Here is a 115,343-nt window from a genome sequence, read left to right as displayed (position 1 = left end):
TGGACGAATTTGAGGCAAAAAGCGAGGTGGTAAGCCATACTATTACCGATGTAGATGTCTTCACCATCGTGAATGATGACGCCATGAAGAATGCTTTCATCAACTATATTCACGTAAAAAACGGCACTATCAACCAGAGCTTCACCTACGAGTATAAGCGCAAGCTGGAGGAGAGCGACGAGGAACTTCTGATTACCGCCATACCGGAAATCAGAGAGCGTTTCCACTCTACTTCGAAAGAGATTATCGTGCCTTTCGAGATGGAATGGAAACTGAAAGATGCCATCTTCTTCGTGCCTCAGAGGGGCGACAAAAAGCACCTTCTGGAGCTCTCGGAAATGAACTGCAAGCAGTATAAATTCGACCGTCTGAAGCAGGCAGAAAAGCTCAATCCGGAGCAGAAACAAACCCGATTGATGAAGGAATTGCAGACGAAACTGAAGCTTCCAAAGATGCCTTACCAGATAGAATGCTTTGATAATTCCAACATATCGGGTACCGATGCCGTAGCTGGTTGTATAGTATATAAAGGTATGAAACCATCAAGAAAGGACTATAGAAAATACAACATCAAGACGGTGGAAGGACCTGATGACTATGCTTCGATGCAGGAGGTGGTAAGACGCCGATACAGTCGCATGATAGAGGAAGAAACTGCCCTGCCAGACCTTATCATCACCGATGGTGGAAAGGGCCAGATGGAGGTGGTAAGAGAGGTGATAGAAGACGAACTGCACCTGGAAATCCCTATCGCAGGCCTTGCCAAGGACGACCGCCATCGCACCAACGAACTCCTCTACGGTTTTCCGCCACAAACCATCGCTCTACCGCCGGAGAGCGAGCTTTTCAAGGTATTGACGCAGATACAGGACGAAGTACACAGATACGCCATCACCTTCCATCGTGACAAGCGCAGCAAGCATGCCCTGCATTCGGAATTAGACGATATCAAAGGCATCGGACCAAAGGCAAAAGAGGCGCTCCTGAGCAAGTTTAAGAGCGTGAAAAAGATAAAAGAAGCATCGCTGGAACAGCTTGCCGAGGTATTAGGCCCTCATAAAGCCGAAATTCTTGCGAAATATTTCGCCGAAAAAGGCGAGAATATGAAATAAAAGTCGTATATTTGCAGTTGAAACTATAAGATAATAATATAATAAACAATATAATAAAGGATTGAACAGAACCCTGAATTCTGCAAAATGCTATTCATAAAGTTCAATGTTCAACATTCAAAGTTCAAAGTAGTAATATGAGAATAGTAATACAGCGTGTCGGCCATGCCTCTGTAACCATTGAAGGAGAAGTGAAATCTGCCATCAAGCAGGGCTATCTGATTCTTCTCGGAGTTGAGGAAAGCGACACTTCAGAAGACGTAGATTGGTTGGTAAGAAAGGTTATCGGCCTTCGTGTTTTCGACGACGAGAATCACGTAATGAACCGCTCCATTATGGATGTAAATGGCGAGATTCTGGTAATCAGCCAGTTCACCCTATTTGCCAGCTACAAGAAGGGAAACCGTCCTAGCTGGCTCAGAGCAGCCAAGCACGAAATCAGCGTTCCGCTCTATGAAGAGTTCTGCAAGAAGCTATCCGATGCACTCGGAAAGCCTGTAGGAACAGGCGAATTTGGTGCCGATATGAAGGTAGAATTGCTGAATGACGGTCCGGTTACCATCATGATGGATACCCATAATAAGGAATAAGAATATAAGAATATGACAATAAAAGAAGCACAGGAAGCAGTAGATAAGTGGATCAAGGAATATGGCGTGCGCTATTTCAGCGAACTTACCAATATGGCTTGTCTCACGGAAGAAGTAGGAGAACTGGCTCGTGTCATCGCCCGAACATACGGCGACCAGAGCTTCAAGAAGGGCGAAAAGCCTAACCTAGGAGAGGAAATGGCTGACGTTCTCTGGGTTCTCATCTGTCTGGCTAACCAAACGGGTATCGATCTTACCGAAGAGCTCCAGAAAAGCATCGACAAGAAGACCCAAAGGGATGCTGAAAGACATAAGAACAACCCGAAATTGAAGGAATAAAACGCCGAAATAATGGAAATAAAACACCGAAATTGAGGAAGTTAAATACCCGAAATTGAGGGAATCATATAAATAACTAAACTTTAATAATTAAAAAAGTAACATTAAGTATGAGCAGTATTAAAGAACAGGTTCTTGCACAGCAGGGACAGTATAGCGAGTCGGACGACAAGTATTTATCTGTATTGAAACAGTATAATTGCGACCTCAACGACGAGGAAATCGCAGCAGAAGTGAAGAAGATTCTCGATGAGAAGGTAGCAGAGAATGAGACTATGGAGGTGAAGAAGTTCCTCTTCGGTAGCATCGAACTTACATCTCTTCATACAGAGGATACAGAGGAAAGCATCCTGAAGATGATTGAAAAGGTAAACCAGTTTGCCCACGATTATCCTGAGCTTCCTCATGTAGCAACCGTATGCACCTACCCTAACTTCGCTGGTCTTATCAGTCAGAGTCTGGAGGTTGATGGCGTAGAAATCGCCGTTGTAAGCGGTAATTTCCCATCTTCTCAGACATTTATCGAGGTAAAGATTGCCGAGACAGCCATGGCTATCAAGGATGGCGCAACAGAGGTTGATATCGTAATGCCTGTAGGCAAGTTCTTCAGCGAGGATTACGAGGGTCTCTGCGACGATATCCAGGAGTTGAAGGAAACCTGCGGCGAGCACAAGATGAAGTGTATCCTGGAAACAGGCGACTTGAAGAACTGCAGCAACATCATGAAGGCTTCTGTTCTTGCCATGTATGCAGGTTCTGATTACATCAAGACTTCTACAGGTAAGGAGAAGGTTTCAGCTACTCGAGAGGCTGCTTACGTGATGTGCCAGGCCATCAAGGCTTACTACGAGAAGACTGGTATTCAGATTGGTTTCAAGCCTGCCGGCGGCATCAATACCGTTCACGACGCAGTGGTTTACTACACCATCGTGAAGGAAGTTTTGGGCGAAAAGTGGCTGACCAACCAGTGGTTGCGCCTCGGCACATCCCGCCTTACCAACCTCCTCTTGAGCGAAATCCTGGGTAAGGAAATCAAGTATTTCTAAAAGGAATAAGTTATAATCAATAGGATACAGAAGCAAAAAGGGTTGATTCTCTCGGAGAATCAACCCTTTTTTATTCATTACGCTTTTCGTTCTATTACGAAATCCAAATACGCCTTCAAGGCATTATATACATCCCTATCCTCCACGTATGTATCGAGGAAATTCATCGCCTCGGCATGGAAATCCCACATACGCTTATCAGCATATTCTATACCGCCATTCTCCTTGGTAAATGACACCAGCTGAGCGATTTCCTCTGGAGAAATCTCACGGGATTTCACCTTTCTCGCCAGCTTCATCATCTCTTCATCGCCCGTTGACTTGAGCGCATAGATAACAGGCAGGGTCAGTTTACCCTCCGTCATATCGTTGCCCGTTGGCTTACCAATCTCCTTGGAATCATAATAATCAAAGATATCATCACGAATCTGGAAAATGATGCCGAGATTCTGGCCAAATCGCTTGGCAGCAGTAACCTCTACGGCAGAAGCATTGGCCGATAACGCACCAATACCTGCACAAGCCTCGAAAAGAGCGGCAGTTTTCTGATTAATTACTTCATAATAAATCTCTTCTGATATTTCTTCATTGCTGATGCTATTCAACTGGAGAATCTCACCATTCGACAAGGTACGGCCCAACTCTGCCAGATAGCGAACAATCTCTTCTGAATGAGAATAAGATACATGAAGAAGAGCGGTTGATAAAATATAGTCGCCCACAAGTACGGCTACCTTATTATTATAGGTAGCATTCACACTAGCCTGTCCACGACGCTCGCCACTCTCATCAACCACATCATCATGAACCAGCGAAGCGGTATGAAGAAGCTCCAAACCAACAGCAGAATGTTGAGTTACGCTAGAAACCTTTCCAAAATTACGAGCCATCAGCAGGATGAGTATAGGGCGCATGCGCTTTCCAGCGCGCTGACGGATGTGGTCGAGCACCTGGGAAAGGAGGCCGTCACTGTGCATCAAAGACTTGTTGAACAAATCTACGAAATCTGCCAAATCTGCCTCAATTGGTTGTTTGATAAGTGATAAATAGTCCATTATTTTCGTTTAAACCTACTTAATTTCTGAAATTTGATACAAAATTAATGAATTATTCGTGAAATATCGCATTTTTTTAGTAATTTTACACCATAAAAATGAATATTATGGATAAATTGTTCCTTTTAGACGCTTATGCGCTCATTTATAGGTCGTATTACGCCTTTATGAAAGCCCCTCGAATCAATTCGAAGGGTCTTAATACTTCATGTGTCATGGGTTTCTGCAATACCCTTAACGAGATACTTACCAAGGAGAAGCCAACCCACATAGCGGTGGCTTTCGACCATGGCAAAACCTTTCGCCATGAGGCTTTTCCTGCTTACAAAGCTCAGCGAGAAGAGACTCCGGAAGACATCAAACTCTCGGTGCCTATCATCAAAAGTATCCTCGAAGCATACCATATTCCCATCCTTCAGGTAGATGGTTTCGAGGCTGATGACATCATCGGAACCGTTGCCTTGAAAGCTGGAGAAAAGGGTATCGAAACCTATATGCTTACTCCTGACAAGGACTATGCGCAGCTGGTTCGTGACAATGTTTTCATGTTCCGACCTCGCCATGGGGGTGGGTACGAAAAACTCGGAGTTGAAGAGATTGAAGAAAAATACAGCATCGCTTCCCCACTCCAGGTCATCGACCTCTTGGCGCTGATGGGTGACTCTGCCGACAACTTCCCTGGCTGTCCAGGCGTTGGAGAGAAAACTGCCATCAAACTGATCGGGGAGTTTGGAAGTGTTGAGGGATTGATTGAGAACTCATCAAAAGTGAAAGGCAAACTTCGCGAAAAGGTAGAAGGTGCCGTGGAAGATATCAAGATGTCGAAGTTCCTGGCTACCATCAGAACCGATGTTCCTGTGGATGTGAAGATGGACGACTTGAAGTTGACTGAGCCAGACAACGCCAAACTAGACGAAATCTTCACCGAACTGGAGTTTAAGTCGTTCGCCAAGCGAGTTCTTAAAAAACCTCAAAAGGTGCAAACAAACCCTACAGGAGAGCTCGATTTATTTGGCGCACAGCCAGCAGATGGGCAGGAAGAGCAAAAAAACACGAGTTTTGAGACCATTAAAACGACTCATCATACATACAAACTCATTGAAACAGAAGAAGATGCACGTAATCTTTATGATTATTTAATTACAAAGAAGATTCTCAGTTTAGATACAGAGACCACTTCTACCTCTGCCATCGATGCAGAATTGGTAGGTTTGAGCTTTGCAGTTGAGGAGAAGGAGGCATTCTACGTAGCAATTCCAGCAAATCGTGAAGAAGCCTTAAAATTCGTAAACATATTCAAACCGCTCTACGAGAACCCTGAAATCCTGAAAGTGGGACAAAACATCAAGTACGATTACGAGGTGTTGATGAACTACGGAGTAGAGATACAGGGAAAGATGTTTGATACAATGCTCGCCCACTACATCATCCAGCCAGAGCTTTATCACAACATGGACTATCTCGCCGAAGTCTTCCTCAACTACCAGACTGTTCACATCGAAGAGCTGATAGGCCCGAAGGGCAAGAACCAGAAGTCGATGCGCGACCTTGCCCCATCTGAAGTTTACGAGTATGCAGCCGAGGATGCCGACATCACATTGAGATTGAAGAATGTGCTCGAACCGAAGCTCAAGGAGATAGAATGCGAGGATCTGTTCTGGAATGTAGAGATGCCATTGGTACCAGTGCTTGCCCACATGGAGATGAATGGTGTGTGCATTGATACAGAAACATTGAAGGAGACATCCAATAATCTTACCAATCGTCTCGCAGAAATCGAACATCATATCTATGAGTTGGCAGGCGAATCTTTCAACATCTCTTCTCCTCGACAAGTAGGAGAAATTCTCTTCGGAAAGATGAAGATTGTGGAAAAGCCGAAGAAAACAAAGACGGGACAGTATGTAACGAGCGAAGAGGTTTTGCAGCAGTTGCGCAGCAAGAGTCCTATCATCGATGAGATATTGAACTACAGAGGATTGAAGAAGCTTCTTGGCACCTATATCGATGCTCTTCCAAAGCTTATCAACCCTCGAACCGGTCATATTCACGCATCGTTCAACCAAGCCATCACAGCCACAGGCCGTCTCTCTTCAAGCGATCCGAACCTGCAGAACATTCCTGTGAGAGATGACGATGGCAAGGAGATAAGAAGATGTTTCATCCCAGAGCCAGGATGTCTATTCTTTTCTGCGGATTACTCACAGATAGAGCTTCGCATCATGGCACACTTGAGCGAAGATGCCAACATGGTAGAGGCATTCCGCGAAGGTTCGGATATCCACGCCGCCACAGCAGCCAAGATCTGGCACGAAGACATCAAGGACGTGACCGATGCCCAGAGAAAGAAGGCAAAGACAGCCAACTTCGGTATCATCTACGGTATCACCACCTTCGGTCTTGCCCAACGCATGAACATCGAAAACAAGGAGGCGAAGCAAATCATAGAAGATTACTTCCGCACCTTCCCAGGCGTTCAGGCCTATATGGAGAAATCGAAGGAGATGGCAAGAGCCAAGGGATACGCCGAAACCCTCTTCCACCGCCGCCGCTATCTGCCGGATATCAACAGCAAGAACGGCACTGTGAGAGGATTCGCCGAGCGCAATGCCATCAATGCCCCTATCCAGGGTTCAGAGGCCGACATCATCAAGGTGGCGATGGTACGCATCTTCAACCGCTTCAGAAAAGAAGGCATCAGGAGCAAGATGATCATTCAGGTGCACGACGAGCTCAACTTCTCCGTCTATCCAGAAGAGAAAGAACAGGTGGAGAAGATTGTGGTAGAAGAAATGCAGAATGCCTACAAGCTCAGCGTGCCACTGGTGGCAGATGCCGGTTGGGGCAAAAACTGGCTTGAAGCGCATTAATTTAATACAAAATAAACACAAAAATGCTGCAAAAGGTATATTTTTTATCCTTTGGCAGCATTTTTTTACGTAAAAGGTTCCTCCTTTCTTATTTTTTTTGTAAATTTGTCGCAAGAATCTATCAGGCAGAGGCATCAAAGAGAAAAAAGGACCTCAATACATCAAGTATACCAGATTCATATTCTCTGCCTTTGGACAGAAAGTAATATAATAATAATGATAAATTTCAAGCTTATGAAACATCTATTTTTCTCAGTAGGTTTGCTTTGCCTCATGGCAGCACCTATCAGTGTATCTGCTCAAGCACAGAGCACTAAGGACTTACTTAAAGAGCGTAAAGAACTTGTAAAGGCATCTAAGGCTGAACTTAACGCAAAGGCAACAAAAGCCGCACAGAAAGAGGCTAAGAAATTGAAGAAGGAAGGTTGGCAAACAGCACCAGGCGCTCTCCCACTGGAGAAGCAGCTCGACAATTCATACCTCATGCAGATGGAGTATGATGAGTCTATGTACCCAAAGTACCTGATGGGCGAGGCCATGAGCATTGGCGAGAACTATGATGGCGCCAAGATGCAGGCCACAGAATTGGCTAAGCAGAACCTGGCTGCACAGATTCAGACAGAGGTTTCAGCTCTCGTAGACAACTCTGTTGCCACACAGCAGCTCGCTATGGAAGAAGCTGTTACCGTGACCAAGAGTATCATGGCCAGCAAGAGCCTCATCGTACAGAGCATCGGTAGAACCATCACCGTGGTAGAGTGCTTCCGCACCTTGAAGAACAAGAACAAGGAGGTGCTGGTACGCATCGCTTACAACGGAGAGATGGCTAAGGCTGCAGCTAAGCAGGCTATCCGCCAGAGCCTCGAAAACGAGAGCAGCGAGCTGCACAAGAAACTTGATAACGTTTTGGGAACAAAATAAGTAGATAATGAAAAAAAAAACATTTGCAATAGCATGGTTGTTAGGATGTACACTCGGCCTCTCTGCACAAGAGGCCGAGACTCCTAAACCCCATGATACAAAAATAAAATTAAGCAATACAGCCGACGGTTTTGCCAACTATTATAGCGGCTACTACTATTACCATGGTGGAGAAATCTTCAACATGCGTAACTACCCTATGTTTGCCGGTAATAAGATCAGCTCACTTCGCATCAATCCTTCAGGCACATCTTACGCCTTCATCGACAACAAGAAAGATAAGAACAGCGTAGATGTATACAGCCTCATCTATAAGGATACAAGACAGGGAAAAGTAGGTACCACTAAGTTGTTCAAACCGCTTGCCATCTGCTATTCTCCAGATGCCAAATTCCTCTATGTGATGGGATCTGACAAGAAGATTCATATCTACACCACCCGCAAGACACAGGAGGTTAAGAACTTCGATGTAAACGAGACAGCATCTCGCCTTGATGCAAGCCCTAACGGATTCTTCCTCATAGCTAGCTCCGCAAACAAGATACAGGTCATCAACATGGAAAACCAGAGCGTGAGAACCACCATCGACCTGAAGGCTGAACTGAAGGACATTGCCTTCTCTTCCAACAGCAAGCAGATGGCTGTACTCACAGCAGATGGAACCTGCGATGTATATGATACCAAGACTTTCAAGGTGAGCAAGCATTTTGATGCTATGGGCATCGCCGAAAAGTGCTACTTCCACCCAGAGAACAAATACCTGGCTATCGTTACCGGTGAACAGCGCGTGGCACTCCTCAACCTGCTCAACGATGATGACCGCCAATATATTGACGCCAAAGATGCCGGCATCAAGTATATCAACTTCACAAAGAATGTGAAGAACGAGTTCTATCTTGTTTATGCCACCAGCAACGGTATCACATTCACCCCTGTGGGCTTCCTCTCTCCTAACCGTCAGGAAAAACTGAAGGATGAGTTGAACAGCCGCATGGACGAGTGGATGAAGCAGATGGACGGTGAGTCGCTCGACGACTACAAGGTACGTGTCAACGAGCAGACCCGACTCAACCAGATGCGCCTCTTCGAGACAGAAATTGCTAACAACATGGCTGAGAATCTGCTGACATCATCAGACGTGAAACTCGGTAACTACAACGCCGACATGAACATGTTGACCCTCGATTTCAACAACATGCCAAGTATTTACCTGACCGTGCCTGCAAGCGAATTGGAAGGCATGGACGTAAGCAACCTGGAATTCACCAACACCAAGTACGGCTTGAACGATAAGGACGAATTCGAGCTTGTCTATACCGAGGTTGTGAACAAGAAGACAGGAAAGAAGTACGTGTTCGACAATACCGAGCGTAAGTCGCTGGCTTTCTTGGAGTCTGACGATAACTTCGTTCCATTCGAGCAGTTGCAAGGTGCCAAGATGGAAGAGCTGAAGCTGGAGGAAATCAAGAACAAGATATTGAAGAACGCCCAGGAGCAGAACGTCATCTCCGACCATACCAAGATTGATGTACACACCAAGGTGGTAAACGGCACAGATGCATCGGGTAAGAACATCTTCAACTATGATGTGGATGTATCTTATACTGTTGACGAGGCTTTCTCTGCAAAGGATGACTTTGCACCAGGCAAATTCAAGGCAGAAGAATCTAACGCCGCACAGGCTATGCTCGCCATTGTGAAGAAGGCTCTCGAAGAAGACTTCTCCAAGTATATGGTAGCAGGGAAGCAGGTGAAGGTGCAGATTACCGGTATGGCTGACGCCTTGCCATTCAGCCGCACGGTGGCATACGACGGCTGCTACGGCGACTTTGACCAGGAGCCAGTTCACAAGAATGGTGAGTTGAGCAATATCACCGTGACCAAGGCTACCGGTATCAGCCAGAACGAGCAGTTGGCTTACTTGCGCGCCATGGGCGTGAAGAACTACATGGAGCAGAACATTCCTGAACTCCAGAAGATGAAAGCCGACTACGACACTTACATTGAGGTTTCTGAGAACAAGGGTGGCGAATACCGCCGCATCGGTGTGAAGTTCACCTTCATCAACGCATTCTAGGATTATTGCCATAAACCATTTTCCAAGAATGGGGTTGAAACCTAATTAAAATGCAATTAATGCATTCTTAATGATATTATACATATTATATAATTATAATGAAGAAAATATTTATTGCAATATCTATATTACTCTTATCGTCGGGCAGCAAACTGGCTGCCCAGACGATAACTGAATCTAATGAGGCGTACAGAGAGTTTGTGCAGATAGCCAACAAGGATGGCGACAAGACTCAGATGTACGACGCACTTTACCGTTGCTATACAGCAACTTATGCCATAGTCACACACTCAGAGAAGACTAGCGCCGAATATACACAGGCGATTTACAACATGAAGAATCTCATCCCATTCCTGCCTAATGCGGCTGCTTACAACAGCAACAACCAAAGCGTGGGAAATGCCATCAAGTTTGCGCGTGCCTACGTAGACGTAGTCAGCTTGCCAGACTTTGCCGATGGGGGATACACTACTCAAAACGCATATTCACAGCTCTCATACTTCGCTGCTGCCAACCTGGTAAACCGCCGACAGTATGAGGAAGCCATACCATATCTGCAAGCCTATCTCCGCTCAGGCGACGAAAAGTATCGCAAGTCGGTATTCATGAACCTGATTAAGGCATGCGCCCAGTCGAACAAATACCAGCTTGCCGTCATCACATTGGAGCAGGCATCAGATAACTATCCTACCGACTATGACATCGTATCGTCGGCAGTGAACCTGTGCATTGACCACAAGGACAATGCCAACCTGCAGAAGTTCGTGGGCAAAGGTCTTGCCCTTCGTCCTGATGATGAAACCCTACTCAATATCCAAGGAAAGCTTTATGAAGAAGGACACAACTTCGAGCAGGCACTGGATATCTACAAGAAACTGCAAGTGGTTCATCCAAAGGCACTTGATGTGTTGAAACATCTCGCCATCAACAACTACAACATTGGTGTACAGAACTACAACAAGACCCTGGAGTTGAAGGAGAAAGATCCACATATCAAGAGTTTGCAGGAAACGTCTAAGGAATACTTCACCTATGCCGTGGGCCATCTCAAGAATATCATCATCAGCGACCCGCTGTCGCTGAAATATACCCAGGCACTCGCCGTGGCATACAACTGTATCGGCGACAAGGAAAACTTCAACATCATCAACAACAAGTTGGCATCATTGGGTGGAGGCAAGATTGAATCAAACTTCATTCCTCAACTCATAGAGTTCAATGGCGAAGTGAAACCATCCATTGCAGCCGTTGCCACACAGCAACAGAGCACAGACAGCGACTCACAGGCCAAAGAAGAAGAAAAGGGAATCCCAGCATATTCAGCATTCGCCATTCCATTCATCGAGAACCGCATCGACAAGTGGCAGCAGAAAGACAGCTACGAAACTCTGGATGAATATCGTGCCCGCATGACCGAAAAGAACCGCGACGCCAAGATTCAGGAGATGCAGAAACTGGCTCAGCAGGAATACATCAGCAAGTATGAATCGAGAGTGAACCTGCGCCATCTGGAATTGAAGCCATACGATGCAGATCACGAAGTGTTCCTGGTAACATCACCAGACGTTGGTGAAATGGTAGTTCCGGTGCCAAGAAGCAACAACGAGGCACGCATCTTCGCTTCCAACTGGAACGGAATGCAGTTTAAGAATCCTAAGTACTTCATTGACAAGGATCATCTGGCACTCGCCCAGCTCACCATCATCACCCCGTCGGGCAAGGAATACCACTACGACAATGCAGCTGCACTCAACTACACAGCCACCAACGTAGAAGTACACTTCGACCCTATCAATGCAGGAATGCTGGCAGCCAATACCAATAATGCCAACAAGCAGACCATACAGCAGCAGAACGTGAAGTTGGGAACATCGGATGTGGATGAGAACATTCCAGAGAATCCTACAACCAACAACAAGACCTTTGCCGTGGTCATCGCCAACCAGAACTACACCAACGTAGCCGGCGTACCATTGGCACTGAACGATGGTCTTGCCTTCTCCAAGTATTGCGAGAAGACGTTGGGAATGCCTGCCGAAAATGTGCGCTACTATGCCGATGCCTCTTACGGAACCATGCTCCGCGCCATCCGTGACATCAAGAACATCGCAAGTGCCTTTAATGGCGACATCAACATCGTGTTCTACTATGCCGGACATGGTATTCCAAACGAGGCAACCAAGGATGCATACCTCCTGCCTACCGACGCCGATGGTACACAGACAGAAGGCTGCTACTCACTCAACAAGCTCTATACAGAGTTAGGCTCAACCAAGGCTAAGGAAATCGTGGTATTCCTCGATGCCTGCTTCAGCGGTTCCAAGCGCGAGGAAGGCATGCTGGCTTCAGCCCGTGGTGTAGCCCTGAAGGCAAAGCAGGAAGACCCTCGTGGCAACATGGTGGTATTCAGTGCTGCATCGGGCGACGAGACCGCCTTTCCATATTCAGCCAAGGGACATGGTCTCTTCACCTACTATCTCCTGAAGAAACTGCAGGAGAGCAAGGGCGATGTGAACCTCGGCGAACTGAGCGACTACATCTCGGAGAATGTGAAGCAGCAGTCGGTGGTTATCAACCGCAAGGTGCAAACCCCAACAGCTACCCCTTCTACCTGGATTGCTACAGGATGGAAAGAGATGACTCTGAAGAAATAGTGACAGGTATAATCATAGCAGATAATATCTAAAATCAGCAATTATGAGACATTATATTTTCTTGATGATATGGATGCTCCTGGGCGTAGCTTCAACTGGCTATGCCCAGAAGACTAAAAAGGTGCATGGCGAGTACATCTACCACGCACCTGAAAACGTCTCTATAGAGCAAGCCAGACAAACGGCATTGAGCCGTGCGCAGATTCAGGCACTGGGCGATGAATTCGGCACCGTGGTGGCACAGCATAATGCCACCTTGATGAACAACACCAATGGTTCTACCCATACCGACTTCACCTCGCTGAGCAGCAGCGACGTAAAGGGAGAATGGCTCGAAACCATCGGTGAGCCCAAGTATGAGATAAGCTATGAGCAAGGTATGCTGGTAGTGAAATGCTCCGTAACCGGCAAGGCACGTGCCATTGTGGCAAAGCAAAACAACTATGTGGCAAAGATTCTCTGCAACGGCATAGAAGACCGCAACGAGGGTGAAAACTTCAAGAGCGGAGATGATCTCTATCTGGCTTACCAGAGTGCCACCAAGGGCTATCTCGCCGTCTATCTGATAGATGACAACAAGAATGCCTATTGCCTGCTGCCTTACCAATCATCGAAAGATGGAAAGGTGGAGGTAGATGCCAATACACGTTACGTATTCTTCAACCAGAAAACGGCTCAGCCGCTGTTTAATTCTTCTGATGTTGATGAATATACCATGACCTGCGATAAGGCATCTGAAACGAATTATATCTACATTATCAGCTCTCCTAATCCTTTTATCAAGGCGATAGATAATGCCGTGGAAGGATTGCCAAGAGAATTGAAGTATGATGATTTCCAGAAATGGCTCTCCAAGAACCGCACAGCCGACAAGGATATGCAGGTGGAGATTAAGACGATTGTCGTAAAGAAATAAGTGGATTTACCGATAAAATTCAGGAATAGGAACAAAATGAAGAAGCCCGGGACATTTGCCCCGGGCTTTTTTATTTTATGATTTCAAGTACGATGAATGCATTACAGTTTTCTGATTACAGATTCCAACTGCTCACCCAATCCGATGGTATAACCCTGAGAAAGGAATACCACTCTATTGAAGGTATCAGAGATGGTGAAGATAGGCAACAGGTTCTTGTTCTGAAGCTTCATGTTTTCTACCATTTCCTTGCGGCAAGAACCATCCTTGTCAATACCGAAAATGATGTTCTTTGGCAAGCCAGGGAACTCAGAGATTCTGAACTTCTTGGCTGAAGCCTCATCCTCGAACAGGAGAACGATAGGACGATTCCACTTATCAAATACCTGTGCCACCTTGGCGATGTCCTTCAAGGCATGGTTGGTTGGCTCCTGTCCTACACCTATCAATCCCATCACGAAGTAACCACGACCTGTCTGGCTCAAGAGACTTACCTCCTGATTGCTTGGCAAGAGGATGAACTTCGACTCAGAATTAAAATTACCCTTCACGGTAATCTCTGTCTCAGAGCTGCGCAAATGCATCTCTACCTTGGTGGTAGCCCCCTGCTTTACATGGAACATCTGCATTTCTGCAAGCACGCCACCATTAGCCAATCTGGTGCCTGATACCAGCGCATAGTCGCCTTCATCCAAGTCAACACCATTCTTAAATGTATTGCTCCAGGTGCATCCTTCCTCAGGATATTCCAGGAGAGATGTTGAACCATCGGCATTGATGCGATGGATGGTGAAGTGGCTGTAGTACTTAGGATCATCCACGGCACCATTATCCGCATATCCCATCACGAACTTGCCCTTGGCAGAAGCCTCCTGCGCAGCATTCTCGAAATCTACATCAATCCACTCACCACCCTTGTGGTTCTTGTATTGAGTCTTCTTGGTCACAGCATCCACCTGAGCCTCGATGCCCAAGCTTCTGGCCACATCCACAAAGAATACCTTGCGGGAACGGTCGTCTGTAAGACGAGAGCGATATACGCCGATAGGAGTCTGAGCTATCTGCAACGCCTTCTTATCAGGATTAATCCTGATGTTCTTCTTCACCCACTCTACCAGGAGACTAGGATTATTCTTGAATGCCACCTGCTTCTTGGCAAATTCCTTCTCGAAGAACTGCTTGAAAGGAGTGATAATCATCTCGTTTTCCACACGTGGTGATAATTCATCGCTCTTGGCATTGAAGTTATCCTCCAGAATAATCATCTGCATATCTCTCAAGTCCTTGGCACTCAAGGTAGAGAGCAAGTTGATAGCTCTATCCAGACGATCCTGATGCTGCACCAGGAAACTGAGGATAACATCGTGATTTCCACTGGATGCTACCAGGAAATCAATCATCTTCTGAGCCTTGGCTGAAATTTTCCCGTTTGCATCCGATGCTGTAAGTTTCTCTCCCTTGGCTGCCAGGAAAGTTACACCATTTCTGGTAATATTCTGCTCCTCTATCAATCCGTTTGCCTTCAGAGTAGCCAGCGCACTCTCCTGATTAAAGAAGGTGGCAAGATAAGCGTGGCGGATAGAATCCTCATAGGCAAAGCGCTCCAGGTTCTTGGCTCTTGCTTCTGGCGAAACCTCAGGAATATTGGCACGCTCTGGAGGAGGAACGATATCGAAAGAATCGCGGAAGAATACTTCCTTCTGCATGGCATCTGCTCCAACCTCGTGGTTCAAGCGAATAACGATGTTCTTATCCTTACCGAAGGATGCCTTGGCAAAGCCATACTTGCCACCCTTGGAAGCCCAGATCATCATGTCGCCCTTACCTGCCGAAAGGAAAGTCTTGCCATCTGCCACGGTATATTTGGTTACCACGGTACAGAACTCCGCATAGTTGTATATCTTGAAATCTACTCTTGCACCATCCACAGGGTTGCCTGCTTCATCTTCGATAGAGAAATCGATGCGGGCAGAAGAACCATAGTTGTCGATGAGATTGATTTCAGTATAGTTAGAGGTGCGGAGCATCACTTCCTCAGGACCATTATAATCGCCGAATGCCTTGGTATGCATCAGCATGGCACGGGAAGCAGGAGCATTAAACCAAGCCAGATTCAACACAGCTTCCGGCTCACAGGCACCGAGGAAATACCAGGTACCATCTGCCCAAGCCTCAACCCAGGCATGGTTGTCGTCGGTATGTGCCCAACGAGGGGTATAAACCTGACGTGCAGGAATACCAATAGCTCGCAAGGCAGCCACGGTGAAAGTACTCTGCTCGCCACATCGTCCGTAAGCCGAACGGATGGTAGAAAGCGGTGCTGAGGTTCTGCCGTCGGAAGGCTGATAAGTTACCAGCTCGTGACACCAGTGGTTCACTTCGAGGATGGCTTCCTTCATTCCCAATCCCTTTACACGCTCCTTCAATTCCTTGAAGAACACCATGCGTGAATTATCCAGGTTCTCATTGTTGATGCGGACAGGCAGAACGAAATGACGGAAGAGCAGCTCTGGTACCTTATTACCCCAAGCCATCTGGTTGCGTGCCTCGAAACTGGTGCGCACATTCTCCAGGAAGAAGCTGGTTGGATAGTCGGTGACATCAGCCACAGGCATGTAAGCATAGAGGAACTGCAAGGCACCCTGCTCGTCGCCAGTAGCTTTCTGCTGCTTAAGCATCTTCTGGTCGTAAAACTGCTTACCTACCAGGTTAACCTTCTGCTTAAAGGCCGTTTCCACCTTCGTGCGATAAGCTGCATCGGTAATGAAATGGTCATTTGCCGCCATCATTGTCTGCCAAGAGGCTAAAAACACAACAGCGAACATTACTAAAAATTTTCTCATTGTTAGTTAGCTTTTTAATTTCTATTACTATAATCCAGTTAATATATTGATATTTCGATTTAAACTTTCTGCAAAAATAATGTTTTTTTTCGAAATAATGGCTATCACAAAAGAAAAAATGTTATCTTTGCAGAAAAATTCGAGAAATCGAGCAAAAAAGAGAAAAGAATTAGAAAGAAATCAAGTAACTAAATGGAAAGAAGAATTAAAGACCATGAACAGAGACGATTTTAAGTTTGAAATATGCGCCAACAGCGTAGAGAGCTGTCTGGCTGCACAGGAAGGCGGTGCCAACCGTGTGGAACTATGCGCAGGCATACCTGAAGGCGGAACTACCCCTTCGTATGGCGAAATAAAAGTGGCGCGCAAGTTATTGAACGAGACCAAGCTCCATGTCATCATCCGCCCTCGTGGTGGTGATTTCCTCTATACTCCATTGGAGATTGAACGCATGGAGGAAGATATCCGCCTTTGCCGGGAACTCGGCGTGGATGGTGTTGTCATCGGATGCCTTACAGAAGATGGCGAAGTGGATATGGAGGCGAATCGCCGACTCGTGGAATTGACAAAAGGTGATAGCGAATTAAAGCCGATGAGTGTAACCTTCCATCGTGCATTCGACCGTGCAGCCAATCCTCAGAAGGCTTTGGAAGATATCATCTCCCTGGGTTGCGACCGCATCCTTACATCGGGTCAGCAGCCAAAGGCTGTAGAAGGTGTAGCTCTTCTTGCAGAACTCAAGAAGATAGCAGCAGGCCGCATCATCCTCCTTGCCGGCTGTGGTGTGAACGAGGATAACATCCGCACCATCTTCGATGCCACCGATATTCACGAATATCACTTCTCGGCAAGAGTAAATGTACCTAGCAAGATGAAGCAGCTCAATACCAATGTTTATATGGGTGCAGAGGGAGCCGATGAAGCCAACTCGCTGGTTACCTCGGCAGAAAGAGTGAAGCAAACCATCGACAACCTTTTGGGCTAAAGTTAGCCAATCTTTTGGGTTAAAGTTTTCCAACCCATAAAAAAGTGTCGCAATCTCTTGAAAACATAGGGATTACGACACTTTTCCAATATGTTATTCACACTAGTCTAGAGTGCGATTTCCACAACCTTATCCATTTCTGTAGGAACCTCACCGAGATTCAAGAGCACACCACCTTCGCACTTCTGAATCTTCACAGGTTTCTTGCTGGCAAAATCGAAAGCCTTCTTCACCTTCTGGTTTCCAAGAGGCAGGAAGAGGCTCTTATCCTTCAGGTTCAGGATATGAACGAAGAGACGATTGCCCTTCTGGGTGGTAACACCCCAATCGTGAGGAGCCACGATGCCGCCACGGGTACCATAGATGGTCTCGCCGTAAGTCTTCATCCACTCTCCCATCTCTGCCAAACGCTCCAAGGCAACAGCAGGAAGCTCACCATCTGGCTGAGGACCGATGTTCATCAGCAGGTTGGCATTCTTGCCAGCTGCATTCACCAGGTAATGAACCAAAGTCTTGGTGGATTTATAATCCTGGTCGGTAATCTTATAACCCCACATGCCGTTCATGGTCTCGCAGGTTTCAAGAGGCAGGCGGCTGATGTCCTGACCCGACAATCCTGCCTTATTCTCTCCAGGAAGGTCGCGCTCGAAAGCCTGAACATCCTCACCCTCGAAAGGAGAAGAGTGATGGTTGTTTACGATCAGGCAGCCTGGCTGCAGGCGATGGATAAGCGCATACTGCTCTGGCAACTGCCAGTCGAAGTTAGGATTTTGATCCTGATCCCACCATCCATCAAACCAGATACATCTCACCTTACCGTAGTTGGTAAGAAGTTCAGTAAGCTGATTGTTCATAAACTGATAGTAGCTCTTCCAGTTACCCTCAGGGTTAGGGCGACCTGTGCCTCTACCCGTTCTTCCCCAAACAGCATCCTCGCGATACCAGTCAATATGAGAGTAATAAAGATGCAAAGCGATGCCCTGCTTGTGGCACTCATCCGCCAATTCCTTCACGATGTCGCGACGGAAAGGAGTAGCATCTACAATATTATAATCAGAATACTTGGTCTTGAACATAGAGAAACCCTCGTGATGGCGAGTGGTGAAGCAGATGTACTTGGCACCCGAAGCCTTGATGGCAGCCACCCATTTGGCTGCATCAAACTTAGAAGGATAGAAACCGCCAGCCAACTTGGCATACTCCTTATAGTTCAAATCCTTGTTGGTCATTGTCCATTCGCCGGTGGCGAGCATGCTGTACAATCCCCAATGCAGGAAGATACCGAACTTATCATCCTGGAACTGCTTTCTAGATTCCAAGTTCTCTGGAGAAGGCTGATAATGCTGAGCCTGTGCCTTGTTTTCCTTGGCAGCATCTTTAGTAACGATAGCGTTAGCCGTCAGGCAAGAGCAACCCAAAGTAAGGATTGCAGCACACAATTGTGACTTAAAATTCATTTTAATTCCCATAATTAAATTGTTACAGTTAGTTATTATGGTGCAAATATACAACTTTTTTTTCAGAGCAAAGAGATAAAATCCGAAAAAGTCTATTTTCAGATAAAAAAAACTCCGTAATGATGGCTCTCCTTTGTCCTTGAAGAAGCATTCTATGTTATAAGACTTTAAATTAGATAATAAAATTGTAATTTTTTCAATTTTATTTGGAGATAAGAAAAAATAGTTGTATCTTTGCAGTAGTTATCAGACGAATAGGCAGAAAAGCCTTCTGATAGAGAGTGAAAGAACAAGATTATTAATATCAAAGAAAGAAAGGAACATTATGAAGAAATATATTTGCGACGTATGTGGTTGGATTTATGATCCAGAAGTAGGAGATCCAGAGGGCGGCATCGCTCCAGGTACAGCATTTGAAGATATCCCGGATGATTGGGTTTGCCCTCTTTGCGGAGTAGGCAAGGAAGACTTTAGCCCGGTAGAGGAATAATAAAGCCTCATAGAGGATTCAAGAACTCCTATCAGAAATAGGAGAAACAAAATTATAGGAGGAACAAATATGACTAAGATTAGAGAAATCTACCGCTGCCAGATTTGTGGCAACGTGGTAGAAGTAGTAAACAAGGGAGCCGTGCTCAGTTGCTGCGGTGAGCCGATGAAGCTCATGAAGGAGAACACCAGCGATGGTGCCAGAGAGAAGCATGTGCCAGTGATAGAACCTATAGAAGGCGGCTATCGTGTAACCGTAGGAAGCGTGGAGCATCCGATGCTTCCAGAGCATTACATCCAGTGGATAGAGTTGCTCACCCCTACCGATGTGCTTCGTCACGAGTTGAAGCCAGGCGAAAAGCCTGAAGCTATCTTCCTGACAAACGCAGAAGCCAAAGATGTTACGGCTCGAGAATACTGCAACCTTCACGGGTTGTGGAAAGGAGTAATCGAAGGATAAATACCATCATGCAATATCATGACGGAAAAGTATCGTCATATATAATAAAAGGTCTCGTTTTATTTTCCCAATACAGGGAATATGATGCGAGACCTTTTATGTTAGAGAAAGAATTCTGTTTCCTTAAGGAAACACCGAGTTTCACTTAAGGGAACATAAATTTTCCCTTAAGGAAACAAAAAAGGGGTATTAGGGGAATAATAAGAAGAAAACGGAAATCATCAATGATGAGGAGAATATGGAATCATATAACACTGGCATTCTTGATGCTTGCCTTAGCTACAACCATCGGCTTCACTTCCTGCTCACAAGATAAAGCAGAGAAAAGCCTCCGGTCCGTCTACTATTGGAGCACAACATGGCAATTGGACAGCAACAAGATAAACTTCATCCGAAAACACCACATTGAGCGACTCTACGTGAGATACTTCGACGTGGTAAAGGATGCAGAAGGGGAAATCATGCCCAACGCCACCCTGCATTTCAATAACCTTGAAGAAGATGGAAACAGAAACAAGAATGGATCTCTGATACCGGAAGACATAGAAATCATCCCCGTAGTCTATATCGTCAACAGTTGCCTGAAAACTCTCCCTAAAGAAGGATTGGAAAACCTAGCCGATAAAATTCTTCTTCGCATCCTTCAGATGAACGAAGCCAATGACATCGAGAATGTGAAAGAGATTCAGATTGACTGCGACTGGACGGCATCAACCCAAAAGGCTTACTTCAATTTTCTCGAAAAACTAAGAGTGAAAGCCAAAGCCAAGCAGATAAAGTTGTCTGCTACCATCCGGTTACACCAGCTCTCTATGACTCCACCCCCTGTGGATAGAGGCATCCTGATGATGTATAATACGGGCGACGTAAAACAGCTAAGTTGCCACAAACCCATACTCGATATGAAGGATGTGGCTCCTTATATCCAGCATCTGGGCAGTTACCCGCTTCCGCTTGCTGCAGCCTATCCGCTCTTCAGTTGGCATATCCTATTCAGAGAAGGAAAATTCGTAGGTATCATGCATGCAGATGATGATTTCCCCGTATTGCCAAGCGACAGCATCGTGATAAGAAAGCCCGAAATGAACGACATTATGGAAGCCGTAAGAAGCATCAATCACCAGAATGAAGACATCAACAACGAGGTCATCCTCTTCGACCTCAACACCGATAATATCAAACGATTTAACTCAGAAGATTATGAAAAGATTTTTAATCATAGGAGTGATGGCAGCAGCATTTAGCCCCCACGCCAACGCCTGCGTTGCCGAATACTCTGATCATAACTACTATATGTTCAGCGTGTTCAATCGCGACCAGACTTCTCCGGCGTATCTCTACGATATCGCCAGCTACTGGCAGAAATATGCCGGCAATACATCCTCCATCAACTTATCTTTCTACAGATGGAACAAGGAGGATATTAAGAAAGTAGCCCAAAGCAAGAAGGATGCAGGAATGCTTTCTTACCTGAAAAACCTGAATGCCTACCTGGATGCCTGCGAGAAACTGAATCCCAATGCCTGGAATTACGCCTCGAAGCAAGAACGACTACAGATACAGCAATCGCTGACCCGACTCAACAATGCCGCCAAAATTTATAAAGGCACCCAACTCAAGAGCCAGTACGCCCTGCTCCGTATGCGTACCAACATGATGAAGGGATTCCACCAGCAGAACATTACCTATTGGAATGCCATCGCCTCCCGACTTCCGAAATCACCATGGCGAGAGGCGATGCGCAACATTTATGCCCGGGCTTTGTGGAAAACGGGACGACACCAGCAGGCACTCGATATCTATGCCGAGCAGGGAGATATGGCCAGCATCAGGGTGCTCGCCCGAAACTATCGCAATCTTGCAGGCATTCAGAGCACTTATCTCAAGAATCCGAACTCGGCTATGCTCACCTATCTGGTACAGGATTTCGTAAACAACTGTCAGCAGACGATAGACAGTCGCTCCAAAAACCAGGTAGACAAGGAGTGGATTGAGGAGATTGGCGCCAAGGTAATCTACCAGAAAGAGGCCCTCAGCTTCATCACTTTCGCCAATAAGGTCATTGCTGAAGGCAAGACGCAGAATCCTTGCCTGTGGCGTTCTGCCACTGCCATGCTCCATTATCTCTATGGATATCAGCAGGAAGCATGGAAGGAGATTAGTGAAGCAGTAGCCCTGGATGGAACACAACGAATGAAGGATAATGCAAGAGCCATCCGCCTTCTGGTTTCTACCCGAAATGCACAGGTAGATAACGATTATCCGCAATATCTGGTTGGCGAATTCAAATGGCTCAACGAAATGGCGAAGGGAGAAAGCCTGAAAAAAGGTGATTTCATCAATCCCGACATTCACTATGTAGAGGTGAAGGAGCGTGTGGCTTACTGCGCCCTGTACAATCGGTTCAAGACGATGGCAGATAAGGCGAAAAAGGAAAACCGGCAGGAAGCCGGCAGAGATTACGAAAGCATGGCCACGGCGATGTATGGCATGATGGATGCCTACATGCGAACCTTCTACAAGGAGCAACAGAATGAAGAATACATCAGCCGCTATCTTTATTCATCAGAATACGCCATTCGTCTCGATTCGCTCTCTGCGCAGCAGCTTGCTGATTACTATCGCTTCATCACATCTTCTCATCAGGATGCCTTCGAGCAATACGTATGCCAGTCGCTCTATCGCAGTGCCGATTTCTTCAAGGATATGATAGGCGCCAAGTATCTTGCCGAGGGTAACTTTGGCGAAGCTGCTCGCTGGCAGAAGGATGTTTCTTTGGATTTCATCAACAACCAGGCCATCAGTTTCTACGCCGAAAAGCGCAGCTACGCTGTGCCTTACTGGTTCAACCACCAGAAAGTAAATGATTCAGATATGTGGAGCATTCAGGGCAGTTATGCCCACCTAAAGGAGAACCCGAAGTGGAAATTCTGCCAGGAGATGAACCAGCTCATCAGCCAATACAATGTGGCTCGCGAGGGCGAAGTCAGAGAAAAACTTGCCTATGAGCTTGCCACCCGTTATTATCAGGCATCCTGCTATGGCGACTGCTGGTATCTTACCCATTATGGCAAGAGCATTGCCGATAGTGCCCGCACAGGCGAAGCCGATTTCGCAGCTATCGCTCAAGACTATCTCAAGATAAGCAAGCAAAGCAGCAATCTCACGCTTCGCTATCATTCGCTCTATGCCCTCTCATCCATCGGCATCGACCCATGGTTTAAGATTACCTATGATGCCAACTGGAAAGAGCAGAAGCTTCTACAACCACAATCCGCTCAATATCAGGCGATGATGGAATGGAGCCAGTTCAGCCATCAGCATCCGGAAATCGTGGATCAATACACCACCCGATGCGATGTATTAAAGCAATTCGAAAAGAATCTCTAAAAAATGCTATCATAAAGGCATCCACGGGGGCTGTGGATGCCTTTTTTAGTTAATTTTCCACGATTTCTTTGTATCTTTCATTTATAATGTGTACCTTTGCACCAAATATTTAAACGTTTAAAGATAAAATGGCATTAAAATGTGGTATTGTAGGCCTCCCAAACGTGGGTAAGTCTACACTGTTCAACTGTCTGTCTAGTGCAAAGGCACAGGCAGCTAACTTCCCTTTCTGTACTATCGAACCAAACTTGGGCGTCATCACCGTACCTGATGAGCGACTCAACAAATTGGCAGAGATTGTTCACCCAGGACGCATCGTCCCAGCTACTTGCGAAATCGTAGATATCGCAGGCCTCGTAAAGGGTGCCAGCAAGGGCGAAGGTCTTGGTAATAAATTCTTGGGAAATATCCGTGAGTGCGATGCAATCATCCACGTAATCCGCTGCTTCGACGATGACAACATCGTTCGCGAGGGTGGCGCCAAGGTTGACCCATTGGAGGATAAGAGCGTCATCGATACAGAGTTGCAGCTCAAAGACCTGGAAACCATCGAATCTCAGCTCGCCAAGCAGCAGAAGACAGCTGCTGCCGGCAACAAGGATGCCAAGCTGATGGTTACCGTTCTGGAGGCTTACAAGGCAGAACTGGAGCAGGGAAAGAACGCACGTAGCGTTACTTTCGAAAGCAAGGAAGAGCAGAAGGTGGCTCACGATCTCTTCCTCCTCACTACCAAGCCAGTACTCTATGTTGCCAATGTTGACGAGGCTTCTGCCAAGACCGGCAACGAATATAGCAAGAAGGTAGAGGAAATCGCCAAGGAAGAAGGTGCTGAGTGCATGGTCATCGCTGCCAAGACTGAGGAAGACATCGCATCGCTCGAAACCTACGAAGACAAGCTGATGTTCCTCGAAGAGCTCGGCCTGGAAGAAAGCGGCGTAAACCGACTCATCAAGAAGGCATACGCCCTGCTGAACCTTGAAACATTCATCACCGCCGGTGAGATGGAGGTAAAGGCATGGACCTATCACAAGGGCTGGAAGGCTCCTCAGTGTGCTGGCGTCATCCACACCGACTTCGAGAAAGGATTCATCCGTGCAGAGGTTATCAAGTATGATGACTATATCAAGTATGGCTCTGAAGCAGCAGTACGCGAGGCTGGTAAGCTCGGCATCGAGGGCAAGGAGTACATCGTGCAGGATGGCGACATCATGCACTTCCGTTTCAACGTATAAACGATTATGACAGCAAATTTGCTAAACTATATCGTATGGGACCCAGACCCAATCCTGGCTCACCTGGGTCCTATCTCCATCCGATATTACGCCACCTGCTGGATGGTGGGTCTGTTATTGGGTTATTTGCTCATGCACCGTCTCTACAAGGAGCAGAAGTTGGGCGAGGATAAGTTTGAACCGCTCTTCATCTACCTCTTCGTCGGCATCCTGGCAGGTGCCCGCCTGGGACACTGCATCTTCTATCAGCCGGAGTATTTCCTCACCCAGTGGGATCACATCATCGAGATGTTCATCCCGATGCATCACATGGCAGATGACAGCTGGAAATTCACGGGCTATGAGGGATTGGCAAGTCATGGAGGCGTTCTGGGACTGTTCGTTGCCATCTGGCTCTACTGCCGCAAGACCAAGGTGGGCGGCTGGACTTTGCTCGACAATATGGGCATCGTTTCAGGCATCACCGCCTGTTTCATCCGCCTGGGCAACCTGATGAACTCAGAAATCATCGGCAAGGTAACCAATGTGCCTTGGGCATTCATCTTCGTCAAGGAAGATCAGTACCCACGCCATCCCGGTCAGCTCTACGAGGCGATAGCCTATCTCTGCTTCTTCCTCCTCATCTTCTTCATCTACAAGAAGAAAGGACCCAAGAGTGTGGGTAGCGGACTCTATTTCGGTCTTTGCCTTACCCTCATCTTCGTCTTCCGCTTCTTCATCGAATACACGAAGGAGATTCAGGTGGCTTTCGAAGCAGGATTGCCAGTAGATATGGGACAGATTCTGAGCCTTCCACTCATCGCCCTTGGCGTATGGAGCATCGCTACCAGCGGCAAGAGAGCGAAGAAGACGGAAAGCAAAGCATAAGATTATCATAAGAATACAGATAGCCAAGGAGAGAAATCTCCCAAGCCATACCAAGGAAAAGTTCCGCTCCGTGAAACGGAACGGAACTTTTTTCAGTTACAAGCAATCATTCATCCTAGTAATAACCAACATATAATGTATGAATAGAAATATCATTATAAGCCTTCTCGCCGCACTTCTCCTAGCAAGTTGCGGATACCAGAAGAAGCCGGAAGCTGCTTCCCCTTCCCGCCAGGGAGCGGGCAAGGACAACCTGCCCCTGAACGCACAGATCATCGGCTCCACCCCTGTCAAGAACCAGGGCAAGAGCGAACTCTGCTGGGCATACGGCATGCTTGCTACCATCGAGAGCGAGCATATCATGAAGGGCGACTCCGTAAACCTATCCGTGGCTTACGTTGCACGAATGATGCTTCAGGAGAAAGCCCTGGAATATTATTTCGCACAAGGCAAGAAACCCATCAGCATGCGAGGCATGGCTTCGATGCTCATACATTATATAGATAAGTATGGCGCACAACCATACGACAGCTATGAAGATCCAAAGGATGTGAACTATAAGATTCTCTGTCGAAAGGTGGAGAAACTCTGCGATGGAGCCATCGCACAGAAGTCGGGCATCGAGAAACTGAAAGATGAGCTCAACAACCTCTTCGACAAGGAAATGGGCTACATGCCTGCCAAGCAGGTACACATGCTCGGTGCCGAATACACCCCATTGGAGTTTGCCCACAGCGTATGCTATCCCGAGGAGTACGTATCACTCACCAGTTTTACCCATCACCCTTACCGCGAGTACTTCGCCCTTGAAGTACCCGACAATGTGATGCACGACCAGTTTCTCAATCTTCCGCTCGACGAGTTGATGCTTCATATTCAGAAAGCCGTGGAGAACGGGCATCCGGTTTGCTGGGAAGGCGACATCAGCGAAGAGGGCTTTACCCATGCCCAGGACAACTATGTGGAGGTTCAGAAGATGGAACTCCCCGTAACCCCAACTTCCCGCCAGAGAGAGTTTGAACAGCTACGCACCACCGACGACCACGTGATGGAAATCATCGGCACTTTCCTGAAAGACAAGAAGCGCTACTACGTATGCCGCAATTCCTGGGGCAGGAACTGGGCAAACCAGGGCAGAATCTATCTTTCTGAAGACTATCTGCGCCTCAAAACCATCGCCGTGTTCATGAGCGAGGCAGCTTTCCTCTACGACCAAAGCCCCAAGCCAGCCCCTCAAAAGCCATATATATAAGGTATAGAAGAGACTGAAATACCCCATATAGCAAAGTATAGAAGAGGGCTGAAACGGGTAGGAAACCAGGAAAAGCCAAAAATGGTTGACATAGGTCAAATATGTGCTTCATAACACTTGTGTGCGCACACACATAGTTGATTTATATCAAAAATAAGGGCTTTTTTGCGATTTTTCCCTCTAAAGATTTGGCTAGTTGCGAAAATCGTCGTACCTTTGCATCGTCATTAAGACAAAAGGTTATTAGGTTTTTAGGTTAAGATTGTTAGTTGTTTAAAAGGTTATTAGTTTAAAGGTAAAAAAAGATTGTTTATTCAAGGACGACAGAAAGAAATTTGTTTAGGTTATTAGGTTTTTAGGTTTAAGATTGTTAGTTGTTTAGTTAGGTTATTAGTTAGTAAGGTAATTTTAAAAAGATTGTTTATTCAAGGACAATAGGATAATGATTCATTAGGTTAAGCGTAACTTAAGGTAAAAAAGACAAATGTATCGGATAACAAAAGATGACGCCTGAGCAGGACAATGACTGCTTCGGGCACTGCAACGGAGGGAAAAAGCTTGTGAAAGCCATCCTCCATTGAGTTATGAAACATTTGGGAATAAAGTATTAAAAGTGCGCAATTTCGAGTGACTCGAAGTTGCGCACTTCTTTTATATACAGAATCTTAAGCCCCATAAACACTTTTACACGCAGCTTTTCTAGCCCAATATGCACTTTTATGGATAGCTTTATAATAATATACACTAAATTATTTTGTTTTACCAACTAAAAATTGTAATTTTGCAGAAGATTATAAGATTAAAAAGAATATGGCAAAACATCCTCTTTGGAACGACGATTACTGGCTCTTGCTTCTCCAACTCTATCAGAAGAAGCCAATGGGCGTAAAGCCACTATACTCTAAGGGTATAGTAGATTTAAGCCTGGAGCTGCACATACAACCTGAGTATTTGCACGAGCAAATGTTCAAGTTGCAACGAGTTACGCCTCGTATCAAACGACTTTGGGATAAGTATGCCGACAATCCTCGACTACTTTCCCACGACATCAGCATCCTGCGCAAGATGAACGGATGCGGAAATGCAAAGGATTTCTTTGCAGGAGTAGAAGTGTGCGAATCGTTTGAGAAAGATTGGGAACCGCTGGCTGAAGAGCCATCGCTCACACCTATCAAACTCATCATCATTCTCGACCTCTACTTCCAGCTCACCCCTATCACCATGGTGCCGGAAACTCCCGAAATCATTGATCTGGGAAAACTGATGAAGATTTCGCCCAAACTGATTGCGGAAGTCATGACTGACTATCAGTACTGTGACCCTTACCTCAACAGGCAGAAAGCGCCAGACAGCAAGGTACTTCAGGCATGCAAAGCTATCTGGCACAGATATGGAAACGGAAATCCGGATAAATTGAATCAGCTTGCCATCAAACTGCAAGAATACTTTAAATAAATAGATATGGCTCAAAAACTCATTCAGACACAGGCACAGAAGCTGCAACAGCTGCAAAGACTCTCCGCCCAGCAAATGCTGCAGGTGAAGCTCTTGGAGATGCCCCTCACCGAACTGGAGGATAGCATCAATGCCGAACTGGACGACAATCCTGCCCTGGAAAGTGAGAACCCTGACGATATGCTCAACGAAAGCTACGACGGAGACTCGCCTCTGGAGCATGATGCAGAAAACAGTAATGACAACAACGAAATGAACGACGATGATGCCTACGAGGCACAGTCGGAGAAAGAAGAGAGAAAAGATGAACTCGACCAGGCGCTGGAAAGCATCGGACAGGATGACCAGATGCCTGATTATAACACGGATAGATACAACAACCAGGACAACGCCGACTATGAGGAAATGGTCTACGGCGACACCACCTCCTTCTACGACAAGCTGAAGGAGCAGATGGACATGCAGAACCTTACCGACAAGGAGAAGGAAATCATGGAATACCTCATCGGTTCGCTCGATGACGACGGCCTGCTGCGCAAAGACCTGGACGGCATCTGCGATGAGCTTGCCATCTATCACAACATGGACGTATCGGAAAAGGAACTGGAACACGTGCTCCACATTCTCCAGACCTTCGATCCTGCCGGTGTAGGCGGCAGAAGTCTTCAGGAATGCCTTCTGCTGCAGGCAAAGCGCCTGCCACGAGGCGTGCTCCGCAAAACGATGGAAGAAGTGTTCAGCGACTACTTCGAGGAGTTCACCAAGAAGCATTGGGACAAGATCAAGACTGGCTTGGAACTCAACGACACCCAGCTTGCCACCCTGCAAGAGGAAATCAAGAAACTGAACCCGAAGCCAGGCGCATCGATGGGCGAAACCGAGGGCAGAAACATGCAGCAGATTACCCCGGATTTCATCGTAGATACCAACGACGACGGCTCCATCACCTTCAGCCTCAACCGAGGCAACATTCCAGAACTAACCGTGTCGCCATCGTTCACCGACATGATCGACACCTACAGGAAGCATAAGGACAAAATGAGCCGCTCCGACAAGGAAGCCCTGCTCTATGCCAAGGAAAAGGTGGATAAGGCGCAGGGATTCATAGAAGCCATCAAGCAGCGCCGCCACACACTCATCGTCACGATGAAAGCCATCATCGACATTCAGCGACAGTTCTTCCTAGATGGAGACGAAGCCGACCTGAAGCCGATGATTCTCAAGGATGTGGCAGACAGAACGGGCCTGGATATCAGCACCATCTCAAGAGTGAGCAACGTGAAGTATGCACAAACCAAGTGGGGCATGTTCCCGCTGAAGTTCTTCTTCACGGATGGCTACACCACCGAGGACGGCGAGGAGATGTCAACCCGCAAAATCAAGATAGCCCTGCAAGAGCTCATCAATCAGGAAGACAAGAAGAAACCGCTGAGCGACGAAGCATTGGCCAAGGCACTGAAGGAGAAGGGATTCCCTATCGCCCGCCGCACCGTAGCAAAATATCGCGAACAATTCAATATCCCAGTTGCACGATTAAGAAAATAAACTCCAGAAAGAGATTCCCGTAAGAAAGAACTCTTCTGAGAAAGAGAGAAAGAATACAGATTACGTTAGATTTATGAAAGAGAAGAATATCATATTGACTGCGCGAATCATGAGCATGGTCTTCACCCCCTTCTATCTGCCGATAGTGGGACTCATAGCCCTGTTCATCTTCAGCTACATGTCGTTGCTGCCGATGACATACAAGTTGGTGATGCTTGCCATGGTTTATTTGCTTACCGTGGTGGCACCCTCGCTGCTTATCCACCTCTACAGACTCTGTCAGGGCTGGACCTCCCACGAGTTGGGAAAGAAGGAGCGCCGCATCGTGCCCTACATCATCTCCATCCTGTGCTATTTCATCTGCTTCTTCTGGATGGAGTATCGCAACACGCCGCGCGTCATCAGCATCATCGTAGTGGTAGCACTCGCCATCCAGATGGCCTGTGCCTTCATCAACGTATGGTGGAAAATCAGCACCCACACGGCAGCCATCGGCGGTGTGGCAGGTTCGCTGGTTTCCTACGCCATCGCCTTCTCTTTCAATCCCCTGTGGTGGCTCTGCCTGGTATTGCTATTGGCAGGCGCCGTGGGAACCTCTCGCATGATCTTGCGACAGCATTCGCTATCCCAGGTGGTCACGGGATTCCTGATAGGCGTATCCTGCGCCATCCTGGTAATATAACATAAGAAGTTTATAACTATAATATAAGAAGAAATGAAACCATTAGTAAGCATTATCATGGGCAGTACAAGCGATCTGCCTGTTATGGAAAAAGCATGTAAGTGGTTGAACGACAACCAGATTCCTTTCGAGGTGAATGCCCTCTCTGCTCATCGTACTCCAGATGCAGTAGAATCATTCGCCAAGGGAGCTAAGGAGCGTGGCGTAAAGGTAATCATCGCCGCTGCCGGTATGGCTGCCGCCCTTCCTGGTGTTATCGCAGCATCTACCCCACTGCCAGTTATCGGTGTACCTATCAAGGGTATGCTCGATGGTCTTGATGCCATGCTCAGCATCATCCAGATGCCTCCTGGCATTCCTGTGGCTACTGTTGGTGTGAATGCGGCTCAGAACGCTGCCATCCTCGCTGCCGAGATGATTGCCCTTGCCGATGAGGAAGTGGCTCAGAAGGTAGAAGCTTGGAAGGCGGGTCTCGGTGCCAAGATAGAGAAGGCCAACAAGGATTTAGCTGAGGTGAAATACGACTTCAAGTGTAATTAATCTAATATATGTGATATGCCCCATTCTTTGGGGCATATTCTATTCTTATACATTATGGTAGATTTATTCAATTATACCCGCCGTGCCTCTTCTGTGGCACATATCGGAGCCATCGATCTGGGTGGCGATAATCCTATCCGCATCCAGTCGATGACCACCACCAACACCAATGATACCGAGGCTTGCGTTCAACAGGCTGAGGAGATTATCAAGGCTGGTGGCGAGCTGGTGCGCTTCACCACTCAGGGTTCCCGTGAGGCAGAGAACATGAAAAACATCAATGCCGGCATCCGTGCCGACGGCTATCAGACTCCGCTCGTAGCCGATGTTCACTTCAATCCTAACGTTGCCGATGTGGCTGCTCTCTATTGTGAGAAAGTACGCGTAAACCCTGGCAACTACGTGGATCCTGCCCGCAAGTTCATCAAGCAGGAATACACTGATGAAGAGTATGCTCACGAACTCAAGAAGATTGAGGAACGCTTCGTGCCTTTCCTCAACATCTGCAAGGAGAACCATACTGCCATCCGCATCGGCGTGAACCACGGTTCCCTCTCCGACCGCATCCGCAACCGCTATGGCGATACCCCTGAGGGCATCGTAGAAAGCTGCCTCGAATTCCTGCGCATCTGCAAGAAGGAGAATTTCCACGATGTGGTTATCAGCATCAAGTCATCCAATACCGTTGTGATGGTCCGCTCTATGCGCCTCCTGGTAGAAGAAATGGAGAAGGAAGGCATGAATTACCCACTCCACCTCGGCGTAACCGAAGCTGGCGAAGGCGAGGATGGCAGAATCAAGAGTGCCGTGGGCATCGGTGCCCTGCTAGCCGATGGCATCGGCGATACCGTTCGTGTAAGCCTCAGCGAGGAGCCTGCTGCAGAGATTCCGGTGGCTCGCCATCTGGTGGATTACATCGGCAAGAAGAAGGGACATCTTCTGATTCCTGCCGCAGCTTGTCCTAGCTTCGACTGGCTGCGCCCTACCCGCCGCGAAACCGTGGCCGTAGGCAATATCGGCGGCAACAACGTTCCGGTGGTTATCAGCAACCGAATCAACGGCGAGAGCACCGTTTGTGAGAACAAGGATGCTACGCCTGATTATATCTATATAGGCGGCAAGATGCCTAAGCAGTTTGTGCCAGGCCAGAGCTACATCGTAGATTACAACGTTTACGAGACGCTGAACAGTAAGCCTGAAACCACAGGTGCCAAGCTCTACCCTATCTTCCCAGCCATGGCAATGCCGCTCATCGCCAGCATCAAGGCAGACGTCAAGTTCCTCACCCTGCAGTTTGGTACTCCAGCCGAGGAATACATCGCCTGCCTGAAGGCTCATCCTGAGGTGGTGGTTATCTGCGTAAGCAATCATCAGAACCGCCTGGGTGACCAGCGTGCATTGGTTCACGAGATGATGAATGCCGGCTTGAAGAACCCTGTGATCTTTGCCGAGATGTACCAGCACAGCAAGGAGGAGAAGAGCGACTTCCAGCTGGAGGCTGCAGCCGATATGGGTGCCCTGATGATTGATGGTTTAACCGATGGTATCTGGCTGATGAACAATGGCGACATCCCTGCCCAGACAGTAGATGAAACCGCTTTCGGCATACTCCAGGCAGCCCGTCTGCGCACCAGCAAGACCGAGTATATCAGTTGTCCTGGTTGTGGCAGAACCCTCTACGATCTTCGTGAAACCATCGCCAAGATTAAAGAGGCAACCAAGCACTTGAAGGGCTTGAAGATTGGTATCATGGGCTGCATCGTGAATGGTCCAGGCGAAATGGCGGATGCCGATTACGGCTACGTAGGCGCCGGTCCTAACCGAGTAAGTCTCTATCGCAAACAGGTTTGCGTAGAAAAGAACATTCCGCAGGAGGTGGCAGTAGAGCATCTGCTCGCCCTCATCGACTCGGACAAGCAATAAAACCGGAAGAAACAAAAACCGGATAAAAAACAAAGCCGGATAAGAAAAAACTAGCCCCACACGCTCTTTTCTCAGCGTGTGGGGCTTTTTGATATGATACTATCCCAGAAAAGAGTAGCCCCAGATGCTTTTCATCATCTTGCGGCAAAGCAAAGAGAAGTTCTGGCAGAGCTTAGGCGACCACTTCGTCATGCCATAGAGTTGTTTCTTCTCCAGAAACATTTCCTCGTCCACATCAACTTCAACAACAAGTTTGATACCGAGATGGCACTCACCCACAACCTTTTTGTAAATGTTGATGAGTTTGCCAACATGGGACCTTCGCAGCAGGGCAGGCTGAAAGCCTGCTTCCATACACCCAAGAATCAGGAAGAAGGAAGATGGATGACCATAGCCGAAATCTTCAAGGTTTTGCAGGAGCAGTATCCAATGCTCATTGCGGACCACAGAACCAAGATCCGTATCGGACAGGCCATGAAATTCCTGAATTGCGAGAGAAAGCGAACCAACAAGGGACCTGCCTATTATCTCTGTTCAAAAATGGCGAAAACATGCTGAAAAGTATGTGGAAAACCTTTATAAAAAGGGTCTTGTCGCAGCAAAGCGTGTAGTGTGGTGCAGTGTGAGTGTAGTGTCAACGCCCACACTACACACAACCAAACTAATTAATAATCAACAATTTAAGTATCACGGAGTGTAGTGTGCAATAGAAATCGACAATTAGTTATCCACGATGTGGAAAACAGTTGTTTATAATTTTGTCGCACCATGCGTCGTTTTGTGCCTGACGATGGCAAAAAGTTGCCCTAGTAGAGGGCAATATTGTGCCGTAACTAGGCAATAAATGAAGCGTCACCTCACACTACAAATGATGCATCCTTTTATTCAAAAAGAAACGTCACCTTATTCAAAAAAGAAATATGAGTAAATTCATTCCTTACCACATCGTATGCCCCATGGCATCATGTACCCGTAGCAACACATGTGTTTATCTGGAGAAATAGCGGCTTAGCCTATTAAGAGCATTTTATTTCAATACCTATATCATTATCCGAATATTACAGATACAGAATATAAAGGATAATTGGCAAGTCAATACTGCTCTCTATAAGGTGACATGGATGAATTGTTTGTTTAAAGAAATAAAAAACTTGCATTTTATTTTGTTATGTGCTAAAATAAATGTAATTTTGCAGCATGAATGGGGTTACACCTTATTAAAATAAAGAAAATATTTCTAAAACGACAAGGATGCAAACCCTCTATCAAGAAGAAAAAGAAATAAAATAATAATATAAAAACAATGGAATACAACTTCAGAGAAATCGAGAAGAAATGGCACCAGAAATGGGTCGAGAACAAGACCTATAAGGTTGTTGAAGATGAAAACAAGAAGAAATTCTATGTGCTCAACATGTTCCCTTATCCATCAGGAGCTGGTTTGCACGTAGGTCACCCACTTGGTTATATCGCGAGCGATATCTATGCACGCTACAAGCGTTTGAACGGATTCAACGTATTGAACCCTATGGGTTACGATGCTTACGGTTTGCCTGCAGAGCAGTATGCTATCCAGACAGGTCAGCACCCAGAGGTTACTACCGTGGCTAACATCAACCGCTACCGCGAGCAGCTCGACAAGATTGGCTTCTGCTTCGATTGGGACCGTGAGGTTCGTACCTGCGACCCTAAGTATTACCATTGGACTCAGTGGGCTTTCCAGAAGATGTTCAACTCATTCTTCTGCAACAGCTGCCAGAAGGCTCAGCCTATCGAAAAGCTCATCAAGCACTTCGAGGAGAAGGGTTCTGCTGACTTGAACGTGGCTCAGAACGAGCAGATTGACTTCACAGCCGAGGAGTGGAACAGCTTCGACGACGTGAAGAAGCAGCAGATTCTGATGAACTACCGCATCGCTTACCTCGGCGAAACGATGGTAAACTGGTGCCCAGGTCTGGGTACTGTGCTTGCCAACGACGAGGTAGTAAACGGCGTAAGTGAGCGTGGCGGTTATCCTGTTATCCAGAAGAAGATGCAGCAGTGGTGTTTGAGAACATCTGCTTACTCTCAGCGTCTGCTCGACGGTTTGGAAACCATCCAGTGGAGCGATAGTATCAAGGAAACCCAGAAGAACTGGATTGGCCGTTCTGAGGGTACAGAGGTAGTATTCTCTGTAAAGGACAGCGACGTGAAGTTCACCATCTTCACTACCCGTGCCGATACCATGTTTGGCGTAACCTTCATGGTTCTGGCTCCAGAGAGCGAGTATGTTCAGCAGGTAACTACTGCCGAGCAGAAGGAAGAGGTAGAGAAGTATCTGGACTACGTGAAGAAGCGCACCGAACTTGACCGTATGGCTAACCACAGCGTAACCGGTGTATTCTCTGGAAGCTACGCCATCAATCCATTCACCGGCGAGGCAATCCCTGTATGGATTTCAGAATATGTATTGGCAGGATATGGTACAGGTGCCATCATGGCTGTGCCAGCTCACGATAGTCGTGACTACGCCTTTGCCAAGCACTTCAACCTGCCTATCATTCCTCTTATCGAGGGTGCTGATGTTTCAGAGGAGAGCTTCGATGCCAAGGAAGGTATCGTAACCAACTCACCTGTAGCAGGCAAGAGCAGTATGGACGGTTTCTCTCTGAACGGACTCACCGTGAAGGAGGCTATCGCAGCTACCAAGAAGTTTGTTACCGAGAAGGGCATCGGTAGAGTAAAGGTAAACTATCGTCTCCGCGACGCCATCTTCTCCCGTCAGCGCTACTGGGGTGAGCCATTCCCTGTATATTACAAGGATGGAATGCCACAGATGGTTCCAGAGGAGTGCCTGCCTCTCGAATTGCCAGAGATTGAGACCTACAAGCCAACAGAGACTGGCGAGCCACCATTGGGCAGAGCCAAGAAGTGGGCTTGGGATGCTGAGAAGAAAGAGGTGGTTGACAAGAGTCTCGTAGATAACAAGACCGTATTCCCACTGGAGCTCAACACCATGCCAGGTTTCGCAGGTTCTTCTGCTTACTATCTGCGCTACATGGATCCTCACAACGATGAGGCACTCGTAGGCAAGAAGGCTGATGAGTACTGGCAGAACGTGGACCTCTACGTAGGTGGTTGCGAGCATGCTACCGGTCACTTGATTTACTCCCGTTTCTGGAACAAGTTCCTCTTCGACCTCGGCGTAAGTTGCAAGGAAGAGCCATTCCAGAAGCTGGTGAACCAGGGTATGATTCAGGGCCGCTCTAACTTCGTTTACCGCATCAACAGCGATGACCACGACAAGGCTCCTGTATTCGTAAGCTTGAACCTGAAGAAGGATTACGACGTAACTCCTATCCACGTAGATGTAAACATCGTAAGCAACGATGTATTGGATATCGAGGCATTCAAGGCTTGGCGCCCTGAGTATCAGAACGCTGAGTTCATCCTGGAGGATGGCAAGTACATCTGCGGATGGGCCATCGAGAAGATGTCTAAGAGTATGTTCAACGTGGTGAATCCAGATATGATTGTAGAGAAGTATGGTGCTGATACCCTGCGTCTCTACGAAATGTTCCTGGGTCCTGTAGAGGCAAGCAAGCCTTGGGATACCAACGGTATCGACGGTTGCCACCGCTTCCTGAAGAAGTTCTGGGGCTTGTTCTATGAAAACCGCTCTGACAACTTCCTTCCATCAGCCGACGAGGCAGCGAAGCCAGAGAGCCTGAAGAGCGTTCACAAGCTCATCAAGAAGGTAAGCGAGGATATTGAGAAGTTCTCTTACAACACTTCTATCTCAGCCTTCATGATTGCCGTGAACGAACTCGGTCAGCAGAAGTGCCGCAACAAGGAACTGCTCACAGACCTCGTCATCCTCATTGCTCCATTCGCTCCACACATCGCAGAAGAGTTGTGGGCAGCACTTGGCGAGCAGGGCAGCGTTTGCGATGCAGCATGGCCAAAGTATGATGAGCAGTATTTGAAGGAGAACGATATGCAGCTCACCATTTCCTTCAACGGTAAAGCTCGTTTCCAGATGACTTTCCCTGTGGATACTCCTAACGAGGAAATCCAGAAGCAGGTATTGGCAGACGAGAAGAGCCAGAAGTACTTGGAAGGATTCAACGTGTTGAAGGTGATCATCGTACCAAAGAAGATCGTCAACGTGGTGTTGAAAAAGTAATTTATTGATAACAAGAAGTTAAGGAGTTAAGGAGTAAAAGGAGTTAAGACAATTGTATATCCTGTCAATAGAAGATATACGAAAACAAAAACTGTTGTCTTAACTTCTTGACTCCCTTTAACTCCTTAACTACTTTTAAAATACGAGGAAAATATTATGCAAATAGCAATCAGTCAATCAATTAAGAATGAGTGCAAGGATTATTTCTACATTACCCTTGGACTCTTGCTTTACACATTTGGATGGACCATCTTTCTGCTTCCATACCAGATAGTAACGGGTGGCGTAACGGGTATCGCAGCCGTGATTTACTACGGCACGGGGATACCTATCTATTTGTCATATTTTCTCATCAATGCCGCCTTGCTGCTTGCCGCACTGAAGATACTGGGATTCAAGTTCATGGTGAAAACCATCTACGCCATCATCATGCTATCCGTGTTCCTGGCTGTGGCGCAAGACTGGATGATAGGTGAAGATGGAAAGATGATACAGGTGCTGGGCGTGGGACAGGACTTCATGTCGCTCGTCATCGGCTGTCTGTTTACGGGATTATCGCTCGCCGTCGTCTTCCTGCACAATGGAAGTACGGGTGGAACGGATATCATCGCCGCCATCGTGAACAAATATCACAACATCTCGCTGGGCCGGGTGCTCATCTTCGTGGATCTCCTCATCGTGGGCAGTTCGTTCTTCGTCTTCAATGCGAAGCCCGACTTTACTACGATAGATGCCGTTAGAAAGGTGGTATTCGGTCTCTGTACGATGGTGATAGAGAACCTGGTACTCGACTATGTGATGAACGCCAAGCGAGAGAGTGTGCAGTTCATGATATTCAGTAAGAAATATCAGGAGATAGCCAACGCCATCGGTACGCAGATGGACCATGGAGTAACCATTCTTGACGGTCATGGCTGGTACACGGGCGACGAGATGAAGGTGCTCTGTATCCTGGCAAAGAAGAACGAGAGCGTTACCATCTTCCGCATCGTCAAGATTATCGACCCGAATGCCTTTGTAAGTCAGAGTGCCGTTATCGGTGTGTATGGCGAGGGATTTGATGAGATGAAAGTGAAAATCAAGGAAAAAGACATTAAGAAACTGAATAGTGATTAATTATTAGTGATTATTTATTATGAAAATAGTTTTTGCAACAAATAACCAGCATAAGCTCCAGGAGATTCGCGACATCCTGGGCAGCGGCTACGAGGTAGTATCGCTGAAGGAGATAGGATGCGATGTGGATATTCCTGAAACAGGCAACACATTGGAAGAAAATGCCTTGCAGAAGGCACAGTATATCTACGACCATTACCACGTAAGTTGCTTTGCCGATGATACCGGTTTGGAGGTAGAGGCACTGGATGGTGCCCCTGGCGTTCATAGTGCCCGCTATGCCGAGGGTACCGACCACGACAGCGAGGCAAACATGGCTAAACTGCTTAGAGAACTGGATGGCAAGGAAAACCGACAGGCTCGCTTTCGCACCGTCATCTGCTACATCGAAAAGCAGGATGTATGTCCTTGCGGCTGCACCAGTATCAAGAAGATTCATCAGTTTGACGGCATCGTGAATGGTCACATCGCCACCGAGAAGCATGGCACCGAAGGCTTCGGCTACGACCCAATCTTCGTACCTGAAGGCTATGATAAGAGCTTTGCCGAGCTGGGTGAGGAAATCAAGAACGGCATCAGCCACAGAGCCAGAGCCGTGGCCAAACTGGCAGAATATTTGAAGGAGAAGTAAGGAAGTAAAGAAAAAGAAGTAGATATAGAAATAGATATGAAACGGCTATATTGTCTATTTATCATCATATTATACCTTGCCATAAGCATCCCATCCTATGCCCAGTTTACGATCAACGGAAAGCATATCATCTATGATAAGCAAAACGACACGTATATGGCTTGCATCCCGGAGGATGCTTTTGGTAAGGATTATGAAGCAATCATCCTGTTGGATATTGCCTCAGATTGGAGCGACCTCAGCATTGATGGCACCCAGATAGCTTACAGCTATACTTTCAAGCAAGTGGAAGGCAACAAGCTTTACTCCATTCATGCCCGAAAAGGTAATAAGGAAATCAATACCAAGATTACCTTCACCTTCTTACCTCTGCTGGTGCTGCAAGGCTCATTCGGCTATGATTACGCCCAAGGAAGCATGTCATTGTATTCTCCTGATGCCACAGAGCCGACTATCTCTTTGATCAAAGCCAAATGGAGAGGAGGTTCCACCAATACGGCGGATAAGCACAAGAGAAACTACAAGATAAAATCTATCAACTTCAAAGGCAAGAGCCAGGACATCTCGCTCCTGGGGATGAGAGAAGACAATAACTGGATTATGGATGCAGGACAAATAGACTTGTTCCGCCTGAGAAACCGCATTGCCACAGAGATTTGGAACGACTTTGCCACCAAGCCATACTATGCCTCGAAGGAGCCTAAGGCCAAGAGTGGCGTAACGGGAAAAGTGGTAGAGGTTATCCTCAACAACGAATATCGCGGCATCTATTCGCTGACCGAAGCCATGGATAGAAAGGAGTTGAAACTCAAGAAATACGATGATAAGAATCAGGAGTTTCACGGCCAGCTTTGGAAGGTAAGTTCGTGGGATAAGGCAACCTTCTGGGACATCGATAAAGACTACGATAACACCCAGGAAACCTGGCATGCATTCGAGACTAAATATCCTGATATAGACGATGTTAATCCTACTGATTACAGTCCGCTTTATGAAGCCATCGACTTTGTGGTTAACAGCAACGACGAGACTTTCAAGAAAGAAGTGGGCGATTACTTCGATATTCCTGTACTCATTGACTATCAGTTGTTCCAGGAAACTCTGAAGCCTGTGGATAATAATGGCAAAAACATGTATTGGGGAATCTATGATGTGGCAGAAAGCCAGAAGCTAACCCTTGCCATCTGGGACTTAGACGCCAGCGTTGGACAAGATTGGCATTGCTCCACTCCGCTTCATCCAGATTATGTATTGCCAAATACAGACCTGGGAGTGAAGGATGGTTTCAACCTTTATCATAGGCTCAGCTCCTTGAATGTAGACAACTACAATGGAAAGGTGGCTAGCAGATATCAGGAATTAAGAAAGACTTATTTCAGCGAAGAAAATCTCATATCCAGATATCAGGGCTATTATGATATGCTGGTGAAAAGTGGCGCGGCCAGCAGAGAAGAATGCAAATGGTCGAAAGACTCAGATATTGGCGGCTATCCCCTTAACTTCAAGTCGGAAATAGAATACATCAAGAATTGGATTATCAACAGATTGAACTATCTGGATACCAACCAATTCCCGATTTCAACCAATATCTCAGAAATCCATCAAAAGGAATCCCTATCCACAAAAACAACCTATAACATGCTGGGACAAAAGGTAGGAGCTTCCTATCAGGGACTTAAGATTAAGAATGGAAAGAAGTTCTATACAACTAAATAAAAAAACAATAAGTAAAGAATAAAGATATGATTAATACCCTTTCGATATTAATCCCTACATATAATAATGTATGCATTGAGCTTGTAAGGAGTTTACAAGCTCAAGCATCATTATTGTCATCTCCATCAGATTTCAAATACGAAATTCTTGTTGCCGACGATGGTTCTACCGATAAGGCAACCATAGAGGGCAACCGCCTCATCAACACCCTTCCCCATTGTCGCTACATAGAAAGAGAAAAGAACGTAGGCAGAGCCGCCATCCGCAACTTTCTGGCACAAGAAGCCCATTATCCATGGCTGCTATTTATCGACAGCGACCTACATGTAGATAATCCACTGTTCATTCAAAACTATTCCCAAGCAGAAGGAGACGTGGTTGTAGGAGGATTGAAAATAGGTGGAAATTCTAGCCAATGGGGCCATAATTTGAGATATAAATATGAAAAAGCCTGTGAAGAAGAACATGATTATCTGCACAGAATGAAAAGTGGAGACAAAGAATTCAGAACTACCAACTTTGTCATAGCCAAAAGCGTTCTGAAAGAATGCCCCTTCGATGAGAACTTCAAGCATTACGGCTATGAAGACGTCTTACTTGGAAAAAGTATTACAGACAAAGGCTATCACATCGTCCATATCGACAATCCGATACTCCTGGATGATTATGAAACGAATTACCAGTTCATCAACAAGACAGAAGAAGCCTGCAGAACGCTCTATGAATTCAGAAAAGAACTTAGGGGATACTCAAAACTCATACACTATGCCGAACTAGCCAAACGACTAAAAATAGCATACCCCTTCATCAGAATTCTTTATCCGGAACTTAGCTTGCAGATAAAAGCACGCCTATTAGGCAATAATCCTAGCGTTTTTTTGTTTAATATATATAAGTTGTTATATTACATGCATCTTAATTTATAAACATAAAATTGTACCAAGAAATGAAACAAAGAATATTCAATATAATGGCAGTTTTTCTCTTCCTTAGCATCACAACTATGGAAGCCAGAATCGGAGACTGGAAAGCCTATATGGCGTATAGCGACGTACAAGAGATAGAAAAAGCCGGAAACCTGATATTTGTTCAGGCTTCCAACAACCTCTATGTCTATAACAAGAACGACCAGAGTATCCAGACTTTCAGCAAGATGGATTACCTAAGCGATTGTAACATCCAGCATATCAGCTACAACAAGGCGAGTAAACGACTTGTTATCTTCTATGGTAACGCCAATATCGACTTGATGAATATCAGTAACTTTGAGGTTACCAATCTTTCTGATTACCATACAGCTTCAACCACAGGAGACAAGACCGTAAACGATATCTACATGTATGGCAAATATGCCTATATAAGCAATGGTTTTGGAATCATAAAAGTGAATATCGCAGATGGCGAAATCAGCGATACTTATAATCTCGGATTCAAGGTAAACTGGTGCGAGATTAAGGATAATTATATCTATGCCTATAGTCAGACTAACGGACAATATCGTGCTCCACTCTCCAAAAACCTGCTCGATAAGAACAACTGGAACAAGGCGGGAGGCTATGTAGCCAAGAAGCAAGAAGACAAAAGCGAATTGAAGCAAGTGGTTGGTACATTGCAACCAGGAGGCCCTAAATACAATTACTTTTGGGGTATGAGATTTGTTAATAATCAGCTCTATACCTGCGGAGGAGGATTCGGACATGAGGTAGATGCTAACCGTCCGGGAACCGTTCAAGTATTAAACGGAAACGATTGGCAAATCTTTGATGACAGTATCCAATCCAAGACAGGAATAACCTACATAGATGTCAACGACGTGGATGTAGATCCCAAAGATCCTAGCCACGTATTTGCTGGTGCGAGAAATGGACTCTATGAATTTAAAGATGGAAAATTCATCAAGTTCTATAATTCAAGCAACAGTTTAATAACTTCCTTCAATAACCAAAGCAAGAACTATCAGATCATCGGTAGCATCAAGTTTGACAAGGAAGGCAACCTCTGGATGGTGAATGACGAAACTCCAAGTTCTGCTCCAGCTCAGCAATCTCTTATCGAATATAGCAAAGACGGAGAATGGATTTCTCACCATCAGGCAGCATTGACAGCTACCAAGGATAATGAAAACAAATCTTTTGCCAGCATGGAATGCCTGACCTTTGACAGTAGAGACCTTCTGTGGTTTGTAAATGCGCATTATACAGCTCCAGCTCTATGCTGCTATCAGCCTTCATCAAAGACTCTGCTTGTTTATAAAAGCTTCATCAACCAAGATGGAACAGACATGGCTCCTACATCGATACAATATGTGACAGAAGATAAAAATCATAACATTTGGGTAGGAACCAACCTCAACACTTTCATGATAGAAAGCAACCAGGTAGGAAAAGAAGATGCAACATTCAGCCAAATTAAGGTGCCACGCAACGATGGAACCAATTATGCTGATTACCTGCTCGAAGGAGTAAGTATTTCGGCTATTGTGATAGATAGTGGAAACCGAAAATGGTTTGGTACCAAAGGAAATGGTGTTTATCTGATTAGTGCAGACAACATCAACCAGATACATCATTTTACCACCGCCAATAGCAAACTGCTATCAGACAATATTGAGTCGATGGCTATCAATGAAAAGACTGGGGAAGTGTTTATAGGCACAGACAAAGGTCTCTGTTCCTATATGAGCGATGCCAGCACCACCAATAGTGATATGACAAAAGACAACGTCTGGGCTTATCCTAACCCAGTAAAGCCAGATTACACGGGACTTATCACCATCACCGGATTATCATTCGATGCAGATGTAAAAATTGTAACAACCAATGGCATCCTTGTAAACCAGGGCAGAAGCAATGGCGGCACCTACACTTGGAACGGCAAGGACCTGAAAGGTGAAAAGGTGGCAAGTGGCATCTATATGGTAGAAACGGCCACAAGCGACGGAAGTAAAGGTACAGTCTGCAAAATAGCAATCGTCAAATAAAACAAGAAAAGAGCATTCATGACCCAAGCAAGGAAACATTGGATAGACTTACTGAGAGGCATCTGCATGCTTGCAATCCTCCTCGACCATACAGAGATTTACTACACAGGCATTAATATCATCGATTACAATGCCTATGTAGTAAATGCTCTCACCATTTTCTTTATGCTTTCAGGCTATCTGGTGTATAAGGAAACAGGCTTTGACATCAGAAAAAAGATGAAATCTATCGCCCAAACCTTATTGCTCCCCTATTTCATCTTTTCTGCCCTCATCTCGCTTCCCAAGAACCTGGTACATGGCAACGAAATCAACATCATGAATATCTGCGAGCAAATCATTCTTGGGAAGGCTTCCTGGTTCATAGCAGCCCTTTGCCTATCCGAAGCAATCTTTACCGTAACAATATGGATAGTTAGAGGAAAAGACCTGGCTTTGTTCTGCGTCGGCATCATGGGATTTGGCTTCTCCATCTACTTATCCCAAGGGCAACATCCTTATCCTTGGCAACTAGACAACAGCATGCAAGCTTTGCTATTTCTCTGGATAGGATACACTTACCACAAATATGAAAAAGCAGCCAATATCATCAATCGCACAGCATACATACCGATATTCTTCCTTCTTCTTATCTGCATCAAAATATATGAATACATGAATGATATCAATATGCTGGTATGGCCGATATCCATCAACAACTATCCGATATTCTTACTGGATATACTCTTATGCAGTGTGCTGATGATACAAATATTTAAAAGACTTCCTCCTTGCAAATGGCTTGAATGGACTGGTTCGCATTCCCTGGTTTACTATTTTCTATGTGGAGGCGTGCCACTCATTACAAGCAGAGTATTCGAAAGGATAGGACTAAGCTATCATGGCAACTATCTATACGTGATAGCAGCATTCATCACCGTATATATAATAACAACCATCCTAACATGGTTCATTTACAGATATTTACCTTTTACAATAGGAAAGAAATATGAAAGAAACAGATAAAATACTCGCTATCATAGCAAGCACATATTGCATCGCCCTGCTTTTATTTTTAGCCATATTTGGCTACACTCCAACCAACGACGGCGATGGCTATATCGAGTTCGCACAGGTTTGCATCCAAAGCAAACAGGCTTACCCATGCCTGCCACTAATCGTAGGACAGCCATTTATCTGGAACATTGGTTCTATCAATCTTACAGCTTTATCACTCTTATGGTTTGGCTCTTTATATCCATTATTGATATTCCTCTGCTTTTTAAAAGCACTGACAGTACTATTGATAGGACAAATAGCTCATAAGCTTTTTTCAGGAAAAGTGGCTATTATAGCAAGCCTCATGTTTGTGCTTTATCCTAATAATATAGGACAAAGCACCACCATCCTCTCTGAAATTCCGATGATATGCTTTGCTTTGGCAGCATTTTATATAGCCATCACGCAAGAAAAATTATTATATCTCTTGTTTGCAGGTCTAACCTTTGGCTTAGCCAATTGGTTCCGACCTGTAGCTATGGTCTATATGGGCACCCTCATCCTCTATTACATCTTCTTTAACAAGAAAAACTGGGTCAAGAAATGTATATCTTTATGTTTGGGATATGTTCTTTTTATCGGAATAGTTGGAATAGAATGCTATCATCGCACCGGATATTTCCTTTACCAGGCAGAATCCTTGTGGTTCAATATGGCAGAAGCCACTTATGAACCTTCTGTAGCACCACAGTATGATACTGATCCTTATCCTAAGGGAACTATCAGATATATTGAGAATATGGATAAAAAGAGCGCCATCGAATGCAATGAAATATGGAAAGAAAGAAGCATAGAATGGTTAAAAGAACATCCTTTACAATATTTGCAAAAAACACCAGGCAGACTCGTTTATATGTACTATAATGATATGGATAATATTCCAGCCTTTTCTCTGCATAAAGATCAGGAAGGAAATAGATTTATCACACTGCCTTACAGAAAGTTGCTTAACGAAATAGGCAGTCTATCCTACTTACAATATATAGGTCTTTTTAATCTGCTATTCTATGTATTTCTGCTACTTCTAGCAGTAAAAGGCTGCTACATATTAATAAAGAAACATGATTATCAAAAGGCATTCATTCCGATGATGATCATCGTCGGAGGATCTATATCTTTGGTATTAGCAGTGCATGGTGAAACCAGATTCAAAGCTCCTTTTATGCCTTTCATTTTCATGATGGCAGCATTTTCCATATCTACATTTAAATTAAATAAAAAAGCATAATAGCTTTGATTTCTCATTATATTTTCGTACTTTTGTAGGCATGAAACTGAGCATTATCATACCCGTTTATCGCACACCAGACACCTTATCCAGATGCCTGGATAGCATTCTGCGACAATCATTCACCGACTACGAGATAATTCTCGTTGACGATGGATCGCCCGACGAATGCCCCTACCTCTGCGATGAATATGCAGCAAGCAATAAAAACATCCAGGTTATACACAAGAAAAACGGAGGACTGAGCGACGCACGCAATGCAGGTATAGAGCGCGCCCAAGGCGAATACATCACCTTTATAGACAGCGATGATGCCATCCGAGAAGATACCCTGATTGTTCTCATGGAAGAGCTGGAAAAATATCCGGATATCGATATCTTGGAATATCCTATCAAGGAAAGAATAGGCAACCCCAATAGGGAAAAAATCCTATCATTCAAGCCTCAGAAATATAACGATGTACTCGACTATTGGCTAGGAGAAAGAGCTTTCGCACACACCTATGCCTGCAACAAAATATTCAAGTGCAACTTATTTCATAACATACAATTTCCGAAAGGAAAAAGCTTTGAAGACGTGTTGACAACTCCTTATCTCATGGGATTAATCCCCGTGGATAAATCTTGGAAAAGTCCTTGCATAAAGGAGATAAATGTCTGTTATACAACGGTAAAACCAACAATAAAAGTTACCGATAAGGGACTGTATCTTTATTATTGGAACAACCAGGGGATCACCGCCAAGGCTAAATATCAGGATTTACTCAACCTATATTTAGGACAGACGCAATCCATGCTCCAGCTATTCGAAAGGATGAAGGGACGAGAAGAAGAAATACTAGCCAAATATCAGTACCCACTGGAAGAGTTTATGACAAGTATTCTCAATGTATTGCTCGACCTTTACGAGGAATCGGGAAAATATGAACCAACTCCACCTCTTATCAACTGGGTGAAATGGCTAAGCCAATACCACCCCATCTCTTCATGGAAATTGAAATTATTAAATATCATAGGTTATCATAGATTATGCAAACTCAACAAACTTATACATCAGATATACAGGCACCATTAGTAAGCTTCATCGTCACAACTTACAATTTGCCAGTAGAATACATCAAAGAATGCCTCGACAGCATTCTTCAGCTCTCGCTGAGTGACAAGGAAAGAGAAATCATCCTAGTAGATGACGGAAGCGACATCTGTCAGCTCAACGAACTGTCAGAATATCTCACCCATATCATCTATCTGCGCCAACCTAACCAGGGAGTAAGCGTGGCACGCAACTATGGAATGATGATGGCTAAAGGAAGATTCATACAGTTTGTAGACGGAGATGATTATCTCATACAATCAGCTTACGAGCACTGCCTTGACATCGTGAGATATCACCAACCAGACATCGTCACCTTTAAATTTTCCAAGGATAATTCTGCTGAAGCTACATACGAACTTCCAATTCCAGTATCTGGCACAGAATACCTGTCAAACAATAATTTGCGTGGAGCTGTCTGGTCATATATTTTCAGACGAAGCATTAAAGGTACCTTGGAATTCACACCAGGTATCGTGTATGGGGAGGACGAGGAATTCACGCCACAACTGTTCTTACGTGCCGAACGCATCTTTAAAACAAATGCCGAGGCTTACTATTATCGGGTAAATACAAATTCTGTAAGTCACCAGCTTAACAAAGAAAAGATAAATCAGAGAATGGACAATAACTTAGAAGTTATTTTGCATCTGCAGAAGTTGCTTGATAAGATTCCTGTAGCCGACCGTCAGGCACTGAGCCGTCGCATAGCTCAACTGTCCATGGATTATCTCTACAACAATATTCGTCTCTATCATTCCTTAATTTCTCTCAATCAAGCTATCAAGACATTGAAGAAACATGGCTTATACCCTCTTCCTGACAAGGATTACACCAAGAAATATACCATGTTCAGAAAAGTTATAAGTACCTATGTAGGCAGAATTGCTCTCTTGTTCTTTATAAAAAAATAAATATTTTTACTATCAAGAAAAGAAGATAAGATATGAAGATACTACTCATGGGAGAATACAGTAATGTGCATGCCACGCTTGCCGAGGGACTTCGCAAGCTAGGGCATCACGTTACCGTGCTCTCCAACGGCGACTTTTGGAAGAATTATCCACGAGATATTGACCTGGTAAGAAAGCCTGGAAAACTGGGCGGAATCATGTATATGATGAAGTTATACACAAATGTGCATAAGTTGAGAGGATACGACATCGTACAACTTATCAACCCGATGTTTCTGGAGCTGAAGGCAGAACGCATCTTCCCTATTTACCAATATCTGAGAAAGCATAACAAGAAGATAATTCTGGGTGGATTCGGAATGGATTACTATTGGGTAAGCGTTTGCTGCAAAGATAAACCTTTGAGATACAGCGATTTCAATATCGGTGATGAATTACGGACCAATGCTGATGCGCTGAAAGAAAGAAAAGACTGGCTGGGAACAGAAAAAGGAAGACTCAACCAGATGATTGCCGAAGATTGCGATGGCATCATAACGGGACTTTATGAATACTGGGCATGTTATCAACATGGTTTTCCACAGAAAACAACGTTTATCCCCTTCCCTATCAAACCGAAGTTGATAACTTCTGGAAATGGCAACTCATATACCAATGCAGAAAACCATCAGGTTATCCCATTGGATATTCCCAAGAAGGTAAAGCTCTTCATCGGAATCAACAAAAGCAGAAGCGAATACAAAGGCACCGATATCATGCTGAAGGCAGCACAAGCCATAGCTAAAAAATATCCAGACAAGACGGAACTCCGGATAGCCGAAAATATTCCTTTTGCTGAATATGTAAAAATGATGAATGGAAGCGATGCTATACTCGATCAGCTCTACAGTTACACGCCATCCATGAATCCGCTGGAGGCGATGGCGAGAGGAATTATCTGCATAGGTGGCGGAGAACCGGAGAATTACGAGATTATACACGAGGATAAGCTACGCCCTATCATTAACGTGCTTCCTAACTACGAAAGTGTTTACCAGGAACTGGAACACCTCGTATTGCACCCAGAGCTTATTCCTTTGCTCAAACAGCAAAGCATAGAATACATCAGCAAGCATCACGACTACATCAAGGTGGCTGAAAGATATGAGGCATTCTATCAAAAACTGCTTATCCGATAAAGGAAAATACAACACCTTAGAAATTTAGTCTTAAGGGGAAATATATTTAGCCTTAAGGAGAAATATATTTAGCCTTAAGGGAAAATAAATTTAGCCTTAAGGGAAAATATATATGAGGATGTATCATGTACTTATGACACATCCTCATGAAATCACCTTATGAAAGCGAAAGCATCTTCTCGATAGGCTTCACAGCATCCTTGGCAATATCCTCTGCCACTTCCACTGTAGGCCAGCCGAACTTCAGGCTATTATAAATCTTCTTCAAAGAGTTCATCTTCATGTACTCGCACTCATTGCAGCTGCAGCCTACTCCACCCTCGCTTACCTCTGGTGGCACAGGATAGAAGATGACGTCAGGGCAATTGCGCTCCAACTCATGCAGGATACCAGCCTCTGTGGCGATGATATACTCCTTGATTTCCGGATGCTCCTGGGCATAATGCAGCATGGTGGCTGTAGAACCCTTCACATCGGCTACGGCAAGCACAGGAGCCTTGCACTCCAGGTGAGCCATCACAACAGCCTCAGGATGCTCCTGCTTCAACTTAACGATGGCCTCTACAGAGAATTTCTCGTGTACATGGCAGCCACCGTTCCAGAGCAGCATATTTCTGCCCGTTACGCTGTTGATATAGTTGCCGAGGTTGTAATCAGGACCAAAGATAATCTTCTCGTCCTGTGGGAAGCTGTCAATCACCTTCTTGGCATTACCGCTGGTCACTACGCAATCGGTAAGCGCCTTCACGGCAGCCGTGGTATTCACATAGCTCACCACCTTGTAACCAGGATGCTCCTCCTTATATTTCTTCAAATCCTCAGCCTTGCAGCTGTCGGCGAGCGAGCAGCCGGCATTCAGGTCAGGGCAGAGCACGGTTTTGTCAGGACTCAGGAGCTTGCAAGTCTCAGCCATGAAGTGCACACCGCACATAACCATCACCTTGGCATCGGTTTCGGCAGCCTTGCGAGCCAGTGCCAAAGAATCACCCACAAAGTCGGCAATATCCTGAATCTCACCAACCGTGTAGTAGTGGGCGAGGATAATCGCATCTTTCTCCTTGCAAAGCTTTCTGATTTCAGCCTTCAAGTCCAAGGTCTCGTCGATAGGTTCATCCACGTAACCTTTCTTTATCCAATCGTTTTTCACCATAACATTAATATTATATTTCTTTATTTCTTATTTTTTAAAAAAGAATATAAGGATGATGATATGACGTGGAAAAGTGGATAAAAAACATCGTAATTATTTGCTTTTTTCATTATCCAAGTCTTGTCTCAGGTTATCAGCATAGGGCTTGGAAATCTTTTTCTTGGCTCTTAATGCTTTAACCTTTTTATCAACATTTCCCCAATTCGCTGCAAAGTTAATAAGTTTATATCTTTTTTCAGTCAAAAACTGCGAAAAAGTTTCTAAAAACTTATTAATAACTCTGTGGATATCCATAATCGCGGGTGTTGGGGTGGGGGGATGTGGATATTCCGCAAGTTATTAAAAAGTTATTAAGAGGGTTTTCCGTACACTTATCCACGTTTTTGTGGATAATCTGAAATGATACTGCTTTTTTAAAGATAATCAGCTGATAATCAATAGGATTCCTGTAAGCATCAACTGTGAATCCATAGTGAAGAAGCAAAAAAGCAGATTTCCCGTGGCTGATAGGCCTCAGGAAATCTGCTTCTTTTATCATTGTTATCTCTTCTTTAAGATTCTATCTAGTTTTTCCACCACCATTTCTGGCGATATATTCTTCATGCAGGCAAAGTCGCCTCGCATACATGGTTTGTTGCCGTAAATGCTGCAAGGACGACAAGGCATGTCGAGCTGTACGGCATTTTCTGGGCTTTGGTGCCATCCCATAAAGCCTGCGTAAGGGTGGGTAGCACCCCAGATGCTCACCACTGGCGTGTTGACAAGCGATGCCAGATGCATATTGCCGCTATCCATGCTCAGCATAACGCGGAGATGACTCATGAGAATCAGCTCGTCTGAGATGCCATGGAGCTTGGCAGATGCATTCACCACCTGCGGGAACTTCTCAGCCCAGGCATCCATCACAGGAGTTTCATCCTGACCGCCGCCAAAAAGGAAGATGTGACTATGTGGATAATGGCTGATAAGTTGCTGGATAACTTTTTCCATCAGAGGTTGTGGATAAATTTTCCCGGCATGTGCCGCAAAAGGAGCTATACCTATCCAAGGAGCTTCTAAGTTGTTGTCATCCAGAGATATAAGATTTCCTTCTTTTGCTTGGAAAACTTCTTGTGGAAGCGTGGATAAGTCGCCTTGTCCCTCACCAAACATGCTTTGGAAATCCAGTTTTACCGGATAACCCAACTGTTCAAAAACATCGGCATAGTTTTGGAAAGATGATGGCTGCTTTACCAGTTTCTTGTTGGTGCTTGCCACGAGCATGCGTTTTCCCTTGCGATGCTTGTCAATGTGTGCCACATTGAAGTTGTCCAGGTTGAAGCGCATGCGAAGATAGCTGGAGCGGAGCACGCTGTGAAGATCGGCTATCGCCGTAAACTGCTTGGCGATGAGTCTGCGATAGAGGGCATTCAGTCCTTTTACACCTTTATACTCACCCTTGAGGTCAGCTTCCATGAATCCGACGTTAGGGGAGAGGTTTTCGAAGAAAGGACGGGCGAATGGACGGCTCAGCACGGTGATTCTCACATGAGGATATTGCTTTGCCAGGGAATATACCACGGGCACAGTCATGGCAACGTCGCCCATGGCTGAGAATCTTATTACGAGAATATGCTCTGTCTTCATACGTCAATTTCTTCTTTATATATATAATAAGGTGTATTTACTTCTGATTGTAGAGTACAGGATTGGTTGATGGATCGTTGTACATCTTCATCTGTCGATACACCTTCATGTACTTTCTTCCTGCCTCGATGTCTTCCAGGAGTTGGTCGATGGCTGTAGAGAGGTCTACCTGCTGTTCGAGCAGCACGTTGAGCTTAGCCTGGCATTTTGCCTTGTGCTCTGCTGATGCCTCAGGGCGATCCACCTGTTCCTTCATGTGATAAATCTTGAGGGCGAGGATGCTCAGGCGGTCTACTGCCCATGCCGGACTCTCGGTGTTGATGCGTGCATCATCCTGCACCTTCACGTCTTTGTAAACCTCACGGAAATAAGAGTCAATCTGCTCCACGAGGTCTGTGCGATCCTGATTACTCTTGTCGATTCGGCGTTTCAATACGAGTGCTTCGGCAGGGTCAATCTGCGGATCACGGATGATATCCTCGAAGTGCCACTGCACGGTATCAATCCAACATTTGAGGTAGAGACGATTCTCGATGGTACCCTCAGCGAAAGGATTATTGATAGGAGTATCAATGTTGTCTTTGATATGATAATCGGCTATCGCCTGATTAAATATCTTATTCGCGTTTTCTGTAAATGTCATGCTGTTTATTATGTTTGATTAAATACAGTTTATTACGTTTGATTAAATACAGTACAAAAGTAACAAAATAATCTCAAATCACCAACAAAAAAGGCAAAAAAGGCAAAAAGTATGCACAACTTAGGGGTATTTGTGCACAGAAAAGTACTTTTTTTGCTAAAATATTTGTTTATATCAAAAAAAAAGTGTTCCTTTGCACCCAGATTTTTAATTAGAAATTGATTTATAAACATTTTAAAAGTTACAATTATGTCAGAAATTGAAAGCAAAGTAAAGGCAATTATCGTTGATAAGCTCGGTGTTGATGAGGCAGAAGTTAAGCCAGAGGCAAGCTTCACAAACGACCTCGGTGCAGACTCTTTGGATACTGTAGAGTTGATTATGGAGTTCGAGAAGGAGTTCTCTATCTCTATCCCAGACGATAAGGCTGAGAAGATTGCTACTGTAGGTGACGCTATCGCTTACATCGAGGAGAACGCTAAGTAATTTAGCAACTAAAATTTTATAAATGGAATTAAAGAGAGTTGTAGTAACAGGTCTTGGTGCTGTAACTCCAGTAGGTAATACTCCTGAGGAAACTTGGGAGAACCTCCTCGCTGGAAAGAGTGGTGCTGCGCCTATTACTCATTTCGATACAACTAATTTCAAGACAAAGTTCGCTTGCGAGGTGAAAGACCTGAACATCAATGAATGGATTGACCGTAAGGAGGCTCGCAAGCTCGACCGTTATACCCAGTTGGCTATGATTGCCGCTATGCAGGGTGTAAAGGATGCGAACATTGATCTTGAAACAGAAGATTTGAACAACGTTGGTGTTGTATTCGGTGTTGGTATCGGTGGTATCAAGACATTCGAGGATGAAGTGTCGTATTTCGCTACTCACGAGGAGAATGGTCCTAAGTTCAATCCATTCTTCATCCCTAAGATGATTGCTGATATCGCATCTGGTCAGATTTCAATCCATTTCGGATTCCACGGACCAAACTATACCACAACATCTGCCTGCGCATCTTCTAGCAATGCATTGGCTGATGCCTTCAACCTGATTCGCTTGGGTAAGGCAAACATCATTGTTAGCGGTGGTGCCGAGGCTGCTATCTGCGCTTGTGGCGTAGGTGGTTTCAATGCCATGCATGCGTTGTCAACACGTAATGATGATCCTGAGCATGCTTCACGTCCATTCAGCGCTAGCCGCGATGGATTTATCATGGGCGAGGGTGCTGGCTGCTTGATTCTTGAGGAGCTGGAGCACGCTAAGGCTCGTGGTGCGAAGATTTATGCTGAGATGGTAGGTGAGGGCGAGAGTGCCGACGCTTATCATATCACAGCTTCTCATCCAGAAGGTCTCGGTGCCAAGCTCGTAATGGAGCGCGCACTTGCTGATGCCAATCTGAAGCCAGAGGACATTGACTACATCAATGTTCACGGTACATCTACTCACGTGGGTGATATCTCTGAGGCTAAGGCTATCAAGGCAGTCTTCGGTGATGCAGCTTACAAGCTCAACATCAGTTCTACCAAGTCAATGACTGGTCACCTCCTCGGTGCTGCTGGTGCAGTAGAGGCTATGGCCTGTGTTCTTAGTGTGAAGAACGACATCGTTCCTCCTACTATCAACCACGAAGAGGGTGACAACGATCCAGAGCTCGATTACAACCTGAACTTCACATTCAACAAAGCTCAGAAGCGTGAGGTTCGTGCAGCATTGAGCAATACTTTCGGATTCGGTGGTCACAACTGCTGTGTAGTATTCAAGAAGTATGCTGAATAATTTTATAGATAGAATAAAGCTCTCTTTCCGCAAGGATAAAGAGCTTTATTTTTCTTTGTACGAAATCCTAGGTTTTTATCCCCACGACATCAGTTATTACAAGATGGCGCTGATGCACAAGAGCATCATGCACCGCAACGCCAAGGGCAAGCCCGTAAACAACGAGCGCCTGGAGTTCTTGGGTGATGCTGTTCTGGATGCCGTGGTGGGCGACATCGTGTACCAGCACTTCCCTGGCAAGCGTGAGGGATTCCTGACCAATACCCGAAGCAAGCTAGTGCAGCGCGACACGCTCAACAAGTTGGCCCAGGAGATGGGCATCAACCAACTCGTATTATCCAATGGTCACAGTTCTTCTCATAACAGTTACATGGGAGGAAATGCTTTCGAGGCGTTGGTTGGAGCTATCTATCTGGACCGCGGTTACGATGCCTGCATGCAATTCATGCAGAAGCGCATCCTGGCAAAAATGATAAACATCGACAAGGTGGCTTACAAGGAGGTTAACTTCAAGAGCAAACTCATCGAATGGAGCCAGAAGAACCGTGTGAAGTTGGACTTCGTGATGCTGGGACAGGAGAAGGATAAGAACGGCAGCCCTGTGTTCACCTATCAGGTGGTGATGGAAGGTGTGAAGGGTGGAGAAGGCAAGGGTTACTCCAAGAAGGAGAGCCAGCAGCTTGCATCTAAGCTCACCCTGGAGCGCTTGCGCAAGGAACCGCAGTATATTGAATCTGTGTTTACTGCCAAGGCCAACCGTACGAAGATGGAAGAGGAACCTGTGGAAGGTGTGCCTTCTACCGAGGTGAAGGAAGATTTCATCATCTCGCAGGAGGCAGAGAAGCAGGAGCCTGAAGTGAAGCACGTGAATGTTTTCAAGGAAGAGGTTTATTCCGAAAAGTCTTCTGCCGTTACAGAGAAGGCCGAGGAGATTGCTATCTCTGAAGAGCAGGTTGCTGTTCAGCAAACAGCCGGTGGAAACGACGAGTTTGACTTGAGCGACATCACGGCAGAGCCAAAGGAGATGACCCGAGAGGACATCATCGCTGCTGCCGAGGCAGCTGCTTTTGCAGAAGAGAGAGAATAGTTTTTATATCTCATAAGATATAACTAAGCTACATTAAAGAGAAATACTCCCATGAGAAGGCATCATTGATGCGGCTCATGGGAGTATTTTTTCTTATTTGTATTAAAAAACAGTAAAAACTTTCTCTATATCAAAAGATTGAATTACTTTTGCATCTACTTTAAAGGTATATATATCTAGATATGAGTTTAACAACGATAGTAAGTAATGTTTTCAAGCCTCGCCAGAAGAGCTTGGAGAAGTATGTACATGATGCAGAGACATTGCAGCATGATGTACTGATGCGCCTTTTGGCATCGGGAAAAAACACCGAGTATGGTGTGAAGCATTTACTCAATACAACAAACAGTTACGAGAAGTTTGCCCAGAATGTGCCGGTCAACACCTACGAGGAATTGAAGGGGGATATCGACCGTATGCGACATGGCGAAAAGGATATCCTTTGGCCGGGACAGGTGAAGTGGTTTGCTAAATCTTCGGGTACCACCAACGACAAGAGTAAGTTTATTCCTGTTTCGCAGGATGGATTGCAGAACATCCATTACAAAGGTGGCTTTGATGCCGTGGCATATTATCTGCGCAATAATCCTAAGAGCAAGATTTTCGATGGCAAGAGCCTGATTCTCGGCGGTAGCCATTCGCCTAACTATAATGTGTCGGGCAGTCTGGTGGGCGACTTGAGTGCCATCCTCATCGAGAATATCAATCCGCTTGCTAACATGGTGCGCGTGCCAAAGAAGGAGACGGCTCTGCTCAGCGACTTCGAGGTGAAGCGCGACCGCATTGCCCATGAAACCCTGAACAAGAACGTGACCAATATCTCGGGTGTTCCTAGCTGGATGCTCAGTGTGTTGGTGCGTGTGATGGAGCTTTCCGGCAAGAAGCATCTGGAGGAAGTGTGGCCAAACCTGGAGGTGTTCTTCCATGGCGGCATCGCCTTTACGCCTTACCGCAAGCAGTATGAGCAACTCATCACTTCTCCTAACATGCACTACATGGAGACCTACAATGCCAGCGAGGGCTTCTTCGGCTTGCAGGACGACCCTACAGACCCTGCCATGTCGCTCATGATAGATTACGACGTGTTCTACGAGTTCATCCCGATGGATGAGTTTGGCTGCGATAACCCTACCGTTGTTCCGCTCTGGGGTGTAGAAGTGGGCAAGAACTATGCCATGGTCATCACCACATCCTGCGGCTTGTGGCGCTATATGATAGGCGATACGGTGCAGTTTACCAGCGTGAACCCATATAAGTTTGTCATCACGGGCCGTACCAAGTACTTTATCAATGCCTTTGGTGAAGAACTGATCATGGATAATGCCGAAAAGGGATTGGCCTATGCTTGCGAGAAGACGGGAGCTCAGGTGGCTGAATATACCGCCGCTCCGGTTTATATGGACAGCAATGCCAAGTGCCGCCACCAGTGGCTCATCGAGTTCTCTCAGGAACCAGCCAGCCTGGATGAGTTCGCCCGGTTGCTCGACCAGAAGTTGCAGGAAATCAACAGCGATTACGAGGCGAAGCGATTCCACGACGTCACCCTGCAGCATCTGGAGATAGTCAAGGCTAAGCCGGGACTCTTCAACGAGTGGCTCAAGAGCAAGGGCAAGCTGGGTGGCCAGCACAAGATTCCTCGCCTGAGCAACAGTCGCAAGAACATAGATGAGATGCTCATCATGAACCAGTAATACCTTTCTCTTCTTTCTGGCAGCAGATAGGAGAGGGGGGATACCTTAGAAATACAGATAATAATGATGAATAAGAACGCTATAAAGAACCTGTTGGTGCATCGGATGAAGGCAAACTCCCTGTTTTTGCCCTTCTATCTGCTGGTCCTCCTGCTGTTGGCTTCCTGTGCCAAGATGGGACAGCCCGATGGCGGATGGTTTGACGAGACTCCTCCCAAGGTGGTAGGAGCCACGCCGGGCGATGGTGCCACGAAAGTGAATCAGAAGAAAATCAATATCTACTTCGATGAGTTCATCAAGCTGGATAATCCTTCTGAGAAGGTGGTGGTGTCGCCTCCGCAGCTGGAAGTGCCTGAAATCAAGGGAGGCGGAAAGCGAATCTCCATTTCGCTCGTCGATTCCCTCAAGCCCAACACCACCTACACCATCGACTTCTCGGATGCCATCAGCGATAACAACGAGGGCAATCCGATGGGAAACTATACCTACAGTTTCTCCACGGGCGAGGTGATTGATACCATGGAGGTGTCGGGATGTGTGCTCGAAGCCGAGAATCTGGAGCCTATCAAGGGCATCCTGGTAGGTTTGTATGCCGACCATGCCGACTCTGCCTTCCGTACTAAGCCGATGCTTCGTGTGAGTCGCACCGATAGCCGTGGCCGCTTCGTCATCAAGGGTGTGGCACCGGGTTCTTATTGCATCTATGCCCTGCAGGATATGGATGGCAACTACATGTTCAATCAGAAGAGCGAGAAGATTGCTTTCTCACACGACATTATCGTGCCATCCAGCAAACCGGATGTAAGGCAGGATACCACCTGGATAGATTCACTCCACATCAAGTCGATTGACCCTGTGAAATATACCCACTTCCTGCCAGACAACATCGTGCTGAAGGCTTTCACAGAGCCGCTTACAGACAGATATTTCCTGAAGGCAGAGCGGCAGAAAGCTAACTGTTTCTCGTTGTTCTTCAGTTATGGAGATTCCATCCTGCCACAGATCAAGGGACTTAACTTCGATGCCCAGGATGCTTTCTTGATAGAAGCATCCGAGAAGAAGGATACGATAACCTATTGGCTCAAGGATACGGCATTGGTGAACCAGGACACTCTGCTCATGGACATCACCTATCGCATGACTGACAGTACGGGAGTGCTGGTCAACAAAACCGATTCCACCCAGGAAATCCTCTCCAAGGAACCATACGCCAAGCGAATGAAGGCTCTGGAGAAGGAACTGGCTGCCTGGACCAAGAAGCAGGAGAAAAAGAAGAAGAAGGGCGAACCATACGATTCGGTGATGCAGGTAAAGCCGCTCGATGTGCAACTGAGCGTGTCATCGCAGCTGGACCCCGACAGGAACATCTTCTTCACCTTCCCAACTCCTCTGGCAAAGGCAGATACTGCCGCCATCCATCTTTATGCCAAGCATGATACCCTCTGGTATCGGGCACCGATGGAATTTCTGCCGGCAGGAAACAGAAGATATGAACTGCGGGGCGAGTGGCGCCCGGATATAGAATACAGTCTGGAGGTGGATTCTGCTGCCTTTGAGGATATCTATGGATTGGCTTCCAAGCCAGTCAAGCAGGGATTCAAGGTCAACTCGCTGGATACCTACGGCACCCTGCTGGTCAACATCACTTCGCTCCACGACCAGCCACTCCTGGTGCAACTTCTTGATTCCCAGGATAAGATGGTGAAGCAGGTGAAGGCGGTGAATGGCGTGGCGGAGTTCTATTATCTGAAACCGCAGAAGTATTACATGCGTCTCATCGTAGATAGAAATGACAATGGCGTGTGGGATACGGGCGATTACGATAAGGACCAGCAAGCCGAAGAGGTGTATTACTATCCGGAAGAGATAGAATGCAAGGCTAAGTGGGACCTTACCGAAAGCTGGGATCCTACGGCTCGTGAACTCTCCCGACAGAAGCCGGGAGCCATCACCAAGCAGAAGCCAGACAAAGAGAAGAAAGTTAAAAACCAGAATGCACAGCGTGCCGCCAAACTCGGCATCCAGTACATTCCTAAAATGTAAGAGGATATGAAGTTACTAAAGTCTGTTATAGTAGCCATGTTGCTACTTTTGGTCAATACCTCTGTATCGGCCCAGTGTACTTTCCGTAATACGGCTTTTAAGTCGGGAGAATTCCTGACTTACAATCTCTATTACAACTGGAAGTTTGTATGGGTAAAGGCGGGCACAGCCAGCATGTCGGTGGTACAGACCACCCACAAGGGCAAGCCAGCCTATCGCGGTTCGCTTGTAACCCGTGGTAATAAGAAGGTGGACGATTTCTTCGTTCTCCGCGATACCCTGCTCTGCTATACAGGCACCGATATGGCTCCTATGTATTTCCGCAAGGGTGCCCGCGAAGGCAAGCGATATACGGTGGATGAGGTTTTCTACAACTATGCGGGCGGCAAGTGCAATGTAAATTTGCATTATCAGAACAAGCACGGCGAGCATAAGTACAAGAAGGCTTCTTACGACGACTGCGTATTCGACATGATGAACATCTTCCTGCGTGCCCGCAGCTTCGATCCAGCCAACTGGAAGAAGGGACACAGCGTAAGATTCCCTATCTGTGATGGTAACGGACGCACTCCTGCGCAGTTGAAGTTTGGCGGCAAGGTAACCGTGAAGGCGGATAATGGCATCAAGTATCGCTGCCTGCGCCTGGAATATATGGAACTGAAGGACGAGAAATGGAAGAAGATAGTTGATTTCTACATCACCGATGATGAGAACCATGTGCCAGTACGTCTCGACATGTTCCTGAAGTTCGGTAGTGCCAAGGCATTCCTGGTGGGTGCCAAGGGAACCCGCAATCCGTTCAGTTCTATCGTGAAGTAAAAATCTCGAAGGTAAATGAAAAGAAATCAGATTTATACAGGTATCATCGTCTTCGTTTGCTGCGTTCTCGTGGCAATAGGAGTTACCTTGCGTCTTCTCAAACATGCGGATAAGCTTCCTGTCAAGGTGCCCGTGCTGGTGAACAGGCAGAAGCCGCAGGTGGCTGATACGTTGAAGAAGAAGCCTGTAGCAAAGCCTGATTTCAGAATATCAGGTACCTTGAAAGATACCGAGGGAAGGGGAGTGGCTGGAGTCATCGTGAGCGATGGATTCAACTGCGTAAAGACCGATTCCCACGGACGATATAAGATGAAGCGAGACAGTTTGGCTCGCTTCATCTATTATTCCGTGCCTGCCGATTGCGAGGTACCTACCCATTCGGCAACCGACCACACGGCTTATTTCTACCAGACTGTATCCAAGAAGAAGAAAATCTATAATTTTACGCTGCGCAGATTGCCTGGCGGCAAGGAGACGAGTTATAAGATGATAGTCATTGGCGATCCTCAGGTTACCAATGCCTACAGCCCTTATTATACTTCTCCGAATGATAATCCCATCAAGAAGAGCGATGTAGAAAGATTCACCACCCAAACCATGGCAGATATCAAACAGACCATCCAGAGTCTTCCTGCCGGAACTCCCGTATATGGATTGAGCATGGGTGATGATGTGCAGTATTATGGCGGCTACAACGCCAAGCTGGAGCGTCAGATACGCCAGGCATTGGGGTCTTCTGAGATGCGCCTCTTCTCCGTTATCGGCAATCACGACCAGGATGGCAAGGCACTCTACCGCCGCAAATGGGAAGAGAATTTCGGTCCTACCGATTTTTCCTTCAATCGTGGTGATGTGCATTACGTCTGTATCAACAACTGCTTTTTCCATCGTGGAATGGCCTATTATTCGCCGGGCGAACTGCGTGAACGCCAGGTGAAATGGCTGAAGCAGGATTTGGCCCTCACGCCAAAGGATATGAAGGTTGTACTCTGCTATCATATCCCGTTTACCTTCGGCAATGCGCCTTTCAGCAAGGCGAAGCCGCTGAGCAATGCCAATGAGCAGGGGCATTATTCCTCTTCCCGTCTCTCGCTGCTGTTATCTCTTTTGAAGCCATTCAAGGGAGGATATGAACTCTTCTGCGGCCATACTCATTTTGCCTGCAACCACGAGATCAATTATCAGGGCGAGGATGTGATGGAGCATTGTCATGCTGCTGCCTGTGGCAATATCTGGCAGTCGAACATCAACATCTGCGGCACCCCGAATGGATATTATGTCTATAGTTTTGTGGGAACCAGCATCAGCAACTGCTATTACAAGGGAACCTTCTGGGATAAGAGCAAGCAGATGACCATCTTCCGTGCCCAGACAGATTTCAACGGCGAGAAATATGCCAAAGACTGGCAGTTGGCAAACAACAGAAATATCCTGGTAGCCAATGTCTTCAATGCCACCAGCCACTGGCGTGTGGTAGCCGTAGAGGATGGCAAGGAATATCTGATGCGCCGCATCAGCAGCAAAGGGCAGGATGCCTTTGCAGCCGGCTATCATCATAAGTATAGCGAGAGTGTATCCTATCGGTTCGTGAGCAAGGGGAATGGTTATCTCATCATGAACCACCTTTATTATTATACTCCTAGGAATCCGAATGCCAGAATCATCATCAAAGCATCCGATCCATACGGAAATACCTATACGGCATCGAGCGACGAGGCGATAACCGAGCCTTTCGCCAACTATGCCCACTATTACGAAAAAGAGTATAAGGAGTATAAGAGTAAGAAAGATAAGATGTTGCGGGATTCTATATCTGGCAGACAGAAAGATTCACTTGCTGCAAAGAAGAAAGATTCTGTAGCAGCACAAAAATAAAAGGCTTGGGAGTTATTGCAACTTCCAAGCCTTTTCTCATTTTATATCATACATTTTTTACTTGTTCAGTTTCCATGTTACACCATCCTTGGTGTCCTTTACCTCGAAGCCGGCTTCAGCCAGGGCATCGCGAATCTGGTCGCTGGTAGCCCAGTCCTTGGCAGCCTTTGCCTTGGCACGGAGGTCGAGAACCATATCTACTACCTTGCCGTAAGCCTCTTCGCGGGCATCATTGTTGGCTCCCTTCTCGCTCTTCAAGCCGAGGAGGTCGAAGGTGAAGAGCTGCATGGTATCTGAAAGTTCCTTCAGGTCTTCGGCAGAGATGTTTGCCTTGTGGTCGAGGGCTGTGTTGATTACGTGGCAAGCCTCGAAGAGATAGCTGATGACAAGCTGAGTCTGGAAGTCATCGTTCATCGCATCGTAGCAGCGCTGGCGCAACTCGCTTACAAACTTCTTCACCTGCTCATCGCTCTGCTTAGCCACAGGCACACGCTCCAAGTCGTTCAAACCGTTCATCAGGCGCTCCAATCCCTTCTGGCTAGCCTTCAAGGCATCATTAGAGAAATCTACTGTGCTGCGGTAGTGAGCCGAGAGGATGAAGAAACGGATGGTCATTGGCGAATAAGCCTGCTCCAAACTGTCGTGATTGCCAGTAAAGAACTGCTCCAAAGTGATGAAGTTGCCAAGACTCTTACCCATCTTCTGACCGTTGATGGTAATCATATTGTTGTGCATCCAGTAATGAACCATCTGGTCGCCCTGAGAAGCCACAGCCTGCGCAATCTCGCACTCATGGTGAGGGAAAATCAAATCCATGCCACCACCGTGAATATCAAAGTGGCTACCCAAGTACTTTCTGCCCATCGCAGTACACTCGCAGTGCCATCCTGGGAATCCATCGCTCCAAGGACTAGGCCAGCGCATGATATGCTCAGGTGAAGCCTTCTTCCAGAGAGCAAAGTCAGCCTGGTTCTTCTTTTCGCCGATACCAGCCAGTTCGCGGCTCTCGTTGATCACGTTCTCCAGGTTACGTCCGGAGAGAATACCGTACTTATGATCCTTGTTATACTTCTCGATGTCGAAGTAGATAGAGCCATTGCTCTCGTAGGCATAGCCATTGTCTAGGATTTCCTGAACCAGTTTCTCCTGTTCGATGATATGGCCTGTGGCATGAGGCTCAATGCTAGGAGGGAGCACGTTCAGCGCCTCCATGGCATCGTGGTAGCGGTTGGTGTAGTACTGCGCAATCTCCATTGGCTCCAACTGCTCCAGGCGAGCCTTCTTCTCAATCTTGTCGTCGCCCTCATCAGCATCGTGCTCCAGGTGGCCCACGTCGGTAATGTTTCTAACGTAGCGAACCTTATAGCCCAGATGCTTGAGATAGCGGAAGAGTATATCGAATGTGATGGCTGGTCGTGCATGACCGAGATGCGGATCGCCATACACGGTAGGGCCACAAACATACATGCCCACGTTAGGAGCGTGGAGCGGAGTGAATCTCTCTTTCGTACGAGTGAGAGTGTTATAGATCAATAATTTCTGTTCCATTTTGTATGAACCTTATTTTTATATTATTTATATTTTGAGTGCAAAGTTAACTCATTTTTCTGATATATCCGACAAATCATTCGCAAAATGTTATTAAATACCTCGAAAATATCAATGGAACAGATCTTCCATGGTCAATTCTCTCTGCATGATGCTGCTATATTTGGCTGCAAATATACAAAAAATACCACTTAAAGCCAAACGAATGGGTAAGAAAGTGGCTCTAAGTAGTAATTTTAACATACTTACAGCCAAAAAGGTATTGCAAGAGTACAACTTTTTTCGAAAGCTTGCGCCGTCTCTTTCTAACAACAAAGATACGGCGAATAGTTGAGAGTAACAAACTTTCGACTATCTTTTTGCATAAAGTAAGCAGTTTCTGTATATCTATTCACTATTCGTAAGTTTTTTGCCTTGTATTTGCATAAAATTATCAAATTATTAGCGTATATCGAAAATAATGTGTAACTTTGCAGCTGCAAACAGTTATCAATTATTTAGCATGCGGCTATCAGTTCCGCTAATGAGTATTAAAAGTAAGTTAGAAAATGGCATATACAAGATTGAGTGCTGCCGAAGCGGCAGCGATGATTAACGATCAAGATACAATCGGATTGAGTGGTTTCACACCAAACGGCGTGCCTAAGGCAACCTTCCGCAAACTCTCCAAGAGAGCCGTGGCTGAGCACGAGGCGGGCAGACCTTTCCAGGTAGGCATCCTCACGGGTGCTTCTACCTCGCAGAGTATCGAAGGTGACATGGCAGCAGCCCATGCCATCAAGTTCCGTGCGCCATTTTCTACCAACAAGGATTTCCGCACCCATACTAATCTCGGTGAAATCGACTACGAGGATATGCATCTCGGCCACATGGCTGAGCGCCTGCGCCGCGGTTTCTATGGCGAAATAGACCTTGCCATCATCGAAGTATCTGATTTGGAGGAAGGCGAAACCACCTGCAAGGCATTCCTTACCTCTGCCGGCGGCATCGTTCCTACCATCGTCCGCCTTGCCAAGAAGGTGCTCATCGAGAAAAATACCTTCCACAGTCCTGCTTCCCGCTATCTGCACGATGTTTATGAGATAGCAGAATGCCCGTTCCGCACACCTATTCCAATTTTGAATGTGGGCGATAGAATAGGCAAGGAGTATGTGGAGATTGATGCACATAAGATTGTGGGTGTGGTGGAATGCAACATCCCGGAGGAGGCGCGTGCCTTCAAGCCTCTCGACCCTGTGACCGAACAGATGGGACATAATGTGGCCGATTTCCTGGTCAGCGACCTGAAGAAGGGGCATATTCCCCCTCAGTTCCTGCCTTTGCAGAGCGGAGTGGGCGTAACTTCCAATGCCGTTCTTGAAGCTTTGGGACAGAATCCTAACGTGCCTGTGTTCAGCGTCTATACCGAGGTGGTTCAGGATGCCGTGGTGAAATACATGCGCGAGGGAAGAATCAAGGATGCATCCTGCTCTTCGCTCACCGTAACCAACGATACATTGAAAGAGGTGTATGATGATATTGATTACTTCAAGAAGCATCTCACCATCCGCCAGAGCGAGATTTCGAACTCTCCAGAGGTGATTCGCCGACTAGGTGTCATCGCCATGAACACCGCCATCGAGTGCGATATCTATGGCAATGAGAACTCCAGCCACATCTGCGGCAGCAAGCTGATGAATGGTATCGGCGGTTCGTGCGATTACGAGCGCAATGGCTACATCTCTATCTTCACCACGCAGAGTACCACCAAGAACGGTTGCATCTCTGCCATCGTTCCGATGTGCAGTCACGTGGACAGCACCGAGCACGATGTGGATGTTATCGTTACCGAACAGGGAGTAGCCGATCTTCGTGGCAAGGGTCCTTTGCGCCGTGCCAAGGAGATTATCGAAAACTGTGCGCATCCGGATTATCGCCCTATGCTCCGTGAGTATCTGAAGTTTGCCGAGAAGGGACACGAGCCACAGAGCATGCGTGCCGCCCTCGCCATGCACGATACCTTCCTGAAGAAGGGTGATATGAGATTGACTGATTTCGGAGAATATCTGAAATAAAGGCTTTAAAAATTTGCTTATATCCAAGTAAAATAGTATTTTTGCCGTGTTGAAAGTTATGTTCATAAGCTTTGAACTTAAGTTCAGAGCCTTTGAACTTATATTCAAAGCCTTTGAACATAGGTTCAAAGCTTATGAACGAAGTTTTCTTCTAGGCTTAGAAACAATTATCTATCGTAATAACATCAATTACTACTAGGAGAGGAAACAATATGGCAAAGTACAAGTGCGGAATTAAATATATATATATATAATCATGGATACTTGTTTAGATCTTATAGCTCTTCAATATACCTGCATGATTGTGATGGGCATGCTTATGTTTTTTGTGTTTGTTTCGCGCTGCTATATAACTTGCCGTAACATGCAGTTTGAGCAGTCGCGTTGGATGATTATTGTGGCATTACTATTGTTTGTCGTACACTACGTGTGTCAGATGCGGTTTGGTTGGCGACAACGGGGAGACGATGTGGGCGTTCTGTTCAATCTGCTGTTTTATTCGCCTTCGGCTATATTGTTGTCGTGGTCGCAGCTCAATATTCTGCGCGCTGGGCATGGACGTTGGAGTTTTATGCGCTATGGTGTTGCAGGGTATGCTCTTATGGTGTTGTGCATAGTAGCGGGTGTTATCTCAAATGGCAGTCTGCATATTGGTACTATGCTTTATGTTGCTGATGCTATTTTTTTCTTTACTTTGTTTTATTATATATGGGCATCGTTTAAGGTTCTTGGTTATGTTCAACATCGGCTCGATAGTGAACTTGGTAATCCTGTAGATGCTTACTTGAGCACTATGCGCATTGGGCTTTTTATGGTGTGTGCTTTTGCTATAATTTCGCCTCTATATATATTGTCGCGGCCGTTACTCTTTGTCTTTGGACCTTTGGGACTGATTTCGCTTTCGCTGTTTATTGTTAGTTTTACGGCACTTGGATTCAGTATGTCCGAGGGGGTAACAGAGATTGTTGCCGAGACTAACGAGGAGATGGCTGCTGCTAAAGTCTTTAGTGAGATAGTGCCTGAGCGTGTTGCCGAAATAGATATGGCAGTAAGCAAATGGCGAAGCGAGGGTGGTTTTAGGGATAGCGACTTGACGTTATCCTCGTTTGCTCGTCGCATAAAGGTTAATCGTGCCGATGTAGTCTCGTATCTAACTTCCATATATGGTAAGAGTTTCCGTACATGGCTTTCGGGTATTCGTGTGGAGGAGGCAAAGGCACTCATTGTAGCACACCCCGAATATAGTAACGAGGTTGTTTCTATGGAGTGCGGTTTCTCATCGCGTGTGTATTTTCAGCGTCTGTTCAAGGAAAGGACAGGTTTGACTCCTGCCGAGTGGCGTCGCCAACGATAATGTGTTGGTTATGTGTATGTTTGCTACTGAGGGTAAGATGTAACTTTTGTACAAAGGTTACATAATGGGCTATGTGTAACCTTTCTTATAGTTACGTCTCTTTTCTACAAGAGTGACACATAAGTGATGTCTTTTGAGGTTTTGATGGTTGATATTTTTATATCTTTGCATAAGGAATTTCAAACATAAACTTTCAAAAACAATTCACAATGAAAAAATCTTATCTTTATTTAATGGCGTGTGCCATGGGTGCTATGTCTTTGACTTCGTGTTCTGAAGATTCTACTCCTGCCGGTGGCGGTGGCGATAGCACAATAGAAGTGCCTTTGGCACAAGTTTCAAAACCTAAGCCTAACCCTTGGCTTGCACAGGAAGAGTATAGTATTACGCACTTCAATTCGGCTCAGACGGATGCCTTCTCGTATGAAGTCAAGGATGGAACTTTCAATATCGATCTTTCCAAGTGTCAGATGACATGGAGCGGTCCCGTGAATTTGATGACACTTGCTTCTACTTCGCCCAAGTATATGTGGGGCATGAGTAGCGATCGCGTGTCGTATCTTGATATCAGCGACGGCAAGCTTGAAAGGGTTGCAGAGGCTGGCTTGCCAGGGATTACAATGAAGACTCAGGAGCAGCTTACAAATATGACTGCTGACTATGCTACTTACGACGAACTTTCTAAGACGATTACCGATATATTGGGCCCAGCGCCACAAATGTCTATGGCTAACGGTAATTATGTCTTGTGCGACAAGGATAACTATGCTTACACCAATGCAGGTCAGGTAATGGTACGTTATCGCCTTGCCAATCCTAATAATCCCAAGGAAGGTATCGTGCTGGATCATCAAATTAGACTTACCGACTTTACCTTCAACTCTTTTACTCTCGTAGGTGCTACTATGACCTATGACGGCCACCTTGTCGTGGCTGCACAGAACGGAATTCTTGTGCTGAATCGTGCTCTTACTACCATCGAGGATTCATACGCTCTTCCATCAGACCAGATTCTCACCAATTCTATCTGTATCGACGAAAATGGCGGTCTTTATGTAGCAAGTAACAGTCGCACACCTGGCGGAAAAGGCCTTATGCAGAAACTTATCTGCAAGGACGGCAAATTCTCTACATCTCCGGCTGATGGTGCATGGCAAGCCTATTACGATGGTGGCCCGAAGGCTCCATGTATCAAACTCGGATATGGCACAGGTTCAACGCCTACACTTATGGGCTTTGGTCAAGACGAGGACAAGTTGGTAGTTATTACCGATGGCTCTAAGCGTATGAAACTGGTGGCTTTCTGGCGTGACGAAATCCCTTCAGGCGCACAGCAAGTGGCAGGGTACGACAAGCGTATAGCCGGAGTGCATGAGGTTACGTGCGGTCTGCCTGCATCAACAGAGTGGATACAGTCTGAGCAGTCAGTTGTAGTAGGTGGCTATGATGCCTTTGTTGTAAACAACATCAATGTTACTGATCAGGAAATAAACGACAAGATTATTGGTGTAATTGCTATTGGTCCTATTGTTAAAGGCCCTCAAGGTACCGAGTGTGTACGTTGGAATACAAAGGAGAACAAGTGGGAGAGTAAGTGGGCGCGCAGCGATGTAAGTTCTGTAAGTATGATTCCTGCCGTAAGTACCAAGTCGGAGATGGTATTTGTATGTGGCTGGAACGATGCTTCGGGCTGGGAAGTTACAGGACTTGACTGGAAGAGTGGTGCCACACGTCATCGCACCATCTTGGGCAAGAGCAATCGGGCCAATGGTGCCTACGCCATCATTCAGTATCTTGCTAATGGCGACCTTTTATTCAACTCTGTTGCCGGACCAATCCGCGTAAAATATTGAGAAAATTTAATCATCATATAACTTTAAGGTTTATTGATATACAAAAATCCCCAGCCTGCTTGAGAAAAGTAGGTTGGGGATTAACGTTTAACCAACAAAGTTCGTTATGAACAGGTGCTACAACTTCAGCAGTTTGGCAAACTCCCAAACCACAATGCCGGCTGTTACGCTGACATTCAGGGAATGCTTGGTACCAAACTGTGGGATTTCCAAGCAACCATCACTCATATCCACAATGTTCTGCTTTACGCCCTTCACCTCGTTGCCGAAGATAACAGCATAACCATTTGGTGTAGAAGTGTCTTGAGAGAAAAGCTTGGCATGCGCCTCCGGCAGGTTCTGAAGTTTGGTGGAACCTTCTACCTGCTCGATGCTATATACAAAGTAGCCCTTCTGCTTCAGCTTCTCTACCGCCTCTTCGGTGGTCTTGAAGTACTCCCAATCTACGCTGTCTTCGCCACCCAATGCCGTCTTGTGGATTTCGGCATTGGGAGGAGTGGCGGTGATACCGCAAAGATACACCGCCTCTACACGGAAGGCATCGCAGGAACGGAACACACTTCCTACATTATATAATGAACGCACATCATCCAGGACTACTATCAGGGGCAGCTTCTCGGCTTCCTTGAATTCCTCCAGGGTGAGGCGGTTCATCTCTATCGTTCTTAATTTACGCATTATAATATACCTTATTATATATCATGTGACCAGAGGCGGTTAAGCCTCTGCCTCCTTGGTCTTGTAAGCCAGGGCGTACATGCGAATCTGCTTGATCATCGCCAGAAGACCGTTGCTGCGGGTAGGACTCAGGTGATCTTTCAAGCCAATCTTCTCTACGAAATAGAGGTCGGCATCCATAATCTCAGTTGGAGTATGACCGCTCAACACACGAATCAGGAGGGCGATGATTCCCTTTACGATGAGGGCATCGCTATCGGCTGTAAACACGAGCTTGCCATCCTCGTAGTCGCACTGCAACCATACGCGGCTCTGGCAGCCGTCGATGAGGTTCTGCTCGTTCTTGTATTTCTCGTCGAGAGGAGCCAACTCGTTGCCCAAGTCGATGAGCATCTGATACTTATCCATCCAGTCGGAGAAGTCCTGGAACTCCTCTACCACTTCATCCTGCAATTCATTAATTGTTGCCATTATTTTATTTCTTTAATTTCGTTTACTGTAATCAACTTATAGAGCTTATCGTTAGGGCGCACCTTATCCGGCACAGGGATAGAAACTCTCCAGCCCTGCTGCGCTGTTTCTACAGGCTTCAGGTCGTAGCGGATTTCATCGGCATTGAGATACATTACGCCGGTGGTGTTACCCGTAATCAGAAGTTTCTCGCCCTTATCAAAGGTAGAAGCCTCTACGGCAACCTCTGCCACGCCCAGCTTGGAGAAGTATTTCATCACCTTGCCCACGAGCACCTTCTTCTCGGTAGCCACAGAACCATAGTGCTTGTTCCACTCGCCGAGGGTCTGCCCCTGGTAGTAACCATCCCAGAAACCACGGTTGAATACGGTGGCAAGTTTTTCATCCCACTCATCCTTTTTCTCTTCGGTAAAGGTACCATCCAGCACGGCGGCTATCGCCTCCTTGTAGCACTTCACTACGGTATATACGTATTCTGGTCCACGGGCACGACCCTCAATCTTGAAGACGCGAACGCCGGCATCCATCATGCGGTCGATGAAGCGGATGGTCTTCAAGTCCTTCGGACTCATTACATACTTGTTGTCTATTTCCAGCTGGTTGCCGGTTTCGTTATCCGTAACGGTATAGCTGCGGCGGCAAATCTGAACGCACTCGCCACGGTTGGCAGAGCGGTTGGCATTGGCGAGGCTCATGTAGCACTTGCCCGATACCGCCATGCACAGGGCGCCATGGCAGAACATCTCGATGCGAATCTGCTTGCCCATAGGGCCGCAGATGTTCTGCTTCTCTATCTGTTCGTGGATGTGCTTCACCTGGTCCATGTTTAATTCACGTGCCAGAACGGAAACATCCGCAAAGCGTGCATAAAACTTCAAAGCCTCTGTGTTTGAGATATTTAACTGTGTGGAAAGATGCACTTCCTCTCCTACTTCATTGCAATAGCTCATCACAGCCACATCGCTGGCGATGACGGCAGAGATGCCCGCCTCCTTGGCAGCATCAATGATTTCCTTCATCGTAGGGATGTCGTTGTCGTAAATCACTGTGTTGACGGTGAGGTAAGTCTTGATGCCATGTTCGTTGCAGGTGGCAGCAATCTCACGCAGGTCGTCGATAGTAAAATGATTGGCAGAATGTGAACGCATGTTCAACTTGCCGATTCCGAAATATACGGAGTCGGCACCAGCCTGGATAGCGGCAGCCAAAGACTCGCGCGAGCCCACAGGTGCCATCACCTCAAATTCGTTTATCTTTGTATTCATGAATGCAAATTTCTATTTTGGGTGCAAAGGTACACATTTTCAGCGAGAAAACACCATGATGCAATCATTATTTTTAGAATGCCTTGGCATGAACGCATTTCATGTTCTTTTCCAGCTGGGCAGTAGAGCTGGCACCTACCAGTACGCTGGTTACGCCTTTCTGGTGCAGAATCCACGCCAGTGCCATCTCGGCGAGGGTTTCTCCTCGTTCGCCGGCTTCTGCATTCCATTGCTTCAACTGCTCCAGGAGTTCTGGAGTCAGGGCGCTGTGCTTCAGGAAGTGCTCCTTTGCCATGCGGCTATCGGCTGGGATGCCGTTGAGATAGCGGTCGGTGAGGAGACCTTGTGCCAAAGGCGAGAAGGAGATGAATCCGATGCCGTTTTCGTGGCAGTAGTCGAGGGTTCCGTTTTCTTGTGGCGCACGGTCGAGCATGTTGAGTCTGTCCTGGAAGATGAGCAGCGGACAGTCGCGCTCCTTCAGATATTGATCGGCGAACTTCAGTGCCTCCAATGGCCATCGGCTGATGCCGAGATAGAGTGCCTTGCCCTGCTTCACGATGTCTACCATTGCCTGGAGGGTTTCCTCGAGTGGGGTATTCGGGTCGTAGCGATGGCTGTAGAAGAGGTCCACATAGTCCAGATTCATGCGCTTGAGGCTCTGGTCGAGGCTCGCCATCAGATACTTGCGAGAGCCCCAGTTGCCGTAAGGACCTTCCCACATATCGTATCCTGCCTTGGTAGAGATGAAGAGTTCGTCGCGATAAGGCAGGAAATCATCCTTCATCAGTCTGCCCATGGTTTCCTCGGCACTTCCGTATGGAGGGCCATAGTTGTTGGCAAGGTCGAAGTGAGTGATTCCGTGGTCGAAGGCATAGTGGGTGATGGCACGGCTTCGCTCGTAAGGATCCACTCCTCCGAAGTTGTGCCAGAATCCCAGACTAATCTTAGGCAGCAAGACTCCGCTCTTGCCGCATCTCTTGTAAAGCGCCTCTGCATCGCCATAGCGATTGGCATCGGCTGTGTAGATTCCTTTTAAGTCCATCTTTATTCCTATTTATTTATGTATGAATATCTTATTCTGCAGCAAAGGTATTGCTTTTTTTTAGAAATGGGTGGAAAGTTGCTCTTAAAAATCTGTAAAAGCTGCACAAATGTAAACCGCCATTTATATCAAATGACGGTTTATATCTATCTTCTTTATCTTACTTTTCTCAGGATGTTCTGTAATTCGTAAACCACCTTTGGGTTGGATTCTGCTACGTTGTCCTGCTCATAGAGATTGTCGGAGATGCGGTAGAGCTGAGGATTAGGATCGTTGCCGGTCTCAATCTTCGGACCCCACTTTATCATCTTCGAACCATCGTTCGGCTCGATGTATTTCCACTCCTTGGTACGGATGGAAAGTACGTGGTTGTTCGACATTTCGGCTACCCATGGACGATGGGTGGTGTCGATGCCGAGCAGATTGCCAAGATGGTTCTTGCTGTCGGGGGCACTGCCCTTAGGGAAGGTGGCACCAATCAGATTGCCGAATGAAGCCATGAAGTCAATCTGTGACATCAGAACATCTGAAGTCTGACCTGCCTTCACATTCTTTGGCCAGCGCACGATGACCGGGATGGCTGTTCCACCCTCGAAGGCACTGTATTTGTTGCCGCGCCAAGGACCCGCTGGCTTGTGGCCATTCAGGAGTTCCTCTGCCTGATCCTGATAACCGTCATCTACTACAGGACCATTGTCGCTGGTAAGCAGAATAATGGTGTTGTCGGCAATGCCCAACTTATCCAGGGTCTCCATAATCTTGCCCACCGACCAGTCGAACTGCACGATGGCGTCTCCACGCATACCCATGCTGCTCTTTCCACGGAAACGCTGGTGTGGGAAACGAGGCACGTGTACATCGTTGGTGGCAAAATAGAGGAAGAAAGGATTGTTGCTGTTCTTCTTGATGAAGTTGATGGCGTGGTTGGTGATGGAATCGGCGATGTTCTCGTCTTTCCATAATGCCTTGCCGCCACCCTTCATATAACCGATTCTGCCAATGCCGTTTACGATAGACATGTTGTGACCATGACTTGACTTCATGTTGTAGAGCAACTCTGGGTTGTTCTTGCCGGTAGGCTCGCCAGGGAAGTTCTTGAAATAGCTTACCTCGATAGGAGCCGATGGGTCGTAGTTAGCCACCTTGCCGTCTTCTATGAATACACAAGGCACACGGTCGGCTGTGGCTGCCATGATGTAATGATGGTCGAAACCGATGTCGGCAAGGGCTGCCGGCAATGGGGCATTCCAGTCTTGCTTGCCTGTTTCTGCACCCAAGCCCAAGTGCCACTTACCGATGGCACAGGTAGAATAGCCTACGCTCTTGAACATATCTGCCATGGTAAACTGGGTAGGCTGGATAATCATGCCTGCATCGCCCGGAGCCACATCGGTGCCCGGCTTGCGCCATGCATACTCACCCGTGAGCAGCGAATAGCGGGATGGGGTACTGGTGGAAGCGATGGCGTGGGCATCGGTGAAGCGAATACCCTGCTTGGCAAGTTTATCTACGTTAGGTGTCTCTACGTTCTTGGCACCATAACATCCCAGGTCGCCGTAGCCGAGGTCATCGGCGAGGATGATGATGACGTTAGGTTTCTGCTGATTGTTGGCTTTCGCCTTCTTGGCGCCCATGGCTGCCGTGCAAACTAGGGGCGACATCAGGGCGATAGTCATATAAGTTTTGTTCATTACGATAATCGTTAGTTATTTTTTAAAACATTCATAATGTTGGCAGGCGGACGCTGGGCGAGGAGCTCCCGTTTCATGAAGTCCATGTAGGGAGCCACATGCGTATAGTACTGATAGTATCCCTGGCAGAGATAGTTCAGGCCCGGCTCTCCATACTTATCTTTCTCGAACCGGTTCTTGGGGCATTCGCCATGGCAGGCGAACTCCATGTCGCACTCCTTGCACTGGCGGGGCAGCGAAGTGTGCTTCAACCGGCTGAAAGCCTGCTGCTTTTCGCCATAAAGCATGTCGATGAGCGACTGCTCCCTGATGTTTCCCAGCTTGTATTCAGGAAATACAAAGTGGTCGCAGGAATATACATCGCCATTGTGTTCCATCACGCCTGCATGACCGCACTCCTTGGAGTAGGCGCAGATGCCTGGCAGCACCCCCATCCAGTTGGCAAGTGTGCAGTCGAAGATTTCCACAAAGGTCTTACCCACATCGTGGCGCACCCAGTCGTCGAAGATGGTGCAGAGGAAGTTGCCCCACTGTTGCGGGGTAACGGAAGCATCTGCAAGCGGAATCTCCCTGTCGTCGGCAAGACTCGCCAGGGTGCGACCGTCTTCATGTTCCGTCAGTCGCTCCACGATAGGGGTAAACTGCAAGTACTGGCAACCGTTGTCTCTGAAGAAATGATAGAACTCCAGCGGATGTTCAGCGTTGTAGGCATTGACCACCGCCATAGCGTTCCATTCCACCCGATGCTTCTTCAGGAGCTGGATGCCCTGCATCACCTTTTCCCAGGAAGGCTTTCCGGCAGGAGTTACGCGATAGTGGTCGTGATACTCCTGTGGACCGTCGATGGAAATGCCTACCAGCCAATGGTTCTGTGCAAAGAACTCGCACCATTCGTCGGTGAGGAGTGTGCCGTTGGTCTGGATAACGTTATCTATCTGTTTGCCGTGGGCGTACTTCTTCTGAAGCGCCAGCGCCTTCTTGTAGAAGTCGATGGAGCGCATCAGCGGCTCACCTCCGTGCCAGGTGAAAAGCACCTGCGGCATGGTTTGTGCCTCGATGTACTCTCGGGTGAATTGCTCCAGCATCTCATCGCTCATCAGATGGCGGTGGGAGTTCTGGTAAAGATTGTTCTTTTCCAGATAATAACAGTATTTGCAAGCCAGGTTGCAATGGGCGCCTGCCGGCTTCAGCATCACATACAGTGGCTTGGCAAATGGGGTTGCTATGTTGTCGTTCATCATATTTTTTCTTTTTAAAACTCAGGCAGCGTTATCTTGAAGTCCTTGCTGTCACTGTGCTCCTTCTGGATGGCAGCCAGCAGATCTTTCACGATTTCAGGATGTTCTGCCGCCACATCGTGGTCTTCGTGAATATCCGAAGCCAGGTTGTAGAGGTGAGGCTTGCCTTTTACTACTACCATCTTCCAGTCGCCCTTTCTCACGCCAATCTGGTCGGTCTCATGAAATTCCCAATAGAGGTATTCGTGGTGCTTCTGCTCGGCATCCTTGCCCAGAAGGGTAGGAGCGATGGAAATACCGTCGAAGCCGTCGCCAGCCAACTTCCTGTTGGTGTAGCGCTTGGCGAAGTTCTTGATTCCGGCAAGGTCGCAGAAGGTTGGCATCAGGTCGTAGAAGGCAAACTGGGTATCGTTTACGCTGCCTGCCTTGATATGCTCTGGCCACCAGGCAATGAATGGGATGCGGATGCCGCCCTCGTAACACTGGCGCTTCAAGCCCTTCAGCTTGCCGTCGCGACCGAAGAACTTCGGGTCGGCACCGCCTTCCTCGTGAGGACCGTTGTCCGAGGTAAAGATGACCACGGTATTCTTGTCGAGGCCCTTCTCCTTCAGTTTGGCGAATACTTCGCCCACATACTGGTCGAGTCGGGTAATCATTCCGGCAAACTGAGCGTGGGTATGAACCACGGCGTTGTATCGGGAACCTTCCTGTCCGCCCCATGTCTTGTCCTCGAAGAATTTCTTCTGATAGTTCTCCAGGATAGAATCCTCTGGCTGAGCCAGTTCGGCATGAGGCAGGGTATAGGTGAGGAATCCCACGAAAGGATGCTGGCTATCCTGCTTGTCAATCCACTCCAAAGCCTTGTCGTGGATGATGCGGGCAGAATACTGCTTGCGCTTGAAGTAGTCCTTGCCGAACATCGGGTACTGGATATTCTGCTCCATGATTTCTCTTACCACAGCCGTATCTCCCTGTGACTTGCTGTAACGGTTCAGGAAGTTGGGATAATAAAGATGTGCCTGGAACTGGCAGATGTAGCCGTAGAATTCATCTATGCCACGCTTGTCGGGAGTAGAGGCAGAACCTTCGTATCCGCCTGCCCATTTTCCGAAGACACCGGTGCGGTAGCCCTTGTCCTTGAGCATTTCCGGAAGAATCTTATGCTGCGGGTCGTAAGGTTCCTGACCCACCACAGAAAAGTCCTCGTTTACTCCATACTTTACCATCGGCACGTTTCTCCAGTATTCCTTGTTGCCTCTTACGTGGGTGTGGCCGGAATGCTGACCGGTCATGATGGTAGCACGCGAAGGGGCTGAAACCGGCGAACCGGCGTATGCTTGGGTGAATCGCATTCCCTCTCTAGCCATCTGGTCGATGTTGGGTGTATGGATGTATGGCTGACCATAGCAAGCCAAATCACCATATCCCATATCATCGCAGAGGATGAAGAGGATATTGGGCTGCTGCACGTTCTGCTTAGCCCACACAAGGGTAGGCAGGCAAATGATGCCTACCCCTGTGAGCCATATTGTTTTGTTTGTCTTCATAAAAAATCTGTTTTGGGGCTTTTTGCCCGTTCTTTAGCCACTTGTTGAAGCTAATTACTCATCTACCTTCAAGTCCTTGCGGTATTTGGCGAGAAGCTTCTTCAATTCTTTTTCTATCTTCTGGGTGCCTGGCTTGCCGTAGATGTTGTTCAACTCGTTAGGGTCAGTCTGGATGTCGTACAACTCCCAGTAGTCGATGTCTGCATCATTGGTGAAGTAGTTGATAGACTTCAGGGCTTTGAAGCAGTTGTTCTCTCTTGTGCCTGGCTGTGCCTGGTACTTGTTCTCTACCACGGCTCTCTCACCACCCTTGCCGTAGAAATGAATCAGCTTGTAGCGCTCGGTGCGCACACCGTCGTGTTTGCGTACCAGGTGATAGGTTGGGTAGTCGTAGTAGTGATAGTACAGGCTCTTGCGCCACTTCTTCACTGGCTGACCGGCAAACAGCGGCTGGAGCGATGTTCCAGGCATGTACTTAGGCTTCTGCAAACCTGCCAGGTCGAGGAAGGTAGGTGCGAAGTCGATGTTCTGAACCATCTGGTTGCATTCGCTCTTTGGCTGGATGTGCTTAGGATAGCTGATGATGAGTGGAGTGTGAAATGACTCCTCGTACATGAATCGCTTGTCGAACCATCCGTGCTCGCCCATGTAGAATCCCTGGTCGGATGTATAGACGATGATGGTGTTGTCTGAGAGATTGTTCTTGTCGAGGTAATCCAGCAGTCTGCCCACGCTCTCATCTACCGATGCGATAACAGCCATGTAGTCGCGGATGTAGTTCTGGTATTTCCATTCTACCAACGCCTTGCCTGTCAGGTTCTTGCTCAGGAACTCACGGTTTCTAGGCATGTAGTAAGCGTCGATGGCTGCACGCTGCTGTGGAGTCATGCGGTTCATTTCGCCCATCAAGCCGTTATAAGAGTCTCTGCCTTCTGGAGTAGAAGGGTCGTACATCTCAGGAACCTTCAGGTCGCGTACCATCTCCATGTATTTGTCGATAGACATCTTCTGGGTAGATGCTGCGGAACCACGGGTCTCGTAATCATCCCAGAAGGTTTCCGGCAATGGGAAGTTCACGTTGCCATACTTGCCTACATACTTGGTGTTAGGCATCCAGAGGCGATGAGGTGCCTTGTGGTGAACCAGTAGACAGAATGGCTTGTTCTTGTCGCGGTTGTTCAGGTACTCGATGGCATGGTCGGTGATGAGGTCGGTGGCGTAACCCATCTCCTGCTTGAAGTTGCCATACTGGCCGGTAGAGGCAAAGGTTGGGTTGTAATACTGACCCTGGTCATCCAATACGCGGTAGTAATCAAAGCCCTTAGGACTGCACGACATGTGCCACTTACCTACCACGGCAGTAGAATATCCGGCACCCTGCAGCAGTTCTGAGAAGAAGGTCTTGGTAGAGTCAATACCCTCAGCCAGCTGGCGCTGTCCGTTCTGGTGGCTATAGAGACCTGTCATCAGGCAGGCACGGCTAGGAGTAGAGAGTGAGTTCTCTACGAAAGCCTGGTTAAACTTCATTCCTCTTTCAGCTAGGCGGTCGATGTTTGGAGTTGGAGCCAATTTGGAGATTGGGCTACCGTATGCGCTGATGGCCTGTATGGCGTGGTCATCGCACATGATGTACAAGATGTTAGGTCGGTCTCCTGCATTCTGAGCGAAGATCGACAGCGGCATTGCCTGTAGGGCAGCCATGGCCAGTAGGGAACGGTTGAATTGATTGGTTTTACTGTTCATCATAATTTTCTTGTTGAATGAATAGTTCTTTATATGAATTAATTAAAGGACATTTTTTGTATAAAAAACATATGCATTATAATACGCCAAAAAGAGGGGGTGCCGTAAGTGGCACACCCTCTTTGAGTTGTTATAGAACATGACTATCTCAGATTTGAAACAGTCTTGTTGGTTAAATTAATAATTGACTAGGTAGTTATCTCTTCAGGTTCGGGTTCTTCTCAACGTCTGTTGTTGGGTAAGGACAGTAAATTCTATCCTCTGTCCAAGAACCAGAAACTGTAACTTGTTCCTTAGCTGTAATGTCCTTACCCTTAGCATCTTTTGCAATAAAGAGAGGAGCATTAGCAACGCGGTAGTCGAAGTTCTTCTTCAACTCGTTCATACGAAGCTCGTCAGAACGGCGTGTAACCATAGAAACCCAGTTGCCGGCAACTTCCCATCCGTGCTCAATGTAGCAAGCCTCAGCCAGCTGCTCTGCATTCATATCAGCAATCTTCACGGTAGTACCATTGCTCAAAGTAACGTTCTCAACATCGTTTACGGCACGGCTGCGAACCTGGCGGAGGCAATCCTTAGCCTTGCCCAAGTCGCCACCAGAGCGAGCTGCGCTCTCAGCATACCAAAGAAGAATCTCAGAGTAACGGATCAGGTTGTGACGACGGTCGTTAACCATACCACCCCAGTTAGGAGCCAGGTAATCATAAGCCTGACGGAGCATGTTGCCGTTCTCGTCTGAGTTAACGGTGAAGATACAGAACATTGGGTGATAAGCTTCAACCTCAGGAGTCTTTCCGTCTTCTTTAAGAGCCCACCAATCTACAGCCTTTGTAATGGTGTTTTTATCCTGGAATGTTACCTTAGGAGCGTAGATAGCATTCTTGCGAGCACCCTCTGGGAATCTCTTCCAGAATGCGATTTCACCCCAAGCGTCACCCCAGCCACCATCGCCGAGACCTTCGAAACGGCAGCAAGAAGAAAGCTGAGAATCATGATCCCACCAGCCTTTGGCATCGTTGTTGATTCCAAGCACGGTCTCCATGTTGTAGTTGTTACCCATAGAGTAAACATCCTTCCACTCTGGGTTCAGGATGAAGCCGTAAGAACCGTTGCCATCAATGACAGACTTAGCCTGCTCTGCTGCGAGCTTGTAGTACTCAGTACCCTTGTTGAGTGGGTAACCTGCCATAGACATGTAAACAGCTGACAATGTAGCCTGTGCAGCCTGCTTGGTTGTCCAGATATCCACACCGAACAAGCGGCTAGGTTCCTTCTCATACTTGGTAGGAAGCTCGTTAACGGCTGCCTTCAAGTCGGAAACAATCAGTTCATATACCTTTTCTACACTTGATGGAGCAACGTCCAACTGAGAAACGTCAGTACCTGTAATCAATGGCACAGGACCGAATACACGTACCAGATAGTAGTAAGCGTATGCACGCCAGAAGTGTGCATTACCCAAAGCCACGTTGATCTTCTCCTGAGCTACAGGCGCATTGCCTGCACTCTCTGTAATCAGGTTAGCTGCCTTGATTACAGAATAGTGCTGGTTCCAGGCATCAGTAACACCCTTGTTGGCACCGTCTGATGCAAAAGCATCGAGCGCAGCACAAGCCTGCTTGTTAGAACCAGGGTTAGCTGTAATATCGTCGCCCTGCCACTGTGGGTACATTGGGTTGGTCCAGCTCTGGGTCTGGTTGATTCTGTCATACAGTGCGTTAACACTTGCTGTCAGGTCATCTTCACTATTGAAGAAGTTGTTTGGGGTCAACTGTCCCTTAGGTTCCTCATCCAGGAAGTCTCCACAAGAAGAAAATGTGAGCAAGGATGCTGCCATGAGACAACCCATATATAATAATTTTTTAGTTCTCATAATTATTCCAGTTTTTAGATGATTGAAGTTAGAAGTTTACACGAACGCCCATTGTGATGGTACGAGGATTAGGGTAAGCACCCATATCCAAACCATTGTCACGGTCAACACCATTGTCACTGAATGATGCACCAGCTGGGTCGATACCCTTATAGCCAGTGATGGTGAAGAGGTTCTGAGCTGAGAGAGAGAGACGGATGTCTGCAATCTTAGTCACGCTGCGTGGGAATGTATAAGCGATGCTGATATTCTCGCAACGGAGGTAATCTGCATTCTCCAACCACTTGTCTGAGTTACCGTATGTCTTGTTCTCTGCGCCTACTGTTGGCATAGTGATTCCGATGTTAGAGAAGTAATCCTTATCGGTTACGAACATAGATGCACCTACCATTGAGTTCATGGCGTAACGTACCATGTTCAAACGCTTTGCACCGAAGGCTGCGTTGAAGAATACGTTGAGATCCCAATTCTTGTAGGTTACGGTGTTGTTCCATCCCAAAGTAACGTCTGGGTTTGAACGACCCAATACGAAGCGATCCTTTGATGCATCAGGATTAGCGGTCTTGGTGCCGTCTGCTGCATAATACATATCAACAAACTGTCCCTTGTCGTTCTTCTCTACACCTGCCCACTTGAAGCCGTAGAATGTACCGATAGCCTCACCTTCCTTGATGATGGTACATGGGTCAACTGTACCTGGAGAAGGGCTGGTACCATAGAGAATAGGAGCATCTGCTGTCAGCTTGGTAACCTCGTTCTTGATGTAGCTGGCATTCAAGGTAGATGACCATGACCAGTCCTTGGTCTGTATAATCTGTGCATTGATGGTTGCATCAAAACCCTTGTTGCTTACCTCACCGGCATTTACCCAGTAAGATGTGCCTCCCAGGTAACCTGGAGCTGATGTAGTCAGGAGGGCATCCTTGGTCTTCTTATTGAAGTAGTCTAAGCTAACGTTCAAACGGTTGCCGAAGAAACCGAAGTCAACACCGAGGTCAAACTGGTGAACCTTCTCCCATGTCAGGTCAGGAGTTGCAAGACCATTTGCCCAATAACCTGTGTAAGACTGGGTTGTACCGTATGTGAAACCAGTTGTACCCAATGAACCGAGAGTTGAATATGGAGTGATATCCTGGTTACCGATGATACCGTAGCTGGCACGGATCTTCATGTACTCTACTGCATTCTTGATAGGCTCCCAGAACTTCTCGTTAGAGATGGTCCAAGCTGCAGCTGCAGATGGGAAGTAACCCCACTTCTTGTTGGTAAAGCGGCTAGAACCATCCGCACGGAAGGTACCAGTCAACATGTAACGGTCGGCATAGTTGTACATCAAACGAGCTACACCAGAGAGCATGGTCCACTTGCTATAGCCGTTGGTTGGTGTCTTGGAAGCAGCATCAGCTACGTTCCAGTAACCCAACTGCTCGTGAGCAATACCTGTACCTGACATACCCATGCGGCGAACCTCGTTAGAGGTAACTTCCCATACACCAGTAGCTGTCAATGCGTGCTCACCCCACTTGTTGTTGTAAGTCAAGTTGTTGGTTGACTGCAGTGCTGTAATGGCAGCATCGTTGTTGCCCATATTGTTACCGGCTGCGTTCACCTTGGTAGATGTGAAGTGGTACCACTTGTAATCGTTGTAGTCGATACCGTTGGTTGTGGTGAATGTCAAGCCCTTGAGAAGGTTGAACTTCAAGTCAACGTGACCAGTAACCATGGTACGCTTGCGGTCGTTGTCACCACCATGAAGAATACCATAAGGGTTGTTCTGGATGTTGTTGTATGGGTCCTTGTTGTAACTACCGTTTGCATCCATCATCTCCATAGTAGGAGAGTAGTTCAAACCTACCCAGATTGGGTTAGACTGGTTCTGGGCGAAACCTGCACCAGAGTTGTCTGTCTGAGCAAGGTTAAGGTCGGCAGTCAATTCCAACCAGTCGAATACTTTATTGTGAATGTTTGCCTTGATTGCGTAACGTCTTGACTTGGTGTCAACGATAACACCCTTCTGGTCCATTACGTTGGCAGAGAAATAAGTCTGAGTCTTCTCATTACCCTGTGAAAAGGCAACCTTATAGTTCTGGGTAATACCTGTCTGGAGCAACTGATCCATCCAGTCGATACCTGGCTTGGTACCGTTCAGATAATCCTGTACTGCACTCTGAGCCACGCCCTTATGGTCAACCAAAGCCTGTGCATACTCCTTGGTACCCATTACCTCAGGTATATTGTAAGCGTTAGAGAAACCGAAGCTGCCGTCGAAAGTTACCTGTGTAACACCAGCCTTACCGCTCTTGGTCTGTACCATTACAACACCATTGGCACCGCGGGCACCATAGATAGCGGTAGAAGAAGCATCCTTCAAAACCTGGATGCTCTGAATATCTTCAGGGCTGATACCTTCGAGACCTGTCTCGCGAACAATACCATCTACTACGTAGAGAGGGTCGTTGCTCTTGTTTACAGAGCTGGCACCACGTACACGAATCTTCATAGATCCACCAGGAACGCCACTTGACATTACCTGCACACCAGACATACGTCCGTTGAGGGCGTCCTCAACACGTGCTACTGGCTGGTCCTTGAAACTCTTGTTGTCCATTACGGCAACAGAACCTGCCAAGTCGGCCTTCTTTACCGTACCGTAACCGATAACTACGGTCTCTTCGAGCATGTTGGAATCATCCTGCAGGGTGATGTTCAATGGAGCACCACTCCATGTGATGGTCTGAGACTTGTAACCTACATAAGTAATAGTGAGTTTAGCACCTTTAGCAATGTTGCTAAGTACGAAGTTACCATCAAGGTCAGTTACTGTACCGCCAGATTTTCCTTCAATTCTGATGGTAGCGCCGATGATAGGTTCACCACTAGCGTCCTTTACAGTACCTGTACATGAGTTTTGCTGCTGTGTAGCTGTAGCAATCATTGAATTGCTCTGAGCTGCCAATGCAGTGACAGTGCTGAGAGGTGACATGGCACCTAAGAGCGCTGCAAAATACAAATTTGCTCTTTTGTTCATAGGTTTGTTGTATTTGTTGTTGTTTATTATTAATTTCTCGTATATTATATATAGTGTTAGTTAGAAAACTATTGCTATATAATCTTATATGAATGTTAGTTAGAATTTAATCCTCGTTCAGGATCTTGTGTCTTGCCATCAGGCAGGCTCCTGTAATGCCGGCGAGTGCCTTCAGGTCGGAGGTGACAATCTGCGAATCCTCATTCATCACGTTGAGCGAGTATTTCTTGATTCCCATGTTCACCGGGAGGGTCAGATAGTCGCCTGTTACCGACATTTCTCCTCCGATGACCAGCATTTCCGGGTTGAAGATATTGATGATTCCAGCCAGCTGCTTGCCCAGTTCGTCAGCGATATGCTGCAGGGTGGCGAGGCTGAGTACATCTTCCTTGGCGATGGCGTCCATGATGTCCTGGAGCGAGAGTTCTTCTTTTCGGTTGAGTACCTTGTCAGAGAGGATGGAAGGCTTGCCCGCCATGATGTTCTCTGTGAGTTTTCTCTTCAGTGCTCTGCCCGAAACTTCGGTTTCTATGCAGCCAATCTTGCCGCAGTGGCAGATGATGTTATTGTTGTAGGCAGTCATGTGGCCAAATTCGCCCGAATAGCCCGACTTGCCGTAATAGAGTTTTCCGTCGATGATGATTCCGATTCCCAGTCCCCAGCACATGTTCACGAAAATCACATCTTTCATTCCCTTGCAGCGTCCCTTGATGAATTCTGCGAAGGCCATGCTTCGCGTATCATTCTCTATGCAGACTGGAAGCTGGATGAGTTCCGTCAGCTTATCTGCCAGGGGTTTATCTAAGAAGGTGAACATGTTGTAGGCACTGCCATCGAAAGGGTTCACGCGTTCAGCCACATTCACGCAGATTTGCAGAATTTCTTCCTTGGAGACGGGAAGACTGGCGATGAAGTCGTTGATGATCTCGCTCAGTCTTTCCAAATTCTCCGGATTGTTCCTGTATTCGTAAGGAACCTTAGTCTTTTCAGTTATCAAATTGCCGCAGAAATCACTGGCGGCAAGTGCCAGACAGTTCATCTCTGGATTCACTCCAACGAAGTATCCGGCATTAGGCATAAGGTCGTAAACCATTGGGATGCGCCCCGGGGAGTTGTCTTTCTTGCCAATCTCCTTGACGAGTCCACCCTTTATCAGTTCATTGAGGGCGTTGGTCGCAGTTGGAAGACTCACTCCAATTCCCTTCGACATTTCCGGTATGGTGGAAGCGCCTTGGGCAATGAAGTATTCCAATAATCGCCGCTGAACTGAAGGCTTATTGTTTAACTTCTTAATATATTTTATTATGTTAGGTTCCATAACTAATATTTTTTATTTGCAAAGATATACTTTTTCCCCATTGGGTGCAAGTTTTTCGTAGTTAATAAAGCTTAAATGCCTAAAAATAGTTTGTTTTGAAGAACTTTTCTATTCCTTTCACATACCTACACCTTATTATATATTATAACCGGAAGCATCAATTCTCTTCAAGTACATGTAAGTATCTGATATAGTGTGTAAAACTACACTTATCAACAGGAAAGAAAGAGAGAATAATTAAAAATGCTTTCGTTTTAGAAATATTAACTATAAAAACATGGCGGTATTTGATAAATCTCGTATCTTTGCAAAATAAAAAATTTTAGTAACCTAGCGGTTGTTAATAAATATCTTTTGAATCAACAATAGACGGTTAAAAATAGAAATATATAAACCTATTAATAGATATAGACAATGAGACTCAATCTTAGTTCACAAATCGTACTGAATAAAGTACCTGTTGAGTTCTACAAGCCTAAGACGACGGTAGAATACTCAGAAATCTCCAGAATGGAGAAGATTCATACAGACATCTTTGCCTCTATGGCAGAAGGTGCCAGTCATGTAGCCGATGGTATTGAAACCGGAATCAAGGCTGCTCAGCATGACGGTAAGTTCTATGTGATGGCGCTGGGCACAGGCTCTTCGCTCAATGCCGTGTATGATGAACTCATCCACCGTTATGAGAACAAGACATTAAGTTTCCGCAATGTGGTGGTATTCAATGCCTACGAATACTATCCTCTTCAGAAAGAAAGTTCCGTTCGCACCATCAACCAGCTGAAGGAGCGTTTCCTCAACCATGTGGATATTGCCGAGCAGAACATCTTCACTCTCGATGGCTTTGTGGCTCAGGAGGCAGTGCAGGATTGTTGCCGCCTTTACGAGCAGCGCATCAAGACCTTTGGCGGATTGGACATTGCCCTCATCGGTATCGGCCGTTCGGGTAATATCGCCGCCAACGAGCCGGGTTCGGGTATTCAGTCGATAACCCGTCTTATCCTCATTGGCAATACTTCTCGCGAAGAGATGGAAAACAGCGAGCAGACCAAGGAGACCCTGCCTCCATGCTCACTCACCATGGGTATTGCCACCTTGCTTTCTGCCAAAGCAATCTACCTTACTGCCTGGGGCGAGGAAAAGGCTGAAATCATGCAGAAGGTGGTAGAGAATTCTATCACAGATTCACTGCCAGCATCTTTCCTCCAGACTCATCCAAATGCCAACGTAGTGCTCGACCTGAGTGCTGCTTCTCATCTTACCCGCATCGAACATCCTTGGCTCGTAACTTCTTGCCAGTGGACTGACAAGCTGGTGCGCTCGGCTTTGGTTTGGCTCTGCCAGAAGATAGGTAAGCCTATCCTGAAGCTTACCAACAAGGATTACAACGAGAACGGATTGAGCGAACTCCTGGCTCTCTATGGTTCTGCCTACAATGCAAACATTAAAATTTTCAATGACTTGCAGCACACCATCACCGGATGGCCAGGCGGAAAACCAAATGCCGACGATACCTATCGTCCTGAGCGCGCCAACCCATTCCCTAAGCGAGTAATCGTATTCTCTCCTCATCCTGATGATGATGTGATTTCGATGGGTGGAACCATCCGCCGACTGGTTCAGCAGAACCACGATGTGCATGTGGCTTACGAAACATCGGGTAATATTGCTGTGGGCGATGAGGAAGTAACAAGATTCATGCACTTCATCAACGGATTCAACCAGATTTTCGCCGATTCAAAGGATAGTGTGATTTCTGATAAATATAAGGAAATCAAGAACTTCTTTGCCAATAAGAAGGAGAGCGACTTTGATACTCGCGATATCTTGACCATCAAGGGATTGATTCGCCGTGGTGAGGCTCGTACAGCCTGCACCTATAATGAGATTCCGCTCGACCATGTACACTTCCTTGATTTGCCATTCTATGAGAGTGGAAAGATTGAGAAGTTGCCGATGACAGAGAAGGACGTAGAGGTGGTAAGAGCCTTGTTGCAGAAGGTAAAGCCTCATCAGATTTATGTGGCTGGCGACCTTGCCGACCCACACGGAACCCACAAGAAATGTACCGATGCTGTTCTGGCAGCCATCGACGAGGAGAAAAAGGCTGGTGCAGAGTGGCTGAAGGACTGCCGCATCTGGATGTATCGTGGTGCTTGGGCAGAGTGGGAGATTGAGAACATCGAGATGTGCGTTCCATTGAGTCCTGAAGAGTTGAGAGCCAAGCGTAACTCTATCCTCAAGCATCAGTCGCAGATGGAGAGTGCTCCATTCCTGGGCAACGACGAACGCCTGTTCTGGCAGCGTGCGGAAGACCGCAACCGTGCCACTGCTTCGCTCTACGACCAGCTGGGATTGGCCTGCTACGAGGCTATGGAGGCTTTCGTGGAATATAAGCCACTCTAAGTATTTATCAATTAGTTAACTAACTTATATTATTCTCTATATAAAATTTATGAAGAAATTCAATCATCTATTTGCTTCGTTGGCAGCATGCACAGCGATGTTGGGAGGAATCTCAACATCGGCTGTGGCTGCTGACATCAATATTATTCCTGTGCCAGTAAAGACTCAGGTTCAGAAGGGTGAGTTCGTGTTGCCACAGAAGGTGACCATCTCTTACCAGACTGCCGACGGCAAGAACATTGCCGAATACATGGCTGATAAGTTGAAGACCGCTACCGGTTATGATGTAACCGTAGGCGGAAAGAAGGGAAACATCTCTATCCAGATTTCTCCTTCTATGAAGATGGCTGAGGAAGGCTACCGCCTCACCGTTACCAACAAGGGTGTAGTCATCAAGGCAAAGACCGGCAAGGGTGCTTTCTATGGAATGCAGAGCTTCATGCAGCTGTTGCCAGCTCAGATTGAGAGCGCTACCAAGGTAAGCGGCGTGAAGTGGGTGGCACAGTGCTGCGACATCCAGGATGCTCCACGCTTCGGCTACCGTGGTTTCCACCTCGATCCATGCCGCCACTTCATCACCGTGGAGAACGTGAAGAAGCAGTTGGACATCATGTCAATGTTCAAGGTGAACACCATGCACTTCCACCTCACTGAGGACCAGGGCTGGCGCATCGAAATCAAGAAGTATCCTAAGCTTACTTCCATCGGCGGCTACCGCACCCAGGGCGACGGTTCTACCTATGGCGGTTTCTACACTCAGGAGGAAATCAAGGACATCGTGGATTATGCAGCCAAGCGTTACATCACCGTGATTCCTGAAATCGACCTTCCTGGTCACATGATGGCAGCCATCTCTGCTTATCCTTACCTTTCATGCAAGGGCGAGCAGTGGACTCCACGAATGGTTTGGGGTGTTGAGGACATCGTGATGTGTCCGGGTAAGGAAGACATGTTCAACTTCCTGGAAGACATCATCCGCGAGGTAGTGCCTCTCTTCCCAGGCAAGTATTTCCACATCGGTGGCGACGAGTGTCCTAAGACCAGCTGGAAGCATTGTCCTACTTGCCAGAAGCGCATCCAGAACGAAGGATTGCAGGCCGACGGCAAGCACTCTGCCGAGGAAAGACTGCAGAGCTACGTAATCAAGCGCATGGAGAAGATGCTCGCTAAGTACGACAGAAAGATTATCGGTTGGGATGAAATCCTCGAAGGCGGATTGAGTCCTGATGCTACCGTGATGTCTTGGCGTGGAACATCGGGCGGTATTTCTGCAGCTTTGCAGAAGCACGATGTCATCATGACTCCAGGTAGCGGCGGCTTGTATCTCGACCACTATCAGGGCGATTACAAGATTGAGCCGGTTACTATTCCTAGTGCTCCTGCTTATCTTTCAAGAACCTATAATTACGAGCCTGTGCCAGATACCATCAAGTCATTGGGCTTGGAGAAGCATATTCTGGGTGTTCAGTGCAACAACTGGTCTGAATACATGTACACCAACGCCAAGATGGAGTATCAGATGTATCCTCGCTCTCTGGCTCTCGCCGAGATTGCATGGTCACCAGCCAAGAAGAAGAACTTCACCGACTTCAGCCGTCGTGTAGATGCTAACAGCGTGCGCCTCGACGAGCACCACGTGCGTTACCACATCCCATTGCCAGAGCAGCCATACGGTTCCTGCGATAAGGTGGTGATTACCAAGGATACAGTGGTTACCTTCCAGACTTCCCGTCCTATGAAGATGGTTTACACCCTGGATGGAACCCTTCCAACTCCAGCTTCTGCCGTTTATTCAGAGCCTATCAAGGTGAGTGGCAACACCATCATCAAGATTGCTACCGTATTGCCTTCTGGCAAGATGAGCAAGATAAGAACCATCGACGTGGAGAAGCAGAACTATGCTCCAGCCGTAAGGGTAAATGGTGCGAAGGCTGGCTTGCAGTTGCGCCGCGTAAAGGGCAACTACCTGAAGGTGGATCAGCTGAACTGGGCTGATGCTGAGTGGACAGACAATGGAACCATCACCAACCTGAACAAGATGAAGGTGAGTCAGCCAGACGATGCTGCTACCTTGCGTGGTGCCAACAACTATGGTGCCGTGGCCGAGGGTTTCATCAATGTTCCTGAGGATGGCGTTTACTATCTTTCTTCCCGCATGGAGCAGGTTTGGATTGACAATAAGCTCGTAATAAACAACGAGGGCGCTGTGAAGGCTGGTACCAACAGCGATAATGCTGTGGCTCTTGCCAAGGGCTTGCACCCAGTGAAGTTCGTTTACCTGTGCAACATCGTAGGCGGCTGGCCATCTTGGTGGAGCAACCTCAACCTCGAAATGCGCAAGGATAATCAGAAGAAGTTCACCGCAGTGGGCGAGTCTCAGTATTTCCACAAATAATTGAATTAAGAAGTTAAAGGAGTTAAGAAGTTAAAGGAGTTAAAGGAGTTAAGACAACAGTCTTTTGGCGTAGTTTTTAACTTCAAGACATTCGTCTTAACTCCTTTAACTTCTTAACTCCTTAACTCCAGAACCTGAATAAGTAATATCAATAACTGATTAGGAATATGAATATCAGAACAATCGCAAACGTATCATTTTGCCTTGCCATGCTCTCGATGAGCAGTGGGGCGTCGGCTCAGAGCGAGTCGCGCTGGCAGAATGTGAACATCAACCAGCAGAACCGAGAGCCTCGTCGTGCGAATTTCTTCGCATTCGAGAGCTTGGATAAGGCTCAGAGTTTCGACAAGAAGAAGTCGGCCAACTACCTTTCCATGGAGGGTATGTGGAAGTTCAACTTCGTGAAGGACCACAACAAGCGTCCGGCGAACTTCTTCGCTCTGAAGTATGATGATTCACAGTGGAAGGATTTCCCTGTGCCGGGATTGTTTGAGCTGAACGGTTATGGCGATGCTACCTATAAGAACATAGGCTATGCCTGGGCCACCCAGTTTGACCCGAATCCGCCATATATCAGCGAGCTCAACAACTATACGGGTTCCTATCGCCGCACCTTCGAACTTCCTAAGGATTGGAAGGGCAAGGATGTGTATTTCCATGTGGGTTCTGCCACCAGCAACCTGACTCTCTGGGTAAACGGCAAGTACGTGGGCTACAGCGAGGATAGCAAGGTGGCTGCCGAATTCAACATCTCGAAGTATCTCAAGCCGGGCAAGAACCTCATTGCCATGCAGGTGATGCGTTGGTGCGATGGTTCTTATTTCGAAGATCAGGACTTCTGGCGCTTCACGGGCATTGCCCGTGAGGTGTATCTCTATGCCCGTCCGAAGCTTCATGCTGCCGACATCCGATTGAACGCTGCCTTGGAAAACAACTACCAGGATGGTGTGTTGAACTATCAGGTTTCCCTGAAGGGAGGAAAGACAGATGTTTCCATCACCCTGTGTGATAAGGATGGCAAGCAGGTAGCCCAGGCCACCGGAGCCCAGGGCATCATCAAGGTGCCTAAGGTGAAGGCTTGGACGGGAGAGACACCTTATTTATATAAGGCCTACATCACCCTGAAGAACAAGCAGGGCGCCGCTGAGGTGATTCCGCAAAAGGTGGGATTCCGCAATGTGGAAATCAAGAACGCACAGCTGCTCGTTAACGGACAGCCTGTGCTGGTGAAGGGTGCCGACCGCCACGAGATGGATCCTGACGGTGGCTACGTGGTGAGCCTGGAGCGCATGATTCAGGACATCAAGATCATGAAGCAGTTGAACATCAACGCCGTTCGCACCAGCCACTATCCTTGCGACCCACGCTGGTACGACCTTTGCGATGAATACGGAATCTACATCACCGCTGAGGCTAACCTCGAATCTCATGGTATGGGATATGAGGAGAAGTCGCTCGCCAAGTTCCCTGAGTACATCGTGCCTCACATCGAGCGCAACGAGGGCAATGTGAAGCCGCTCATCAATCATCCTTCCGTCATCGTATGGAGCTTGGGTAACGAGTGCGGCTACGGCGTCAACTTCGAGAAGGCTTACGACTGGGTGAAGGCGTGCGATCCTACCCGTCCTGCGCAGTATGAGCGTGGCGGATACGACAGCAAGACCGACATCTACTGTCCTATGTACATCGGTTACGAGGAGAGCGAGCGCTATTGCAAGGGCAATGGCACCAAGCCATACATCCAGTGTGAGTATGCTCACGCCATGGGTAACTCTGAGGGTGGATTCAAGGAGTATTGGGATTTAATCCGCAAGTATCCTAAGTACCAGGGCGGTTACATCTGGGACTTCGTTGACCAGGGTCTGCGCGACAAGAGTCCTGTCACCGGCAAGGAAATCTTTACCTATGGTGGCGACTATGGCCGCTATCCGGGCAGCGATTACAACTTCAACTGCAACGGAATCATCGCCCCTAACCGCCGTCTGAACCCTCATGCCTACGAAATCCAGTACTATCTTCAGAATGTATGGATCAAGAACTTCGATGCAGCCAATGGTGCCATCAGCATCTACAACGAGAATTTCTTCAGGAACATCGACGATTTGAAACTCTCGGCTGCCATCTATGCCAACGGCGTGAAGCTATCAACCTTGGAAATTCCAGGTACTAAAGGTATTGCTCCTCAGGCAACCAAGCTCGTGAAGAGCGATGCGTTGAAGACTGCGGTTGCACAGGCTCAGGCTGAACATGCAGGCGAGGAAATCGCCGTAAACTTCGCCTTTGCCAGCGATGGCAGTCAGCCGCTGGTTGACAAGGGGCAGGTGATGGCTCGCCAGCAGTTTGTGGTTAACGCATACAAGTTCGATAAGGTTGATACGCCTGCCCAGGCTGCAGCTCCAGCCAACAAGAAGGCCAAGGTGCAGCAGGCTGGCAATATCGAGGTAGAAGAGACCAACAGTTACGTGAAGGTTTCGGCAGAGAGGATGTCGGTTACCATCGGCAAGAAGACTGGTATGATTGATTACCTCGATGTAGATGGCGAACCGATGTTGAAGTTCCGTGAGAGTATGACTCCAGAGTTCTGGCGTGCTCCTACTGACAACGACTATGGTGCTTCTTTGCAGAAGAAGATGAGAGTTTGGAAGAACCCTCAGATGAATCTGAAGTCGTTCGACAAGAGCGAGAGCAAGGACAGCGTGGTTCTTACCGCCCAGTTCGAAATGCCTGAGGTAAAGGCGCAGCTGATGCTCCGCTACCGCATCAATGCGGCTGGCGAGGTGGCTGTTACCCAACAGATGACAACCGATAAGGAGGCAAAGGTAGCTGATTTGTTCCGCTACGGTATGCAGTTGCAGATGCCTGCGTCATTCTCTAAGTTGGAATACTACGGTAGAGGTCCAGAGGAGAACTACATCGACCGTCACTCTTCAGCTTTCATCGGCAAGTATGAGGCTAACGTGAAGGACGAGTATTATTCATACGTCCGTCCGCAGGAGAGCGGCAACCATACCGACATCCGCTACTTCTCCATCTTCAATCCTGCCACCGGCAAGGGAATCACCTTCGAGGGCTATGCTCCTATGGAGTGCAGCGCCATCTCTTACCTGGTAGAGGATCTGGATGCTGGTATCGAGAAGGAGCATGCCTGGGGTCAGCACAGTGGCGACCTGGTAGAAAAGGGTCTTGTGCAGTTGCACATTCAGCAGCGCCAGTTTGGCTTGGGTTGTATTGACAGCTGGGGTTCTTCGCCAATGGAGAAGTACCGCATGCACTATCAGGACCGCTGCTTCCGCTTCGTGATTAAGGCAAAGAAATAAAAAGAAATAAAGAGAAATAATAGGATTTATGCACTTGTGTGTAATCATGTAATTCATCAGCTAAGTGCTCCGCCTGCAGCAATGCAGGGGAGCACTTTTTTGCATTTTATGGGGGAAAAGTTTAAAAATAGATTAAATCCTTTGTCGGTTCCCCCTTTTTTTCTTATTTTTGCATTTCTAACAAGAATTTAAAAGATAGACAAAGATAATGGCAAACGATAATAAAGGTCTTACGCCGATGATGCGGCAATTCTTCGAGATGAAATCCAAGCATCCCGAGGCATTGCTGCTTTTCCGCTGTGGCGACTTCTACGAAACTTATTGCGAAGATGCTATCGAGGCTTCACGCATCCTGGGCATTACCCTTACCCGCCGAAACAACGGTGGAGCTACGGGCAGCATCGAGATGGCGGGCTTCCCCCATCATGCACTCGATACTTACCTGCCTAAACTCATCAGGGCAGGCAAGCGAGTTGCCGTATGCGACCAGCTGGAAGACCCGAAGAAGAAACGCCAGGAAATAAAGGGCAAGAAGGGATTGAGCCAGATGGACAAGATGGTGAAGCGTGGCATTACCGAACTCGTTACCCCGGGTGTGGCGATGGGCGACAACGTGCTCAACTACAAGGAAAACAACTTCCTGGCTGCCATCCACTTCGGTAAGACTTCCTGCGGCGTAAGCTTCCTCGATATTTCTACCGGTGAATTCCTCACCGGCGAGGGAACCTATGATTATGTAGAGAAACTGATGGGCAACTTCATGCCGAAAGAGGTGCTCTACGACCGTGCCCGAAAGAATGATTTCGAGAAATACTTCGGTACAAAATACTGCACCTTCGAACTCGACGACTGGGTTTTCACTGAGCAGACGGCGATGCAGAAACTCCTGGGACACTTCAAGACCAAGTCGCTGAAAGGCTTCGGCGTGGAGCATCTCAAGAATGGTGTCATTGCCAGCGGTGCCATCATGCAGTATCTGGAGATTACCCAGCATACGCAAATTAACCATATCACGGCGCTTTCGCGCATCGAAGAGGATAAGTTCGTGCGCATGGACCGATTCACCATCCGAAGTCTGGAGCTGGTGGCTCCGATGCAGGACGACGGTCTGTCTCTGCTCAACGTCATCGACCGCACCGTAACGGCAATGGGCGGACGAATGCTCCGCCGCTGGCTGGTGTTCCCATTAAAAGATGTGCGCCCTATCAACGAGCGTCTCGACATCGTGGAGTATTTCTTCAAGGAGCCGGAGTTCCGTCAGCTTCTCGACGACCAGCTTCATCGCATTGGCGACCTGGAGCGTATCATTTCCAAGGTAGCCGTGGGCAGAGTTTCGCCTCGCGAGGTGGTGCAGCTGAAAAATGCACTGGAAGCCATCCAGCCTATCAAGGTGGCTTGCCAGCATGCCAAGAACGACGCCCTAAAGCGCATTGGCGAGCAGCTCAACGTCTGCGAATCCCTGAAGGACCGTATCGCCAGGGAGATTCAGCCCGATCCGCCTCAGCTTATCAACAAGGGCGATGTGATAGCCGATGGCTATAACGCAGAACTCGATGATTTGCGCTCCATCAGTCGCCATGGCAAGGATTATCTTCTGAAGATTCAGGAGCGGGAAATAGAGAAGACGGGCATCAGCAGTCTGAAGGTTGGATATAATAATGTCTTCGGATATTATCTGGAGGTGCGCAACACCTTCAAGGACAAGGTACCTGAGGAGTGGATCCGCAAGCAGACCTTGGCGCAAGCCGAGCGATATATTACCCAGGAACTCAAGGAATACGAGGAGAAGATTCTCGGAGCCGATGAGAAGATTCTGATTCTGGAGGCGCAGCTCTTCAACGAACTGATTGCTGCCATGCAGGAGTATATTCCTCAGATTCAGATCAATGCCAACCTTATCGCCCGCATGGATTGTCTGCTCTCGTTTGCCAAGGCATCAGACGAAAACCACTATGTGCGTCCGGTTATTGACGATTCGCAGGTGCTGGACATCAAGCAGGGCCGCCATCCTGTGATTGAAACCCAGTTGCCGCTGGGCGAGCGATACGTGCCAAATGATGTGTTGCTCGACACCGAGAAGCAGCAGGTGATGATGATTACGGGTCCTAACATGGCTGGTAAATCAGCCTTGCTCCGCCAGACGGCGCTCATCGTGCTGCTGGCCCAGGTGGGCTGCTTTGTTCCTGCCGAGAGTGCAAGGGTGGGTCTGGTTGACAAGATCTTCACCCGTGTGGGAGCCAGCGACAACATCTCGCTGGGCGAATCCACCTTCATGGTAGAGATGACGGAGGCTGCCAACATCCTGAACAATGTGTCGCCCCGTTCGCTGGTGCTCTTCGATGAGTTGGGTCGTGGAACATCCACCTACGATGGCATTTCCATAGCCTGGGCTATCGTGGAGTATCTTCATGAGCACAAGAAGGCGCAGGCTCGCACCCTTTTTGCCACTCATTATCACGAGTTGAACGAGATGGAGAAGAATTTCCCTCGCATCAAGAACTTCAACGTGAGTGTGAAGGAGGTGGATGGCAAGGTTATTTTCCTGCGCAAGCTGGAGCCGGGTGGCAGCGAGCATTCCTTCGGTATTCATGTGGCAGAGATTGCCGGAATGCCGCGCAGCATCGTGAACCGTGCCAACGATATTCTGAAGCAGTTGGAGCAGGACAATGCTGGGGTAGGCGGTGCCGGCAAGCCGAACGTGCAGCATCTGGATGAGCCTAAGGATGGAGTTCAGCTGAGTTTCTTCCAGTTAGACGACCCAGTGTTGAGCCAGATTCGTGATGAGATTCTGGGCCTGGATATCAACAACCTCACCCCGGTAGAGGCATTGAATAAGCTCAACGACATCAAGAAAATCCTGCTGGGCCGATAGGTCTTCATAGATGGCTGGCGCCTGCCATCATTTAAGACCAGCGCTTGCCATCATTTAACCATTAGTATAGGTTAATAATCACAAAAAGTTACCCTAAGGTAAGTTACCTTTGGGTAACTTTTTGTATATTTGCAGGTGGTAAGAAATAAATAAAGCAGGTAAAACGAATTTAATAAGAAGAATATGGCAGTGTTTCAATCTCCTTTTCAGTTTGGTACATTGGCTACCGAAGAGAATTTTATCGACCGAACGGAAGACAGGGCTTTGCTCAAGCAACTCCTGGCTTCCCATATCAACGTGATGCTCATTTCTCCACGTCGATGGGGAAAATCGTTGCTTGTCAAGAAGGCGATGACGGAACTGAGTGTGGAAGATAAGGAGGTAAGAATCTGCTATATAGATGCTTTCAGTATTGGCTCGGAAGCTGAATTCTATCGCACTTTTGCCAGTCAGGTCATAGCCTGTGCTTCTTCCAAGTTTGTGCCGCAAGAAAGAGATAAGATGGCAATTCTCCAATTGCCGGAGTTGCTGGCGAAGGAAAAGGGAATCAGGATTATTGTGTGCATAGATGAATTCCAGCAGTTGGCTAATCTCCCGGAATATAAGGATATGGAGGGCAAGATGCGCTCAGTATGGCAACAGCAGCAGTTGACCTCTTATTGCCTTTATGGCAGCAAGCGCAATATGATGCTCAACATCTTCAACAATTCTAACAGTCCGTTCTATCGTTTCGGACAGGTTATTTTCATGCAAAAGATAGCCAAGGAGCATTGGATTCCTTTTATCTTATCATCTTTTGAGAAGACCGGCAAGCGAATTTCAGAATCTTTTGCCAGCAGGATTTGCGATGTGGTGGAGTGTCATTCCTGGTATCTGCAGCAGTTGTGCTATTTTATTTGGAGCTTTACGGTTTCTGAGGTGACGGAAGAAGTGTTCTCTCTTGGTCTCAAGCAGGTATTGAACATCAATACCCCGATGTTTCAGAACGATACGGAAAATCTCAGTTCTACCCAGATAGAGATGCTCAAGGCGATAGCTGATGGTGAGCAGCATTTCTCATCACAAGCTGTGAAGCAGGTGTATAATCTGGGTAATCCCAATACGATAGTTAAGAACAAGAAGATTCTTCAGAACAAGGATATCATAGAGAAGCAAAAGGCTGATTTCGTATTTGTAGATCCGATTTATCGTCTTTGGTTTAAGGAAGAGTATTGTTAATTTGTGTATTTTTGTTGCTAATTAAAAATAAGATAAATATGAAAACAAGATTATTGATAGCTTTTATAATGCTTTTTTGTGTGAATCATGCATTTTCACGAATCATTATTTCTAACAATAATGGGAAAATGGAATGTTTGGATGGAATTCCAGTTCTAAAAAATGAGAGTTATAGCTGTATTTACACCTATGGTCATGTTGGTTTATGGCGTATTGCCGTAACTCAAAGAGATGGGAGTGAGAGCAGAACAAAAACTCCTATAGAAGGTTTGGGTTTTTCCTTTGCGGTCTCTGAGATTCCTAAAAGGCTCTTCACGCATGCAAAGAGAATAAATATCGGTGTGAAAACCTATTTTAAGGGATGGGTATTATGCAAGGATGGTGGCACTCAAGATTCTTTGGAAGTATATTTTGATTTGTTGCCATCTAAACCTATAATAAAAAAGGCTTCTTTAGAATATTCTTCTTTTGATAAGCAATACTTGGATTTTGTTGATAATTATTTGGATTGTGTTATTCATTCGGAGAATTGTGATTATCTTGAGATGTATGTTGATGGTGACAGGAGTTGGATGTGGCCTGATTGGAATAGTAATTTTACAATTAGTTATTCTTACAAAATGAAGGCTGATAGCCTTGGGGAAGATTTATATCATATAAAGGAAGAATTAGGGTATGACTGGGATTTTCCGATGCTTATATGGGCATATAATGCTTATGGTTCATCACAACCTAGTGATACATTGACTATAGAGCCATATATTCCAGAAGACATACTTAAATATATAAAAGAATTTAAATTTGAAGATACTGGAGTAAAAGTACCCCAGCAGGCTGACAGAGAAGTGATTGTGGCTGGAAATACAATTCGGAGCCCTTTGGAATGGAAACAACTTCAGGTGTTTGGAATGGATGGTAAATGTTATTATCACTCCGCTAAGTATCAGCCAACAGTAAAGCTTCCTATTTCATTGAATGGAGTTTATATAATGAGAATATTACTTTCTGATAATAATAAAATAGTAAAGAAAATAAAATTATGATTTGCAAAAAGTTACCCTAAGGTAAATTACCTTTGGGTAACTTTTTGTATTTTATCATGCTTTATTCTTCATCATCCTTATTGTCTGCCACAACCTGCGGACCTCTTACCTTATCCTTCAGGCTCAGACCTTTCTTGATTTCTATGTTCACACCATCACTCAATCCGGTGGTTACCTGTTTGCGGTCGTATGTCTTCTTCTCGCCGCTGCCCTTTACGATATAGACAAAGGTGCTGTCGCCGCTGAACTCGATGGCACTCTCCGGCACGGTAATCACGTGGTTAGCCTTTGCCAATACTATCTCGGCATTGGCGCTGTAGCCGGAACGGATCTTGCCGCCCTTTACTGAGCGGACGGCTGCCTTTACCTCAAACTGATTGGCACCATTGTTCTCTACAGCCTTTGGTGAAATGTACTCCAGGTCGGCATCAAACTTCAGGTCCTGCATCGCTCCGATGGTAATCTTCATCGGCATTCCTACTACCAGGTTGCCCACCTCGGTTTCGTCGATGTTGCCTCGGAAGATGAGGTCGTTCATGTTTGCTACACTGGCGATGGTGGTTCCGTCATTGAAGGTGTTGGCAAGAATCACGGAGTTACCCACCTTGACAGGAATATCTAGGATAATTCCCGAAATGGTAGAACGGATGAGGGTGGAAGAGGCGCTGGCGTTGCTCTTGGAAACACCATCACGAACCACTTCGAGCGCATCCAGGGCGGCAACCTTCTCCTCCTTCGCCTGCTGCAACGACTGTTTTACCTTATCAAACTCATCGGCGCTGACCAGCTGCTTCTTGTAGAGCTGTTCCTCGCGACCATAGTTTACCTGTGCCTGCTTCAGGTTAATCTCGGCAAGGCGCACACGAGCCTGCGCCGAACTGAGCTGTCCCATATCCGGAATCACCTTTACCTTGGCGATTACCTCGCCTGCCTGCACGAAATCGCCTGCCTGCTTGCAGATTTCGGTGATGATACCGCTAATCTGAGGCTTTACGTTCACCTCGTTGCGAGGCTCTATCTTACCCGTAATCACCGTGGTTTTCAACACATCGCCCATCTTTGGGGTAAACTCGGTATATTCCACAGGCTTAGGCTGTGATTTCTCATAAAGGAACACGAAGGTTCCGATGAAAATCAAGGCGACTATCGCCGCAACTATCAACTTTGAATACTTTTTCATATCTTTTATATCTTATTTTTCTTTTATTCGTCTCTCATTGCATCTACCGGTTTGATGCTCATGGCTCGCCAGGCTGGGGCAAGTCCGGCTAGACCGCCGAGGATGCAGATGAGGATGGCTGAGGAGATGGCTGTCCAGAAATCTACCTGGAAGTGGGCGGTGAGAATGCCATCCGTGGTGTTCGCCATCTCCAGCATCTGCAGGATGGCTACTCCGAAGATGATGCCGCTCATGCCTGCCACCAGGGTGAGGAGAATACTCTCTGAGATGATTTGCGAGAGAATCATCTTCGGCGTGGCTCCGATGGCTCGGCGAATGCCTATCTCGGTGGTTCGCTCCTTCACCGTTACCATCATGATGTTGGAAACTCCGATGGCGCCGGCGAGAAGGGTGCCGATACCTACCAGCCAGATGAGGAAGTTGACGCCCTTAAACAGGTTGTCGAGCATCTGGAAGAGCACCTCCGTATTGAACACCATGATTCCCTTTTCGTCTGAAGGGTCGATGTTGTGAGCCCTGGCTATGGTTTCACGCATTCGCTGGGCGATGCTGCTCATCACTACGCCCGGCTTACCGGTGGTGGCGATGATGTCGATGGCGGTTCCGCGGTTGTAGGCGGTGCGGAGCACGGTTTGCGGAATGGTGATGGTTTCGTCGGCTCTACCGCCGAAGTTCACGCCATTTCCCGAGCGGTAATCTACACCCACCACCGTGTAATAGGTGGAATCCACTCGCACGCTCTTGCCGCACGGGTCGCCTCCGCCGGGGAAGAGGGTCTTGTAAATCTGTTTGCCGATGACGCAAACCTTGCGCTGGCGGCGCACATCCATCTCGTTGATGTATCTGCCGTAAAACATTTTAGGCACGGAAACCTGGGCGTAGTCGGGATTCACGCCCTGTGTGCTGCCGCTGAATTTCTTGTCGCCAAACACCACCGACTTGTTGCCTCCGAAGAGCAGCGGGGTGATGACATCGAGTTCGGGCACCCTGTGGCGCAGTCGCTCCAGGTCTTTCTCTTCCATCTGCCAGGAGCGCCCCTTGTTGAATCCCTTGTAGGGCTTGGTGGTGTTCTGCGCCCAGATGATGGCGGTGTTGGTAGCGAAGCCTGCGAAGTTGTTCTGCAGTATCTCTTTCAGTCCCTGACCGCCACCCATCAGGGCGATGAGCATAAACACGCCCCAGAACACGCCGAAGCCCGTAAGCAGACTGCGGCTCTTGTTCCTCGTGATGGTGTCGAGTATTTCTTTATATGTATCTAAATCTAATCGCATAGCCTAGTCTATATTTATGGTCTATATATATAATAAGGTGTAAGCCCCATTAATCACTAATCATTAATCACTACTCCGCTCTCAGCGCCTCTATCGGTCGGATTCTTGCAGCCTTGATGGCTGGGATGAGTCCGGCGATGGTGCCTGCGATGACGATGGCGATGGTAGCACCGATGCAGGTGCCGAGGCCCACCGTAGGGTTCACAAACATGGCGGCTTTAAACAGTCCGGTATCTACGGTGGTGTGACCGATGGTTGCGTCCATGATTTCGTTTGCTGCCACACCGCAGACCATTCCGATGTAGCCGAAGAATGAGGTGATGATGATGCTCTCGGTGATGATGAGTTTCAATATCGACCAAGGTTTGGCGCCGATGGCTTTTCTTACGCCAAACTCTCGGGTTCGCTCCTTCACGGTGATGAGCATGATGTTGCTTACGCCCACGATGCCGCTCAGCAGGGTGAACAGACCCACTATCCAGAGTGCCGTCTGCATGATGGCGATTCCCTGGTTCATCTGGATATTGTCCATGTATCGGTTCCAGAGCCAGATGGTGCGGTCGTCATCAGGTGCTGCCTGGTGGTTATTGTTGATGCTGGCACGATAGTTCTTCTCAAACTGCTCGTTATCCTCCTGGGTCTTCAGGTTCTTGATGGTGAACTCCAGACTTCCTGCATCATCGCCCTTGGCATAGATGGTCTTGATGGTGGAGTAGGCAATGAAGGCATCGGTATTGTTGCGCGATTCATCATCCTTGTAGATTCCTACCACCTGGAAGTTGAGGTTGCTGATCTTTACGTTCTTGCCCACTAGCGAACGGTAGTCTTTGCAGAGTTCCTTGGCCTGGCTTCGGCTCAGCACCACATTCTTGCGCTGGTCCTTCATATCGATTTCGTTGATGAATCGTCCGGCAATCATCTCCGTCTTGTCGATTTTGGGATGTGTAGGAGCCACACCCACTAACGACTGGCTTGCCACATAATTATCGCCGTAGCTGATGTTCACGTTATACTGTTCCAATCTTCCACCCACATCATCCACGTACTGGCCGTAGGTCTGGTTGCTGATGAGGATGTCCCTGTCGTTGAGCGTGATGCTTCTGCCTTCCTTCAGTCCCTTGTAAGCCTTGGAGGTTTCGCCCGGGAATACTCGCATGGAGTTGGCAAGGAATCGGGTGCTTTGCTGCAACTGGGCATTAATCAGTCCGTTGCCGGCGCCCAGCAGGAATATCAGCATGAAGATTCCCCAGGCAACGGCAAATCCCGTGAGCGAAGTGCGGAGCTTGTTGCGCTTCGACGTGCTCCATATTTCTTTGATTAATTCTCTCATTATTTTTAGTTAATAATTAATAGTTGATAGTTTATAGAGGGCTGGCGCCATCAGCAGTTCTGCCCTATTAACTATAAACTATAAACTTCTTACTTCACGTAGTCTTTCGATACGAGATGATGGTCTCTGTTGTCTTCGATGCTTCCGATGAGTCCGTCCTTGATATGGATAACCTTATCGGTCTCGTTGGCTACACCGCTTTCGTGGGTTACCACCACGATGGTCATTCCCTCTTTCTGGTGCAGTTCTTTCAGCAGGTCCATCACTTCCACGCTCGTTTTGGAGTCAAGGGCTCCGGTAGGCTCATCGGCAAGGATGATTTCGGGTTTGGTGATGAGGGCACGGGCGATGGCTACACGCTGCTTCTGTCCTCCCGACATCTCGTTGGGATAATGGTTGGCCCATTGCTTCAAGCCCAGTTTGTCGAGATATTCCATCGCCAGTTCGTGGCGCTTCTTGCGGCTCACGCCCTGGTAGAAGAGTGGAAGCTCCACGTTTTCCACTGCCGTCTTGAACGAGATGAGGTTGAACGACTGGAAGATGAAGCCAATCATCTTGTTGCGGTATTCGGCAGCACGGGTTTCCGAGAGGTCTTTGATGAGCACATCATTGAGTCGGTATTCGCCCGTATCGTAGTTGTCGAGAATACCCAATATATTTAATAAGGTGGATTTTCCCGAGCCGGAAGCACCCATGATGCTGACGAACTCGCCACGTTCGATGTCGAGGTCGATGCCCTTTAGCACATGGAGTGGCTGAGCACCCTGATAGGTCTTGTTGACGTCTTTTAGATGAATTAATGACATATTACTTTCGTTTTATGGATATCAATTTAAACCATTAGACGCTTGCAACTTTCAGAAAGTTGCAAGCGTAACTCTTTTTTTAAAACGTTATTACATACACCTTATTATATATAAGGCAAAAACAGAAGCTATAAATATATATTTGAGGATGAATAGTGTCATCATATCTTTATCTTTTTGAGATTCTTCTCCAACTCTTCCTTCACTTCGTCGATGGAGATGTCGAGAAGCTGCATTTGTCGGGCGAGTTCCGGGAGTCTTTCTTTCATAAACTCCTTTTTGCGGGTTTTCTTAATCTGCTTCTTGGCTCCTGCGGAAACAAAGTAGCCCAGACCTCGCTTATTGTAGATGATCTCGTCGGTGGCAAGCAGGTCGTATGCCTTCACGGTTGTGTTGGCATTTACCTCCAGCAGCACGGCGTATTCCCTGACGCTCGGTATTCGTTCGTCTTCCTTGTACTTGCCCGCCAGGATTTCATCGCTCAATCGCTCGGCTATCTGTACGTATATTGCTTTATCGTTACTGAAATTCATAATCTTCAAATTTTAATTCTTAGATGTTGAGCTTTCGCATGTATGCTCCACACGCCCTGAAAGGGCAGAAGCTCCTAGCCCAGGGCATCGCCCTGGGTTTTAAAGGACGCTAGCCTGTCGCCCTGTAAGGGCAAAAGCTTCAAAGCCCCCGGCAATTTACAAAGCTTTTGCCCTTACAGGGCGCTTTGCAATAATTACTATTATACCCAGGGCGATGCCCTGGGCTAGGGGCTTTTGGGCCTTCAGCCCGTTCTTGAACCACATGCGAAAGTACTGTTAGATGTTTATCCACTTGTTGCAGATTACCTGCATGCGGGTGAAGAGCTTGTAGGATGCCCAGAGGCTGAAGGCTGCCAAAGCAAGGAAAACGACCGACCAGAAGATGGCGATGCAGAGAGAAGTGCCCGGATTATCATGGTTAAGATGGGTGTAGAAATCGAAAGCTCCCCAATCTTCGAGCTTGCTGCCGCAATAACCTACAATCATGTAAATGATAATACCTGATACGGCTGTCAGGATGATAGGCTGTTTGCGGAAGAAGGTGCCGCCTAGCAGAGTGAAGGAGTAAATCATGATGAGAAAGCTCCATCCAACCAGAGCTGCTTCTATTTTACATTGCCCCGCTAAGATACAGATAGGATTGTCACCGGTATTGGTTGCGGCTTCGTATATTTGTCTTAGAGAACTTCCGATGATGCTTGCATGGTAACCGGGAGTCATGAAGAAGCTCAATACAAACTGCACGAAGTCGGCTATAAGTGTTGCAATCAGCATCACGAGAATACTGCCTACACTCATCATCAGGAAACGAGCTGCATATTTCTCCAGATTGTTGGCTGGCAACATCAGAAAGTTCTCTCGTTGCAGCTTGGTCTTCGTATTGCTAAAGATGTTGCAGGCAGATACAAAGAAAAACGCTATTAAAATAGTGGCAAGGAATCCTGTCATGCTATCTTCGTAGTAATTACCCAAATCTCCTCCTACAATGTAATGGCTATGAGGGAAGGTATAAAGCATGGAAATGGAAAGCATGATGATGCCGATAGCCAATCCTGCGATACTGCAGAAATAGCTTTTCCTGTTGGTAAGCAAATCCCAACGTAGCACCATTCCGAATCTATGTAAATCAAAAGTCTTGTTCATAATCGTCGTTATTTAAAATGATTTTATATTTTTCCTAATTTTCCGCCTATCACTGCATTGAAGAGCAATTCCAGGTTCATCTGTGTTTCCTGCTCACCCTCCTGTCGCTTGCAGATGGCGGCATTGCCCTGCAGGGTTGGCTCGGCGTAGAGCACGGTGTCGTCCATTTCCTGTGGGTTGCGATATTCGAAGGTGTATTTCTCGCAGATATCCGAAACCGATGCATCGAGCAGGAGCTGGCTCTGGTTCATGATGATGATGTGGTCGAGCAACGACTCTACATCGTGCACCTGATGGGTAGAGATGATGAGGGTGCGGTCTTCCGTCATGTTGTTGGCGATGACCTTACGGAACTGGCTCTTCGATGGGATGTCGAGACCATTGGTTGGCTCGTCCATCAGAAGAAAGCGGGTACCCGTGGCGAGTGCGAAACTCATGAATACCTTCTTCTTCTGTCCCATCGAGAGTTCGTTCAACTTGAGAGAGAGTGGTAAATCAAAATCTTTGAGGCAACGATCCAGCACTTCCTGCGAGAAGTTAGGATAGAACTCCTGGTTCATCTTCACGTAGGTGGCAAGGGAAACGTTGGGCAGTTCAAACTCCTCGGGCACCATGAAGATGTCCTTCAGCATCTCGGCTTTGCGATCTTGTGCCGAAATGCCATCCACGAGAACGGTACCTTGTTGCTGGCGGAGCAATCCGCTGATGAGGTAGAGCAGGGTGCTCTTGCCTGTACCGTTCTTACCAAGCAAGCCATAAATGTTGTTCTCCTTGAGTTCCAAAGAGAAATCTCTAAATACAAGGTGCTTGCTACCTGGGTATCTGAAATCAATGTCTTTAATCTGTATCATAATCGTTAATGTTTGAGTGTACTACTTCAATAGAACACTGCAAAGGTATACTTTTCTGCAATAAGTTCCAAACTTTTGGGTAATTATTTTCATACTTTAACGTAATGTTAACATTATCACCTTATTATAAAAAGCAAAGGCATCGAAAAGCCTTCACTTTTCGATGCCTTTATGCTTGCTTAAATGTATTTCATCAGAATATCCCAAACGGCGATGATGTGGCAGATGCTACCTGCCAAAACAAAGAAATGGAACACGGAATGCATGTATTTCTTCTTGTTGATGCTGTAGAACACGGCTCCCGTGATGTAGCACACGCCCTCGGCGATGATCCAAGCCACCGTGGTGGTAGATACGGAATCTATCAGTGGCTTGAAAGCCACGAGCACCGACAGTCCCATGCCCACAAAGCAGGTGGTCTCCAGGTTGCTGTGGTCCTTGAGCCGGGTAAAACTCATGATGGTTCCGGCGATGGCGCACGCCCAGATAAAGATGAAGAGGCTCCAGCCCCAGTAGCCTTGGTCGCGCAGCGCAATCAGGGTGATAGGGGAGTAGGAACCCGCAATGTGCCAGTAGATGGCGGCGTGGTCCCACTTTCGCAGTCGCTCCTTCCATTTGCTCCAGGCTGAGATGGCGTGATAAACCGTGGATGCGATGTACGACATCAGCATACCGAATAAGTAGAGGATGATTCCTGCCGTGGCCCATCCGTTGTGCATGGTAAAGCACCAATACAGGAAGATGGCCCCCACGACAACGCCCATCAGGATGCCTCCTGCGTGCGACCAGGAGTTCCAGAGTTCCTCTTTATGACTGAAATGTATTTTGAGTTTCATATACTTTTCTTTTAAAATTTCTGCAAAGATACGAAATGTTTTCGGCATTTTATCCCCTTTTCCGATACTTTTAGAGGTCTTAGAGTGAAAAAAACTTAAAAAATGATAGAAAATGATACGGCGTATCGGATAAAGTGTTACTTTTGCACTCAACAATTTAAACGTAGTAAACCAAAATGCAACAATTGGTAAACTGAGCGGCGTGATGTCGCATCTACTAAACAAAGATTTTCAAATACATCATATTAATCATTGTTGAATCACATTCATCATTTTGATACGATATCTCGTATTCTAATCTTTATACCCTAAGTAATAGTACAAATTGAATTCTTATAATACAAACCTGGAATAGAACAAAAGAAAGAATGAGTAAACAATAATATAAATATTTTAAACCAGAAACAAATGAAACAAAATTTACTTAAGACAATGCTCGTAATGGCTGGCATCGTTGCTGGCTCTATGGGGGGGGTGGGCAGACACAGTAGTGCTCAATCCAACGCAGACAACTGTGATTCATGGAAATGATAAGAATGATAATACATTGGAATCCAAGGTGTATTATGATGTAAATGCGACAACATGGTCTTGCTCGTTTGCAAAAATTAGTGGTGGTGCTTTTACTAATGCAGTAAAAGACTGGGGTGGTACACCCGTTGTTTTAACAAAGTTCGATGCTTCTTCAAATTTGAAAGGAAAGAATTTGAAGAGTGCAACTTTGACCTTTACTTCACAGTGTACAGTTGTAGGCAAGAACTCTAATGTACAAGTAGCAGAGGTAGGTACGGGATGGGATGCAACAACTGCTACATGGGCTACAGTTAATACCAAAGAGATTTTGCATCCTGTATGTCTGAATGGTGCTGGAGTAAATGTTAATACAACTGCTAAAAAGGTTACGCTTGATGTGACAACTGCTCTTTTGGACAATTCTGACAATGCAATTGGTTTCGCTTTTTATACAGCTTCAGGCCGTGAGCAGGCAATATCTGGAATAACATTAACTGTTGAGACTGCTGAAGAGAAACTTAAGATTATATCTTATGATGTCAATTTAGTGGATGAGAATAATAAGGTTCTAAAGAAAGTATTCTCTAATGATAAATTGGTCGCAGAAACCAAGGTTGATTATGCATATCCTAAGTATTTGACTGACGAAAATGGTAAGGTAACTTATGTTTGTGATGCAAATACTTTTAGCGATTCTGTTTCTCCTGTAGAATCTGGAACTACAGAAATAAAGTATTCAGCATACAAGGGTACTGCTTATTTTGTTGAGGCAGAGAATGCTATAAATAAAGCAAAGATGGAAAGTGCCAACTATTCTTCTGGTGCAGCAATGAGAGGTTTCAATACAAATATGAATTTGTTTACAATTCCAGAAACTGGAGTTTATCGTTTGTCTTATGCCGTTTGCAATTACAATGTGCGTAAAGATTGTCAGTTTATAGTTTCTGTTGATGATAAAGAAATTGCAACTAAAGATGTTAATTGGTCTGTAAATAAGATTGCAAGTACTACAATAACAGAAGATGCAATGGCGTTTGATAAGAATGCTGTTATCAAGGCAAAAGGTTCTAATGGTAATCTTATCTTAGATTATATCCTCTTGGAGAAAGTTACTAGCGAAGACGTTGCAGTATCAGCCGTGAAGTTCGCAACTTACGTTCCAACCTGCAATGTTGTAGCTCCAGCTGATGTGAAGGTTTATACAGCAAGGGTAAATGAGGCTAAGAGTGCAGTTGTATTGACAGAAGTTCCTGCTAGTTCTGTAATCGCAAAGGGTACTCCTGTATTGGTAGGTGCTGAGGCTGGTTCTTATAACTTCGCTGCATCTACAGGAGAGGCAACAGTTGTTGATGGTAATGATTTGAAGGCTGCTACTGCTGATACAAAGGGTGATGGTGCTACTATCTATGCTTTGGTAGAGCAGAATGGTGAGGCTGTATTCGCTCCTTTGAAGAAAGGCGTTCCTGTAAGTTTGGGTCACGCTTATCTCGAGTTGCCAGCAGCTAGCGCTACAAGATTCTACTCAATCCAGTTTGGTGGCGAGACAACAGGCATCAACGAGGTGAATGCAGCTGCTAAGGCAGATGGCGCTTATTACACACTCCAGGGTGTGAAGACAAGCAAGGCTGCTAAGGGCATTTACATCCACAACGGTAAGAAAGTGGTTATCAAGTAATGATTCATTAATAAATTAATAATAAGTATTTATAATAATATCAATAAATAGAAACAAAATGAAAAAGTATATTCAGCCAGAAATTAATGTAATGGAGATGGAGTTGGATTCTCAGCTTTGCCAGTCTTCACTTGAAATTACCCAGGAACCAGTAGATAAGACTCCTCTCGCACCATCACGTCCTCGCTTCAGCATCTGGGAATCTGAGGACGACGTAGAGGAGTAATCAGAAATGATAGATTATCATCTATGAATAAGGGTGTGGTGAAAGCCACACCTCCCAAACACCCCGAATCAAGATTTCTTCTTGGTTCGGGGTTATTTGATTGACAGGAAAAATCTTGATAGATAAAATACCCCAAAATCAGCATTAAGCATGGGAAAATTTTCCCTTAAGGAAACTTCAAGTTTCAGTTAAGGAGACGTAGATTTTCCCTTAAGGAAACAAACGGTTTCACTTAAAAAAGCATTTGAAACACTTTTGGCGTGTTTTTGAGGCCATTTCTTAGCCCTTATCAGTAGCCTTGATAGTGGTGTGTGTTCGTGCACACCTCATGCTATATAATATAATAAGGTGTAATGCAGAAAATAAAGCTTTGAAATGTTTCTGAATGTTAAAATCGAAAGAAAAATGAAAGTTTTTCCTCAAAACATTTGGCAGTTTCGGAAATACTTAGTACTTTTGCACTCGCTTTTGAGAAATACGCTTTCTCTAAGCAACTAAAGAAAGAGTTCTTTGAAAGATTTTACATAAACAGACAAGTAGTACAAGAAGCGGTTAACTTCTTAGAAATAAGAAAGTTGACTGGGTAAAAGAAACGAACCGTCAAGCAATTGACAAGTCAGGTTTACTAAGCTTCAATAAACGAAAAGGATATTCGTCCTAAGTACAGACAACAAACACCGAGTTACTTCTTCGGAAGTGACGACGTAAAAATGATATTTTACAATGGAGAGTTTGATCCTGGCTCAGGATGAACGCTAGCTACAGGCTTAACACATGCAAGTCGAGGGGAAACGATAGAGAAAGCTTGCTTTCTCTAGGCGTCGACCGGCGCACGGGTGAGTAACGCGTATCCAACCTGCCCATCACTTGGGGATAACCTTGCGAAAGTAAGACTAATACCCAATGATATCTCTAGAAGACATCTGAAAGAGATTAAAGATTTATCGGTGATGGATGGGGATGCGTCTGATTAGCTTGTTGGCGGGGTAACGGCCCACCAAGGCGACGATCAGTAGGGGTTCTGAGAGGAAGGTCCCCCACATTGGAACTGAGACACGGTCCAAACTCCTACGGGAGGCAGCAGTGAGGAATATTGGTCAATGGACGAGAGTCTGAACCAGCCAAGTAGCGTGCAGGATGACGGCCCTATGGGTTGTAAACTGCTTTTGTAAGGGAATAAAGTGAGTCTCGTGAGACTTTTTGCATGTACCTTATGAATAAGGACCGGCTAATTCCGTGCCAGCAGCCGCGGTAATACGGAAGGTCCGGGCGTTATCCGGATTTATTGGGTTTAAAGGGAGCGTAGGCCGGAGATTAAGCGTGTTGTGAAATGTAGACGCTCAACGTCTGCACTGCAGCGCGAACTGGTTTCCTTGAGTACGCACAAAGTGGGCGGAATTCGTGGTGTAGCGGTGAAATGCTTAGATATCACGAAGAACTCCGATTGCGAAGGCAGCTCACTGGAGCGCAACTGACGCTGAAGCTCGAAAGTGCGGGTATCGAACAGGATTAGATACCCTGGTAGTCCGCACGGTAAACGATGGATGCCCGCTGTTGGTCTGAATAGGTCAGCGGCCAAGCGAAAGCATTAAGCATCCCACCTGGGGAGTACGCCGGCAACGGTGAAACTCAAAGGAATTGACGGGGGCCCGCACAAGCGGAGGAACATGTGGTTTAATTCGATGATACGCGAGGAACCTTACCCGGGCTTGAATTGCAGAGGAAGGATTTGGAGACAATGACGCCCTTCGGGGTCTCTGTGAAGGTGCTGCATGGTTGTCGTCAGCTCGTGCCGTGAGGTGTCGGCTTAAGTGCCATAACGAGCGCAACCCCTCTCCTTAGTTGCCATCAGGTCACGCTGGGCACTCTGGGGACACTGCCACCGTAAGGTGTGAGGAAGGTGGGGATGACGTCAAATCAGCACGGCCCTTACGTCCGGGGCTACACACGTGTTACAATGGCAGGTACAGAGAGATGGTGTTCTGCAAAGCGCATCTAATCCTTAAAGCCTGTCTCAGTTCGGACTGGGGTCTGCAACCCGACCCCACGAAGCTGGATTCGCTAGTAATCGCGCATCAGCCATGGCGCGGTGAATACGTTCCCGGGCCTTGTACACACCGCCCGTCAAGCCATGAAAGCCGGGGGCGCCTAAAGTCCGTGACCGTAAGGAGCGGCCTAGGGCGAAACTGGTAATTGGGGCTAAGTCGTAACAAGGTAGCCGTACCGGAAGGTGCGGCTGGAACACCTCCTTTCTGGAGAGACGAATATGTTTAGTGATTAGTGATTAATTATTATTGATTATCTCTTCACTTATATTTATTGAGATAGTGACTGATTAAAGTTCGCTTCTCTTCTTGTACGCACCATCTGTTTAATTAAATACAGGAGACTGAGAGAATTAATAATTAATAACTAATAATTAATAGTTTGGCTCAAGCAAAATGGTTCAACTCCACAATCTCCACCATGCCTTTTAAGGCAAGAAGATCTTTGACATATTGACACAAGCAAAACTGTAAGTAATGAACTTTAGTTCAGACTAAAGTGAATCAAATCGCAAGATGAGATTTCACAAGTTAGAATACAGCTGAAAGTATGAGCTACTTATTCGTTATTCGGAAACGAGTAACAAGAATACAGTCGTAAAGAAAGTAAGAAAGGGCGTATGGCGGATGCCTAGGCTCACGGAGGCGATGAAGGACGTGATAAGCTGCGATAAGCTTCGGGTAGGTGCAAATAACCTTTGATCCGGAGATTTCCGAATGGGACAACCTAGCCGTCTGAAGGACGGTTACTAGCACTCATGTGTTAGAGCTAACGCAGGGAACTGAAACATCTTAGTACCTGCAGGAAGAGAAAATAAATAATGATTCCCCTAGTAGTGGCGAGCGAACGGGGAACAGCCCAAACCAGTGGCGTCGCAAGGCGTGGCTGGGGTTGTAGGACCGCGACATTGTATTGAAATGGTGAGTGGAAGTATCTGGAAAGTTACATCACAGAAGGTGATAATCCTGTACACGAAGCCAAATCAAGCATAGCGGTATCCTGAGTAACGCGGGACACGAGGAATCCTGCGCGAATCTGCCGGGACCATCCGGTAAGGCTAAATACTCCCGTGAGACCGATAGCGAACGAGTACTGTGAAGGAAAGGTGAAAAGAACCCCGAGCAGGGGAGTGAAATAGTTCCTGAAACCATGCGCCTACAAGCGGTCGGAGCATCTTACGATGTGACGGCGTGCCTTTTGCATAATGATCCTACGAGTTACCGTCACTGGCGAGGTTGAGTGTCACGAGACACGTAGCCGCAGTGAAAGCGAGCCTGAAGAGGGCGCACAGTCAGTGGGGGTAGACGCGAAACCAAGTGATCTACACTTGGCCAGGATGAAGTCCCGGTAACACGGGATGGAGGTCCGCACCAATAAGCGTTGAAAAGCTTCTGGATGAGCCGAGTGTAGGAGTGAAAGGCCAATCAAACTTGGAGATAGCTCGTACTCCCCGAAAGGCATTTAGGTGCCGCGTCGGATGGTCACCGTGAGAGGTAGAGCGACCGATAGGACAAGAGGGCTTCACCGCCTATCGAGTCCTGACGAACTCCGAATGCTCACGGTTTGCAGTCCGGCAGTAAGGGGGCGGGTGCTAAGGTCCGTCCCCGAGAGGAGAAGAATCCAGACCGCCGTCTAAGGTCCCGGAGTTCTGCCTGAGTTAGTCTAACGAAGTCTGGTCCCTATGACAGCTAGGATGTTGGCTTGGAAGCAGCCATTCATTCAAAGAGTGCGTAACAGCTCACTAGTCGAGGGTCCGGGCATGGATAATAATCGGGTATAAGGCAGACACCGAAGGCGCGGGATAGCAATCATAAAAGTATCGGTAGGGGAGCATACTCACAGCGTCGAATGGTGTACGTAAGTTATCCTGGAGCGGTGAGTAAAGCAAATGTAGGAATAAGTAACGATAAGGAGGGTTAGATTCCCTCCCGCTGTAAGACCAAGGTTTCCCGGGCAATGCCAATCAGCCCGGGGTCAGTCGGGTCCTAAGTCTAAGCCGAACGGCGATGGCGATGGCAGAGACGGTTAATATTCCGTCACTGCCGCATGGGGCGACGTGGAGACGGAGCAGTGAAACTGCCGCGGGGCGACGGAAGTCCCCGTTGAAGAGTGTAGGTGTTGAGGATGGCAGGCAAATCCACCATCCGAGCTGAACTTGATAGTATGGAGTCTTCTTCGGAAGAATCCAATAGTGTGGGTAATCATACTCCCGAGAAAATCCGCTAAGCTTAACCCATGCGGCACCCGTACCGCAAACGGACACACGTGGTCGGGTAGAACATACTAAGGCGTTGAGAGATTCATGGTTAAGGAACTAGGCAAATTGACCCTGTAACTTCGGGATAAAGGGTCCTCGTGAATAGCGAGGCGCAGAGAATAGGTCCAGGCAACTGTTTAACAAAAACACAGGGCTGTGCAAACTCGAAAGATGACGTATACAGCCTGACACCTGCCCGGTGCCGGAAGGTTAAGAGGAGATGTCACACTTATGTGGAAGCATTGAATTGAAGCCCCGGTAAACGGCGGCCGTAACTATAACGGTCCTAAGGTAGCGAAATTCCTTGTCGGGTAAGTTCCGACCTGCACGAATGGTGTAATGATCCGGACGCTGTCTCAACCATGAGCTCAGTGAAATTGTAGTATCGGTGAAGATGCCGATTACCCGCGATGGGACGAAAAGACCCCGTGAACCTTTACTACAGCTTAGCATTGACCTTGGTCATCCGATGTGTAGGATAGGCCGGAGGCTTTGAAGCGGGAGCGCCAGCTTTCGTGGAGCCATCCTTGAAATACGGCCCTTTGGCTGTCTGAGGTCTAACGCGTGATACGCGGACACTGCTTGGTGGGTAGTTTGACTGGGGTGGTCGCCTCCAAAAGCGTAACGGAGGCTTCCAAAGGTGCCCTCGGGTCGATTGGTAACCGACCTCAAAGAGTGCAATGGCATAAGGGCGCTTGACTGGGAGGCAGACATGCCGAGCAGGCAGGAAACTGGGGCATAGTGATCCGGCGGATGTGTATGGAAACTCCGTCGCTCAAAGGATAAAAGGTACTCCGGGGATAACAGGCTGATCCCCCCCAAGAGCTCATATCGACGGGGTGGTTTGGCACCTCGATGTCGGCTCGTCACATCCTGGGGCTGGAGAAGGTCCCAAGGGTTGGGCTGTTCGCCCATTAAAGTGGCACGCGAGCTGGGTTCAGAACGTCGTGAGACAGTTCGGTCTCTATCTATCGTGGGCGTGGGAGTTTTGAGTGGTGCCGTCACTAGTACGAGAGGACCGTGATGGACAGACCTCCGGTTTACCAGTTGTGCCGCCAGGCGCACCGCTGGGTATCTGAGTCTGGATTGGATAAGCGCTGAAAGCATCTAAGTGCGAAGCCAGCCGCAAGATGAGAGCTCCATTGAGGGTCGTCAAAGACGATGACGTTGATAGGATGCAGGTGTAAAGACAGCGATGTCAAAGCCGAGCATTACTAATTGCCCGAACACTTTCTTTTGAAAGTTCATAGTTTCAACTGTATTTTCAGTTCATTATGTTGTTTTGCTTGTGTGCAAATACGTCATACCCCATTATCAGGTGGTTATTGCGGTGAGGTCCCACCTCTTCCCATTCCGAACAGAGAAGTTAAGCTCACTTGCGCCGATGGTACTGCAATGCAATGCGGGAGAGTAGGTAGCCGCCTTCTTTTATCAGGAAGCCTCGATTACGAAAGTAGTCGGGGCTTTTTTTTGTCACGCAGATTTCGCAGATGACGCAGATTTTTTCTTTGCAGCTTTTCCTTTCTTCCCACAGATTTCACAGATGTGCACAGATTTTAGACCTGCTCGGTCTGGGATGACGCAGATTCTTTGCTGCTCATAAAAAATTGGAAAAACACTTAGTTGAGGCAAAAATAACCCATTTTAGGCCTTTAAATGTTAAAATACGGTTAAAATCTAAAGTTTTTTGTGGAAATGTTTGGTGGGTTCGAATTTTTGTTGTACTTTTGCACTCGCTTTTGAGAAATCGCTTCTCTTAGCAAACATAAAGAAAGAGTTCTTTGAAAGATTTTACATAAACAGACAAGTAGTACAAGAAGCGGTTAACTTCTTAGAAATAAGAAAGTTGACTGGGTAAAAGAAACGAACCGTCAAGAAATTGACAAGTCAGGTTTACTAAGCTTCAATAAACGAAAAGGATATTCGTCCTAAGTACAGACAACAAACACCGATTGCTTCAGCAATGAGGCAAGAAGTAAAAATGATATTTTACAATGGAGAGTTTGATCCTGGCTCAGGATGAACGCTAGCTACAGGCTTAACACATGCAAGTCGAGGGGAAACGATAGAGAAAGCTTGCTTTTTCTAGGCGTCGACCGGCGCACGGGTGAGTAACGCGTATCCAACCTGCCCATCACTTGGGGATAACCTTGCGAAAGTAAGACTAATACCCAATGACGTCTCTAGAAGACATCTGAAAGAGATTAAAGATTTATCGGTGATGGATGGGGATGCGTCTGATTAGCTTGTTGGCGGGGTAACGGCCCACCAAGGCGACGATCAGTAGGGGTTCTGAGAGGAAGGTCCCCCACATTGGAACTGAGACACGGTCCAAACTCCTACGGGAGGCAGCAGTGAGGAATATTGGTCAATGGACGAGAGTCTGAACCAGCCAAGTAGCGTGCAGGATGACGGCCCTATGGGTTGTAAACTGCTTTTATAAGGGAATAAAGTGAGTCTCGTGAGACTTTTTGCATGTACCTTATGAATAAGGACCGGCTAATTCCGTGCCAGCAGCCGCGGTAATACGGAAGGTCCGGGCGTTATCCGGATTTATTGGGTTTAAAGGGAGCGTAGGCCGGAGATTAAGCGTGTTGTGAAATGTAGACGCTCAACGTCTGCACTGCAGCGCGAACTGGTTTCCTTGAGTACGCACAAAGTGGGCGGAATTCGTGGTGTAGCGGTGAAATGCTTAGATATCACGAAGAACTCCGATTGCGAAGGCAGCTCACTGGAGCGCAACTGACGCTGAAGCTCGAAAGTGCGGGTATCGAACAGGATTAGATACCCTGGTAGTCCGCACGGTAAACGATGGATGCCCGCTGTTGGTCTGAATAGGTCAGCGGCCAAGCGAAAGCATTAAGCATCCCACCTGGGGAGTACGCCGGCAACGGTGAAACTCAAAGGAATTGACGGGGGCCCGCACAAGCGGAGGAACATGTGGTTTAATTCGATGATACGCGAGGAACCTTACCCGGGCTTGAATTGCAGAGGAAGGATTTGGAGACAATGACGCCCTTCGGGGCCTCTGTGAAGGTGCTGCATGGTTGTCGTCAGCTCGTGCCGTGAGGTGTCGGCTTAAGTGCCATAACGAGCGCAACCCCTCTCCTTAGTTGCCATCAGGTCACGCTGGGCACTCTGGGGACACTGCCACCGTAAGGTGTGAGGAAGGTGGGGATGACGTCAAATCAGCACGGCCCTTACGTCCGGGGCTACACACGTGTTACAATGGCAGGTACAGAGAGATGGTGTTCTGCA

General features: G+C 47.0%; 79 protein-coding genes and 4 rRNA genes (2 of these 83 only partly in view). 56 read left to right on the top strand and 27 right to left on the bottom strand.

The features are described 5' to 3' along the window. The 4 genes from uvrC to deoC all read left to right on the top strand — a co-directional run. Positions 1 to 1,112, top strand: partial view of an excinuclease ABC subunit UvrC gene (gene uvrC, locus V8Z93_RS02715; RefSeq protein WP_439432323.1) — the 3' portion only. Its footprint begins 736 nt before the window's first position; the window shows 1,112 of its 1,848 coding nt (coding positions 737-1,848); the start codon falls outside the window, past its left edge; the stop codon is at positions 1,110 to 1,112. Positions 1,113 to 1,249: 137 nt separating this feature from the next. Further along, entirely contained in the window at positions 1,250 to 1,702 is a 453-nt protein-coding gene (gene dtd, locus V8Z93_RS02710) for a D-aminoacyl-tRNA deacylase (RefSeq protein WP_203040372.1), read from the top strand. 12 nt (positions 1,703 to 1,714) lie between these two features. Continuing rightward, entirely contained in the window at positions 1,715 to 2,041 is a 327-nt protein-coding gene (locus tag V8Z93_RS02705) for a nucleotide pyrophosphohydrolase (RefSeq protein WP_203040370.1), read from the top strand. Positions 2,042 to 2,151: 110 nt separating this feature from the next. Next, on the top strand, positions 2,152 to 3,087 hold the full coding sequence (gene deoC, locus V8Z93_RS02700; RefSeq protein WP_439432322.1) for a deoxyribose-phosphate aldolase: 936 nt from the start codon (positions 2,152 to 2,154) through the stop codon (positions 3,085 to 3,087). 77 nt (positions 3,088 to 3,164) lie between these two features. Here deoC and V8Z93_RS02695 read toward each other — a convergent pair whose 3' ends face one another. After that, entirely contained in the window at positions 3,165 to 4,142 is a 978-nt protein-coding gene (locus tag V8Z93_RS02695) for a polyprenyl synthetase family protein (RefSeq protein ID WP_203051762.1), read from the bottom strand. 107 nt (positions 4,143 to 4,249) lie between these two features. Here V8Z93_RS02695 and polA point away from each other — a divergent pair, with 107 nt between their 5' ends. From polA to V8Z93_RS02670, 5 genes are all read left to right on the top strand, one after another. Next, positions 4,250 to 7,012: a DNA polymerase I gene (polA, locus tag V8Z93_RS02690; protein ID WP_439432321.1), complete on the top strand. Its 2,763-nt coding sequence runs from the start codon at positions 4,250 to 4,252 to the stop codon at positions 7,010 to 7,012. Between the two features lie 234 nt (positions 7,013 to 7,246). Further along, entirely contained in the window at positions 7,247 to 7,933 is a 687-nt protein-coding gene (locus V8Z93_RS02685; RefSeq protein WP_439432320.1) for a hypothetical protein, read from the top strand. A 7-nt stretch (positions 7,934 to 7,940) separates the two neighbouring features. Continuing rightward, positions 7,941 to 10,010 carry a WD40 repeat domain-containing protein gene (locus tag V8Z93_RS02680; protein WP_439432319.1) on the top strand — a complete coding sequence of 690 codons (2,070 nt, stop codon included), beginning with the start codon at positions 7,941 to 7,943 and terminating at the stop codon, positions 10,008 to 10,010. A 98-nt stretch (positions 10,011 to 10,108) separates the two neighbouring features. Next, entirely contained in the window at positions 10,109 to 12,664 is a 2,556-nt protein-coding gene (locus tag V8Z93_RS02675) for a caspase family protein (protein WP_439432318.1), read from the top strand. A 43-nt stretch (positions 12,665 to 12,707) separates the two neighbouring features. Next, positions 12,708 to 13,580, top strand: coding sequence for a DUF4384 domain-containing protein (locus tag V8Z93_RS02670; protein WP_439432317.1), 873 nt, complete (start codon positions 12,708 to 12,710; stop codon positions 13,578 to 13,580). A 101-nt stretch (positions 13,581 to 13,681) separates the two neighbouring features. On the opposite strand, the gene V8Z93_RS02665 is transcribed toward V8Z93_RS02670, so the two are convergent. Continuing rightward, the gene (locus V8Z93_RS02665) at positions 13,682 to 16,423 is read right to left on the bottom strand and encodes a transglutaminase-like domain-containing protein (RefSeq protein WP_439432316.1); all 2,742 of its coding nucleotides are present in this window, start codon (positions 16,421 to 16,423) and stop codon (positions 13,682 to 13,684) included. Positions 16,424 to 16,637: 214 nt separating this feature from the next. Here V8Z93_RS02665 and V8Z93_RS02660 point away from each other — a divergent pair, with 214 nt between their 5' ends. Then, complete coding sequence (locus V8Z93_RS02660; protein ID WP_439432315.1) at positions 16,638 to 17,408, top strand: copper homeostasis protein CutC; 771 nt, start codon at positions 16,638 to 16,640, stop codon at positions 17,406 to 17,408. 107 nt (positions 17,409 to 17,515) lie between these two features. On the opposite strand, the gene V8Z93_RS02655 is transcribed toward V8Z93_RS02660, so the two are convergent. After that, on the bottom strand, positions 17,516 to 18,865 hold the full coding sequence (locus tag V8Z93_RS02655) for an alpha-L-fucosidase (RefSeq protein ID WP_439432314.1): 1,350 nt from the start codon (positions 18,863 to 18,865) through the stop codon (positions 17,516 to 17,518). Between the two features lie 325 nt (positions 18,866 to 19,190). On the opposite strand from V8Z93_RS02655, the gene rd reads away from it, so the two are divergent. The 24 genes from rd (at position 19,191) to V8Z93_RS02535 (ending at position 48,759) form a co-directional block, all read left to right on the top strand. Next, positions 19,191 to 19,355 carry a rubredoxin gene (gene rd, locus V8Z93_RS02650; RefSeq protein WP_203040360.1) on the top strand — a complete coding sequence of 55 codons (165 nt, stop codon included), beginning with the start codon at positions 19,191 to 19,193 and terminating at the stop codon, positions 19,353 to 19,355. A 69-nt stretch (positions 19,356 to 19,424) separates the two neighbouring features. After that, the gene (locus V8Z93_RS02645; RefSeq protein WP_203040359.1) at positions 19,425 to 19,814 is read left to right on the top strand and encodes a desulfoferrodoxin; all 390 of its coding nucleotides are present in this window, start codon (positions 19,425 to 19,427) and stop codon (positions 19,812 to 19,814) included. 224 nt (positions 19,815 to 20,038) lie between these two features. Then, positions 20,039 to 21,058 carry a hypothetical protein gene (locus V8Z93_RS02640; protein ID WP_238405210.1) on the top strand — a complete coding sequence of 340 codons (1,020 nt, stop codon included), beginning with the start codon at positions 20,039 to 20,041 and terminating at the stop codon, positions 21,056 to 21,058. After that, on the top strand, positions 21,015 to 23,204 hold the full coding sequence (locus tag V8Z93_RS02635) for a hypothetical protein (protein WP_439432313.1): 2,190 nt from the start codon (positions 21,015 to 21,017) through the stop codon (positions 23,202 to 23,204). The genes V8Z93_RS02640 and V8Z93_RS02635 overlap by 44 nt, the downstream gene beginning before the upstream one ends. 128 nt (positions 23,205 to 23,332) lie before the next feature. Further along, complete coding sequence (ychF, locus tag V8Z93_RS02630; protein ID WP_203051125.1) at positions 23,333 to 24,436, top strand: redox-regulated ATPase YchF; 1,104 nt, start codon at positions 23,333 to 23,335, stop codon at positions 24,434 to 24,436. A 6-nt stretch (positions 24,437 to 24,442) separates the two neighbouring features. After that, entirely contained in the window at positions 24,443 to 25,303 is an 861-nt protein-coding gene (gene lgt, locus V8Z93_RS02625) for a prolipoprotein diacylglyceryl transferase (RefSeq protein ID WP_439432312.1), read from the top strand. A 139-nt stretch (positions 25,304 to 25,442) separates the two neighbouring features. Further along, a complete protein-coding gene (locus V8Z93_RS02620) occupies positions 25,443 to 26,555 on the top strand; it encodes a C1 family peptidase (protein ID WP_217762859.1) in 1,113 nt (370 codons plus the stop codon). Between the two features lie 810 nt (positions 26,556 to 27,365). Further along, complete coding sequence (locus tag V8Z93_RS02615) at positions 27,366 to 28,010, top strand: hypothetical protein (RefSeq protein ID WP_439432311.1); 645 nt, start codon at positions 27,366 to 27,368, stop codon at positions 28,008 to 28,010. A 6-nt stretch (positions 28,011 to 28,016) separates the two neighbouring features. Further along, complete coding sequence (gene rpoN, locus V8Z93_RS02610) at positions 28,017 to 29,555, top strand: RNA polymerase factor sigma-54 (protein ID WP_203040354.1); 1,539 nt, start codon at positions 28,017 to 28,019, stop codon at positions 29,553 to 29,555. A 73-nt stretch (positions 29,556 to 29,628) separates the two neighbouring features. Next, positions 29,629 to 30,237 carry a phosphatase PAP2 family protein gene (locus V8Z93_RS02605; RefSeq protein WP_203040353.1) on the top strand — a complete coding sequence of 203 codons (609 nt, stop codon included), beginning with the start codon at positions 29,629 to 29,631 and terminating at the stop codon, positions 30,235 to 30,237. 33 nt (positions 30,238 to 30,270) lie between these two features. Beyond that, positions 30,271 to 30,777: a 5-(carboxyamino)imidazole ribonucleotide mutase gene (gene purE, locus V8Z93_RS02600; RefSeq protein WP_006848250.1), complete on the top strand. Its 507-nt coding sequence runs from the start codon at positions 30,271 to 30,273 to the stop codon at positions 30,775 to 30,777. A 54-nt stretch (positions 30,778 to 30,831) separates the two neighbouring features. Continuing rightward, complete coding sequence (locus tag V8Z93_RS02595) at positions 30,832 to 32,700, top strand: 4-hydroxy-3-methylbut-2-en-1-yl diphosphate synthase (RefSeq protein ID WP_439432310.1); 1,869 nt, start codon at positions 30,832 to 30,834, stop codon at positions 32,698 to 32,700. A gap of 93 nt (positions 32,701 to 32,793) precedes the next feature. Beyond that, positions 32,794 to 33,258 carry a DUF3874 domain-containing protein gene (locus V8Z93_RS02590; RefSeq protein WP_439432309.1) on the top strand — a complete coding sequence of 155 codons (465 nt, stop codon included), beginning with the start codon at positions 32,794 to 32,796 and terminating at the stop codon, positions 33,256 to 33,258. A 745-nt stretch (positions 33,259 to 34,003) separates the two neighbouring features. Then, entirely contained in the window at positions 34,004 to 36,865 is a 2,862-nt protein-coding gene (gene leuS, locus V8Z93_RS02585) for a leucine--tRNA ligase (RefSeq protein WP_439432308.1), read from the top strand. Positions 36,866 to 37,021: 156 nt separating this feature from the next. Further along, positions 37,022 to 37,981: a YitT family protein gene (locus V8Z93_RS02580; protein WP_439432307.1), complete on the top strand. Its 960-nt coding sequence runs from the start codon at positions 37,022 to 37,024 to the stop codon at positions 37,979 to 37,981. Positions 37,982 to 38,000: 19 nt separating this feature from the next. Further along, the gene (locus V8Z93_RS02575) at positions 38,001 to 38,612 is read left to right on the top strand and encodes a non-canonical purine NTP diphosphatase (protein WP_439432306.1); all 612 of its coding nucleotides are present in this window, start codon (positions 38,001 to 38,003) and stop codon (positions 38,610 to 38,612) included. A gap of 36 nt (positions 38,613 to 38,648) precedes the next feature. Then, complete coding sequence (locus V8Z93_RS02570; protein WP_439432305.1) at positions 38,649 to 40,328, top strand: CotH kinase family protein; 1,680 nt, start codon at positions 38,649 to 38,651, stop codon at positions 40,326 to 40,328. A gap of 26 nt (positions 40,329 to 40,354) precedes the next feature. Beyond that, positions 40,355 to 41,254 carry a glycosyltransferase family 2 protein gene (locus V8Z93_RS02565; RefSeq protein ID WP_439432304.1) on the top strand — a complete coding sequence of 300 codons (900 nt, stop codon included), beginning with the start codon at positions 40,355 to 40,357 and terminating at the stop codon, positions 41,252 to 41,254. A 77-nt stretch (positions 41,255 to 41,331) separates the two neighbouring features. Further along, a complete protein-coding gene (gene porZ, locus V8Z93_RS02560) occupies positions 41,332 to 43,308 on the top strand; it encodes a type IX secretion system anionic LPS delivery protein PorZ (protein WP_254880559.1) in 1,977 nt (658 codons plus the stop codon). Positions 43,309 to 43,326: 18 nt separating this feature from the next. After that, the gene (locus tag V8Z93_RS02555; protein WP_439432303.1) at positions 43,327 to 44,313 is read left to right on the top strand and encodes an acyltransferase family protein; all 987 of its coding nucleotides are present in this window, start codon (positions 43,327 to 43,329) and stop codon (positions 44,311 to 44,313) included. Beyond that, positions 44,297 to 45,574, top strand: a complete 1,278-nt coding sequence (locus V8Z93_RS02550) for an ArnT family glycosyltransferase (RefSeq protein WP_203040343.1) — start codon at positions 44,297 to 44,299, stop codon at positions 45,572 to 45,574. Before V8Z93_RS02555 ends, V8Z93_RS02550 begins: the two co-directional genes overlap by 17 nt. 40 nt (positions 45,575 to 45,614) lie before the next feature. Further along, positions 45,615 to 46,649 (top strand): glycosyltransferase family 2 protein, encoded by a 1,035-nt coding sequence (locus V8Z93_RS02545; RefSeq protein ID WP_439432302.1) that lies wholly within the window; start codon positions 45,615 to 45,617, stop codon positions 46,647 to 46,649. Continuing rightward, on the top strand, positions 46,604 to 47,581 hold the full coding sequence (locus tag V8Z93_RS02540; protein ID WP_203040341.1) for a glycosyltransferase family 2 protein: 978 nt from the start codon (positions 46,604 to 46,606) through the stop codon (positions 47,579 to 47,581). Before V8Z93_RS02545 ends, V8Z93_RS02540 begins: the two co-directional genes overlap by 46 nt. A gap of 32 nt (positions 47,582 to 47,613) precedes the next feature. Beyond that, on the top strand, positions 47,614 to 48,759 hold the full coding sequence (locus tag V8Z93_RS02535) for a glycosyltransferase family 1 protein (protein ID WP_439432301.1): 1,146 nt from the start codon (positions 47,614 to 47,616) through the stop codon (positions 48,757 to 48,759). 157 nt (positions 48,760 to 48,916) lie between these two features. Here the strand turns inward: V8Z93_RS02535 and nadA are convergent, their stop codons facing one another. The 4 genes from nadA to V8Z93_RS02515 all read right to left on the bottom strand — a co-directional run bounded on the left by nadA (position 48,917) and on the right by V8Z93_RS02515 (position 52,178). Continuing rightward, a complete protein-coding gene (gene nadA / locus V8Z93_RS02530; RefSeq protein WP_203040339.1) occupies positions 48,917 to 49,909 on the bottom strand; it encodes a quinolinate synthase NadA in 993 nt (330 codons plus the stop codon). Between the two features lie 271 nt (positions 49,910 to 50,180). Then, complete coding sequence (locus V8Z93_RS02525; RefSeq protein WP_439432300.1) at positions 50,181 to 50,447, bottom strand: hypothetical protein; 267 nt, start codon at positions 50,445 to 50,447, stop codon at positions 50,181 to 50,183. 2 nt (positions 50,448 to 50,449) lie between these two features. Further along, entirely contained in the window at positions 50,450 to 51,535 is a 1,086-nt protein-coding gene (locus V8Z93_RS02520; protein WP_439432299.1) for a glycosyltransferase family 9 protein, read from the bottom strand. Between the two features lie 37 nt (positions 51,536 to 51,572). Then, positions 51,573 to 52,178, bottom strand: a complete 606-nt coding sequence (locus V8Z93_RS02515) for a DUF4254 domain-containing protein (protein ID WP_203040336.1) — start codon at positions 52,176 to 52,178, stop codon at positions 51,573 to 51,575. Between the two features lie 249 nt (positions 52,179 to 52,427). Here V8Z93_RS02515 and V8Z93_RS02510 point away from each other — a divergent pair, with 249 nt between their 5' ends. The 7 genes from V8Z93_RS02510 (at position 52,428) to V8Z93_RS02480 (ending at position 61,464) form a co-directional block, all read left to right on the top strand. Next, entirely contained in the window at positions 52,428 to 52,664 is a 237-nt protein-coding gene (locus tag V8Z93_RS02510) for an acyl carrier protein (RefSeq protein ID WP_004342032.1), read from the top strand. 22 nt (positions 52,665 to 52,686) lie between these two features. After that, entirely contained in the window at positions 52,687 to 53,949 is a 1,263-nt protein-coding gene (gene fabF / locus V8Z93_RS02505; RefSeq protein ID WP_203040335.1) for a beta-ketoacyl-ACP synthase II, read from the top strand. After that, positions 53,939 to 55,036: a ribonuclease III gene (gene rnc, locus V8Z93_RS02500; protein ID WP_203051109.1), complete on the top strand. Its 1,098-nt coding sequence runs from the start codon at positions 53,939 to 53,941 to the stop codon at positions 55,034 to 55,036. Before fabF ends, rnc begins: the two co-directional genes overlap by 11 nt. A 182-nt stretch (positions 55,037 to 55,218) precedes the next feature. Continuing rightward, a complete protein-coding gene (locus V8Z93_RS02495) occupies positions 55,219 to 56,727 on the top strand; it encodes a GH3 auxin-responsive promoter family protein (RefSeq protein ID WP_439432298.1) in 1,509 nt (502 codons plus the stop codon). A gap of 63 nt (positions 56,728 to 56,790) precedes the next feature. After that, positions 56,791 to 58,770 (top strand): Ig-like domain-containing protein, encoded by a 1,980-nt coding sequence (locus V8Z93_RS02490; protein ID WP_439432297.1) that lies wholly within the window; start codon positions 56,791 to 56,793, stop codon positions 58,768 to 58,770. A 6-nt stretch (positions 58,771 to 58,776) separates the two neighbouring features. Next, on the top strand, positions 58,777 to 59,589 hold the full coding sequence (locus V8Z93_RS02485) for a DUF3108 domain-containing protein (protein ID WP_439432296.1): 813 nt from the start codon (positions 58,777 to 58,779) through the stop codon (positions 59,587 to 59,589). 15 nt (positions 59,590 to 59,604) lie between these two features. Continuing rightward, positions 59,605 to 61,464 (top strand): calcineurin-like phosphoesterase C-terminal domain-containing protein, encoded by a 1,860-nt coding sequence (locus tag V8Z93_RS02480; RefSeq protein ID WP_439432295.1) that lies wholly within the window; start codon positions 59,605 to 59,607, stop codon positions 61,462 to 61,464. A gap of 57 nt (positions 61,465 to 61,521) precedes the next feature. On the opposite strand, the gene cysS is transcribed toward V8Z93_RS02480, so the two are convergent. After that, positions 61,522 to 63,012 carry a cysteine--tRNA ligase gene (cysS, locus tag V8Z93_RS02475; protein ID WP_254952459.1) on the bottom strand — a complete coding sequence of 497 codons (1,491 nt, stop codon included), beginning with the start codon at positions 63,010 to 63,012 and terminating at the stop codon, positions 61,522 to 61,524. A gap of 548 nt (positions 63,013 to 63,560) precedes the next feature. Between cysS and V8Z93_RS02470 the strand changes: the two genes are divergently transcribed. The 3 genes from V8Z93_RS02470 to V8Z93_RS02460 all read left to right on the top strand — a co-directional run bounded on the left by V8Z93_RS02470 (position 63,561) and on the right by V8Z93_RS02460 (position 68,273). Next, positions 63,561 to 65,066 carry an acetyl-CoA hydrolase/transferase C-terminal domain-containing protein gene (locus tag V8Z93_RS02470; protein WP_439432294.1) on the top strand — a complete coding sequence of 502 codons (1,506 nt, stop codon included), beginning with the start codon at positions 63,561 to 63,563 and terminating at the stop codon, positions 65,064 to 65,066. Positions 65,067 to 65,322: 256 nt separating this feature from the next. After that, a complete protein-coding gene (locus V8Z93_RS02465; protein ID WP_218412453.1) occupies positions 65,323 to 66,420 on the top strand; it encodes a helix-turn-helix domain-containing protein in 1,098 nt (365 codons plus the stop codon). A gap of 209 nt (positions 66,421 to 66,629) precedes the next feature. Then, complete coding sequence (locus V8Z93_RS02460; RefSeq protein WP_203051100.1) at positions 66,630 to 68,273, top strand: hypothetical protein; 1,644 nt, start codon at positions 66,630 to 66,632, stop codon at positions 68,271 to 68,273. 117 nt (positions 68,274 to 68,390) lie between these two features. Here V8Z93_RS02460 and V8Z93_RS02455 read toward each other — a convergent pair whose 3' ends face one another. The 11 genes from V8Z93_RS02455 to V8Z93_RS02405 form a co-directional block, all read right to left on the bottom strand. Then, positions 68,391 to 68,951: an RNA methyltransferase gene (locus V8Z93_RS02455; protein WP_439432293.1), complete on the bottom strand. Its 561-nt coding sequence runs from the start codon at positions 68,949 to 68,951 to the stop codon at positions 68,391 to 68,393. Between the two features lie 39 nt (positions 68,952 to 68,990). Continuing rightward, the gene (locus V8Z93_RS02450) at positions 68,991 to 69,422 is read right to left on the bottom strand and encodes a SufE family protein (RefSeq protein WP_118312686.1); all 432 of its coding nucleotides are present in this window, start codon (positions 69,420 to 69,422) and stop codon (positions 68,991 to 68,993) included. Continuing rightward, positions 69,422 to 70,687 (bottom strand): peptidase U32 family protein, encoded by a 1,266-nt coding sequence (locus V8Z93_RS02445; protein ID WP_217762882.1) that lies wholly within the window; start codon positions 70,685 to 70,687, stop codon positions 69,422 to 69,424. Before V8Z93_RS02445 ends, V8Z93_RS02450 begins: the two co-directional genes overlap by 1 nt. A gap of 73 nt (positions 70,688 to 70,760) precedes the next feature. After that, positions 70,761 to 71,729: an aldo/keto reductase gene (locus tag V8Z93_RS02440; RefSeq protein WP_439432292.1), complete on the bottom strand. Its 969-nt coding sequence runs from the start codon at positions 71,727 to 71,729 to the stop codon at positions 70,761 to 70,763. A 155-nt stretch (positions 71,730 to 71,884) separates the two neighbouring features. Beyond that, positions 71,885 to 73,420 (bottom strand): sulfatase family protein, encoded by a 1,536-nt coding sequence (locus tag V8Z93_RS02435; RefSeq protein ID WP_439432291.1) that lies wholly within the window; start codon positions 73,418 to 73,420, stop codon positions 71,885 to 71,887. An 11-nt stretch (positions 73,421 to 73,431) separates the two neighbouring features. Next, positions 73,432 to 74,658 carry an anaerobic sulfatase-maturation protein gene (locus tag V8Z93_RS02430; protein WP_439432811.1) on the bottom strand — a complete coding sequence of 409 codons (1,227 nt, stop codon included), beginning with the start codon at positions 74,656 to 74,658 and terminating at the stop codon, positions 73,432 to 73,434. A gap of 14 nt (positions 74,659 to 74,672) precedes the next feature. After that, complete coding sequence (locus V8Z93_RS02425) at positions 74,673 to 76,205, bottom strand: arylsulfatase (RefSeq protein WP_439432290.1); 1,533 nt, start codon at positions 76,203 to 76,205, stop codon at positions 74,673 to 74,675. Between the two features lie 54 nt (positions 76,206 to 76,259). Then, on the bottom strand, positions 76,260 to 77,906 hold the full coding sequence (locus V8Z93_RS02420; RefSeq protein ID WP_203051132.1) for a sulfatase family protein: 1,647 nt from the start codon (positions 77,904 to 77,906) through the stop codon (positions 76,260 to 76,262). Positions 77,907 to 78,144: 238 nt separating this feature from the next. Further along, the gene (locus V8Z93_RS02415; RefSeq protein WP_439432289.1) at positions 78,145 to 79,821 is read right to left on the bottom strand and encodes a RagB/SusD family nutrient uptake outer membrane protein; all 1,677 of its coding nucleotides are present in this window, start codon (positions 79,819 to 79,821) and stop codon (positions 78,145 to 78,147) included. Positions 79,822 to 79,849: 28 nt separating this feature from the next. Beyond that, the gene (locus V8Z93_RS02410; RefSeq protein WP_439432288.1) at positions 79,850 to 82,849 is read right to left on the bottom strand and encodes a SusC/RagA family TonB-linked outer membrane protein; all 3,000 of its coding nucleotides are present in this window, start codon (positions 82,847 to 82,849) and stop codon (positions 79,850 to 79,852) included. Positions 82,850 to 82,955: 106 nt separating this feature from the next. Continuing rightward, a complete protein-coding gene (locus V8Z93_RS02405; protein WP_218412447.1) occupies positions 82,956 to 84,167 on the bottom strand; it encodes an ROK family transcriptional regulator in 1,212 nt (403 codons plus the stop codon). Between the two features lie 414 nt (positions 84,168 to 84,581). On the opposite strand from V8Z93_RS02405, the gene V8Z93_RS02400 reads away from it, so the two are divergent. From V8Z93_RS02400 to V8Z93_RS02375, 6 genes are all read left to right on the top strand, one after another. Beyond that, entirely contained in the window at positions 84,582 to 86,573 is a 1,992-nt protein-coding gene (locus V8Z93_RS02400) for a glucosamine-6-phosphate deaminase (RefSeq protein ID WP_439432287.1), read from the top strand. A 49-nt stretch (positions 86,574 to 86,622) separates the two neighbouring features. Next, the gene (locus V8Z93_RS02395; protein ID WP_439432286.1) at positions 86,623 to 88,968 is read left to right on the top strand and encodes a family 20 glycosylhydrolase; all 2,346 of its coding nucleotides are present in this window, start codon (positions 86,623 to 86,625) and stop codon (positions 88,966 to 88,968) included. A 167-nt stretch (positions 88,969 to 89,135) separates the two neighbouring features. Continuing rightward, positions 89,136 to 92,285: a glycoside hydrolase family 2 TIM barrel-domain containing protein gene (locus tag V8Z93_RS02390; protein ID WP_439432285.1), complete on the top strand. Its 3,150-nt coding sequence runs from the start codon at positions 89,136 to 89,138 to the stop codon at positions 92,283 to 92,285. A 208-nt stretch (positions 92,286 to 92,493) separates the two neighbouring features. Next, positions 92,494 to 95,157: a DNA mismatch repair protein MutS gene (gene mutS / locus V8Z93_RS02385; protein ID WP_439432284.1), complete on the top strand. Its 2,664-nt coding sequence runs from the start codon at positions 92,494 to 92,496 to the stop codon at positions 95,155 to 95,157. A 183-nt stretch (positions 95,158 to 95,340) separates the two neighbouring features. Beyond that, the gene (locus tag V8Z93_RS02380; RefSeq protein ID WP_203051707.1) at positions 95,341 to 96,375 is read left to right on the top strand and encodes an AAA family ATPase; all 1,035 of its coding nucleotides are present in this window, start codon (positions 95,341 to 95,343) and stop codon (positions 96,373 to 96,375) included. 38 nt (positions 96,376 to 96,413) lie between these two features. Next, on the top strand, positions 96,414 to 97,418 hold the full coding sequence (locus tag V8Z93_RS02375; RefSeq protein WP_203051708.1) for a hypothetical protein: 1,005 nt from the start codon (positions 96,414 to 96,416) through the stop codon (positions 97,416 to 97,418). Positions 97,419 to 97,479: 61 nt separating this feature from the next. On the opposite strand, the gene V8Z93_RS02370 is transcribed toward V8Z93_RS02375, so the two are convergent. From V8Z93_RS02370 to trhA, 8 genes are all read right to left on the bottom strand, one after another. Then, a complete protein-coding gene (locus tag V8Z93_RS02370; RefSeq protein WP_218413324.1) occupies positions 97,480 to 98,598 on the bottom strand; it encodes an efflux RND transporter periplasmic adaptor subunit in 1,119 nt (372 codons plus the stop codon). Between the two features lie 23 nt (positions 98,599 to 98,621). Beyond that, the gene (locus tag V8Z93_RS02365; protein WP_203051709.1) at positions 98,622 to 99,869 is read right to left on the bottom strand and encodes an ABC transporter permease; all 1,248 of its coding nucleotides are present in this window, start codon (positions 99,867 to 99,869) and stop codon (positions 98,622 to 98,624) included. A 70-nt stretch (positions 99,870 to 99,939) separates the two neighbouring features. Beyond that, the gene (locus V8Z93_RS02360) at positions 99,940 to 101,199 is read right to left on the bottom strand and encodes an ABC transporter permease (RefSeq protein ID WP_439432283.1); all 1,260 of its coding nucleotides are present in this window, start codon (positions 101,197 to 101,199) and stop codon (positions 99,940 to 99,942) included. An 89-nt stretch (positions 101,200 to 101,288) separates the two neighbouring features. Beyond that, positions 101,289 to 102,005: an ABC transporter ATP-binding protein gene (locus V8Z93_RS02355; RefSeq protein ID WP_117695647.1), complete on the bottom strand. Its 717-nt coding sequence runs from the start codon at positions 102,003 to 102,005 to the stop codon at positions 101,289 to 101,291. Between the two features lie 161 nt (positions 102,006 to 102,166). Beyond that, positions 102,167 to 102,538, bottom strand: coding sequence for a GntR family transcriptional regulator (locus V8Z93_RS02350; protein WP_006848205.1), 372 nt, complete (start codon positions 102,536 to 102,538; stop codon positions 102,167 to 102,169). A gap of 276 nt (positions 102,539 to 102,814) precedes the next feature. Beyond that, positions 102,815 to 103,681: a hypothetical protein gene (locus V8Z93_RS02345; RefSeq protein WP_439432282.1), complete on the bottom strand. Its 867-nt coding sequence runs from the start codon at positions 103,679 to 103,681 to the stop codon at positions 102,815 to 102,817. A gap of 23 nt (positions 103,682 to 103,704) precedes the next feature. After that, positions 103,705 to 104,532 (bottom strand): ABC transporter ATP-binding protein, encoded by an 828-nt coding sequence (locus tag V8Z93_RS02340; protein ID WP_439432281.1) that lies wholly within the window; start codon positions 104,530 to 104,532, stop codon positions 103,705 to 103,707. Between the two features lie 179 nt (positions 104,533 to 104,711). Next, positions 104,712 to 105,368: a PAQR family membrane homeostasis protein TrhA gene (gene trhA / locus V8Z93_RS02335; protein ID WP_439432280.1), complete on the bottom strand. Its 657-nt coding sequence runs from the start codon at positions 105,366 to 105,368 to the stop codon at positions 104,712 to 104,714. Positions 105,369 to 105,858: 490 nt separating this feature from the next. Here trhA and V8Z93_RS02330 point away from each other — a divergent pair, with 490 nt between their 5' ends. The 6 genes from V8Z93_RS02330 to V8Z93_RS02305 form a co-directional block, all read left to right on the top strand. Beyond that, positions 105,859 to 107,556 carry a hypothetical protein gene (locus tag V8Z93_RS02330; protein WP_439432279.1) on the top strand — a complete coding sequence of 566 codons (1,698 nt, stop codon included), beginning with the start codon at positions 105,859 to 105,861 and terminating at the stop codon, positions 107,554 to 107,556. 58 nt (positions 107,557 to 107,614) lie between these two features. Beyond that, entirely contained in the window at positions 107,615 to 107,782 is a 168-nt protein-coding gene (locus V8Z93_RS02325) for a hypothetical protein (protein WP_439432278.1), read from the top strand. A gap of 720 nt (positions 107,783 to 108,502) precedes the next feature. Then, positions 108,503 to 110,034 (top strand): 16S ribosomal RNA (locus V8Z93_RS02320). A gap of 393 nt (positions 110,035 to 110,427) precedes the next feature. Further along, a 23S ribosomal RNA gene (locus tag V8Z93_RS02315) occupies positions 110,428 to 113,323 on the top strand. Positions 113,324 to 113,399: 76 nt separating this feature from the next. Beyond that, positions 113,400 to 113,512 (top strand): 5S ribosomal RNA (gene rrf / locus V8Z93_RS02310). Between the two features lie 564 nt (positions 113,513 to 114,076). Beyond that, positions 114,077 to 115,343 (top strand): 16S ribosomal RNA (locus tag V8Z93_RS02305) (it continues 265 nt past the right edge of the window). The 16S, 23S and 5S rRNA genes sit together here, the layout of an rRNA operon.

Origin of the sequence: Segatella copri (assembly GCF_051861805.1) — a bacterium.
Lineage (GTDB): Bacteria > Bacteroidota > Bacteroidia > Bacteroidales > Bacteroidaceae > Prevotella > Prevotella copri_M.
This window is presented reverse-complemented; position numbering and strand designations above follow the sequence as displayed.

Coding starts and splice junctions, on each gene's coding strand:
- dtd (WP_203040372.1), top strand. CDS start 1,250: ATGAGAATAGTAATACAGCGTGTCGGCCATGCCTCTGTAACCATTGAA.
- V8Z93_RS02705 (WP_203040370.1), top strand. CDS start 1,715: ATGACAATAAAAGAAGCACAGGAAGCAGTAGATAAGTGGATCAAGGAA.
- deoC (WP_439432322.1), top strand. CDS start 2,152: ATGAGCAGTATTAAAGAACAGGTTCTTGCACAGCAGGGACAGTATAGC.
- V8Z93_RS02695 (WP_203051762.1), bottom strand. CDS start 4,142: ATGGACTATTTATCACTTATCAAACAACCAATTGAGGCAGATTTGGCA.
- polA (WP_439432321.1), top strand. CDS start 4,250: ATGGATAAATTGTTCCTTTTAGACGCTTATGCGCTCATTTATAGGTCG.
- V8Z93_RS02685 (WP_439432320.1), top strand. CDS start 7,247: ATGAAACATCTATTTTTCTCAGTAGGTTTGCTTTGCCTCATGGCAGCA.
- V8Z93_RS02680 (WP_439432319.1), top strand. CDS start 7,941: ATGAAAAAAAAAACATTTGCAATAGCATGGTTGTTAGGATGTACACTC.
- V8Z93_RS02675 (WP_439432318.1), top strand. CDS start 10,109: ATGAAGAAAATATTTATTGCAATATCTATATTACTCTTATCGTCGGGC.
- V8Z93_RS02670 (WP_439432317.1), top strand. CDS start 12,708: ATGAGACATTATATTTTCTTGATGATATGGATGCTCCTGGGCGTAGCT.
- V8Z93_RS02665 (WP_439432316.1), bottom strand. CDS start 16,423: ATGAGAAAATTTTTAGTAATGTTCGCTGTTGTGTTTTTAGCCTCTTGG.
- V8Z93_RS02660 (WP_439432315.1), top strand. CDS start 16,638: ATGAACAGAGACGATTTTAAGTTTGAAATATGCGCCAACAGCGTAGAG.
- V8Z93_RS02655 (WP_439432314.1), bottom strand. CDS start 18,865: ATGAATTTTAAGTCACAATTGTGTGCTGCAATCCTTACTTTGGGTTGC.
- rd (WP_203040360.1), top strand. CDS start 19,191: ATGAAGAAATATATTTGCGACGTATGTGGTTGGATTTATGATCCAGAA.
- V8Z93_RS02645 (WP_203040359.1), top strand. CDS start 19,425: ATGACTAAGATTAGAGAAATCTACCGCTGCCAGATTTGTGGCAACGTG.
- V8Z93_RS02640 (WP_238405210.1), top strand. CDS start 20,039: ATGATGAGGAGAATATGGAATCATATAACACTGGCATTCTTGATGCTT.
- V8Z93_RS02635 (WP_439432313.1), top strand. CDS start 21,015: ATGAAAAGATTTTTAATCATAGGAGTGATGGCAGCAGCATTTAGCCCC.
- ychF (WP_203051125.1), top strand. CDS start 23,333: ATGGCATTAAAATGTGGTATTGTAGGCCTCCCAAACGTGGGTAAGTCT.
- lgt (WP_439432312.1), top strand. CDS start 24,443: ATGACAGCAAATTTGCTAAACTATATCGTATGGGACCCAGACCCAATC.
- V8Z93_RS02620 (WP_217762859.1), top strand. CDS start 25,443: ATGAATAGAAATATCATTATAAGCCTTCTCGCCGCACTTCTCCTAGCA.
- V8Z93_RS02615 (WP_439432311.1), top strand. CDS start 27,366: ATGGCAAAACATCCTCTTTGGAACGACGATTACTGGCTCTTGCTTCTC.
- rpoN (WP_203040354.1), top strand. CDS start 28,017: ATGGCTCAAAAACTCATTCAGACACAGGCACAGAAGCTGCAACAGCTG.
- V8Z93_RS02605 (WP_203040353.1), top strand. CDS start 29,629: ATGAAAGAGAAGAATATCATATTGACTGCGCGAATCATGAGCATGGTC.
- purE (WP_006848250.1), top strand. CDS start 30,271: ATGAAACCATTAGTAAGCATTATCATGGGCAGTACAAGCGATCTGCCT.
- V8Z93_RS02595 (WP_439432310.1), top strand. CDS start 30,832: ATGGTAGATTTATTCAATTATACCCGCCGTGCCTCTTCTGTGGCACAT.
- V8Z93_RS02590 (WP_439432309.1), top strand. CDS start 32,794: ATGATACTATCCCAGAAAAGAGTAGCCCCAGATGCTTTTCATCATCTT.
- leuS (WP_439432308.1), top strand. CDS start 34,004: ATGGAATACAACTTCAGAGAAATCGAGAAGAAATGGCACCAGAAATGG.
- V8Z93_RS02580 (WP_439432307.1), top strand. CDS start 37,022: ATGCAAATAGCAATCAGTCAATCAATTAAGAATGAGTGCAAGGATTAT.
- V8Z93_RS02575 (WP_439432306.1), top strand. CDS start 38,001: ATGAAAATAGTTTTTGCAACAAATAACCAGCATAAGCTCCAGGAGATT.
- V8Z93_RS02570 (WP_439432305.1), top strand. CDS start 38,649: ATGAAACGGCTATATTGTCTATTTATCATCATATTATACCTTGCCATA.
- V8Z93_RS02565 (WP_439432304.1), top strand. CDS start 40,355: ATGATTAATACCCTTTCGATATTAATCCCTACATATAATAATGTATGC.
- porZ (WP_254880559.1), top strand. CDS start 41,332: ATGGAAGCCAGAATCGGAGACTGGAAAGCCTATATGGCGTATAGCGAC.
- V8Z93_RS02555 (WP_439432303.1), top strand. CDS start 43,327: ATGACCCAAGCAAGGAAACATTGGATAGACTTACTGAGAGGCATCTGC.
- V8Z93_RS02550 (WP_203040343.1), top strand. CDS start 44,297: ATGAAAGAAACAGATAAAATACTCGCTATCATAGCAAGCACATATTGC.
- V8Z93_RS02545 (WP_439432302.1), top strand. CDS start 45,615: ATGAAACTGAGCATTATCATACCCGTTTATCGCACACCAGACACCTTA.
- V8Z93_RS02540 (WP_203040341.1), top strand. CDS start 46,604: ATGCAAACTCAACAAACTTATACATCAGATATACAGGCACCATTAGTA.
- V8Z93_RS02535 (WP_439432301.1), top strand. CDS start 47,614: ATGAAGATACTACTCATGGGAGAATACAGTAATGTGCATGCCACGCTT.
- nadA (WP_203040339.1), bottom strand. CDS start 49,909: ATGGTGAAAAACGATTGGATAAAGAAAGGTTACGTGGATGAACCTATC.
- V8Z93_RS02525 (WP_439432300.1), bottom strand. CDS start 50,447: ATGATAAAAGAAGCAGATTTCCTGAGGCCTATCAGCCACGGGAAATCT.
- V8Z93_RS02520 (WP_439432299.1), bottom strand. CDS start 51,535: ATGAAGACAGAGCATATTCTCGTAATAAGATTCTCAGCCATGGGCGAC.
- V8Z93_RS02515 (WP_203040336.1), bottom strand. CDS start 52,178: ATGACATTTACAGAAAACGCGAATAAGATATTTAATCAGGCGATAGCC.
- V8Z93_RS02510 (WP_004342032.1), top strand. CDS start 52,428: ATGTCAGAAATTGAAAGCAAAGTAAAGGCAATTATCGTTGATAAGCTC.
- fabF (WP_203040335.1), top strand. CDS start 52,687: ATGGAATTAAAGAGAGTTGTAGTAACAGGTCTTGGTGCTGTAACTCCA.
- rnc (WP_203051109.1), top strand. CDS start 53,939: ATGCTGAATAATTTTATAGATAGAATAAAGCTCTCTTTCCGCAAGGAT.
- V8Z93_RS02495 (WP_439432298.1), top strand. CDS start 55,219: ATGAGTTTAACAACGATAGTAAGTAATGTTTTCAAGCCTCGCCAGAAG.
- V8Z93_RS02490 (WP_439432297.1), top strand. CDS start 56,791: ATGATGAATAAGAACGCTATAAAGAACCTGTTGGTGCATCGGATGAAG.
- V8Z93_RS02485 (WP_439432296.1), top strand. CDS start 58,777: ATGAAGTTACTAAAGTCTGTTATAGTAGCCATGTTGCTACTTTTGGTC.
- V8Z93_RS02480 (WP_439432295.1), top strand. CDS start 59,605: ATGAAAAGAAATCAGATTTATACAGGTATCATCGTCTTCGTTTGCTGC.
- cysS (WP_254952459.1), bottom strand. CDS start 63,012: ATGGAACAGAAATTATTGATCTATAACACTCTCACTCGTACGAAAGAG.
- V8Z93_RS02470 (WP_439432294.1), top strand. CDS start 63,561: ATGGCATATACAAGATTGAGTGCTGCCGAAGCGGCAGCGATGATTAAC.
- V8Z93_RS02465 (WP_218412453.1), top strand. CDS start 65,323: ATGGATACTTGTTTAGATCTTATAGCTCTTCAATATACCTGCATGATT.
- V8Z93_RS02460 (WP_203051100.1), top strand. CDS start 66,630: ATGAAAAAATCTTATCTTTATTTAATGGCGTGTGCCATGGGTGCTATG.
- V8Z93_RS02455 (WP_439432293.1), bottom strand. CDS start 68,951: ATGCGTAAATTAAGAACGATAGAGATGAACCGCCTCACCCTGGAGGAA.
- V8Z93_RS02450 (WP_118312686.1), bottom strand. CDS start 69,422: ATGGCAACAATTAATGAATTGCAGGATGAAGTGGTAGAGGAGTTCCAG.
- V8Z93_RS02445 (WP_217762882.1), bottom strand. CDS start 70,687: ATGAATACAAAGATAAACGAATTTGAGGTGATGGCACCTGTGGGCTCG.
- V8Z93_RS02440 (WP_439432292.1), bottom strand. CDS start 71,729: ATGGACTTAAAAGGAATCTACACAGCCGATGCCAATCGCTATGGCGAT.
- V8Z93_RS02435 (WP_439432291.1), bottom strand. CDS start 73,420: ATGAACAAAACTTATATGACTATCGCCCTGATGTCGCCCCTAGTTTGC.
- V8Z93_RS02430 (WP_439432811.1), bottom strand. CDS start 74,658: ATGAACGACAACATAGCAACCCCATTTGCCAAGCCACTGTATGTGATG.
- V8Z93_RS02425 (WP_439432290.1), bottom strand. CDS start 76,205: ATGAAGACAAACAAAACAATATGGCTCACAGGGGTAGGCATCATTTGC.
- V8Z93_RS02420 (WP_203051132.1), bottom strand. CDS start 77,906: ATGGCTGCCCTACAGGCAATGCCGCTGTCGATCTTCGCTCAGAATGCA.
- V8Z93_RS02415 (WP_439432289.1), bottom strand. CDS start 79,821: ATGAGAACTAAAAAATTATTATATATGGGTTGTCTCATGGCAGCATCC.
- V8Z93_RS02410 (WP_439432288.1), bottom strand. CDS start 82,849: ATGAACAAAAGAGCAAATTTGTATTTTGCAGCGCTCTTAGGTGCCATG.
- V8Z93_RS02405 (WP_218412447.1), bottom strand. CDS start 84,167: ATGGAACCTAACATAATAAAATATATTAAGAAGTTAAACAATAAGCCT.
- V8Z93_RS02400 (WP_439432287.1), top strand. CDS start 84,582: ATGAGACTCAATCTTAGTTCACAAATCGTACTGAATAAAGTACCTGTT.
- V8Z93_RS02395 (WP_439432286.1), top strand. CDS start 86,623: ATGAAGAAATTCAATCATCTATTTGCTTCGTTGGCAGCATGCACAGCG.
- V8Z93_RS02390 (WP_439432285.1), top strand. CDS start 89,136: ATGAATATCAGAACAATCGCAAACGTATCATTTTGCCTTGCCATGCTC.
- mutS (WP_439432284.1), top strand. CDS start 92,494: ATGGCAAACGATAATAAAGGTCTTACGCCGATGATGCGGCAATTCTTC.
- V8Z93_RS02380 (WP_203051707.1), top strand. CDS start 95,341: ATGGCAGTGTTTCAATCTCCTTTTCAGTTTGGTACATTGGCTACCGAA.
- V8Z93_RS02375 (WP_203051708.1), top strand. CDS start 96,414: ATGAAAACAAGATTATTGATAGCTTTTATAATGCTTTTTTGTGTGAAT.
- V8Z93_RS02370 (WP_218413324.1), bottom strand. CDS start 98,598: ATGAAAAAGTATTCAAAGTTGATAGTTGCGGCGATAGTCGCCTTGATT.
- V8Z93_RS02365 (WP_203051709.1), bottom strand. CDS start 99,869: ATGCGATTAGATTTAGATACATATAAAGAAATACTCGACACCATCACG.
- V8Z93_RS02360 (WP_439432283.1), bottom strand. CDS start 101,199: ATGAGAGAATTAATCAAAGAAATATGGAGCACGTCGAAGCGCAACAAG.
- V8Z93_RS02355 (WP_117695647.1), bottom strand. CDS start 102,005: ATGTCATTAATTCATCTAAAAGACGTCAACAAGACCTATCAGGGTGCT.
- V8Z93_RS02350 (WP_006848205.1), bottom strand. CDS start 102,538: ATGAATTTCAGTAACGATAAAGCAATATACGTACAGATAGCCGAGCGA.
- V8Z93_RS02345 (WP_439432282.1), bottom strand. CDS start 103,681: ATGAACAAGACTTTTGATTTACATAGATTCGGAATGGTGCTACGTTGG.
- V8Z93_RS02340 (WP_439432281.1), bottom strand. CDS start 104,532: ATGATACAGATTAAAGACATTGATTTCAGATACCCAGGTAGCAAGCAC.
- trhA (WP_439432280.1), bottom strand. CDS start 105,368: ATGAAACTCAAAATACATTTCAGTCATAAAGAGGAACTCTGGAACTCC.
- V8Z93_RS02325 (WP_439432278.1), top strand. CDS start 107,615: ATGAAAAAGTATATTCAGCCAGAAATTAATGTAATGGAGATGGAGTTG.